This window comes from Marinomonas posidonica IVIA-Po-181 (genome assembly GCF_000214215.1).
Taxonomy (GTDB): domain Bacteria; phylum Pseudomonadota; class Gammaproteobacteria; order Pseudomonadales; family Marinomonadaceae; genus Marinomonas; species Marinomonas posidonica.
Window position 1 is genome coordinate 2879593 of record NC_015559.1, and the last position, 115343, is coordinate 2994935.

At 43.9% G+C, this 115343-nt stretch carries 109 protein-coding genes (2 of these 109 only partly in view); 36 read left to right on the forward strand and 73 right to left on the reverse strand.

Annotated features, from left to right (window positions below; genetic code table 11):
* On the forward strand, window positions 1-520 hold the 3' portion of the coding sequence (locus MAR181_RS13235) for a YtjB family periplasmic protein (protein ID WP_013797099.1). The gene continues 929 nt to the left of window position 1, outside the view; 520 of the gene's 1449 nt are visible here — the last part of the coding sequence; the start codon falls outside the window, past its left edge; it ends in the stop codon at window positions 518-520.
* Window positions 521-610: 90 nt separating this feature from the next.
* Here MAR181_RS13235 and rpoS read toward each other — a convergent pair whose 3' ends face one another.
* The 13 genes from rpoS to MAR181_RS13300 all read right to left on the reverse strand — a co-directional run bounded on the left by rpoS (window position 611) and on the right by MAR181_RS13300 (window position 12784).
* Window positions 611-1606: an RNA polymerase sigma factor RpoS gene (gene rpoS / locus MAR181_RS13240; RefSeq protein WP_013797100.1), complete on the reverse strand. Its 996-nt coding sequence runs from the start codon at window positions 1604-1606 to the stop codon at window positions 611-613.
* Window positions 1607-1636: 30 nt separating this feature from the next.
* Window positions 1637-2419 carry a peptidoglycan DD-metalloendopeptidase family protein gene (locus tag MAR181_RS13245; protein ID WP_013797101.1) on the reverse strand — a complete coding sequence of 261 codons (783 nt, stop codon included), beginning with the start codon at window positions 2417-2419 and terminating at the stop codon, window positions 1637-1639.
* Window positions 2420-2505: 86 nt separating this feature from the next.
* The gene (locus tag MAR181_RS13250) at window positions 2506-3429 is read right to left on the reverse strand and encodes a DUF368 domain-containing protein (protein WP_013797102.1); all 924 of its coding nucleotides are present in this window, start codon (window positions 3427-3429) and stop codon (window positions 2506-2508) included.
* On the reverse strand, window positions 3422-4087 hold the full coding sequence (locus MAR181_RS13255) for a protein-L-isoaspartate(D-aspartate) O-methyltransferase (RefSeq protein WP_013797103.1): 666 nt from the start codon (window positions 4085-4087) through the stop codon (window positions 3422-3424). Before MAR181_RS13255 ends, MAR181_RS13250 begins: the two co-directional genes overlap by 8 nt.
* Window positions 4084-4830 (reverse strand): 5'/3'-nucleotidase SurE, encoded by a 747-nt coding sequence (surE, locus tag MAR181_RS13260; RefSeq protein WP_013797104.1) that lies wholly within the window; start codon window positions 4828-4830, stop codon window positions 4084-4086. The genes MAR181_RS13255 and surE overlap by 4 nt, the downstream gene beginning before the upstream one ends.
* The gene (gene truD, locus MAR181_RS13265; RefSeq protein ID WP_013797105.1) at window positions 4808-5902 is read right to left on the reverse strand and encodes a tRNA pseudouridine(13) synthase TruD; all 1095 of its coding nucleotides are present in this window, start codon (window positions 5900-5902) and stop codon (window positions 4808-4810) included. The genes surE and truD overlap by 23 nt, the downstream gene beginning before the upstream one ends.
* Entirely contained in the window at window positions 5899-6390 is a 492-nt protein-coding gene (gene ispF / locus MAR181_RS13270) for a 2-C-methyl-D-erythritol 2,4-cyclodiphosphate synthase (RefSeq protein WP_013797106.1), read from the reverse strand. The genes truD and ispF overlap by 4 nt, the downstream gene beginning before the upstream one ends.
* 15 nt (window positions 6391-6405) lie before the next feature.
* Window positions 6406-7131, reverse strand: a complete 726-nt coding sequence (ispD, locus tag MAR181_RS13275; protein ID WP_013797107.1) for a 2-C-methyl-D-erythritol 4-phosphate cytidylyltransferase — start codon at window positions 7129-7131, stop codon at window positions 6406-6408.
* On the reverse strand, window positions 7128-7406 hold the full coding sequence (locus tag MAR181_RS13280; protein WP_013797108.1) for an FtsB family cell division protein: 279 nt from the start codon (window positions 7404-7406) through the stop codon (window positions 7128-7130). Before MAR181_RS13280 ends, ispD begins: the two co-directional genes overlap by 4 nt.
* A gap of 108 nt (window positions 7407-7514) precedes the next feature.
* Entirely contained in the window at window positions 7515-8810 is a 1296-nt protein-coding gene (eno, locus tag MAR181_RS13285) for a phosphopyruvate hydratase (RefSeq protein ID WP_013797109.1), read from the reverse strand.
* Window positions 8811-8903: 93 nt separating this feature from the next.
* Entirely contained in the window at window positions 8904-10538 is a 1635-nt protein-coding gene (locus MAR181_RS13290; RefSeq protein ID WP_013797110.1) for a CTP synthase, read from the reverse strand.
* 169 nt (window positions 10539-10707) lie between these two features.
* Complete coding sequence (locus MAR181_RS13295; protein WP_013797111.1) at window positions 10708-11664, reverse strand: PDR/VanB family oxidoreductase; 957 nt, start codon at window positions 11662-11664, stop codon at window positions 10708-10710.
* Between the two features lie 25 nt (window positions 11665-11689).
* A complete protein-coding gene (locus MAR181_RS13300; protein WP_013797112.1) occupies window positions 11690-12784 on the reverse strand; it encodes an aromatic ring-hydroxylating dioxygenase subunit alpha in 1095 nt (364 codons plus the stop codon).
* Window positions 12785-13001: 217 nt separating this feature from the next.
* Between MAR181_RS13300 and MAR181_RS13305 the strand changes: the two genes are divergently transcribed.
* Window positions 13002-13709 carry a GntR family transcriptional regulator gene (locus tag MAR181_RS13305; protein ID WP_013797113.1) on the forward strand — a complete coding sequence of 236 codons (708 nt, stop codon included), beginning with the start codon at window positions 13002-13004 and terminating at the stop codon, window positions 13707-13709.
* Window positions 13710-13720: 11 nt separating this feature from the next.
* Here MAR181_RS13305 and MAR181_RS13310 read toward each other — a convergent pair whose 3' ends face one another.
* On the reverse strand, window positions 13721-14020 hold the full coding sequence (locus MAR181_RS13310) for a DUF6482 family protein (protein WP_013797114.1): 300 nt from the start codon (window positions 14018-14020) through the stop codon (window positions 13721-13723).
* Between the two features lie 118 nt (window positions 14021-14138).
* Here MAR181_RS13310 and MAR181_RS13315 point away from each other — a divergent pair, with 118 nt between their 5' ends.
* Complete coding sequence (locus MAR181_RS13315; protein WP_013797115.1) at window positions 14139-14813, forward strand: nucleoside/nucleotide kinase family protein; 675 nt, start codon at window positions 14139-14141, stop codon at window positions 14811-14813.
* On the opposite strand, the gene tilS is transcribed toward MAR181_RS13315, so the two are convergent.
* From tilS to rpsB, 18 genes are all read right to left on the reverse strand, one after another.
* Window positions 14810-16120 carry a tRNA lysidine(34) synthetase TilS gene (gene tilS / locus MAR181_RS13320; protein ID WP_013797116.1) on the reverse strand — a complete coding sequence of 437 codons (1311 nt, stop codon included), beginning with the start codon at window positions 16118-16120 and terminating at the stop codon, window positions 14810-14812. The two genes, MAR181_RS13315 and tilS, sit on opposite strands and share 4 nt — an antisense overlap.
* A gap of 81 nt (window positions 16121-16201) precedes the next feature.
* Complete coding sequence (gene accA, locus MAR181_RS13325; RefSeq protein ID WP_013797117.1) at window positions 16202-17149, reverse strand: acetyl-CoA carboxylase carboxyl transferase subunit alpha; 948 nt, start codon at window positions 17147-17149, stop codon at window positions 16202-16204.
* Window positions 17150-17270: 121 nt separating this feature from the next.
* Window positions 17271-20750 carry a DNA polymerase III subunit alpha gene (gene dnaE, locus MAR181_RS13330; protein ID WP_013797118.1) on the reverse strand — a complete coding sequence of 1160 codons (3480 nt, stop codon included), beginning with the start codon at window positions 20748-20750 and terminating at the stop codon, window positions 17271-17273.
* A 3-nt stretch (window positions 20751-20753) separates the two neighbouring features.
* On the reverse strand, window positions 20754-21353 hold the full coding sequence (gene rnhB / locus MAR181_RS13335) for a ribonuclease HII (protein WP_013797119.1): 600 nt from the start codon (window positions 21351-21353) through the stop codon (window positions 20754-20756).
* On the reverse strand, window positions 21353-22510 hold the full coding sequence (gene lpxB / locus MAR181_RS13340; RefSeq protein WP_013797120.1) for a lipid-A-disaccharide synthase: 1158 nt from the start codon (window positions 22508-22510) through the stop codon (window positions 21353-21355). The genes rnhB and lpxB overlap by 1 nt, the downstream gene beginning before the upstream one ends.
* A 65-nt stretch (window positions 22511-22575) precedes the next feature.
* Window positions 22576-23352, reverse strand: coding sequence for an acyl-ACP--UDP-N-acetylglucosamine O-acyltransferase (lpxA, locus tag MAR181_RS13345; RefSeq protein ID WP_013797121.1), 777 nt, complete (start codon window positions 23350-23352; stop codon window positions 22576-22578).
* A complete protein-coding gene (fabZ, locus tag MAR181_RS13350) occupies window positions 23352-23789 on the reverse strand; it encodes a 3-hydroxyacyl-ACP dehydratase FabZ (protein WP_013797122.1) in 438 nt (145 codons plus the stop codon). The genes lpxA and fabZ overlap by 1 nt, the downstream gene beginning before the upstream one ends.
* On the reverse strand, window positions 23789-24826 hold the full coding sequence (lpxD, locus tag MAR181_RS13355) for a UDP-3-O-(3-hydroxymyristoyl)glucosamine N-acyltransferase (RefSeq protein ID WP_013797123.1): 1038 nt from the start codon (window positions 24824-24826) through the stop codon (window positions 23789-23791). Before lpxD ends, fabZ begins: the two co-directional genes overlap by 1 nt.
* 3 nt (window positions 24827-24829) lie before the next feature.
* A complete protein-coding gene (locus MAR181_RS13360) occupies window positions 24830-25324 on the reverse strand; it encodes an OmpH/Skp family outer membrane protein (RefSeq protein ID WP_013797124.1) in 495 nt (164 codons plus the stop codon).
* 33 nt (window positions 25325-25357) lie between these two features.
* Window positions 25358-27670, reverse strand: coding sequence for an outer membrane protein assembly factor BamA (bamA, locus tag MAR181_RS13365; RefSeq protein ID WP_013797125.1), 2313 nt, complete (start codon window positions 27668-27670; stop codon window positions 25358-25360).
* A 10-nt stretch (window positions 27671-27680) separates the two neighbouring features.
* A complete protein-coding gene (gene rseP / locus MAR181_RS13370) occupies window positions 27681-29030 on the reverse strand; it encodes an RIP metalloprotease RseP (RefSeq protein ID WP_013797126.1) in 1350 nt (449 codons plus the stop codon).
* The gene (gene ispC, locus MAR181_RS18385; RefSeq protein WP_013797127.1) at window positions 29030-30202 is read right to left on the reverse strand and encodes a 1-deoxy-D-xylulose-5-phosphate reductoisomerase; all 1173 of its coding nucleotides are present in this window, start codon (window positions 30200-30202) and stop codon (window positions 29030-29032) included. The genes rseP and ispC overlap by 1 nt, the downstream gene beginning before the upstream one ends.
* Window positions 30203-31006 carry a phosphatidate cytidylyltransferase gene (locus tag MAR181_RS18390; RefSeq protein ID WP_013797128.1) on the reverse strand — a complete coding sequence of 268 codons (804 nt, stop codon included), beginning with the start codon at window positions 31004-31006 and terminating at the stop codon, window positions 30203-30205.
* Window positions 31007-31008: 2 nt separating this feature from the next.
* A complete protein-coding gene (gene uppS, locus MAR181_RS13385) occupies window positions 31009-31740 on the reverse strand; it encodes a polyprenyl diphosphate synthase (RefSeq protein WP_013797129.1) in 732 nt (243 codons plus the stop codon).
* 48 nt (window positions 31741-31788) lie between these two features.
* Window positions 31789-32346, reverse strand: coding sequence for a ribosome recycling factor (gene frr / locus MAR181_RS13390; protein WP_013797130.1), 558 nt, complete (start codon window positions 32344-32346; stop codon window positions 31789-31791).
* Window positions 32347-32353: 7 nt separating this feature from the next.
* Window positions 32354-33076: a UMP kinase gene (gene pyrH / locus MAR181_RS13395; protein WP_013797131.1), complete on the reverse strand. Its 723-nt coding sequence runs from the start codon at window positions 33074-33076 to the stop codon at window positions 32354-32356.
* A gap of 129 nt (window positions 33077-33205) precedes the next feature.
* Window positions 33206-34066: a translation elongation factor Ts gene (tsf, locus tag MAR181_RS13400; RefSeq protein ID WP_013797132.1), complete on the reverse strand. Its 861-nt coding sequence runs from the start codon at window positions 34064-34066 to the stop codon at window positions 33206-33208.
* Between the two features lie 89 nt (window positions 34067-34155).
* Window positions 34156-34890 carry a 30S ribosomal protein S2 gene (rpsB, locus tag MAR181_RS13405; protein ID WP_013797133.1) on the reverse strand — a complete coding sequence of 245 codons (735 nt, stop codon included), beginning with the start codon at window positions 34888-34890 and terminating at the stop codon, window positions 34156-34158.
* A gap of 317 nt (window positions 34891-35207) precedes the next feature.
* Between rpsB and map the strand changes: the two genes are divergently transcribed.
* The 5 genes from map to MAR181_RS13430 all read left to right on the forward strand — a co-directional run bounded on the left by map (window position 35208) and on the right by MAR181_RS13430 (window position 41510).
* Window positions 35208-36065 (forward strand): type I methionyl aminopeptidase, encoded by an 858-nt coding sequence (gene map, locus MAR181_RS13410; protein ID WP_013797134.1) that lies wholly within the window; start codon window positions 35208-35210, stop codon window positions 36063-36065.
* Window positions 36066-36123: 58 nt separating this feature from the next.
* Window positions 36124-38817: a [protein-PII] uridylyltransferase gene (glnD, locus tag MAR181_RS13415; RefSeq protein ID WP_013797135.1), complete on the forward strand. Its 2694-nt coding sequence runs from the start codon at window positions 36124-36126 to the stop codon at window positions 38815-38817.
* A gap of 7 nt (window positions 38818-38824) precedes the next feature.
* Window positions 38825-40012 (forward strand): succinyldiaminopimelate transaminase, encoded by a 1188-nt coding sequence (dapC, locus tag MAR181_RS13420; RefSeq protein WP_013797136.1) that lies wholly within the window; start codon window positions 38825-38827, stop codon window positions 40010-40012.
* Window positions 40013-40047: 35 nt separating this feature from the next.
* The gene (gene dapD / locus MAR181_RS13425; RefSeq protein WP_013797137.1) at window positions 40048-41085 is read left to right on the forward strand and encodes a 2,3,4,5-tetrahydropyridine-2,6-dicarboxylate N-succinyltransferase; all 1038 of its coding nucleotides are present in this window, start codon (window positions 40048-40050) and stop codon (window positions 41083-41085) included.
* Between the two features lie 80 nt (window positions 41086-41165).
* Complete coding sequence (locus MAR181_RS13430; protein WP_013797138.1) at window positions 41166-41510, forward strand: ArsC family reductase; 345 nt, start codon at window positions 41166-41168, stop codon at window positions 41508-41510.
* On the opposite strand, the gene MAR181_RS13435 is transcribed toward MAR181_RS13430, so the two are convergent.
* Entirely contained in the window at window positions 41507-41704 is a 198-nt protein-coding gene (locus MAR181_RS13435) for a hypothetical protein (RefSeq protein ID WP_013797139.1), read from the reverse strand. The genes MAR181_RS13430 and MAR181_RS13435 overlap by 4 nt on opposite strands.
* 79 nt (window positions 41705-41783) lie before the next feature.
* On the opposite strand from MAR181_RS13435, the gene dapE reads away from it, so the two are divergent.
* Genes dapE through panD form a run of 4 tightly spaced genes read left to right on the forward strand, consistent with a single transcriptional unit; the run spans window position 41784 to window position 44025 of the window.
* Window positions 41784-42929 (forward strand): succinyl-diaminopimelate desuccinylase, encoded by a 1146-nt coding sequence (gene dapE / locus MAR181_RS13440; RefSeq protein WP_013797140.1) that lies wholly within the window; start codon window positions 41784-41786, stop codon window positions 42927-42929.
* A gap of 10 nt (window positions 42930-42939) precedes the next feature.
* Window positions 42940-43221: a hypothetical protein gene (locus MAR181_RS13445; RefSeq protein ID WP_013797141.1), complete on the forward strand. Its 282-nt coding sequence runs from the start codon at window positions 42940-42942 to the stop codon at window positions 43219-43221.
* Complete coding sequence (locus MAR181_RS13450) at window positions 43211-43585, forward strand: hypothetical protein (protein WP_013797142.1); 375 nt, start codon at window positions 43211-43213, stop codon at window positions 43583-43585. The genes MAR181_RS13445 and MAR181_RS13450 overlap by 11 nt, the downstream gene beginning before the upstream one ends.
* Window positions 43586-43644: 59 nt before the next feature.
* Window positions 43645-44025, forward strand: a complete 381-nt coding sequence (panD, locus tag MAR181_RS13455; RefSeq protein ID WP_013797143.1) for an aspartate 1-decarboxylase — start codon at window positions 43645-43647, stop codon at window positions 44023-44025.
* A 79-nt stretch (window positions 44026-44104) separates the two neighbouring features.
* Here panD and tpx read toward each other — a convergent pair whose 3' ends face one another.
* Both tpx and MAR181_RS18685 read right to left on the reverse strand, forming a co-directional pair.
* Window positions 44105-44599 (reverse strand): thiol peroxidase, encoded by a 495-nt coding sequence (gene tpx, locus MAR181_RS13460; RefSeq protein ID WP_013797144.1) that lies wholly within the window; start codon window positions 44597-44599, stop codon window positions 44105-44107.
* A 29-nt stretch (window positions 44600-44628) separates the two neighbouring features.
* Window positions 44629-45087 (reverse strand): cold-shock protein, encoded by a 459-nt coding sequence (locus MAR181_RS18685; RefSeq protein ID WP_013797145.1) that lies wholly within the window; start codon window positions 45085-45087, stop codon window positions 44629-44631.
* A 287-nt stretch (window positions 45088-45374) separates the two neighbouring features.
* Here MAR181_RS18685 and MAR181_RS13470 point away from each other — a divergent pair, with 287 nt between their 5' ends.
* Window positions 45375-45587, forward strand: a complete 213-nt coding sequence (locus MAR181_RS13470; protein WP_013797146.1) for a SlyX family protein — start codon at window positions 45375-45377, stop codon at window positions 45585-45587.
* A gap of 15 nt (window positions 45588-45602) precedes the next feature.
* On the opposite strand, the gene MAR181_RS13475 is transcribed toward MAR181_RS13470, so the two are convergent.
* From MAR181_RS13475 to cysM, 9 genes are all read right to left on the reverse strand, one after another.
* Window positions 45603-46391: a class I SAM-dependent methyltransferase gene (locus tag MAR181_RS13475; protein WP_013797147.1), complete on the reverse strand. Its 789-nt coding sequence runs from the start codon at window positions 46389-46391 to the stop codon at window positions 45603-45605.
* A 34-nt stretch (window positions 46392-46425) separates the two neighbouring features.
* Entirely contained in the window at window positions 46426-47226 is an 801-nt protein-coding gene (locus MAR181_RS13480) for an undecaprenyl-diphosphate phosphatase (RefSeq protein WP_013797148.1), read from the reverse strand.
* A gap of 1 nt (window position 47227) precedes the next feature.
* Window positions 47228-47935, reverse strand: coding sequence for a tRNA (adenosine(37)-N6)-threonylcarbamoyltransferase complex dimerization subunit type 1 TsaB (gene tsaB / locus MAR181_RS13485; protein ID WP_013797149.1), 708 nt, complete (start codon window positions 47933-47935; stop codon window positions 47228-47230).
* A gap of 7 nt (window positions 47936-47942) precedes the next feature.
* Window positions 47943-48599, reverse strand: a complete 657-nt coding sequence (gene adk / locus MAR181_RS13490) for an adenylate kinase (RefSeq protein WP_013797150.1) — start codon at window positions 48597-48599, stop codon at window positions 47943-47945.
* A gap of 229 nt (window positions 48600-48828) precedes the next feature.
* Window positions 48829-51459: a phosphoenolpyruvate carboxylase gene (gene ppc, locus MAR181_RS13495; protein WP_013797151.1), complete on the reverse strand. Its 2631-nt coding sequence runs from the start codon at window positions 51457-51459 to the stop codon at window positions 48829-48831.
* Between the two features lie 66 nt (window positions 51460-51525).
* Window positions 51526-52332, reverse strand: a complete 807-nt coding sequence (mazG, locus tag MAR181_RS13500) for a nucleoside triphosphate pyrophosphohydrolase (RefSeq protein ID WP_013797152.1) — start codon at window positions 52330-52332, stop codon at window positions 51526-51528.
* Window positions 52329-54584, reverse strand: coding sequence for a GTP diphosphokinase (relA, locus tag MAR181_RS13505; protein ID WP_013797153.1), 2256 nt, complete (start codon window positions 54582-54584; stop codon window positions 52329-52331). The genes mazG and relA overlap by 4 nt, the downstream gene beginning before the upstream one ends.
* A 16-nt stretch (window positions 54585-54600) precedes the next feature.
* Window positions 54601-55917 (reverse strand): 23S rRNA (uracil(1939)-C(5))-methyltransferase RlmD, encoded by a 1317-nt coding sequence (gene rlmD / locus MAR181_RS13510; protein ID WP_013797154.1) that lies wholly within the window; start codon window positions 55915-55917, stop codon window positions 54601-54603.
* A gap of 82 nt (window positions 55918-55999) precedes the next feature.
* Window positions 56000-56890 carry a cysteine synthase CysM gene (gene cysM / locus MAR181_RS13515; RefSeq protein ID WP_013797155.1) on the reverse strand — a complete coding sequence of 297 codons (891 nt, stop codon included), beginning with the start codon at window positions 56888-56890 and terminating at the stop codon, window positions 56000-56002.
* 137 nt (window positions 56891-57027) lie between these two features.
* On the opposite strand from cysM, the gene MAR181_RS13520 reads away from it, so the two are divergent.
* Window positions 57028-57249 carry a hypothetical protein gene (locus MAR181_RS13520; protein ID WP_013797156.1) on the forward strand — a complete coding sequence of 74 codons (222 nt, stop codon included), beginning with the start codon at window positions 57028-57030 and terminating at the stop codon, window positions 57247-57249.
* A 20-nt stretch (window positions 57250-57269) separates the two neighbouring features.
* Window positions 57270-60053, forward strand: a complete 2784-nt coding sequence (locus tag MAR181_RS13525) for a response regulator (RefSeq protein WP_013797157.1) — start codon at window positions 57270-57272, stop codon at window positions 60051-60053.
* Here MAR181_RS13525 and acpS read toward each other — a convergent pair.
* The 8 genes from acpS to glgC form a co-directional block, all read right to left on the reverse strand.
* The gene (acpS, locus tag MAR181_RS13530) at window positions 60034-60417 is read right to left on the reverse strand and encodes a holo-ACP synthase (protein WP_013797158.1); all 384 of its coding nucleotides are present in this window, start codon (window positions 60415-60417) and stop codon (window positions 60034-60036) included. The genes MAR181_RS13525 and acpS overlap by 20 nt on opposite strands.
* Before the next feature lie 28 nt (window positions 60418-60445).
* Entirely contained in the window at window positions 60446-61183 is a 738-nt protein-coding gene (recO, locus tag MAR181_RS13535) for a DNA repair protein RecO (protein WP_013797159.1), read from the reverse strand.
* A gap of 5 nt (window positions 61184-61188) precedes the next feature.
* A complete protein-coding gene (gene era, locus MAR181_RS13540) occupies window positions 61189-62091 on the reverse strand; it encodes a GTPase Era (RefSeq protein ID WP_013797160.1) in 903 nt (300 codons plus the stop codon).
* The gene (rnc, locus tag MAR181_RS13545) at window positions 62084-62767 is read right to left on the reverse strand and encodes a ribonuclease III (protein WP_013797161.1); all 684 of its coding nucleotides are present in this window, start codon (window positions 62765-62767) and stop codon (window positions 62084-62086) included. Before rnc ends, era begins: the two co-directional genes overlap by 8 nt.
* Before the next feature lie 18 nt (window positions 62768-62785).
* Window positions 62786-63610 carry a signal peptidase I gene (gene lepB / locus MAR181_RS13550; RefSeq protein WP_013797162.1) on the reverse strand — a complete coding sequence of 275 codons (825 nt, stop codon included), beginning with the start codon at window positions 63608-63610 and terminating at the stop codon, window positions 62786-62788.
* Between the two features lie 46 nt (window positions 63611-63656).
* The gene (lepA, locus tag MAR181_RS13555; protein WP_013797163.1) at window positions 63657-65462 is read right to left on the reverse strand and encodes a translation elongation factor 4; all 1806 of its coding nucleotides are present in this window, start codon (window positions 65460-65462) and stop codon (window positions 63657-63659) included.
* Between the two features lie 189 nt (window positions 65463-65651).
* The gene (locus MAR181_RS13560) at window positions 65652-66284 is read right to left on the reverse strand and encodes a riboflavin synthase (protein WP_013797164.1); all 633 of its coding nucleotides are present in this window, start codon (window positions 66282-66284) and stop codon (window positions 65652-65654) included.
* Between the two features lie 253 nt (window positions 66285-66537).
* Complete coding sequence (gene glgC, locus MAR181_RS13565) at window positions 66538-67788, reverse strand: glucose-1-phosphate adenylyltransferase (RefSeq protein ID WP_013797165.1); 1251 nt, start codon at window positions 67786-67788, stop codon at window positions 66538-66540.
* Window positions 67789-67876: 88 nt separating this feature from the next.
* Here glgC and glgA point away from each other — a divergent pair, with 88 nt between their 5' ends.
* Window positions 67877-69307, forward strand: a complete 1431-nt coding sequence (glgA, locus tag MAR181_RS13570) for a glycogen synthase GlgA (RefSeq protein ID WP_013797166.1) — start codon at window positions 67877-67879, stop codon at window positions 69305-69307.
* Here the strand turns inward: glgA and MAR181_RS13575 are convergent.
* Together MAR181_RS13575 and MAR181_RS13580 are read right to left on the reverse strand one after the other, a co-directional pair.
* Window positions 69296-70120 (reverse strand): substrate-binding periplasmic protein, encoded by an 825-nt coding sequence (locus tag MAR181_RS13575; protein ID WP_013797167.1) that lies wholly within the window; start codon window positions 70118-70120, stop codon window positions 69296-69298. The genes glgA and MAR181_RS13575 overlap by 12 nt on opposite strands.
* A gap of 138 nt (window positions 70121-70258) precedes the next feature.
* Window positions 70259-72442 carry a transglycosylase domain-containing protein gene (locus MAR181_RS13580; RefSeq protein WP_245546161.1) on the reverse strand — a complete coding sequence of 728 codons (2184 nt, stop codon included), beginning with the start codon at window positions 72440-72442 and terminating at the stop codon, window positions 70259-70261.
* A gap of 344 nt (window positions 72443-72786) precedes the next feature.
* On the opposite strand from MAR181_RS13580, the gene MAR181_RS13585 reads away from it, so the two are divergent.
* From MAR181_RS13585 to modC, 4 genes are read left to right on the forward strand one after another with little or no spacing between them, the layout of a single operon-like run.
* A complete protein-coding gene (locus tag MAR181_RS13585) occupies window positions 72787-73113 on the forward strand; it encodes a Rieske (2Fe-2S) protein (protein ID WP_013797169.1) in 327 nt (108 codons plus the stop codon).
* Window positions 73114-73155: 42 nt separating this feature from the next.
* Window positions 73156-73944 carry a molybdate ABC transporter substrate-binding protein gene (gene modA, locus MAR181_RS13590; RefSeq protein WP_013797170.1) on the forward strand — a complete coding sequence of 263 codons (789 nt, stop codon included), beginning with the start codon at window positions 73156-73158 and terminating at the stop codon, window positions 73942-73944.
* Window positions 73945-73950: 6 nt separating this feature from the next.
* On the forward strand, window positions 73951-74652 hold the full coding sequence (gene modB / locus MAR181_RS13595) for a molybdate ABC transporter permease subunit (RefSeq protein ID WP_013797171.1): 702 nt from the start codon (window positions 73951-73953) through the stop codon (window positions 74650-74652).
* Entirely contained in the window at window positions 74649-75740 is a 1092-nt protein-coding gene (gene modC / locus MAR181_RS13600) for a molybdenum ABC transporter ATP-binding protein (RefSeq protein WP_013797172.1), read from the forward strand. Before modB ends, modC begins: the two co-directional genes overlap by 4 nt.
* Window positions 75741-75746: 6 nt before the next feature.
* On the opposite strand, the gene MAR181_RS13605 is transcribed toward modC, so the two are convergent.
* Window positions 75747-76196, reverse strand: coding sequence for a DUF2798 domain-containing protein (locus MAR181_RS13605; protein WP_013797173.1), 450 nt, complete (start codon window positions 76194-76196; stop codon window positions 75747-75749).
* Between the two features lie 103 nt (window positions 76197-76299).
* Here MAR181_RS13605 and MAR181_RS13610 point away from each other — a divergent pair, with 103 nt between their 5' ends.
* Window positions 76300-76749: a MarR family winged helix-turn-helix transcriptional regulator gene (locus tag MAR181_RS13610; protein WP_013797174.1), complete on the forward strand. Its 450-nt coding sequence runs from the start codon at window positions 76300-76302 to the stop codon at window positions 76747-76749.
* Between the two features lie 188 nt (window positions 76750-76937).
* Here the strand turns inward: MAR181_RS13610 and MAR181_RS13615 are convergent, their stop codons facing one another.
* The gene (locus tag MAR181_RS13615; RefSeq protein WP_013797175.1) at window positions 76938-77549 is read right to left on the reverse strand and encodes an OmpW family outer membrane protein; all 612 of its coding nucleotides are present in this window, start codon (window positions 77547-77549) and stop codon (window positions 76938-76940) included.
* Window positions 77550-77887: 338 nt separating this feature from the next.
* Here MAR181_RS13615 and MAR181_RS13620 point away from each other — a divergent pair, with 338 nt between their 5' ends.
* Complete coding sequence (locus tag MAR181_RS13620; RefSeq protein ID WP_013797176.1) at window positions 77888-78775, forward strand: carboxylate/amino acid/amine transporter; 888 nt, start codon at window positions 77888-77890, stop codon at window positions 78773-78775.
* Between the two features lie 68 nt (window positions 78776-78843).
* On the opposite strand, the gene MAR181_RS13625 is transcribed toward MAR181_RS13620, so the two are convergent.
* Entirely contained in the window at window positions 78844-79563 is a 720-nt protein-coding gene (locus tag MAR181_RS13625) for a YccT family protein (protein WP_013797177.1), read from the reverse strand.
* A gap of 225 nt (window positions 79564-79788) precedes the next feature.
* Here MAR181_RS13625 and MAR181_RS13630 point away from each other — a divergent pair, with 225 nt between their 5' ends.
* The gene (locus tag MAR181_RS13630) at window positions 79789-80826 is read left to right on the forward strand and encodes a GGDEF domain-containing protein (protein ID WP_013797178.1); all 1038 of its coding nucleotides are present in this window, start codon (window positions 79789-79791) and stop codon (window positions 80824-80826) included.
* Window positions 80827-80877: 51 nt separating this feature from the next.
* Here MAR181_RS13630 and MAR181_RS13635 read toward each other — a convergent pair whose 3' ends face one another.
* The 4 genes from MAR181_RS13635 to MAR181_RS13650 all read right to left on the reverse strand — a co-directional run bounded on the left by MAR181_RS13635 (window position 80878) and on the right by MAR181_RS13650 (window position 88829).
* Entirely contained in the window at window positions 80878-82683 is a 1806-nt protein-coding gene (locus tag MAR181_RS13635; RefSeq protein WP_013797179.1) for an ATP-binding protein, read from the reverse strand.
* A gap of 535 nt (window positions 82684-83218) precedes the next feature.
* Window positions 83219-84631 (reverse strand): esterase-like activity of phytase family protein, encoded by a 1413-nt coding sequence (locus MAR181_RS13640; RefSeq protein WP_013797180.1) that lies wholly within the window; start codon window positions 84629-84631, stop codon window positions 83219-83221.
* Window positions 84632-85002: 371 nt separating this feature from the next.
* Window positions 85003-86607 carry an isocitrate lyase gene (locus MAR181_RS13645; RefSeq protein WP_013797181.1) on the reverse strand — a complete coding sequence of 535 codons (1605 nt, stop codon included), beginning with the start codon at window positions 86605-86607 and terminating at the stop codon, window positions 85003-85005.
* Between the two features lie 50 nt (window positions 86608-86657).
* The gene (locus MAR181_RS13650; RefSeq protein ID WP_013797182.1) at window positions 86658-88829 is read right to left on the reverse strand and encodes a malate synthase G; all 2172 of its coding nucleotides are present in this window, start codon (window positions 88827-88829) and stop codon (window positions 86658-86660) included.
* 194 nt (window positions 88830-89023) lie between these two features.
* On the opposite strand from MAR181_RS13650, the gene MAR181_RS13655 reads away from it, so the two are divergent.
* Window positions 89024-90511 carry a DUF3612 domain-containing protein gene (locus MAR181_RS13655; protein WP_245546162.1) on the forward strand — a complete coding sequence of 496 codons (1488 nt, stop codon included), beginning with the start codon at window positions 89024-89026 and terminating at the stop codon, window positions 90509-90511.
* A 183-nt stretch (window positions 90512-90694) separates the two neighbouring features.
* Window positions 90695-91906, forward strand: coding sequence for a ribose-phosphate diphosphokinase (locus tag MAR181_RS13660; protein WP_013797184.1), 1212 nt, complete (start codon window positions 90695-90697; stop codon window positions 91904-91906).
* Window positions 91907-92139: 233 nt separating this feature from the next.
* Here MAR181_RS13660 and MAR181_RS13665 read toward each other — a convergent pair whose 3' ends face one another.
* The 3 genes from MAR181_RS13665 to MAR181_RS13675 form a co-directional block, all read right to left on the reverse strand.
* The gene (locus MAR181_RS13665; protein WP_013797185.1) at window positions 92140-92721 is read right to left on the reverse strand and encodes a hypothetical protein; all 582 of its coding nucleotides are present in this window, start codon (window positions 92719-92721) and stop codon (window positions 92140-92142) included.
* Window positions 92722-92865: 144 nt separating this feature from the next.
* A complete protein-coding gene (locus MAR181_RS13670) occupies window positions 92866-93198 on the reverse strand; it encodes a DUF2834 domain-containing protein (protein WP_013797186.1) in 333 nt (110 codons plus the stop codon).
* A 30-nt stretch (window positions 93199-93228) separates the two neighbouring features.
* Window positions 93229-93921, reverse strand: coding sequence for an aspartate/glutamate racemase family protein (locus MAR181_RS13675; RefSeq protein ID WP_013797187.1), 693 nt, complete (start codon window positions 93919-93921; stop codon window positions 93229-93231).
* 177 nt (window positions 93922-94098) lie between these two features.
* Between MAR181_RS13675 and MAR181_RS13680 the strand changes: the two genes are divergently transcribed.
* Together MAR181_RS13680 and MAR181_RS13685 are read left to right on the forward strand one after the other, a co-directional pair.
* A complete protein-coding gene (locus tag MAR181_RS13680; RefSeq protein ID WP_013797188.1) occupies window positions 94099-95070 on the forward strand; it encodes a tripartite tricarboxylate transporter substrate binding protein in 972 nt (323 codons plus the stop codon).
* 16 nt (window positions 95071-95086) lie between these two features.
* The gene (locus MAR181_RS13685; RefSeq protein ID WP_013797189.1) at window positions 95087-97039 is read left to right on the forward strand and encodes a tripartite tricarboxylate transporter permease; all 1953 of its coding nucleotides are present in this window, start codon (window positions 95087-95089) and stop codon (window positions 97037-97039) included.
* 38 nt (window positions 97040-97077) lie between these two features.
* On the opposite strand, the gene MAR181_RS13690 is transcribed toward MAR181_RS13685, so the two are convergent.
* Window positions 97078-97989 carry a LysR family transcriptional regulator gene (locus MAR181_RS13690; protein WP_013797190.1) on the reverse strand — a complete coding sequence of 304 codons (912 nt, stop codon included), beginning with the start codon at window positions 97987-97989 and terminating at the stop codon, window positions 97078-97080.
* 113 nt (window positions 97990-98102) lie between these two features.
* Between MAR181_RS13690 and ttdA the strand changes: the two genes are divergently transcribed.
* The 4 genes from ttdA (at window position 98103) to MAR181_RS13710 (ending at window position 102783) form a co-directional block, all read left to right on the forward strand.
* On the forward strand, window positions 98103-99002 hold the full coding sequence (ttdA, locus tag MAR181_RS13695; protein WP_013797191.1) for a L(+)-tartrate dehydratase subunit alpha: 900 nt from the start codon (window positions 98103-98105) through the stop codon (window positions 99000-99002).
* Window positions 98999-99607 (forward strand): L(+)-tartrate dehydratase subunit beta, encoded by a 609-nt coding sequence (ttdB, locus tag MAR181_RS13700; protein ID WP_013797192.1) that lies wholly within the window; start codon window positions 98999-99001, stop codon window positions 99605-99607. The genes ttdA and ttdB overlap by 4 nt, the downstream gene beginning before the upstream one ends.
* Before the next feature lie 217 nt (window positions 99608-99824).
* On the forward strand, window positions 99825-100406 hold the full coding sequence (locus tag MAR181_RS13705; protein ID WP_013797193.1) for a HupE/UreJ family protein: 582 nt from the start codon (window positions 99825-99827) through the stop codon (window positions 100404-100406).
* 172 nt (window positions 100407-100578) lie between these two features.
* The gene (locus tag MAR181_RS13710; protein ID WP_013797194.1) at window positions 100579-102783 is read left to right on the forward strand and encodes a bifunctional diguanylate cyclase/phosphodiesterase; all 2205 of its coding nucleotides are present in this window, start codon (window positions 100579-100581) and stop codon (window positions 102781-102783) included.
* 83 nt (window positions 102784-102866) lie between these two features.
* Here the strand turns inward: MAR181_RS13710 and MAR181_RS13715 are convergent, their stop codons facing one another.
* The 4 genes from MAR181_RS13715 to ectA all read right to left on the reverse strand — a co-directional run bounded on the left by MAR181_RS13715 (window position 102867) and on the right by ectA (window position 106768).
* Window positions 102867-104309: an aspartate kinase gene (locus MAR181_RS13715; protein ID WP_013797195.1), complete on the reverse strand. Its 1443-nt coding sequence runs from the start codon at window positions 104307-104309 to the stop codon at window positions 102867-102869.
* 146 nt (window positions 104310-104455) lie between these two features.
* Complete coding sequence (locus MAR181_RS13720) at window positions 104456-104845, reverse strand: ectoine synthase (RefSeq protein WP_013797196.1); 390 nt, start codon at window positions 104843-104845, stop codon at window positions 104456-104458.
* A 57-nt stretch (window positions 104846-104902) separates the two neighbouring features.
* A complete protein-coding gene (ectB, locus tag MAR181_RS13725; RefSeq protein ID WP_013797197.1) occupies window positions 104903-106216 on the reverse strand; it encodes a diaminobutyrate--2-oxoglutarate transaminase in 1314 nt (437 codons plus the stop codon).
* 51 nt (window positions 106217-106267) lie between these two features.
* Complete coding sequence (gene ectA / locus MAR181_RS13730; RefSeq protein WP_013797198.1) at window positions 106268-106768, reverse strand: diaminobutyrate acetyltransferase; 501 nt, start codon at window positions 106766-106768, stop codon at window positions 106268-106270.
* A 428-nt stretch (window positions 106769-107196) separates the two neighbouring features.
* On the opposite strand from ectA, the gene MAR181_RS13735 reads away from it, so the two are divergent.
* Complete coding sequence (locus MAR181_RS13735; protein ID WP_013797199.1) at window positions 107197-108555, forward strand: sodium-dependent transporter; 1359 nt, start codon at window positions 107197-107199, stop codon at window positions 108553-108555.
* A gap of 72 nt (window positions 108556-108627) precedes the next feature.
* On the opposite strand, the gene MAR181_RS13740 is transcribed toward MAR181_RS13735, so the two are convergent.
* Together MAR181_RS13740 and MAR181_RS18135 are read right to left on the reverse strand one after the other, a co-directional pair.
* Complete coding sequence (locus MAR181_RS13740; RefSeq protein WP_013797200.1) at window positions 108628-108867, reverse strand: DUF2061 domain-containing protein; 240 nt, start codon at window positions 108865-108867, stop codon at window positions 108628-108630.
* A 113-nt stretch (window positions 108868-108980) separates the two neighbouring features.
* Window positions 108981-109919 carry a MerR family transcriptional regulator gene (locus MAR181_RS18135; protein WP_013797201.1) on the reverse strand — a complete coding sequence of 313 codons (939 nt, stop codon included), beginning with the start codon at window positions 109917-109919 and terminating at the stop codon, window positions 108981-108983.
* Window positions 109920-110109: 190 nt separating this feature from the next.
* Here MAR181_RS18135 and MAR181_RS13750 point away from each other — a divergent pair, with 190 nt between their 5' ends.
* From MAR181_RS13750 to MAR181_RS13765, 4 genes are all read left to right on the forward strand, one after another.
* Window positions 110110-111129, forward strand: a complete 1020-nt coding sequence (locus MAR181_RS13750; RefSeq protein ID WP_013797202.1) for an NAD(P)/FAD-dependent oxidoreductase — start codon at window positions 110110-110112, stop codon at window positions 111127-111129.
* A gap of 22 nt (window positions 111130-111151) precedes the next feature.
* Window positions 111152-112132, forward strand: coding sequence for a YbgA family protein (locus tag MAR181_RS13755; protein ID WP_013797203.1), 981 nt, complete (start codon window positions 111152-111154; stop codon window positions 112130-112132).
* A 17-nt stretch (window positions 112133-112149) separates the two neighbouring features.
* A complete protein-coding gene (gene phrB / locus MAR181_RS13760) occupies window positions 112150-113550 on the forward strand; it encodes a deoxyribodipyrimidine photo-lyase (RefSeq protein ID WP_013797204.1) in 1401 nt (466 codons plus the stop codon).
* A gap of 154 nt (window positions 113551-113704) precedes the next feature.
* Window positions 113705-114187, forward strand: a complete 483-nt coding sequence (locus MAR181_RS13765) for a MarR family winged helix-turn-helix transcriptional regulator (protein WP_013797205.1) — start codon at window positions 113705-113707, stop codon at window positions 114185-114187.
* Window positions 114188-114273: 86 nt separating this feature from the next.
* Here MAR181_RS13765 and dapB read toward each other — a convergent pair whose 3' ends face one another.
* Together dapB and MAR181_RS13775 are read right to left on the reverse strand one after the other, a co-directional pair.
* Window positions 114274-115074: a 4-hydroxy-tetrahydrodipicolinate reductase gene (gene dapB, locus MAR181_RS13770; RefSeq protein ID WP_013797206.1), complete on the reverse strand. Its 801-nt coding sequence runs from the start codon at window positions 115072-115074 to the stop codon at window positions 114274-114276.
* A gap of 120 nt (window positions 115075-115194) precedes the next feature.
* A protein-coding gene (locus MAR181_RS13775) for a flagellar motor protein MotB (RefSeq protein WP_013797207.1) crosses the window boundary here: on the reverse strand, window positions 115195-115343 show its final stretch. The gene runs 841 nt beyond the window's last position; only the last 149 of its 990 coding nucleotides appear in the window; its start codon lies beyond the right edge, outside the window; its stop codon occupies window positions 115195-115197.

Here is a 115343-nt window from a genome sequence, read left to right on the forward strand (position 1 = left end):
TATGTTTCAAGCCAGCGAGACATACCTAGGTCAGGTTCATCAATATCAGAATGATGCCGCCATCATTCTCTTTAGTGCAGAACACTGTGAAGACAATTTATACCTGAATGCGATTTGTACGGCTGAGTTATTCATTGGATTAGTCGAAAAACTTTATGAAAATGAGCTCTACGAAGAAGCCCCTAAGCTCGACTTTCACTTAGGTCTTCACCAAGGTAATGCGCAAGTATCGCACATGATTAAAGAAGATAAGCTAGAGCCTGAAAGAATCGTAGGGGTACTCGATAAGGTTGCTCAACTGAAAAAAACTCAACACATTAACAAGCTTGTCATCACAGACGATATTTTTACTTTATCGCAAATTCAAAATCGTGTGTTTACTAGCCTTCCCGACGTTATCGAAGAAGGTGATGACGAAACCTTGGCGTATGAAGTCAAAGGACTGTCTGATAAGTACAGCAAAAAAATACAGCAATATATTCTCGACATGACCGATTCTGAACCACTAGCAGAACAGTAAAACCAAGCTGTAAGATAAAACGAAGCACATACTAAAAGGCCCAAATGCTATTTGGGCCTTTTTCGTTATACTGCTTGTAAGAGTAACAATTTATTCATTTATGCCAATCACATCGTCCAGTGACAAACCCTCTTTATCTAGGATCAGACGTAATTTGCGTAACGCTTCTACTTGTATCTGACGTACACGCTCCCGTGTTAAACCAATTTCCGCACCGACATGCTCAAGGGTACTGGCTTCATGTCCACGTAGTCCAAAACGGCGCGTAATCACCTCACACTGTTTCTCACTTAACTCGTCAAGCCATTGTTCAATGCCTTGCAGCACATCACCATCCTGACGATCCGCCTCTGGCCCTTGATGTAAGTCATCCGCCAAGACTTCAACTAAACTTTTATCGTTATTTTCACCACCGAAAGACGCATCAATAGAACTGATTTTTTCATTCAGTCCCAACATTTTTTGCACATCTTCAACAGGACAATCAAGCTTGTCTGCGATTTCTTCAGGGCTCGGTTCGTGATCTAACGTTTGAGTCAATTCACGAGCAGCCCGAAGGTACACATTAAGTTCTTTTACAACATGAATAGGTAAACGAATCGTTCGGGTTTGGTTCATGATGGCACGCTCAATGGTCTGGCGTATCCACCATGTCGCGTAAGTTGAAAAACGAAAACCTCGCTCAGGGTCAAACTTTTCCACAGCTCTGATGAGCCCTAAATTCCCTTCCTCAATCAGATCAAGTAGCGACAGACCACGGTTGAGATAACGTCGAGAGATTTTCACCACTAAACGCAGATTACTTTCGATCATACGTTTGCGTGCTTTCTCATCACCTTTCAATGCCAGGCGAGCAAAATAAACCTCTTCTTCTGCGGACAAAAGAGGTGAAAAACCGATCTCACTCAAATACAACTGAGTAACATCCAAACTTTTAGAAGAGTCTGCTTCCGCATATCGAGCATTAACAGCGGATTCAAATTCTTCATCCGCTCCCTCTTCTTGATAGCCATCTAGTGTATCAAGGTCAAAGTCTCTGGCGTTCGAGACCTTAGCTGCGCTTTTATCCATACTTGCTAACTTCATACCCCCTCCTTATAAAACGCTAGTTTTTACTCAATTTTTGGGTAATACATCTAACGGATCAATCGGCTGTCCATCCCGACGAACTTCAAAGTGAAGCAAGGGCCTATCCGTCCCCTTACCACCGATTACAGCAAGGGAATCACCTGCTCGAACACTTTGCTTTTCTTTTACTATGATTCTTTCGTTGTATGCATAGGCACTGAGGTAAACATCATCGTGTTTCACAATAACAAGGTTTCCGTACCCAATTAGACCACTGCCTGCATACACTACAACACCATCAGCAGCGGCTTTCACCAAATCTCCTTTTTGCGCTTTGATGTCTATACCTTTACTACTAACCCCTGCGTTTGAAAACCCCCTCTTCACCTCACCGTCTACAGGCCAAGACCATTTAATGTCTTTTGTAACTGGAGTCGAGGTTTTTGTTGCCGCTTTTTTGGACTTCTGACGGCTAACAGAGGCAACAGGTTTTGGCGTGACTTTAGCCTTTTTAGAGGACGTCTTTGACGTCGATCTGGATTGTGAAGTAGACGCTTTTTGAGCCTCTATTAAACGTATTTTTTGATTAGGATAAATAACATAAGAAGCATCAATGTTATTGGCCTTAGCAAGCTCTCGATAATCTAAACCGTAGCGGAAGGCAATGGAAAACAAGGTATCACCGCTGCGAACACGATAATACCCAGACGATGGCACAGAAGAAACCTGAGCATGATTTGATGAAGAAGAAGAGGTATTTTTATCTGGAAAATGCAGTACTTGATAAGAACAACCCGCCAGAAAAAAGCACAGCAATACCAATTGGCCCATTTTATACGCCAAAACTCTTTTAACCGGCTTTTTATCATGACAACTAAGGATAATGTTTCCCTCAAACAATAGAATTGTAGCGTTTATTAACTTTTGTCTTCATTTCGTAAATAAATGTAAGAGGCATAAAAAACCATCAAAACACCGACTAAAATGAAAGCCATTGGTACCGCCAAATCGTTCAGAAACTGATAGCTCGATGCCTGCCATGGTAATATTAAATTTGTCTCTACCGGTATTTTTTTGTCACCTATTTGCTCCCAACTCAAGGTCTCTTTCCAAGGCCACACTTTCACCAAAGCACCAAGCATGATGCCGGTCAAAAACGACAAGGTCATGGCATGCGCTTTGTTTAATAAATAATTGAGCAATTTGGAGAAGCTCAATAAGCCAACCAAGGCCCCTGCGGCAAAGATGATAATCACGGTGAGATCAAAACTTTTTACAGCATTCAACACAAAACTGTACATTCCCATGATCAATAAAAGAAAGCTTCCTGAAATACCGGGTAGAATCATGGCACAGATGGCAATCATTCCTGCGACAAACACCATAGGAGAAGATGTGCTCATACTCGTAGGCACCAACAATGACAGGCTAGCACCAGCAATAATACCGACGATCAAAACAACACCATGACGAACAGAGAAATGATTGACCTGCTTTAATAAGAACACCGCAGACGCTAAGATCAAACCAAAGAAAAAGCTCCATAAATAGGTTGGATATACTGCCAATAAATGCGTGATTAAACCGGCAATCAGAAAAATACTCGTCACCACACCAGCGCCTAATGCCAATAGAAAACCACCATCAAAATGACGCCACAGCGCTTTCACATCTCCTTTGAATAGCATTTGAATACTGTCTTTGTTAACGCCGCTAAGCGCCGCGATCAAACGATCATAGACACCCACAATAAAAGCAACTGTACCTCCAGAGACGCCAGGCACGACATCCGCAGCCCCCATTAGGACACCACTTAAATAAATTTTAAGCCATTTAGGCATGTTCCATTCCTTCTAATAAAGGGACAAAGTAAGCGGACTCATTGCCCAAACATTTCCAGCGATCTCCTTCTTTACGCCAACATCCTATCTGTGGCGTAGGGTGATCAATCGGCATAATCAGAATGCCATTTTCTTTTAAACAGTTCGTCAACGCCAAGGGGATTTTACTGGCCATCGCGGTGATAATCACCGCATCCATTTCAATACGATGAGGCCAGCCCGCCTGCCCATCAGCAAACAAATGCTCGACATTATTGACGCCCATAGAAGACAGCCTTTGCTTAGCCTGTTGATACAGAGATTGCTGGCGCTCTATGGTATGCACCTTATTAAAAAAGTGCGCCAAAATACGGGTCTGATAACCTGAGCCTGTGCCAATCTCTAACACACGACCCAGCCTGGCATATTGCAATAACCACTCCGTCATTCTGGCCACCGTTAATGGCTGACTAATGGTTTGATTACGACCTATGGGCAATGGGGTGGCAGAATAAGCCAGATGAGAAAACGCCGGTTCAACAAACTCGTGCCGAGGAATATTGCCCATTAAAGCCAATAGCTCAGAATGAGTAATACCCTGCTCTTCAAGCTGATGAATCATACCGGAGGCTCTTGGCTCCGTATGGGTTATTAACCAATTAAGGTCATGCTGGCTCATAGTGTGACGATATCAATCCATTTTTCCAAAGAAGATGTTGCTTCGTAGCAGGTCATGTCTGTGTGAATCGGCGTCACAGAAACATAGCCATTTGCCACCGCATCAAAATCGGTACCTGACGATGCATCATACGGATCAGACAAGGCGCCGATCCAGTAACTTGGCATACCTCGAGGATGCTGGGCAGACACAGGCGCTTGTGCTTTATGACGATAGCCTAGCTTAGTCACCTGAAGCCCTTTGATGTCATCGTAAGGCAAATCCGGCACATTCACATTGAGCAATACCCCGGCGGGCATATTCAACGTATGAGTGTCTTTTAGCAAAGCCAATACCACTTGCGCTGCTGTTGCAAAGTGTTGATTACCAACCAATGACACAGCTAAAGCAGGACGACCTAAATGTCTTGCTTCCATAGCCGCCGCTACCGTGCCTGAGTAAATCACGTCATCGCCTAAGTTAGGACCATGATTAATACCGGAAACCACCAGATCAACTTGCCCATCAATCACCCCAGACAGAGCCAGATTGACACAATCGCTTGGGGTGCCATCTACTTTATAGGCTCGGTCTGCTACCTTACAGGGCTGCAAAGGGCGAGTCAGGGTAAGCGAGTTACTGGCACCACTGCGGTTACGGTCAGGCGCGACCATCAAGGTGTCATATTGCGCTTGTAGATACCTTGATAAGGTCTGAATACCCAACGCGTCTATACCGTCGTCATTCGCGATCAGAATTCTCATGATATTTCTCAGCTGATTTGTCCGTAAAATTCATCATCTCTCGCAGAATACTGGTAGCGAAACAACCTTTAGGTAACGAAAATTCAAGAATTAACTGGGCTTCTCCCGTCTCTTCCTTTAGCAATTCCCAGGCCATGTTCATTGGCACCAATCTGGCCAAACGACTGTCTCGAGATAAACCAAAATCCATCAGCGCCTCGACCAGCTCACCATAGTCTGCCAATGACGCTTTTATGGCGGCTTCTCTTTGAGGCCCCGTACCACCTTCCCAGCCAGGACTTAACAAAGGTAACACTGGACTAATCTGGCCTCGCGCCACACTCAAATGCATCAACGCTGATCGTTGCTGCACTCGAAACTGCTCCTCTTTATGCTGAAACTGTGCAATATCAGCATCACATAAACGATCCCACATGCCGTTTTCAACCTGATCACTCAAGGCTTGATTGAAGCACCAAGAGCGAATAGCAGACAACCAAAAGGACTCCGTCTTTGATAATTTGCGACGACTTTGCCGCCCTTTTAAGACAAATTCTTTGCCGTTGTGCAAGTTGTTACCGTTAATACCAAAACGCTGAGGCCCATAGTAATTCGGCACACCGCCTTGCTGAACCAACTGTAAACGCGCTTCTAGTTCTTCTAGGTCACCCGCCACATTACGCAACCGAATGATAAAACGATTGGCAAAATGGGTGCCCGTTTTTAGTTTTTTAGAATGGCGTAATTGGGCGATTAAACGGACACTCTCGGGTTCACGGAACGCTTGATGAAGATCCGATAAATCCGGTTCCTCATTCAGGGTATGCAAGCAAAACCATTGACGCGTGCAAGCATGGCGATCTTTTACGCCACTGTAAGTCACCTTATTGGCAGCAATCCCAGCCAATTGAGCTAAGCGCTTTGCTAAGAAGTCGGTATTAACCCCTAATTTTTCAATAAACACATAACAGAACTCGCCTTTTCCATCTGGCTCAAACCCTAGCTGCTCTTCCACATAAAAGTCTTGGGCATGTGTTTTTAAGTCACCCGTATTACTGGGCTCTGACCAAGCGTATTGCCAATCCGTATTCATAAGGCCCCTTGCTTATGCAGCAATGCCACAGCTTCCACCGCAATGCCTTCTTTGCGACCCGTAAACCCCAATTTTTCTGTCGTCGTGGCTTTTACGTTCACCTGTGACACATCGACCTCAAGGTCTTCGGCAATATTGGCTCGCATGGCGTCAATATGTGGTCGCATTTTTGGCGCTTGCGCTAAAATAGTCACGTCTAGGTTTCCCACTAACAGCCCCAATGCTTTAATTTCAGCGAAAGCACGCTTTAATAAAATCCGACTGTCAGCTCCTGAAAATGCCGCATCGGTATCAGGAAAATGTTTACCAATGTCGCCTAGAGCTGCTGCGCCTAGCAAGGCATCTGTCAGAGCATGTAAAACCACATCACCATCTGAGTGGGCAATCAAACCCTGCGAATAAGGTATCGACACGCCACCCAGAATAACATGGTCGCCCTCGCCAAATTTATGAACATCAAACCCATGACCTATACGAAATGGCATCATAAAAATAACTCCAACTTAATGCGCTTTTGAATTTAAGAAGTGTGAAAAAAGCGCCTCGGCAATCACCAAGTCCTCGGGCAATGTCACTTTAATATTACTGTTTTCACCCATTACCAAATCTGGTTGCCAGCCTTGTAATTCCATTGCTGAACATTCATCCGTAACCTGTTTGCCATCCATATGAGCCTGACCCAACGCGTTTAATAAGGCCCCTAATGGAAACTTTTGTGGCGTTTGAGCCAGCCAAATATGTCTCCGATCTAACGTGCTTTTTACGTTAGGGGTTGGTTCAACTGAGCGAACATCCACTTGTTGTTTCACCGTGTCTTTTGACGGCATTGCCAGCAATGCGCCCTGTGCTGAGTCATGTTTAATAATACGCGATAACGCCGTATGAGATAACAAAGGACGTGCCGCATCGTGCACTAACACATGACACTCAACCCCAACCGACATTAGTCGTAATAACTGCAAACCTTTTTGTACCGTGTCACTGCGTTCTGCACCGCCAAGATAGGTTTTTACCCCTGGATTATTATACCATTTTGACCCTGGCCAATAGGCATCGTTCGCGCCTAAGCCAACCACCACGCCCGCAATACAGGGGTGTGTTAGAAAGACCTCAATCGTGCGGTCCAAAATGGTTTCGCCTGCCAACGATAAATACTGTTTAGGGCAATCCGACAACATACGTTGTCCCACACCCGCAGCAGGAATGATCACCCACAATGCCTGGCTCATCTTTTTTCCACCATACGATAAAACACTTCACCATCTTTAATATACTGAAGCTCTGTACGAACATGCTCTTCCACGGCTTCTTCACCTAAACGTAAATCCTCAACCTGAGCACGTAAGGCATCATTGCGATGTTTCAATCTTTGATTAATGCGTTCTTGATAAGCAATTTGCTTAGCCAGCTCTTCCTGACGTTTTACCCCTTGCTCACCAAAATATAGGTGATAGCACTGGTATCCAATGGCACAGACAAAAAAAGCCAATAATAAACGCGCCATAATATCCTCTACGATTAAAAAAACCTGTCCCTTATTATCAAAGGAATAGCATGAAAAAAAACAAAAAAAGGGAGAACTAAGTTCTCCCTTTTTTAGGTCAAGACAGAATTAAGCTTGACCCTTGATCTCAGAAAGACCTTTGTAAGGTGCTTTACCACCCAATTGCTCTTCAATACGTAGCAACTGGTTGTACTTAGCAACACGGTCAGAACGACACAAAGAACCTGTCTTAATTTGACCTGCCGCAGTACCAACAGCCAAATCAGCGATAGTCGCGTCTTCGGTTTCACCTGAACGGTGAGAAATTACCGCCGTGTAGCCTGCATCTTTTGCCATTTTGATCGCTTCAAGCGTCTCAGTCAAAGACCCAATTTGGTTAAACTTGATCAAGATAGAGTTGGCGATGCCTTCATCGATACCGCGCTTCAAAATTTTAGTGTTGGTCACGAAAAGATCGTCACCAACCAATTGAATCTTGTCACCCAAAATCTTCGTTTGGTAAGCAAACCCCTCCCAATCAGATTCATTCAAACCATCTTCGATGGAAACGATTGGATAAGCTTCACATAACTCTGCAAGGTAATCAGAGAAACCTTCTGACGTGAAGACTTTGCCTTCACCTTTCAGGTTGTATTTACCGTCTTCGTAGAACTCAGACGCTGCACAGTCCATCGCAAGGGTAATGTCTTTACCAAGTTCGTAACCGGCTGCTGCAACCGCTTCTTTGATCACCGCAAGGGCTTCTGCGTTAGACGCAAGGTTTGGCGCAAAACCACCCTCATCACCCACCGCTGTATTCAAACCACGTGCGTTCAGTACTTTTTTCAGTGCGTGGAAAATTTCCGCACCGTAGCGTAGTGCTTCACGGAAGTTTGGCGCACCTACTGGTTGAACCATGAATTCTTGAATATCAACATTGTTATCAGCGTGCTCACCACCATTGATGATGTTCATCATAGGCACAGGCATGGAATACTGACCAGAAGTACCGTTCAAGTCTGCAATGTGGGCGTATAAAGGAACTTTCTTAGAGGTTGCTGCGGCTTTCGCTGCCGCCAAAGAAACCGCTAAGATAGCATTCGCACCAAAAGTCGATTTATTTTCTGTGCCATCAAGGTCAATCATCACCTTGTCTAGCTCGGCTTGTGCCGTCGCATCTTTACCCATTAAAGCATCACGGATAGGACCATTCACTGCCGCTACGGCTTTTAAGACACCTTTTCCTAGATAACGACTTTTATCGCCATCACGCAGTTCTAAAGCTTCACGAGAACCGGTAGAGGCACCAGACGGTGCACACGCTGAACCTACTGAACCATCTGCTAAAATAACATCAGCTTCAACAGTAGGGTTACCACGAGAATCCAATACTTCTCTGGCTTTAATATCAACGATTTGACTCATAACAAACCTCTTTAAATAGATAAAAAATCACAAACAGCCTGTTTGCTTCAGAAAGTAATAAGTAACGTCTTTTTACTTATTGCCTCTCTTTACTTATTTTTCTTTTCCTGCGTATTTCAATGCCGCGTGAACAAAGGCACTGAATAAGCCGTGACCATATCTAGGTGTTGACGTAAATTCTGGATGGAACTGACAAGCAACATACCAAGGGTGATCGGCAATTTCGATCATTTCAACCAAAGAGTTGTCTTCTGAACGACCTGAAATCGTCAGACCTGCCTTTTCTAAATCAGATACGTAGAAGTTATTCACTTCGTAACGATGACGATGACGTTCTGTAATCACGGCTTCACCATAAGCTTCAAAAGCGTTTGTTGCTTCTGTTAGGTTACAGTTTTGCGCGCCCAGACGCATCGTTCCACCTAGATCGGATTCCTCTGACCGGATTTCTTTGGAACCCTCTGCATTGGTCCATTCAGTAATCAGACCAACAACTGGGTTCTCTGCTTTTAGATTAAACTCAGTGCTGTGAGCACCGTCTAATTTTGCCACATTACGAGCAAATTCAATAACCGCTACCTGCATCCCCAAACAAATTCCCAAGTAAGGTACTTTGTTTTCACGAGCATACTGAGCCGTCAATATCTTACCTTCGACACCACGTTCACCGAAACCACCCGGTACCAGAATCGCATCCATATTTTTCAATACTTCTGTGCCATTTTCTTCAATGCTTTCGGAATCAATATAGTGCAATTTCACTTTCGTACGCGCATGAATACCAGCATGATCCATGGCTTCAATCAAAGACTTGTAAGCATCCAACAATTCCATGTATTTACCCACCATGGCAATGTTGATTTGCTTCTCAGGATTCAATTTAGCTTGCGTTACTTTATTCCAAATACCCAGATCAGGCATATTGCAGTCTAAGTTGAAATATTCCACGATTAAACTGTCTAAGCCTTGGTCATTCAACATCTGAGGAATACGGTAAATCGTATCCGCATCTGGTAGTGAAATAACCGCACGTTCTTCAACACTGGTAAATAAAGCAATTTTCTTACGTTCTGGTGCTTCAATTGTCACTTCAGAACGGCAGATTAGAATGTCTGGTTGAATACCAATCGAGCGCAGTTCTTTCACAGAGTGTTGAGTTGGTTTGGTTTTCGTTTCACCCGCCGTACGGATGTAAGGAACCAAGGTTAGATGCATAAACAAAGCGCGGCGAGAGCCCAATTCCACTTTTAATTGACGAACGGCTTCAAGAAAGGGTTGAGACTCGATGTCCCCCACTGTGCCACCGATTTCCACCAAAGCAACATCAGCACCTTCGGCACCAGAAATAACACGTCGTTTGATTTCATCTGTGATATGAGGAATGACTTGAACTGTACCGCCAAGGTATTCACCACGACGTTCTTTTTTCAATACATGTTGGTAGACACGACCACTGGTGAAGTTGTTACGCTTACCCATTTTAGTAGAAATGAAACGTTCGTAGTGACCAAGGTCAAGATCGGTTTCAGCACCGTCTTCTGTGACGTACACTTCGCCGTGCTGGAAGGGACTCATGGTGCCAGGATCCACATTGATGTAAGGATCCAGCTTTAACATGGTGACTTTTAGCCCACGAGATTCAAGAATGGCCGCCAAAGAAGCGGATGCCAATCCTTTACCAAGAGATGATACTACACCACCTGTTACGAAAATATATCGTGTCGCCATGAGTGTTTAACCCGCCTTAAAAATAAATAAATATAAAATTTGATGGTGCTAAAAAATGCACCTTCAGGACGGGAGGAAATGATAGCATCGCTGGCCTCATCTCTCAATGTAAAACATCCTTGTTTTGCATTCATTCAAGGCAAAAAATAGCACACATAAAAAGCGTGCCTTATAAGTCCAATTCTAGAATCTTCGTCTTAGAACGAGAGCAGCACGGCATAACCCATTTTCCTTGTTGTCGCTCCGCTTCAGTCAAGAACACATCTCTATGATCTGGGGTGCCGCTCACCACACCCGTTTGACAGGTTCCACACACACCAGATTCACATGATACAGCCAAAAAGACCCCATGATTATCCAGTGCTTCGTACATAGTTTGATGCTCAGATACGTCGATCAACTCCCCTGTACTTTGAATTTTCACTTGAAAAGCAGCATTATCAGATTCGTCCTCTGATGGGTCTGGCGCGGCAAAAAACTCTCGATGTAATCTTTCTTCTGCCCAGCCTTGCATTCGAGCTTGAGATAAAACGTCATTAATAAAGTCTGCTGGGCCACACACATAAAGTTCACTATCAGAAGCATGACGAGATAAGACACTCACCATGTCCATGCGACCAGAATCTGCCTGCTGACTAAAATGAAAAGCCATTTTGTCAGCAAAAGAAGCCGTTTTTAACGACGCCGAGAACGCGGCTTTCTCAGGCGTTTTGGCACAATAGTGAAACTCAAAAGATCGACCTTGTTTTTGCAACTGTTGCGCCATCGGCAATAAGGGCGTCACGCCAATACCACCGGCGATCAACACACTGTGACGAGGACTGTCGACCAAACTAAAATGGTTACGTGGCGCACTAACAGCAAGCTCGTTTCCAATCGTCAGGCGATGCACTTCTTCAGAGCCACCACGTGATTGTGGATCTTTCAGCACCGCCACTTCATAATACTGTGGTTCAACTTGCAAACGACACAAAGAATATTGGCGAATCAAACCACTCGGCAAATGCAAGTCAATGTGCGCCCCAGCTTCAAAAGCTGGTAATTCTGAACCATCACGGCTCCCCAAGACGAGACGCACAACATTGTGCGCTTCCTCGACAATATTTTTTACAACCACTGGAATCATTTCGACAACCTCATTCCCGAACCGACTAAAAAGAAATCACTTGCAGCGGACCATCTGATGCTACTGTTTCGACATTCGCTTGTTGCTCTTGTGCAATAATGCGTTCAATGATTTTGCGAGACTGCACCCCACCAGCATCAATGTCTAATTTCAATAAATCATAGTCGGGAAATGCCAATAAATTCTCCTGCTGGCGCTCCAAGACTTCTAAATCTTCAGCAAAAATAGCCCCTTGCCCTTCTCGGATATTGTCTGTCAGCGCTTTGTCTTCAGGGTTAAAGTTTCGTGCCATACCCCAAAAATACCAAATCGAGGTGTCACTTTCTGGGGTAATAAAATCCACCACTGTACTGCTGGCTTTATGGTCATTACTGGCCTCAAAACCACCATGCCCAGCATGCGCTACACCAACATCAATCATCACATGAGAAGGTGGACTAAAACGACAAATTTGCCAGCGATCAACCGCCACATCGTCCGCCAAACCGTTTCCGCGTAACGCTGCTTGCCAGAATGGCGGAGGCATAATATTTTCCATGAAACGACTGGTAATCACTTTATCGCCATCCACTTTAGTATCAACAGGCGATTCATCAATTTCTTTCTGTCCGATACTGCTCGCATGAACATAGGTTTCATGAGTCAGATCCATCAGGTTATCAATCATCAAACGATAATCGCAGTTAATGTGGTAAAGGCCGCCACCGTAAGCCCACTCTGGATTGTCCGCCCACTCTAAATGAGGAATCAAAGCCCTGTCTGCTTTACTTTGTTCGCCAGGCCAAACCCAGATAAACCCATAACGCTCTTCAACAGCATAGGATTTCATACATGGAAAACCTTGAACTCGCTGCAGTGGCATAGACTTAGTTTTACCATCGGCCCCCATTTTTAAGCCATGATACCCACATACCAAAAGTCCATCTTCCACATAGCCTATAGACAAAGCCGCACCACGATGCGGACAAAAGTCGAGAACGGCGGCGATTTGATCGTCATGAGAACGGTAAAACGCAATGCTTTCACCGCAAATTTTGCGGCCAAGAGGTTTGCTGCCCGCCACCTCTTCAGACATGGCCGCCACATACCAAGCATTTTTGGGATAGGTTTGTTGCTTCATTATGTCTCTCCTACTTTTTATTGTATTTATTGGATCCAATATAAAACAAAAGCACATAATAACAAGACGTTTATCACAAAATTGGATCCAATTATTCTTTTTTGAATGCATCAAACAATGTTTAAATGGAAAAGCACGTCAAATTGGATCCAATTTTCACATTCTCACAATATGCGCTATTATCCTCTCTTTCTTTAATCTAGAACTGAGACAGCGCATGGGCAAATCTGGACAAGAAGTAATCAGCCGATTAAGGCAAATGGTGTTGTCCGGTGAACTGGCGGCAGGAGAACGAATCGCTGAAATTCCGACAGCCGAACGACTCGGTGTGTCACGAACCCCAATTCGCATTGCATTTCGGACATTGGAGCAAGAAGGCCTATTAACCAAGCGGCCAGCGCGCGGCTACGAAGTCCGACAAGTTACTCTGTCTGACATCACAGGCGCCATTGAAGTTAGAGGTGTACTTGAAGGCTTGGCCGCTAGACAAGCAGCGGAAAATGGTTTGTCGGATTCGCAAAAGATGGAACTAAGACAACTGCTTCAGGCGGGCGATCAGCTGTTTGAAAATGGTCAACTCGATGAACAGGACTTAGCGCTGTATCACGACATCAATCAGCGTTTCCATCAAATCATTATTGATGCCAGTAATAATCCTGCCATTGCTGAAGCGCTTAGTCGCAATGAACACTTACCCTTCGCCTCTGTGAGTGCACTGGCTTTTGATCGCAATAACTTAATACTGGAATTTCGCCGCTTTAACTTCGCTCATATGCAACATCACGCTGTGTTTGATGCCATTAGCCAAGGTCAAAGCAGCCGTGCAGAGTCTATTATGCGTGAACACGCTAATGCAACGTTAGGCCACGCTAAGATCTTCTCACAAAAAGAAGACACTAATGAAAAGATGCAAGTACTACAGTAACGGATTAAAGATTAAGCCATATCAGTATTACCCAGCGGCACTTCCAAAATATTTCCCGCCATGCTTGGCGGCTGTCCAACCATCTCATCGTAAGCGCTTTGGTGACATAGCACCATAGCGTCTACTTGCTTCTCCTTAAACAAGGATTGCAGCTCAAGCTTATTATGACTGGTCATAAAGCGCCCCTTACCATCCATGACATAATCCTCCTTCCCATTTACCACAACCGATAATTGATATAGATTCGATTCCAAGGAGTGCAACTTTACCTTGTCAAAATGTTGAGTACGTTTTAATTCTTTTAATTCCATATTGGATGGCCTCGACGCTTCTTTAGTAGGTAATATTGATACGCAGCAAAACCCGTTAAGGTTCAGAAAATATCCTAGAATGTCTAGAAACCATTCAGATCCATGAGCAGCTGACCAAATGAATACAAGACCCCATCCCTACCAGCACATACCAGATGCAGAACAAGCGATCGAAAAAATACAGAACCATTTACAGCAAGATAAACGACGTTTGATTGCTCTAGCGGGTGGGCCTGGTTCTGGAAAAAGTACTTTTGCCAACTACTTGGCTGAACACTTTAACGCCCAACGTCCTTCACAGGTCGTTTGCCTATCCATGGATGGCTTCCACCTCCCCAAACAAACCTTACGTAATTTACCAAACGCCGATGAGGCATTTACCCGTCGTGGTGCAGCTTGGACATTTGATCATCATAAATTCTCCCAGTATGTCGCTAAAATTGCCGAAGCCTATCAAACCCAAGACTGCCAATGGCCAGGTTTTGATCATGCGTTAGGTGACCCAATTGACAATCATCTATCCGTTCCACAACAAACCAAAGTCATCTTGATTGAAGGACTCTATTTATTCTTACCCGAGGTGGATTGGCAGAAAGCCAGTGATTATTACCATGAACGCTGGTTTCTAGATATTCCGTTACCCACTGCAATCGAACGATTAGCATTAAGGCATCAGACAGTGTGGGGCCTATCTTATCAACAAGCCATGAGTAGAATTCAACAAAACGATGCGCTCAATGCTGAGCAAGTCGCCCAAACGAAAGAGTACGCGGATTGGCTTATTCAACTTTAGTGATGATTAGGAAAGGGTAAACTTGCACTTGGTCGCCACTCGAATTGAAGGTGGCCATAATCAGGGTGACGCCATAAGCTAGCAATCGCGACTAACTCATCTTGAATAAACAAATAGGGCAAATGCTCTCGCCACCAAACCGGAATCTGATGATCGTTAAACCATTTCTTCAATGATCGAGTCTGCCCATTTGACAACAGTAACTTGGCTCCCAAAGGTCGCGCTTTCAGTTCAACCCCCTCCCCTTGAATTAATCTAAGTTGGTCAAACCTTCGCGCTTTCACTTGGCCAATCACTAATGGACCATATTCAACTGGACACTCACTTGGCAGTACATACAAGGCATTTTGATGACGCATCAAGCGACCATCAGCAAACACGAACTCCGGCTGCTTATCTTCACCACCAGCAAACATGTTAAGGACGCTGTCACATTGCGCTTGCGTTAAACTGTTATTTTTTTGCTCTATAAATTGTCGTAACCAAAAGCGTCTTTGCAGAGTTGGCTGTTGATACAACCAACTCAAATCCAATCCACCATCAGCATTAGACACATTCGATAATTGCTGTGCCGACAAGCTTACCAACATTTCGTAGTCTGTAGTGACTCGCTGCGTCATGAAGGAGACACTCTGTTCCATATTTGGAAAATATGTCTTCATTAAGGGAATGACTTTTTGACGCAAAAAATTACGCGAAAAACGCTCATTTAGATTGGACTCATCTTCCACCCAATGCAAACCATGTTGCCCAGCATAACCTTCTATTTGAGCCTTATTGATCGACAAAAATGGCCGTACCAAGCAAGCCCCTTGATCCCCCAAAGCTCGAACCGCTGGCATGCCCGTTAACCCTTTGGTTCCAGTACCTCTAGCCAATCGAAACAAAACCGTTTCCGCTTGATCTCCTTGGTGATGAGCCAAAAGCAAAACATCATTAGCTGACAAGCTTTCCTCAAAGACCTGATACCTTGCTTTTCGAGCTGCGTCTTCCAATGAAGCTTGCGCTTTCAGGGTTACTTTTTGAGCATAAAAGGTCACATTAAGCGCTTGGCAAACTTGCTCACAGTGAGTTAACCATGTATCAGCATGTGGGCTTAAACCATGGTGTACATGAATCACTGAGAGCTTAGTTTTTTGCTCAGGCGTAATTTGCGCCGCCAAGGCATGCAATAGAACATGCGAATCAACACCACCACTGTAAGCCACCCAAACCTTGTCTGCCTGCGCAAACAAAGACGCCAACCAAACCGAGTTAAACTCTAATTCAGCCGAAGAGGTTAAAGGTGGGTGTTGTTGAAAACTCATATTAAGTTAACCCTTCTACTAAGCGCCTACAGCAGAAACAAAAAAGCCTCCAATCAGGAGGCTTTTTAGCAAATCAATCGATTATAAGCCGTATGACATCAAGCGGTTATAACGGCGCGCCAACAACTCTTCCGTTGTCAGAGCTTCCATTCGATCTAACGCTGCAACAATATTCTCTTTCAAGCTGTGAGCCATTTGCTCATGAGCATTATGAGCACCGCCCATTGGTTCTTGGATAATAGTATCCACTAAGCCAAGCTCTTTCAGACGAGGAGCGGTGATACCCATAGCCTTAGCGGCATCAGAAGCACGCTCGGCACTCTTCCATAGGATAGACGCACAACCTTCTGGTGAGATGACTGAGTAAGTACCGTATTGCAACATCATCAGTTCATCACATACACCAATCGCCAATGCACCACCAGAACCACCTTCACCGATGACAGTAGAAATGATAGGCGTTTTTAGGCGCGACATAACCGCTAGGTTGTAAGCAATGGCTTCACTCTGACCACGCTCTTCCGCACCGATACCAGGGTAAGCCCCAGGTGTGTCAATCAAGGTAACAATTGGCATATTGAAACGCTCAGCGGTTTCCATCAATCGCAAAGCTTTACGGTAACCTTCAGGACGTGGCATACCGAAATTACGCAATACTTTTTCTTTCACTTCGCGGCCTTTCTGATGACCAATGATCATCACAGGACGGCCATCTAGACGCGCAATACCACCAACAATGGCACGGTCATCAGCATAGTGACGATCACCATGCATTTCTTCGAAATCCGTAAAGACGTGTTCAATATAATCCAGCGTGTAAGGACGCTTAGGGTGACGTGAAAGTTGAGAAACTTCCCAAGCGCCTAAGTTGCTAAACAAACTCTTTGTTAGGGCGACTTTTTTGTCTTCTAGTCGACTGATTTCATCACTGATGTTCAGTTCGTTATCATTGCCTACTAGACGTAATTCTTCAATTTTCTGTTCAAGCTCAGCAATCGGCTGCTCAAATGGTAAATAATTTAAATTCATCGTTAACTACACTGCTGTCTGGTTACCATCAAATACAAGGCAAAAGGCATCATGCCAATTGCTCTAAAGCGATAAAACGTAATTCTACGCCACATTCCTTTGCACAAATTATAAAATGAGCCTAAGTATACACTAACTGAACATTTTGTTTACCGTATTGTTTCTGTAGTTGGTGAATTAAATCGTCATCTGGACGAACTCGCCAACTTGAACCCAAACGGATATCACCAAAAGCTTCTGGGGTATCAAACCCAATAACCACGTCACAACCGTCTCCGCGGAATTCTGACATTTGATCTGCTAATGACTGAATCTCAGCTGGTGTTACTGTCTCTGAACTCCAAGTGATTCGTAATGCTTCGACATAACGAATACGAGCTTGAGCAATATCAAGTACATTTCGGGCAATGACTTTCTGTCCACCACGAAACTCGTCTACTGAAATCTCCCCTTCCACCACAACCACTTCGTCTTTGACAATAACGTCTTTGAAGTTTTCATAGTTATCAGGGAACACCGTCACCTCAATACGAGCTGAGCGATCATCCAATGTGACGAATGCAATATTACCACCTTTTTTACTTTTTGTTACACGCAAATCCACAATCAACCCGGCCATAACTTGGGTATCGCCACGCTTAGGTTGCAGATCGACGATTTTCGAGCGTGCAAAACGTCTGACCTCCTTTTCATACTCATCAATGGGGTGACCTGTTACGTACAAACCTAGGGTGTCTTTTTCACCGTCTAAACGCTGTCTTCCTGGCCACTCATGTTGGATACCTATTTCCTTATAAGCATCTTCTGTGTTCTCTTCAACAGCAACACCGAACAGATCCATCATACCTGCATCTTGGTTCTTTGCGTCTTGCACTGCTCGTTTCAAGGCTTCGTCGATGCAAGCATATAAGGTTGCACGGTTTGGCCCTATGGTATCAAATGCACCAGAACGCACTAACGCTTCCATAACACGCTTATTAACCTTCTTGCCTACACGCTGACAGAAATCAAAAATGTGCTCAAACGGACCATCTTTGCGGGCCTCCACAATGGCTTCAATCGGGCCTTCACCTACCCCTTTAATGGCACCTAAACCATACACTATGGCCTCTTTGGGGTTGACCGTAAACTTATATACCGACTCATTGACGTTGGGCAATTCCAGCGCCAGATTCATCGATCGACATTCTTCGATAAAAATAACGATTTTGTCGGTGTTCTGCATATCGGCAGACAAAACGGCAGCCATAAAAGGCGCCGGATAGTGATTTTTCAACCAAGCGGTTTGATAAGAGACTAATGCATAGGCAGCCGAGTGAGATTTGTTAAAACCATAACCCGCAAACTTCTCCATTAAATCAAAGATGTTGCCGGACAAATCCTTATCGACGTTGTTTTTAAGCGCGCCTTCCATAAAGATCAAACGCTGTTCCGCCATCACCTCAGCTTTCTTTTTACCCATTGCTCGACGCAGTAGATCGGCACCACCCAGACTAAATTTCGCCAACACCTGAGCAATTTGCATTACCTGCTCTTGATACAAGATGATGCCGTAGGTAGGTTCCAATACTGGAATCAAATCATTGTGCTGGTAATCAGGGTGCGGGAAAGCCAACTCAGAACGACCGTGCTTACGGTTTATAAAGTCGTCTACCATGCCGGAACCAAGCGGCCCCGGACGATACAAGGCCACCAAGGCGATAATATCTTCAAAACGAGATGGTAATAGCTTTTTAATCAATTCTTTCATACCACGGGATTCCAGCTGGAATACCGCCGTGGTTTCGGCTCTTTGCAGTAAGTCGTATGTGGATTTATCTTCCAGATCAATCAGCGCGATATCCAATGGCGGCTTGCCTTCTAAGGCATGAATATCATTAATGTTTTTCACGGCCCAATCGACGACGGTCAAGGTTTTCAAGCCCAAGAAGTCAAACTTCACCAGACCGGCTTCTTCTACGTCGTTTTTGTCATATTGAGTTACCAAGCCCGAGCCGTCTTCTTCACAATACAGTGGTGCGAAATCAACCAGCTTAGTGGGTGCGATGACCACACCACCAGCGTGCTTACCAAAGTTTCTGACCACCCCTTCAAGGGACATGGCCATTTCCATGACATCAGCCGCTTCCTCGTCAGAAGATAAAAATTCGGGTAACGCAGGCTCTTCTTCCAGCGCCTTACTGAGTGTCATGCCAATTTCAAAAGGAATCAACTTAGACAGCTTATCACCAAGACTGTATGGCTTGCCTTGCACTCGTGCGACATCTCGAACAACGGCTTTTGCTGCCATGGCACCAAAGGTAATGATCTGAGAGACCGCATCACGACCATAAGTACGCGACACATAATCAATTACCTTGTCTCGGTTATCCATACAAAAGTCGATATCAAAGTCAGGCATGGATACCCGCTCTGGATTCAAGAAACGTTCAAACAGCAAATCGTATTCAAGCGGATCAAGATCGGTAATTTTTAGCGCGTAGGCCACCAAAGAACCCGCACCAGAACCTCGACCAGGGCCAACCGGAATGTCGTTATCCTTCGCCCATTGTATAAAGTCCATTACGATCAGGAAGTAACCAGGGAACCCCATCTGGTTAATAATGTTTAATTCGAAATCCAGACGATCCCAATATTCCTGGCGACGCTTTTCAATACGTTCACCGTATTTCAGCACCAAAACATCAAAACGCTCTTTCAAACCATCGAAAGAAAGCTTGTTAAAGAACTCCTCCATGGTCATGCCATCTGGCACGGGATAATCTGGTAAAAAATACTTACCCAGCAAGACATCGACACTACAACGCTTGGCAATTTCAACGGTATTTTCCAAGGCTTCTGGAATGTCTTGGAACAGTTCTGCCATTTCTTCAGGCGTTTTAAAGTACTGTTCTTCCGAATAACGACGTACTCGTCGAGGGTCATCAAGTGTGACACCATCATGAATACACACTCGTGCCTCATGGGCTTCAAAGTTTTCTCGTTTTAGAAAGCGCACGTCATTAGTCGCCACCACTGGACAACCAAGCTCAGCAGCCAGAGGGACAACAGCATGAATGTAGTCTTCTTCTCCCGCTCGACTGGTCCGCTGCAACTCCACATAAAAGCGATCAGGGAACACCGACATCCAGTAAGACAAGTGCTGTTTCGCTAGCTCAGGACGTCCTTTTTGCAACAACAAGCCAATGTCACCATAACCAGCTCCTGATAAGGCAATCACATCTTCACTAGACGCCTCGATCCATTCACGCTGAATAATAGGTCGACCTTCTACTTGCCCTAACTGATACCCTTTAGAAATGATTTCTATGATGTTTTTGTAACCTTTATTGGACATCGCCAACAAGGTCATACGATAACGAGATTCCAATTCTCCCGTATCATCCGCGATAACAACATCAGTGCCACAAATGGGCTTGATGCCTTTATCCATAGCACCCTTATAAAAACGCACAAAGCCACATAGATTATTTTCATCTGTGATTGCCACCGCCGGCATGGACATTAATTCCGTTGTCCCTAACAGGCCTTTGACTTTGACTAAGCCATCCACTAAGGAAAACTCAGTATGCACTTTTAAATGTATGAACGATGCGGACAAAATTTATCCCTCTAGAATCTTTTTAACAGGTGCGAAACTGCGTCTGTGCAAAGGCGTCACACCAAATTGTCGAATGGCCTCTAAATGCAATGCTGTTGGGTAACCTTTATGCTTTTCTAAACCATACTCTGGGTACAAATCGGCGGCTTTTACTATGTCTCTGTCACGAGTCACTTTCGCCAAAATAGATGCCGCCGAAATAGCCGCATGTCGAGCATCCCCTTTCACCACAGCTTCGGCAGGGCAAGGTAAATTGAGTGGTAAACGATTACCATCAATTAAACAATGTTCCGCCATAGGCGATAACATCGCCACTGCACGCGACATCGCCAGCATGCTAGCGTGCAAAATATTCAATTGATCAATTTCTTCAATACTCGCACTGGCAATGGCATAGCACAGAGCCTTGTCTTGTATTTCGTCAAACAGTGCTTCACGCTTTTTCTCAGACAGTTTTTTAGAATCAGCAAGACCGGCAATAGGTTGATGCGGATCTAGAATCACAGCGGCCGCGACGACGTCACCAGCCAACGGCCCTCTGCCCGCTTCATCTACACCGGCTAACAAAGTGCCTGAGTACAACTCGCTTACGAAAGGTTCCATTAGACTTCCTTATCCGACAACATATTAACAATCGCTTTTGCGCCTTGCTCTCCGGCATTTTTTCGTAGCATTTGATGTAAATCCAAATACTTTTGCTGTATTTGCTTATCCTGTCGAAAAGATTGCCAAGTTTGCACTAAACGTATGGCCAAACTTTCTGGTACGGCATCATCTTGCAATAACTCAGGCACAAGCGTCTCATTGGCCAATAAGTTCGGCAGAGACACATAAGGCACCTTAATCATACGTTTCATAATCTCAAAGGTTAAACGATTCACCTTATACGCCACGACCATAGGACGCTTTACCAGCATGGCCTCTAAGGCCGCCGTACCAGATGCCAACAAAATAGCATCGGCAGCGGCCATCACGGTACGTGATTGACCGTCTGTAATCACGGCTTGCGTATTCGCTTCTTGTAAAATAGCTTCTATTTGTTCGCGTCTGGCTTGATTCGCGGCGGGCATTAGAAACGTCGCCTGAGGTTCCTGCTGTTTAATCAACTTAATGGTCTCAACAAACAAAGGAGCGAGTCGCGAGACTTCCCCTTCACGTGAGCCAGGTAAAACCGCAAACACTGGACCAGTTATTGACCCCAAATTTAACACTTCACGAGCCTGTTGAGGATCACTCTCTAGAGGAATTTCATCCGCCAAGGTGTGACCAACACAGACCACTGGAATATTGTGTTGATGATAAATAGGTAACTCAAATGGAAACAAGGCCAACATCAAATCAATTGATTTTTTAATTTTGAAGATGCGTTTTTGACGCCAAGCCCAAACAGATGGACTCACATAATGCACCGTCGGAATGCCGATTTGTTTTAGTTTTCTAGCCAATGGTAGATTAAAATCTGGCGAATCTATCCCAATAAATGCTGTTGGGGGATTTACCTCGCAGGATTGGTAAAGGCGCTTACGAATGCCCAACAGCTCTTTTAAGCGACCTAAAACTTCCACGAGCCCCATTACTGATAATCGGTCCATTGGCACCATACTGGTTAGCCCTTCCGCTTCCATTAAAGGTCCGCCAATACCTTCAAACACAGCGTCGGGCTGTAAGGCTTTTAAATGCTTTATTAAATTCGCCCCTAAAATATCACCAGATGCTTCTCCGGCAACCAACACGTAACGTGCTGTCGACGTCACTTTCATTAACACAACCTCTAATAACAAAAAAACCCCGAAGCGTTCCGGGGTTTTCTTTTTCTATGGGGGAGTTATCGAATTATCCCGCGCTCAGACGCTCGAATCGACATGACAAATTTTGCCACTTCAGGGATTGAATAGTCTGGGCTTTGCTCCAATTCATTCAATACAGATTCCAATGTTAGCCCTTTCAAGTAAACACTTTTATACGCATTTTTCAGTGCACGTATCACGTCTTTCGATGTACCACGACGACGCATGCCTTCAAAATTCATACCATGGGCTTTAGCCGGATTACCGGACACCATGATAAATCTTGGTACGTCTTTTGAAACCATGGATCCCATGCCACACATGCTATAAGAGTTCACCTGACAAAATTGATGAATCCCAGTATAACCACCCAGAATGACATTATCGCCTAACTTCACGTGCCCCGCTAAAGCGGCATAGTTCGCCATAATATTGTTGTCACCAACAACACAATCGTGACCTATGTGTGTACTAGCCATAAATAAATTATGGCTACCGATTACAGTAATGCCCTTATCCTGAACAGTACCACGGTGAATCGTGGCATTTTCTCGAATCACATTACTATGACCTATGACTAAACGAGTTGGCTCACCCTTGTACTTTTTGTCTTGGTTTGCTTCTCCAACGGAAGCAAACTGGTAAATTTCGTTATTTTCACCAATCTCGGTATGACCATTTATCACCACATGAGATTTAATAACACTACCAGCTCCAATTTTAACATTCGCTCCGATCACAGAAAATGGCCCAATCTCAACACTTGGATCAAGTTCAGCGTTCGGATCGACTAAAGCAGTTGGATGTATCGCCACTATAACTTCCTATCAGCACACATGATGGTTGCAGAACAAGCAAGCTGGCCGTCAACGGTTGCCTTACACTCGAATTTCCAGATACCACGTTTTTCAGCAATGATCTTTGCTTCTAATTGTAGACGATCACCAGGCACAACAGGGCGCTTAAATCGAGCATTGTCAGACCCAACAAAATAATAAATAGAACCGTCTTCTGGTGTCTTATCCATTGTTTTGAAACCGAGAACACCGGCCGCTTGCGCCATGGCTTCAATAATCAATACACCAGGCATTACTGGATGATCTGGAAAATGACCATTAAAAAATGGTTCATTCACCGTTACATTCTTATACGCCACGATGGAATCGTTCAGATTTAACTCAACAACACGATCAACTAGTAAAAACGGGTACCTATGAGGTAAATACTGACGAATTTCATTTACGTCCATCATTAAACATCAACCTTTTCTGAAAGCTTATTAATTTTCTTTTCCAGTGTTGTAACTTGCTTCGCCATACTATCAATTCGTCTAATGCGTGCGACAGAACGACGCCATTTAGGCGTTGGTTCCATCCCCATTCCTGAGGAATAAGAGCCCGCTTCTGGAATCGATTTACTGACCATACTCATCGCTGTGATATGAACATGATCTGTGATTGTGATATGGCCCGCAATCCCTACGCAACCAGAAATTGTACAGAAAGCACCTATCCTTACACTCCCTGCTATCGCTGCTCCAGCAGCAATGGCGGTATTATCGCCAATTACAACGTTATGAGCAATTTGAACTTGATTATCAATTTTAACGCCGTGACCAATTTGAGTACTTTCAAGCGCACCACGATCAATCGTCGTACTAGAACCTATCTCCACTCGATCGCCAATCACCACACTGCCAAGCTGATCGATTTTTTCCCATTGACCATTATCTGGCGCAAAACCGAAACCATCTGCTCCAATAATTGAACCACTGTGAAAAATACAATCCGCTCCCACTTCCACATCATGGTAAAAGGTGACATTGGGATATAAACGTGTTGCCCGACCTATTTTACAACCTCTGCTAACCACACTACCAGCACCGATCACACAACCGTCAGCGATGGTGACACCACTGTCGATCACCGCATTCGGGCCAATTACTACATTGCTACCCAACTGCACATCGTCGGCCACAACAGCAGAAGCATGTACTCCTAACCAGGATTCTTTTAGTGGAACAAATAGATGTGATAATTGCGCAAACGCAAGGTAAGGGTTAGCAACAATAATGGCATGATCAAGAGCAATCGCCAGCTCTTCGGTTTTTACTAGGACAGCACCCGCTTTAGTCTCTGCAAGCTGGCTTTGATATTTAGGGTTAGCTAAAAAACTTAATTCGTTTTTTGTGCCTTTTTCAAGCGTCCCCAATTTATCAATGACGAGGTTACGATCGCCTTTGACGACCCCCCCCACTTTTTCTGCCAATTGCCCTAGCGTATAACTCATAAATTAATTGTCCTTATTAATACGTTCCACCAACTCATTGGTGATATCAGATTCACTATTAGCATATAAGCTTAGCTGCCTATTTAATACTAAGTCTAGTTTGCGTTCATCAATAATGGATTTTAGAGCCGCCTCACCTTTAGGGGTAAGGTCTTCAATCAGCTTTTTCTCTAACAACTTGGCTTGTTGCTGCATTTTTGCTGCCATTTGGCGAATACCGTTCTGCTTTTTCACCAAATCACCACGACGCTTGTTAAACTCATCTGGCGCCAAGGTTAACTCTTCTCGTTTAAGTTGCTCATCCGCTTCTTTTAACGCCACCTGCTCTTGTTTCAAACGTGCTTCCATTTGCGCCACTTTTTGCTTTGGTTCTTTGGCGGCTTCTTGGCCTATATTACTCTGTAACAACGCCGCTCTAAAATCGACCACAGCCATCTCTGTGGCTTGCACACTGTTTATCAACATCAGTGAACACAACGCCAATATCATTCTTTTCATTACAAATCCTCTTATGCTTTTACTCAGATTAACTTAAAAAGTTGTACCCAACTGGAATTGGAAGACGTCTGTACTGTCACCATCCTGTGCATTTAACGGTCTCGCAAAGTTAAACGACAATGGCGCAATCGGTGTAATCCATGTCCAACTAAATCCTAGACTGAAACGAATTTCATCTAGATCCACACCTTCATTACAATCGGTATTGGTCGACAAACAAGCATCCGTAAAGACGTTACCACCATCTAAGAAAATCGACGTACGAACAGATTTATGATCTTCCACCATAGGAAGCGGGAAAATCAGTTCCGCGGTTCCAGTCATTAGGATATTGCCGCCTAATGCTGATGTACTGGTATCTTCATCGTCGTATGAGTTTTGCGGCCCTAATGAGGAAGCACCATAACCACGTACAGAATAAGCACCACCCGCATAGTAGTTTTCGAAGAAAGGCAAGGCATCACTGTCGCCATAACCCGCCCCGTAACCAAGACGACCTTTCAGACGAAACAACCACAGGTCCGAACCACTTAAATTCCAATACTTTTGTGATGTCAGCCCCACTTTCGCGTACTGCTGATCACCCACAGGCAAGGCCACTTCTAACGTTGCCTTAGTGGAATAACCATTAGTTGGCAACACACCACCAACCAAGTCGTTGTCGGACCAAGTCAAACTGGCGATGACATCATCATAATTATCGCCATGAGTATCAACATAGTTTGCAGTTTCATTAGATGGATCGTAACCTAACTTAACCGTACTCTCTTTCACCGTCATACCAAAGGTTAAACGTTGCGTATCCGAAATTGGGTAACCGTAACTGACGCCAACACCAATTTCATCTAGATCATAATCCTCAACATCGTCGTCTGCATGGTCGCTGGTTTGATAAAAAATCTGGAAACCACGACTGACGCCGTCCACAGTAAAATAAGGATTATCATAATTAATCGAGTAATCCTGAGTTGAATCGGTACGAGAAGCACTGAAGGATAATTTATTCCCCGTTCCTAAGAAGTTACGTTTGGAAATACCAAAACCCAGTACCGTACCGTCTTCTTGTGAATAACCAATGCTGGCTTGAATGCTACCTGAAGCTTGCTCTTCCACGACCACATCGATATCAACTTGATCCGTCGTGCCCGCCACAGGTCGAGTACGTAGGTCCACATTACCGAAGAAGCCTAAACGCTCAATACGACGCTTGGATGACTGAATTTTAGAATGAGTCGCCAACGCGCCTTCAAATTGCGTCATCTCACGACGCAACACTTCGTCCTGAGTTTCGCTGTTACCACTAAAGGTAATGCGTCGAACATAGACTTGCGGCCCAGGGGTAATTTGATAGCTCAGATTAACCGTGTGATTATCCAATTTTTCGGGAATCACATTCACATTGGTAAATAAATATCCATCATCGCCCAGCTCAGTCGAAATACCTTCGATGATTTCCGTCACTTGGCTACGAGAAAACAAATCCCCTTTTTTCTGCGTAATTTGCTTCCAAACTCTGTCTTCAGCAATCGGTAAGCTACCACTCAATGTCACGTCATTTAGAAAATATGGCTGGCCTTCATCAACATTTACCACAATGTAAACATCACGTTTGTCAGACGACAAACTAACTTGACTAGATACTACTTGAAAGTCTAGATAACCATTATCAAGGTAGAAGCTTTTCAAGGTGTTAATGTCACCCTGAATTTTAGCCTTGGCATATTCATCGGCGGAGCTGAAGGGATTCCAATAACCGGTTTCGCGAGATTCAAAATCTTTTGTTAAAGTCTCTTCGTCAAAACTGTTATTACCAACAATATTGATGTGAACAATCTTCGCGGTATCGCCTTCATCAATATTAATCTTAATACCAGTACGGTTTCGCGGCATATCCTCAACAGAAATATCCACTTTGGCACTGTAACGGCCCAATGCGTAATATTGGCGCTGTAATTCTTGCGCGATTTGATTCAGAGTTTCTGGCTTGTATATCTCGCCAATTTCTAACCCTGATAGTTTAAGACCTCGTTCTAAGTCTTCTGTTTTAACCAGTTCATTACCTTCGATTGTAAGGTTGCCAATAGAAGGACGCTCAACAAGTTTAAAAATGAGCACTTTGTTTTCTTCATAGACATCAATATCACTAAAGAAACCGGTATCAAATAAAGCACTAATCGCTTGATAAACCTTACCCGAGTCATATGACTGATTTTCATTAAAACCGATTAAATCAAATGCTCTGGCTGATGGCATTTGTACTAGGCCATCAATTCGGACATCCTCAACCGCTTTTGCAATACTTTGCACACTGATTAAAGTCAACAATACAGCTAGAACGACTCTCACATATACCTCTCTACAAGCGGGCAATATCATTAAAAATGGCAACGGCCATCAGAGCAAACAACAAAGAAGCTCCAACTCGATACGCCACACCCTGAATTTTTTCAGAAACGGGTTTGCGACGAATAGCCTCAATACTAAAAAACAACAAATGCCCACCATCCAACATTGGGATGGGTAACAAATTCAACACACCAAGACTCACACTCAAGTAAGCCATAAATTTCAAAAACGACTGCAAACCTGAATCAGCAGAGGCGCTGGCCACCTTCGCGATGGTGATCGGCCCAGATAAATTATCCAGTGAAATCAATCCTTGTAACATCTTTCCAATGGAGGAAACCGTCAAAGAGATCATCTTAGACGTTTGTTGAAAACCGTAACCTATGGCTTCAAACAGACCGTAATGACGCTCTCGAATTAAACTCTCATCCCATTTGGGTGGCACAACGGCCAAACCAGCATAACCCATCACCTTACCATTACGGTCCGCAGCGGCTGGCGTTAAGAAGAGGCTTTTACTTTGTCCTTGCCTTAATACTACTACTGTCAGACGTTTACTTGGGCTGGTTTGCACTTTCTTTACAACCTGCTGCCAGCTAGACATAGCCTCACCATCGATCGACTCAATGGTATCACCCGCTTCAAAACCACCAAACTGCGCTGCTCCGCCATCAACCACCTGAGCGATAATAGGTACCACCGTCGGCTGCCATGGTAGCAAACCAAAGGACTGAATTAGATTATTAGGCTTTTCACCGACTAGCCATCGATTCAAGCTAACGGAATCCTGCTGAATACTACTCAATCCTTCAACACGATAGCGAACGATAATGGTTCTTGTTTGACCAATCAAGCCCGCGAGCGCTAAATTCACCTCTTCCCAAGAAGAAACCGCTTCCCCAGCAACCTCAACCAGCTCATCACCCTCTTGCATCTGTGTTTGAGAAGCCAAACTCCCTTCAGCAATATGACCAACTTTTGGCGCCAAACTCTGAATGCCTAGCAAAGCCACTAGACCATAAATCGCCACTGCCAAAATGAAATTGGCCAGAGGCCCTGCAGCTACAATAGCAATACGCTGCCACACATTTTTCTGAGTAAAGGCTTGATGCTTAAGAGCTTCCGGTACATTACCTTCACGCTCATCCAACATACGCACATAACCACCAAGAGGAATCATCGCCAAGGTAAATTCGGTACCGGTTTTCTTGCTCACATAACGGTAAATGGGTTTACCAAAACCAACCGAAAAACGCAGTACTTTCACACCACAACGACGGGCCACATAATAATGCCCAAATTCATGGAAGGTTATCAGCACACCCAAAGCGACAATAATCGAAAAAATATTTTGCAGCATTAAAATGTCTCCTGAACAATACAGGCTTCGGCCAGCTTGCGGGCACAAACATCCGCAGCAAACACCACGTCAAGATCATTCACTGGGATCACCTCAGCTTGGTGCAAGACTTTATGATTTACACGCGCAATGTCTAGGAAACCAATTCGTCCCTGCAAAAAGGATGCAACCGCTATTTCATTCGCCGCATTTAGGGTCGCCATCGCCGTCCCCCCCAAATACCAAGCATCCGCCGCTAGCTGTAAATTGGGGAATCGCCGTAAGTCTGGAGACTCAAAATTTAACCTAGCAATTTCGGTAAGATTTAAAGGCGGTACATTGGTTTCAATTCGATTGGGCCAAGTCATGCCATAAGCGATGGGAATTTTCATGTCCGGATTGCCCATCTGAGAAATGACCGACCCGTCTCGATACGACACCATTGAATGAATGATACTTTCAGGGTGAACCACCACATCAACTTCATCAGGCGTAACATCAAATAGCCAACAAGCTTCGATTAATTCCAATCCTTTGTTCATCAAGGACGCAGAATCAATGGAAATTTTTTGCCCCATCGACCAATTAGGATGCTTACAAGCTTGCTCCGGTGTGACATTCGCCATCTCATCTAATGACCAAGTGCGGAATGGGCCACCAGATGCGGTCAAAATAATTTTATCTACATCTTGCTTATGCGCTCCAGCTGAATGCTGAGGCAAGCTTTGATAAATAGCATTGTGTTCACTGTCAATCGGCAGCAAACACACATTGTGATTTGCCACCTCATCCATAAACAACTTGCCCGCTGTGACTAAGGACTCTTTATTTGCTAGTAGAATACGCTTACCTGCACGAATCCCTGACAAGGTCGGCTTTAAACCAGCAAACCCCATGATCGCGGCCATCACTTGATCGACAGCACTGTCTGCAGCAATACTTTCTAAAGACGATTCACCCCATTCAAAGGAAATATCGAGATCAGCACACAACAACGCCAACTCGTCTCGAGCAGATTGAGAGCCCATCACTACTCGCTGTGGCTGAAACTGACGACAAATATCCACCATTTTGGCCACACTGGTATTGGCGGAAGCACTGACAAGGGAAAACTTATCTGGATGCTGAGCGATAATGTCCAGCGTACTTTGCCCAATCGAGCCCGTTGCGCCTAACAGACAAATACCTTGCATCTAAAGCCATCCACTTAACAATAAAAACAAAACATACACTGGCGCTGCCGCCGTCAAACTGTCGACACGATCCATCACACCACCATGACCTGGAATCAAATGGCTAGAATCTTTTAACGATTCATGGCGCTTAAACAAACTTTCCGTTAAATCCCCTAACACTGAGACAGCCGTCGTCAACAGTGCAACCAAAGCTAATAGAAGCCACTCAAGTGTGCTAAAAGCCTGCCATTGACAGAAAAGAGCAACGCCCACTTGTGTAAGGAGAATACCACCAATTACCCCTTCCCATGATTTACCTGGGCTGACGAATCTTGCTAACTTGCGCTTACCAAATGCACGGCCAGCAAAATAAGCCCCTGAGTCAGCCCCCCAAATCAGTCCCATCAATAACAGCACCCAAACAACAAAATCAGCGGACTGCTTTAATACCACTAAAGCGGCCCAAGTTGAGACCATGACCAACACTCCAAACACAAGTCGCGCATAGGTATGTTGCCAGAGCAAAGGCGTTGGGTAGCGAATCACCCAATATAAAGCCAAACACCATAAAATTGGACTAATATACAAACTAAAGGTCAATAACTGATAGTCAGAGATAACATAACAAAGCAGGGCGACAAAAGTCGCAAAACCGATACGACCGACTTGCCCTTTAACACCGGATAAACGTGCCCATTCCCAGGCCGCCAGTACAACAACCCCAGCCATAGAAACAGAAAAAGCGAATGCATCTAAGAAAAAGACCGCATAGATAAACAAAAAAGCCATCACGATGGCACTAAGAATACGAGGAAGTAGCATGATTATCGCCCACCATAGCGACGCTGACGATTCTGATAAATACCAATTGCCTCATCAAAATCAGATTGATCAAAGTCCGGCCATAAAACCGGTAAAAAAACAAACTCTGAATACGCTGATTGCCACAACATAAAGTTACTAATACGCTCTTCTCCTGACGTTCGGATTAATAAATCCGGTTCAGGTAGATCCGCTAATTGAATACGAGAAGCCAATTTTTCCGTTGTAATGTCATCAGGGGATAATTGACCTGCCGCGACTTCTTTGGCTAACAATTTAGCCGCTTGCGCGATATCCCAGCGACCACCATAGTTCGCTGCGATCACCAATGTCATCTGATCATGATCTTTGGTGGCTTCCTCTGTAGCTCGGATTTGCGCCTGCAAGTTATCGCTAAAGCCGGAAACATCACCCATCACTCGTAATCGAATTTTATGCGTTTTAAGACGTTTTAGTTCTTTCTTCAAGGAGCGCATAAAAAGCCCCATCAAACCATCCACTTCCACCTGTGGGCGCTTCCAGTTTTCACTGGAAAATGCGAACAAGGTCAACACCTTTACCCCGGATCGAGCCGCCGCCTCAACGGTTCGACGAACAGCCGCCGCACCAGCTGTGTGGCCAGCAATACTCGGGAGATGTTTTTTCTTCGCCCAGCGATTATTACCATCCATGATAATGGCAATATGAGCTGGGCCGACTGCAGACTCTGCGCTGCCGTCAACCAATTCAGACATATCTATATCCTAGCCAATAAAAAAAGCGAGCCAAGCTCGCTTCTCTCATTAAATTTCCATCAAGTCTTTTTCTTTCGCTGCAAGGCGCTCTTCAACCTGGGCGACAAACTTATCGGTTAGTTTTTGCACTTGATCTTGGCCACGACGATCTTCGTCTTCTGAAATTTCTTTCTCTTTCACTAAGTCTTTCAAATTTGCATTCGCATCACGGCGAATATTACGTATGGCAATACGGCCATTTTCCGCTTCCGACTTCGCCTGTTTGAAATAATTTTTACGAGTCTCTTCCGTCAAGGCCGGCATTGGGATACGAATCAAACTTCCGTTCGTTGCTGGGTTCAAGCCAAGATCCGATTTCATAATGGCTTTTTCAATTTCCGGCACAAGGTTACTTTCCCAGGGAGAAACGCCAAGAGTACGAGCGTCTTCAACCGTAACATTGGCTACCTGACTTAAAGGCGTTTCAGAACCGTAATAATTCACTTTAATTGAATCTAACAAACTTGGATGCGCACGCCCCGTTCGGATTTTTTTAAACGCGGATTCAACAGACGATACCGCTTTGCTCATGCGCTCTTCTGCGTCTTTCAAAATTTCGTTAATCATAACTTCCTCACTCAATCAGTGTGCCTTCATTGCCACCAACCATGATATTGATCAGGGCGCCTGGCTTGTTCATATTAAATACTCTTAACGGCATAGAATGGTCACGAGTCAAACAAATGGCGGTTAAATCCATCACGCCCAATTGCTTCTCTAATACTTCATCGTAACCCAATTTATCATATTTAACGGCATCAGGATCTTTCATCGGATCCGCCGAGTAAACGCCATCTACTTTTGTCGCTTTCAATACAACATCGGCATCAATCTCAATACCGCGCAAACAAGCAGCAGAGTCCGTTGTAAAGAAAGGGTTACCCGTGCCCGCAGAGAAGATCAACACATCACCTTCTTTCATTAACCGCATCGCACGACGTCTGTCGTAAGGCTCAACAATACCTGTCATGGTAATGGCCGACATCACACGAGTCGCAATATTCGCTCTTTCAAGCGCATCACGCATTGCCAAAGCATTCATTACCGTTGCTAACATCCCCATGTGATCACCTGTCACACGGTCCATACCAGCTTGACTCAAAGCTTGGCCGCGGAATAAGTTACCACCACCAATAACAATCCCTACTTCAACCCCAATACCGCGTAATTGACCTATTTCCAGTGCAATACGGTTCAATACTTTAGGATCGATACCGAAAGACTCATCACCCATCAAGGCTTCGCCACTCAACTTAAGCAAAATACGTTTGTAATTTGGATTCTTTTCTTTTGGCATACCCACCTCCGGCAAGGGATTTCATCTTTAGAGCAATTGAATCACACAAAAATGACTCTTTTGCATCCAGCTTTCATAAAAAGGGGCAGTCAAGCTGCCCCTTTTAAAAACACATTACACAACTCGGAATTAACCTTTAAGCTGTGCAGCAACCTCTGCAGCGAAGTCAACTTCTTCCACTTCAATACCTTCGCCTACTTCAAGACGAACAAAAGAAGTTACAGAAGCACCAGCGTCTTTCACTAGTTGACCCACTTTAATTTCTGGGTTTTTAACGAAAGGCTGCTCAACAAGGCTGTTTTCAGCCAAGAATTTTTTCATGCGGCCAACAATCATTTTATCAACGATTTCAGCAGGCTTACCAGCCATATCAGGCTGTGCACGAACGATCTCTTCTTCTTTAGCAAGTACGTCAGCAGGCATGTCGTCACCTTGCACAACACGAGGGGCAACAGCCGCAACGTGCATTGAAACGTCTTTTGCCAATTCAGCAGAACCGTTTTCAAGTTGAGTCAATACAGCAATTTGACCGTTACCGTGAAGGTAACCACCAATTAGACCACCTTCAACAATAACCGCACGACGAGGCGTGATGTTTTCACCGATCTTTTGAACCAAAGCTTCACGAGCCTGGCCAATTTCGCCAGCCAACAAAGTTTCCATGCTAGTTTCTTTCGTTGCAAAAACAACGTCAGCAACTTTGTTAGCAAAAGCAACAAAACCTTCATCACGTGAAGCGAAGTCAGTTTCAGAGTTCACTTCAACCAACACACCGTAAGAAGCATCGTCAGCAACACGCATAACGATTGTTCCTTCCGCTGCAGTACGGCCTGCCTTCTTAGCAGCTTTCATACCACTAGATTTACGAAGCTCTTCGATAGCTACTTCGACATCACCATTAGCAGCGACAAGTGCTTTTTTACACTCCATCATGCCAAGGCCAGTACGTTCACGTAGCTCTTTTACCAATGCTGCAGATACTGCGGCCATGTTAAATCCTCTTTTACCAATTCAAATTTAAAAAAGGAGGCGAGTCACTCGTCCTCCCTTTAGAAACCAGAACAAACTCGAAAGTTTGCTTACGCTTCAGCAGCTTCGTTTACTTCAACGAATTCGTCAGCACTGCCAGCAGTTGCAGAACGGCCTTCAAGAACCGCATCAGCAAACGCTGAAACATAAAGCTGAACCGCACGAATCGCATCGTCGTTAGCTGGAATGATGTAATCAACACCATCTGGGTTACTGTTAGTATCAACGATACCGATAACAGGAATACCCAATTTGTTTGCTTCTTTAATCGCGATACGCTCGTGATCAACGTCGATAACAAACAATACGTCTGGTAGACCACCCATATCCTTGATACCACCCATTGAAAGCTCAAGTTTCTCAAGCTCACGAGTACGCATCAAAGCTTCTTTCTTAGTCAATTTCTCGAACGTACCATCAGTCATCTGAGACTCAAGCTCACGAAGACGCTTGATAGAAGCACGGATGGTTTTGTAGTTCGTCAACATACCACCTAACCAACGGTGGTTAACGTATGGCATGCTTGCACGAGCGGCTTGCTCTTTGATTGTTTTAGATGCTGCACGCTTTGTACCAACAAACAAAACCTTGTTTTTGTTCTCAGCCATTTTCTTAACTAGCTCAAGTGCTTCGTTAATAGCAGGAACTGTGTGTTCAAGGTTGATGATATGAATCTTGTTACGTGCACCGAAAATGAATGGCTTCATTTTTGGATTCCAGTAACGAGTTTGGTGACCAAAGTGTGAACCAACCTGTAGAAGGTCGCGCATAGATACTGTAGGCATTTTACTATCCTTTATTTGGGTTAAATTGTGCTTACCAGCTAAAAGCATCAGTCAAACAAGGTTTAAAGCAACCTAAGACACCCCAGACACTTTCATTTATTGCGGTAAGATCGTTAGTTTTAAGTTATTACTTAACTCATGGACATAAGCCCGTTAAGCCGGCGTTTTATACCACAAACCAGACCAAATCAAAAGACAAAAAGCGTATTTTTGCCATTAAACCAAGCAATGTTTTTTCATTTAGAGAGGCGATTCTGCCGCTTAACTCATGTAGAATACCCCACAACTAAATGAAAATTCTTTAAGATCGATAGACTATGAGCAACGAAATCCTACAAAAAGTTGAACAACTCACACAAAACGGCCGCCTTGATGTCCCTAAAGCAACGCCACGTCCTGCTGCGACCCGCTTCACTGACATCAGCGATATAGAAGGTATGCGAACGGCCGGCAAACTTGCCGCAGACGTTCTAGTCATGCTCGAAGAATTCGTTGTACCGGGTGTTAGCACAGAACAACTTGATATCATTGCCCACAATTACATTGTTGAGCAACAAGGCGCCATTCCAGCCCCACTGAACTATCACGGTTTTCCTAAATCCTGCTGCACATCGGTTAACGATGTGATTTGTCATGGCATTCCAAACGATAAAGCTTTAAAGAAAGGTGATGTCGTCAATATCGACATTACCATCATCAAAGACGGCTACTATGGCGACACCAGCAAGATGTTCTTTGTTGGGCCCGTTGCTCCTCATGCTGAGCGCCTAGCAAAAGTGACTCAAGAATGCCTATACATTGCCATCGACCTGGTCAAACCAGGCGTACAGCTTGGTGATATTGGTGCCGCTATCGCTGCGCATGCTCACAAAAACCACTATTCTGTTGTTGAAGAGTATTGTGGCCATGGCGTCGGCACCACCTTCCATGGCGAGCCACAAGTGGCTCACTACGGCAAAGCTGGCACGGGTGTGACATTGGAAGAAGGCATGACTCTGACCATTGAACCGATGATTAACGCCGGCAAAAAACAGGTTAAGCACTCAGGTCCTGATAACTGGATTGCCAAAACCAAAGATGGTCGTTTATCTGCTCAATACGAACATACTTTGTTAATTACGGCCGATGGCGTTGAAGTTCTAACTCGTCGCCCAGAGGAAACGCGCTTCGCATAGAAGCGCCTTTTCGATTTACTAACACAGATCAACCTGATCCATTCTTCGAGGCTTTTGTATGGACTTCCCTGCTTTTCCGGACGCTCCGCCACTTCTTTCAAATGAAGAAAAACACGAACTTTCACAAGCTGAATGCTCCATTTCTCGCTATAAAGCTATTATTGAAGAAAAAACCAACGCCTATAATGATCTGTTTCACTCTCTCTACCCGATTGAGAAACTGGTCAAAGGACTCTCTGCTTTTTTCGATGAAGTACTACAAGCCGCATGGAAAGCCAAAGATCTCAATGTCGAAAAGCACGTCAGCCTAGTGGCGGTTGGGGGTTATGGTCGTAGCGAACTGCACCCAAAATCGGACATTGATCTGCTGATTCTGATTGAAAATGAGACGTCAGCACCAAAAGACAAACTCGAAGCCTTTATCACCTTCTTGTGGGACATCAATTTAGACATAGGACACAGTGTCCGCAGCCTAGATGAATGCACAGAAATCGCCAAGCAAGACATCACCATCATCACCAATTTGATTGAGTCTCGCACCCTGATTGGCCCTGTTGCCTTGCTCGATACATTACAAGTCAGCATTGATACGGACAAGATGTGGGATGGTCGCTCGTTTTATGAAGCCAAACTGCAAGAACAGAAGCAACGTCATGGCAAATATCAAAATACCGCCTACAATTTAGAACCTAATCTAAAAGAATGCCCTGGCGGTTTACGTGACATGCAAGTCATTGACTGGGTCGCTAAACGCCACCTTCATACCCATAGACTTAGTGCTTTAATTGACAAAGAGTTCCTTTCGGAAGACGAATACATTCAAATCAAAGGGGCGGTAAGTCACTTGTGGCGTATTCGCTGGGCACTTCACATGATCGCAGGACGCAAAGAAGATCGTCTGTTATTTGACCACCAGCGCACTCTAGCGAAACTATTTGGCTTTGATGATGACGATCTAAAACGCAATGTTGAGCGTTTTATGCAGGGCTATTATCAAAGTGTCGCTGCGATTCAACAGCTAAATGACCTCTTACTACAGCATTTTGAAGAGTCCTTTTTAAGCAGCGACGAGAAAAACAACATTGAAATCATTAATGAGCATTTTCAAATCGCCAATGGTCAGCTTGAAGCACGCACCCCGACCCTCTTCCAAGACAACCCTTCGAGCATGCTAGAACTGTACGTTGTCTATGGCGAGTACGAAAATATTCGGGGCATTCGTGCCAACACCATGCGCCAGTTACGCGACAATCTTGAACTTATCGACGATGACTTCCGTCACGACAGTGTTAACACCAACCTGTTCTTGGATGTTATTGCCAGTCGTTATCGCTTAACTACCATTTTAAGATCAATGAAACATCTAGGCTTGTTGGGTCGTTACTTACCGGAATTTGGCGCCATCATTGGGCAAATGCAGCACGACCTATTCCACATTTATACGGTCGATGCTCATACCCTACAACTCATTGAAAACCTTCGTCGCCTCTGGCTTTCTGAGTACAAGCAGAAGTTTCCCATTTCCGCCCAAGCCATACGCCACGTTCCGAAAGTCGAATTGCTTTACATTGCCGGACTTTATCATGACATAGCGAAAGGCCGTGGCGGCGACCATTCAGAACTGGGCTGCGTGGATGCGCAACTCTTTTGTGAACGCCATGGATTATCCAAACGCGATACCGAATTAGTCATTTGGATGGTTCGCAATCATTTATTTATGTCAGTGACCGCACAACGTAAAGACATATCAGACCCAGAAGTCATTTGGGAATTTGCCAGCTACGTTAAAGACCAAGAACATCTGGACTACCTCTTCATCTTAACGGTAGCCGACATTAACGCCACGAATCCAACCATGTGGAACAGCTGGCGTGCATCGTTAATGCGTCAACTCTATCTGGAAACAAAGCGCGCCCTTCGCCGTGGCCTTGACTCTCCAATAGACGCAGAAACCATTAGTGACGAGCACAAACAAAGAGCCTTGGAATTCATCATTGAACGCAATGTCGACATTGCAGAAGCCGAAGCCATTTGGGACACTATTGAAGAAGAGTATTTCATTCGCTCGAACGGGGATGAAATTGCCTGGAATACCGAAGCGATTATTCACCATCGCCCAAGTGACAAACCACTGATCGCCATCACACCGCTGGGGGGAAGAAATTTCTCAGGGGCCAGCAAGATTTTTATCTACACCCCCATCAGCCAACACTTATTCGCAGTGACAGCGGCCATTTTTGAACAACTAGGTCTGACTATCTTAGACGCTAAAATCAGCCACACCAGTGATAATTACACCTTAGACAGCTTTGTGGTAATGGACAGCAATGAAGCAGACAAGAATCTCTACTTAGATAAACAGCGCATTGATTTGATAAAAGACACCCTGATGGAACAACTGGAAAACCCTTCCTCCTACGGCAGTGTGGTACAACGTCACACACCAAGAATTTTGAAGATTTTCAACTCACCATCAACAGCTCATTTTGTCAGTCAAGCTGAAGAAGTATGGTCCGCCCTTGAGGTGACAGCCCCTGATCGCCCAGGTTTATTAGCACTGATCGGCCAATTCTTTATGAACCACAACATCATGCTACATAAAGCCAAAATTGCGACTTTAGGCGAACGAGTAGAAGACACCTTCTATATTACCGACGATCAAGGTGAGCTGATTTCTGATCCACAGCGCATGGACAAAATTTGCAACCTATTGAAAGAAAAAATTGACCGCTTTTCTCAAGCGACGGATTAAAGAAAACATGAACCCATTTATCGATTCCTTACATCCTTATCCATTTCAGAAGTTAGCTGAGTTATTAGAAGGCTTACAGCCCAACCCTGATAAGACACTGATCAAACTGACGATTGGTGAACCACAGCACCAAGCACCGCAAGTGGCTCTGGATGCACTGGCTGACAACCTCAACGGCGTGAGCAAATACCCAAGCACAAAAGGTGAACTAGCACTTCGCCAGTCCATCACCGAATGGACTAAAACACGCTTCAAGCTGAACTCTCTCAACCCTGACACACAGGTTTTGCCCGTTACAGGCACACGCGAAGCTCTGTTCGCCATCACTCAAACTCTGGTCGGAGAAAAGCCCTCCCCTCTTGTAATTAGCCCTAATCCTTTTTACCAAATATACGAGGGCGCAGCGATTCTCGCAGGAGCGAATCGTCATTTCTTGCCATGCGATGCCAACAATCAATATAAGATTGACTACCAAGCCGTAACAGATAACATCTGGCAAAATTGTGAAATATTGTTTGTCTGCTCACCAAATAACCCGAGTGGCACAGTTACTACCCTAGAGGAATACGCCTTCCTGATTGAAAAGGCCAAACAATTTAACTTTACGATTGTTGCGGACGAGTGCTATTCGGAGATTTATTTCGGTGAAGATGCGCCTCTGGGGCTATTAGAGGCCTGCCAGATCTTGGGGCACTTAGATTATCAGCATTGCTTAATTTTCCAGTCACTTTCTAAACGTTCTAACCTACCTGGCCTAAGATCAGGGTTTGTGGCAGGTGATGCCAGCCTACTGAAACCTTTCTTGCTGTATCGAACTTATCAAGGTTGTGCCATGCCAATTCACCATCAACAAGCCTCAATTGCCGCTTGGAACGATGAACGCCATGTCATGGAAAATCGTCAAATTTACACTCGTAAATTTGACGCGGTATTAGACATATTGGAACCCGTCATGCAGGTAAGCAAGCCCGAAGCTGGCTTCTATTTATGGCCACAACTCACCATGTCTGACGAAGAATTTTGTACAGCTCTATACCAAGAAGAAGCCGTTTTGGTCTTACCTGGCAGTTACCTTGGTCGTGAAGTAAACGGACACAATCCCGGCAGCCAACATGCTCGAATGGCATTGGTTGCTGAAGAATCAGAATGCACTGAAGCAGCACACAGAATAAAAGCCTTCCTCAGTCGCAGATAACCCCTTAGCTATAAAACTCAGTTGGAGATAAATACATGAGTAATTCAATTTTTGCATTCGGTCTTGGTATTGGCACTCAAAACAAAGAAGGCGATTGGCTTGAAGTCTTTTACTCAGCGCCTTGTTTAGGGGCTGAAAAAGCCACCCTTGATGCCTTAGTAGAAAGCACAAACTATGAAGGCGGCAATAGCACGCTAGTATTAGATGAAAGCGACCTAAACCGTCTTCACATGAGCCTTCTAAAAGCCGGTAACATTGAACAAGCAGAATTGGCTTCTCGCCTAAAAGCATCGACCCAACCAATTATTCTATGTGTATTGGCGTCAGATGAAGCACCCAGCAACCCTGCTGAAGTCTACTTGAAGCTGCAACTTATCTCTCATCGTTTAGTTAAACCGCACAGCACAGTGTTAGACGGCATGTTCGGATTGTTGGTTAACACAGCTTGGACCAACGAAGGTCCTATTGATGTTCGCGAACTCGCTGACCGTCAACTAAGCGCTCGTATGGAAGGTCGCACTATTGAAGTATTCAGTGTGGATAAATTCCCTAAAATGCTTAACTTTGTTGTACCCGCTGGCATTCGTGTTGGTGATGCCGCACGTATCCGCCTTGGCGCTCACTTAGGTGAAGGTACCACAGTGATGCACGAAGGCTTTGTAAATTTCAATGCCGGTACGTTGGGCACCAGCATGGTTGAAGGCCGTATTTCAGCTGGCGTTGTGGTTGGTAATGGCTCTGACTTAGGCGGCGGTTGTTCAACTATGGGCACCCTATCTGGTGGCGGCAATATTGTCATCGGTGTCGGTGAACAATGTTTGATCGGCGCCAACGCCGGTATCGGCATCGGTCTTGGTGATCGCTGTACGGTTGAATCTGGCCTGTACATCACAGCAGGTTCTAAGGTAACCGTACTGGACGAGAACAACCAAATTGTCTCTACGGTTAAAGCTCGTGACCTGTCTGGTCAATCTGATCTATTGTTCCGTCGCAACTCAGAAACAGGTGCAATTGAATGCAAAACCAATAAGACAGCCATTGCTTTAAACGAAGCATTGCACGCACATAACTAGTTTTTAATGAGTCAAATTGTGGCGCTTTAATATGACGTTAAAGCGCCATCTTTTTATCCTCAATATTATGGGAGTCCGTCATGCTGAATATTTATGGCATTAAAAATTGCGACACGATGAAAAAAGCTTTTCGCTGGCTTGATGAGCACCAAGTGGAATATCAATTCCATGATTACAAAAAAGAAGGCGTAAATGCAGAACTTGCCGCTGCCTGGGTGGCTAAATTAGGTTGGGAAGCCGTCATTAATAAACGCGGCACAACTTGGCGCAAGTTAACCGATGACGTTAAAGATAATATGAGCGAAAGCAATGCCGTGACACTTATGCTTGAGCAACCTTCGCTGATTAAACGCCCACTTATTGTGAAAAACGAAGAGGTCTACTTAGGGTTTAATGCAGAGCATTACGCTCAAACCTTAATCTAACGTAGAACTGGGGTATAAATGCGCGGCGTTTCTTTTCTCTGAGTCATAGGCGTAACGGTTGGTGTGTATCCTGAAGTCGATACATCTGAACGAATCACGGGAACGAAAAAAGATTCCTGAACAACAGGTTGTGGTCCGAAAATACTGCAACCAGCCACGATAGAACTCAATAAAATGACAACACCTAACTTCATAATCCCACCTTTATACAAATCTCCTGTTATAGTAACAGAATCTTTTATAAAGTAGCTAAAACCAACACAAAGGTAAAGAATGTCTGACTTGTCTCCTACCCTAAAACTTGCCATCGATCTTATTTCACGCCCTTCCGTCACACCAGAAGACGCTGGCTGCCAAGAGGTTATGATCCAGCGCCTCGAAAAGCTTGGTTTTAAGGTCGAAAAAATGCCTTTTGGAAAGGTGAAAAACTTTTATGCAAAACGCGGAGACTCGGGACCAAACCTTTGTTTCGCTGGTCATACAGACGTAGTACCAACCGGTCCTGAAAGTGAATGGAAAGTTCCACCTTTCCAGCCAGAAATCATTGATGGCATGCTTTACGGACGTGGTGCCGCTGATATGAAAGGCAGCTTAGCCGCCATGGTTACAGCGGTGGAAAACTTTGTACAAGCCCACCCAAATCATCCGGGACAAATCTCCTTCCTCATTACCAGTGACGAAGAAGGTCCCTTTGTTGATGGCACTACACGAGTCGTCGACGCCTTAATGGAACGCAATGAAAAAGTCGATTGGTGTATTGTTGGTGAACCATCCAGTACGAAACAACTTGGTGACATTATCAAAAATGGCCGTCGTGGTTCGTTTAGCGGTGATCTCACTGTCTATGGTAAACAAGGTCATGTTGCCTACCCTCATCTGGCCGTCAACCCGATTCACCTAGCTGCACCCGCTCTAGCGGAAATGGCTAATACACATTGGGATAATGGCAATGACTTCTTCCCGCCGACCAGCTTTCAAGTCTCTAATATCCAAGCAGGCACAGGTGCAACCAATGTTGTTCCAGGTACACTAAAGGCACAATTCAATTTCCGTTTCTCGTCTGAACTGGATTTTGACGCCTTAAAAGAACGCGTGTTAAGCATTCTTGAGCAACATCAATTGGAATACCATATTGACTGGACTTACAATGGCCTTCCCTTCCTAACCAAACCTGGCGAACTGGTTGATGCCATGATAAAGGCAATTGAAACAAACGCTGGCATCACACCAGAACTATCCACTTCTGGCGGCACTTCAGATGGTCGCTTTATCGCTAAGATGGGCGCTCAGGTTGTTGAACTTGGACCAATTAACGCCACCATTCATCAGATCAACGAATGTGTAGACGCCAACAGCCTAGAACAGCTATCCAATGTATATTCTGGTATTTTAGAAAATCTATTTGTGAAGACAAAATAACGATTCAGCAATGAAAGAAAAAATCCACCGATTAGCCATGAAGCTAGGCAACAGCCCAAAACTCGCCTTGATCAAAATGATTCAAGGCGGCTTGCTTTTTGTTTTTGGTGTTTTGATGCTGATGGTATCTGACCGAGTATTAAGCGAATCACTCACACAAGAAATCATTGCTTTGTTTGGTTTGATCTTAGCAAGCTGTGGTGTTATCTGGACAATGGCTGGCTATCTATCAATGAGCGTCTTAAGGATTTATCATATGCTACAAAAAAGAGATGAAGACGATGCAAACTGACATCGAAATTTACCTACTATCCTGCCCAACTGACAAGATTATCAGCTGGCTAGAAGGCGAGTTCAACGTCATTGAGAAAAAGCAGCCTACAGCGGTCTGCACTAAGCTCACCTTCGAATATCAACAGGCAGACATCAAGGTCACCATCTTAGAACAAGCCGCAGGAAAGCGCTTTACGTCTGTTTGGTTTGACTCTGATAAAACCCCCTGGGAAGACGATATGGCTTGTGCTAGACAAGCCTTCTCCAGCCTAAATTGTGAAGTCCGCTGCAATTATCAAGGATGGGAAGAAGCTGGCGAACAAGACCCTGACCAGTGGTGGCGAATCAACCAACAGGGCGAAGGACCATTCATTTGGACATGATATCGCTGAACACCCACAAGGTAAAAGCGCACTAAGAAAATAAGAGTAGAGAGACCGTAATGCAAGTAACACTTTTGAAAGGCAAACTTCATATGGCCAGCGTTACCCAAGCTGAGCTTTGGTACGATGGTTCATGTGCGATCGACAAAGACCTAGTTGAATTAGCTGGTTTTCGTGAATTTGAAAAAATCGATATTTATAATGTTGATAATGGCGAACGCTTCCATACCTACGTCATCCTAGCCGAATCAGGTTCAGGCACCATCTCCATGAATGGCGCTGCAGCACGTCGCGTACAAGTGGGTGACCGTGTCATCATTGCCGCTTACGGCCAACTTGATGAATCTGAAGCTGATCAATTTAAGCCCAAGCTAGTCTATCTAAAAGAAGGCAACATTGTTGAGCGCTCGACCAACACCATTCCAATGCAAAAAGACTAAGCTAGCATTTTAAAAAAATGTATCCGGCAGACAAAAAAATCCCAGCCTAAAGACTGGGATTTTTTATTGAATATCGAACTTATAAAGACGCTAACGCGGCTTCATAGTTAGGCTCATCAGCCGTCTCAGCTACTTGCTCTGAGTAAAGCACCTTGCCAGACTCATCCAATACAACAACCGAACGGGATAACAGACCCGCCAGTGGACCGTTAGCAAAAGCCAAACCATAGTCCGCTCCAAAAGCAGAACGGAAGCTAGAACCCGTATCAACATTATCAATGCCTTCAGCGCCACAAAAACGAGCTGCCGCAAAAGGCAAATCCGCAGACACACAAATCACATTAACGCCCTTTAGCGCCGCCGCGGATTCGTTGAACTTGCGAACGGATGTTGCACAAGTTGGTGTGTCGATAGATGGAAAAATATTTAATACTAATTTAGCGCCTTGGTAATCGGCTAGCGTCGTCTCAGACAGATCCGTTTTAACCAATTTAAAATCAGGAGCCTGAGATCCAACAGCAGGTAAAGTACCTACTGTCTCAAAAGGATTTCCTTTCAATGTTACCTGAGCCATATTCGCCTCTTAAAATTCAATCGCGACAATTAGCCGCGAACAATGGATACGTTTTCAGCTTGCTTACCTTTCTCACCTTCAGTGACGTAAAAGCGAACAAGTTGACCTTCAACTAGGAATCGACGGCCACGACCACGAATCGCACGGTAGTGAACAAAGACATCGTCACCGTTTTCCATGGTTAAAAAACCAAAGCCTTTTGAAGAATTAAACCACTTCACAGTACCCTGCTCACGGTCGTCATCGTCATCTTCATGGCCAGCTGAACCTGACACTCGAATTTGATTTACCATAGTACCAAGGTAAACCGATACTAGAACAAAACCAAAATACACTAGGTAGTTTGTTGCAATGTCTTCTTTTAAAACCCCTGCAATTAGCAATGGCACAATAAGTGCGATAACTAAGCTAACAATAAAAGCACGCAATGAAAAAAAACCGGTACTTGACGTACCTTGACTCGAAAAATTATCTTGATGATCATTCATAACAATATATCTCTTATCTCATTAAATAGTATTGTGATGCAAAATCGGCCGAATAAAGCCAACTTCGTGTTAGTAAAAGTGAATAAATAGATATTTTTACCAAACTCTTTCTTAAATGCCATGTGAAGCCAATAAAGATGAGAGTAAAATACCAACATCCTATCAATAGGCAATTTTCACGCCATTCTTACTTTATAAATGACCGCGACATAAGTCATGCAATTTTTTAGAGAATGACTGTAAAAATATGAGCTTAGCTTAATAAGACTAACACACAGAAGGCCCCTATGAATACCTCACAACTCAATCTACGTATCGATGAATTAGAGATTAAAGCACAGTTTCAAGAAGAGACAATTGATAGTTTAAACCAGGCGCTGATTCAGCAACAAAAAGACATGTTAATATTGAAAGAACAGTTAGGTTTGTTTGCAAAACAATTGGAAACTTATCGACAACAACAATCCATTAATGACAATGAAACACCGCCACATTATTAATGGCTAGTTCTCGTATTAGGGAAGGTCAAGTGATTTCAAAACATACACATCGAAGCGACCAGATTTACCATCTAATTGATAAGTCGGTTCTTCACCATTAAGGTAAGGTGCGCCTTTTGGTCGCTTCACAACCACTCGATACTTGGCCCGTTGCTTCGCTTCGGCTAACAACCGATCGGCATCGTCGTCTTTGCCAATCAAGTCGCGAAAAAATGCCATCTCTTTCTTAGCCGCAGCGGAAGATTTCTCGGTATGAGGATACATAGGGTCAAGGTAGACCACATCGAACACCGCGGCCTCATCCATCTCTGTAATATCACCGACTTGCAATGTCATCTTAGCAGTAATTTCAGCCACCTCAGCATGTATCGACGCGCGATATAAGCCATCTTCCAACATCTGACGCACAAAGCCTACACGTTCGCACAAGCTAACCTCACACCCCAAACAGGCCAGCACAAAAGCATCACGCCCCAAGCCAGCCGTCGCGTCTAAGACCGATAATTGATTGCGTTTATTTAACCCCACAGCCTTAGCTATGTCCTGACCTTTACCGCCACCAAAACGTCGTCTGTGATCGGCCGCCCCAGAAGTAAAATCAACGAAGACAGGTTTAGGCGCCCCCTTGCCCGTTTTGGCAATCGCCACCCCTTGAGCACTTTTTAGTAAAAGATAATCGTATTCGGTAGCGAATTTGAGCTCTTTTTTCAGAAAAACATAAGGTAGACGCAATTGTTGTGACAAGGCTTTCACCTCGCTGATGAATGAAGACTCATTTGTCGCAACAGCAATAGAACTTGGCATAAACGCTCCCCAATGAAGCACAATCCCAACAGAGTTAGGCGTAAACCATCAATAAAAGAATCACACCCAACACAAGGCGATAAATAAAGAATGGGAAGAAACCTATGGTATTTAACCATTTTAAAAACAGGTAAATACATAAATATGCACTGATGGCAGATAAAATCACACCCATGATAAGACTAGACCAATCCACAACAATAGCCGAAGACATTAGTTCAATCAGCTTTAAACTACCGGCTGCGGTAATAAGAGGGATGGAAAGTAAAAATGAAAAGCGTGCTGAGGTTTCACGATTAAATCCCAAGCTGCGAGCCGCAGTCATGGTAATACCAGATCGAGACGTTCCTGGAATCAAGGCCAAAGCCTGAGCCAAACCTATCGCAAGCACACTGTTTAAAGCAAAATCTCTCTGAGTTTTATTTGAGTGTCCAAAACGATCAGCAAGCCACAGTAATACACCGAAACCGATTGTGGTATAAGCAATCACTTCGATAGACCGCAAGTGCGTGCTGATAAAGTCATCAAACACCAACCCAGCAATACAGGCAGGAATCGTTGCAAGCACAATCCACCAGGCCAACTGACTATCATTACTGCAACCTTTACCAGAAACAGAACCTACCCAAGCGCAAATAATCTTCCATAAATCACTTCGGAAGTACCAGATTATGGCCATTAAAGTACCAACGTGCACAGCCACATCAAAGGCCAATCCTTGATCGGGCCAATCCAATAATTGCGCTGGGAGAATAAGATGAGCTGAGCTGGAGATAGGCAAAAATTCTGTTAAACCCTGAATTAAGGCCAGAAATACAATGTGGTACCACAACATCTTAACGCTTTCCTATACGAGGAGCCTGCTTTTCCCAGGTAATTTCATCTCTTAAATAAGTCGGAATCGCGTCATACGCGGAAACCACTTCCCCTTTCGCCAATTTGATGGCGGCCAATTCAGCAATACAAGCCGCTCGTGGCGCTAAATCGTCAAGTACATGAGACGGCGCTTCAGGCAACAAAGACACTAATCTTTCCTCATAGCACCAACCAGAACCCACACCGCTAAAGGCTTGCTTGAATTTAGGTAATTCATCCGGTTTTGATACAGCTTCAGGTAGCAAACACTCAACTTGATAACCTTGAGCATTTTTATCGACTCGATAGCCCGCCATGTAAATTTCACCCATGCGAGCATCCAATGCAGCCAACCAATAAGCTTGACTGGTTTTTTGGAACCCTTCTAGTGCCAAGGCTTCTAATGTCGACACTGGTACAACTGGCAAATCCGCACCAAAAGCAAGCCCTTGAACCACACCCGCACTAATACGGAGCCCAGTAAAGGAACCTGGACCACGTCCAAAGGCAATGGCATCCAAATCGGATAAAGTAAGTTCAGCTTGTTGCAGAAGCTGATCTACCATAGGTAAGATCAGATCATTGTGCAGACGCGGCGCCATGCGAAAATCTTCCAACACAACACCATCAATATTCAACGCCACAGAGCATGCTGGCGTTGACGTATCTAATGCTAAAATGGTGGTCATTGAAACATTAAGCCTGTAACGCAGTTAATAGGTTTTGCTTAATCACATTCAGATCACCAACACCGTTCACCTTGACGAACTTAGGCGCATTCACCGAATCGGCTTTTAACCAATCTTGATAGTAACCAATCAGTGGTGCCGTTTGATCATGGTACACCCCTAAACGCTTACGAACGGTTTCTTCTGTGTCGTCAGCACGTTGAATAAGCTCTTCGCCAGTCACATCGTCTTTGCCCGCTACTTTTGGTGGATTGTAAACAAGATGATAACTACGACCAGACGCTTCATGTACTCGACGTCCACTCATGCGCTGTACAATTTCTTCATCAGCCACATCAATTTCAACAACATAATCAATTTTGACGCCCGCATCTTTCAATGCATCCGCTTGTGGAATGGTACGCGGGAAACCATCAAACAAAGCACCATTAGCACAATCATCTTGTGTTAGACGCTCTTTTACTAGACCAATAATAATGTCATCAGAAACCAGCTGACCTGCATCCATGACGGCTTTTGCTTTTAAACCAAGTTCGCTTCCTGCTTTTACAGCAGCACGTAACATATCACCTGTCGAGATTTGAGGAATACCAAACTCTTCGGTAATAAACTGAGCCTGAGTCCCTTTACCTGCACCTGGCGCACCTAATAGAATTACTCGCATAATAAAGTCTCCAAAAGACAGCGTTAACTAAATTGCATGATTGGCTGACACAATAAGACTAAAACGCGCCCATTTGGTCACGATAAAAAGTGTACAGACAAACTATTTGCATATTAAAAAATTGAATGGCCGCCAAGCATACCCAAGCCGCCCTTCCTTTTGCAAATTTACCTGCCTTTTTTTGTCATTTTCTTACCCATAGTGAGTATTTTTTAATCTTTTAGGTAGATTAGCCTGTATTTTGCATACCGCTGGCAATGCCTGCCATGGTAATCATCAAGGCTTTATTCACTTCTGCATTTTCTTCATCACGACGACTGCGAAACAAAAGCTCAGCCTGCAAATAATGCAATGGGTCAATATAAGGATTCCGCACATCAATCGACTGACGTATGGTTTTATTGTCTTCGATCAAACGCTCTTGCTGTTTCAGTTTCTTCACCAAATCACTGACTTGACTAAGCTTGCCTCGTAACAATCTACCTAAGCCTTGAAGCTCTTCAGGCACCAGACGCTTTTCATAGTATTCTGCAATCTCAGGTTCAGCTTTGGCTAAGACCATATCCAGCATGTCTAGATAAGCACCAAAAAAAGGCCATTTTTCGTGCATCTCACGAAGCTTGTCCAAATTACCAGACTCTATGCCTTGCTCAATCGCGCTTTCAGCCCCTAGCCAAGCAGGTAACATCAGGCGAATTTGCATCCAGGCAAAAATCCATGGAATTGCCCGTAAACTTTCTACGCCACCATCCAAACGACGTCGAGCAGGTCTTGAACCGAGAGGCAATTTCGCCAACTCCTGTTCCGGCGTCGTCGCGCGAAAATAAGGTACGAAGTCTTCATGACCACGAACAATTGAGCGATATTGATTCATGCCAACTTCAGCCATTTCATCCATAATGGCACGCCATTCTTCTTTTGGCGGCTCAGCGGGTATCAAAGTAGCCTCCATGACCGCAGAACAATAAAGCTCTAACGAGCGCACTGCGATGTCAGGAATACCAAATTTAAAACGAATCATTTCACCTTGTTCTGTGACTCGAATCGCGCCATTCACCGAGCCAGGTGGCTGCGATAAAATCGCCACATGAGCTGGGCCGCCGCCACGTCCCACAGTACCACCGCGGCCATGGAATAAGGTTAGATGAATGCCATGCTTCTGACACAGTCGCGTCAGGGCTTCCTGAGCACGATATTGTCCCCAAGTAGCCGCAATTTGACCAGCATCCTTAGCAGAGTCGGAATAACCGATCATAACTTCTTGACGACCGTTTATGTAGGATTTGTACCAAGGCATGGAAAGCAGCTGCTCAATAATGGGTTCCGCATTATCCAAATCCGCCAAGGTTTCAAATAAGGGCACGATTCGCATGGGGAAGCTCACCCCAGACTCTTTCAGCATCAAAGCAACCGCCAACACATCAGAAGGTGCACTGGCCATTGAAATCACGTAGGAACCAAACGAACTTTGATCTCCTTGCGCTATCATAGCAAAGGTATCTAACACCTCTTTCACTTCGTCTGTGGGTGACCAATCCAGCGGTAACAAAGGGCGCTTAGAATTCAATTCCGCCAATAAGAACGCCTGACGAGACGCCTCATCCCATTCAGCATAATCCCCAAGCCCATAAAATCGAGTAATGGCTGATAAAGTGTCAATGTGTCGCGCCGAATCTTGACGAACATCCAAACGCACCAATGTCATACCAAACGTGGCGGCACAACGAATCAAGTCAAGCAACGAGCCATTGGCGATCACCTTCATTCCGCTGTCTAAAAGAGACTGGTAACACAACACCAAATCACTAATTAACTCTTCGCTATTGAGAAACACACCCTCATCTGACACTGGGTTACCATCCAAACACGCCTTAGCCCAGTTTTTAGTTTTATGCATTTTCATTTCAAGATGGCGCAACACTTCACGATAAGGCTGAGCACTGTCGCCAACTCGAGCTCGTAAAGCGTCATTGCATTGCGTCATGGAAAACTCTGAACGCAGAACATTTAAGTCTTTTATATAAAGATCGGCTGCCATCCAGCGGGCTAACAAGGCTACTTCTTTGGTGACCTTATGAGTCACATTCGGGTTACCATCCCGATCACCGCCCATCCAAGTTGCAAAGCGAATAGGCGCCAAGTCCAACGGTAAATGCTCCTGTTGAGAATGCTCACTAAACTGCTCGTCCAGTTGGCGAAAAAAGCGTGGAACAGCTTGCCACAAAGACTGCTCAATGACCGCAAATCCCCATTTAGCCTCATCCACTGGCGTCGGACGCTCTTCACGAATCTCATCCGTGTGCCAAGCTTGGGTAATGATTTCTTTTAGGCGACGAATGTGTTTGGTTTCTTCCAGTGGCAGGATATTGTCTTTATCAAGCGCTTCCAATTCGCTGGAAATATTATCATATTTACGAATTAATGAACGTCGCACCACTTCAGTAGGGTGAGCCGTTAACACAAGCTCGATAGACTGTCCCTGTAACGCTTCGATCATTTGCTCTGAGGTGTAATTTTGCTTTGCTAAACGCTCGAGTAAATCCCCTACTGGGTTATGGTAAACACCCAGACTTTCATTGGTTCGACGTCGATGAACTCGATGGTATTGCTCCGCAATGTTAGATAGGTTTAGGAACTGGTTAAACGCTCGAGCGACGGGGACTATTTCTTTATCATCTAACGCTTCTAGAGCATCAATGAGTGCGGCTGAATCCCCAGATTGTCGACCATCTTTAGAGAGCAGGCGAATGTTTTCGACTTTTTCAAGAAAGCCCTCTCCCAAGTGATTACTCATGCTCTCGCCGAGACAATCTCCCAGCAACCTAACATTTTCACGTAACGACGCCTGACGATCACTCACCTCAACCTCCTAAAAAAGTACCACAAACACATATTGAGTCGCGTTATTATTCTTTCCATTACAAGGCTATAAACCTTCGCTTTTAGCTTGCTCCCAGTAACGGTCTAATTCTTCCAAAGAACAATTCGTTAATTTTCTATTCTGTGCTACTAACAACGTCTCGATTCTAGCGAAGCGACGTCGAAACTTAATATTGGTTTTGTTTAATGCCATATCAGGTGAAACATCTAAATGACGCGCTAAGTTGGTCATGGCAAACAATACATCCCCCATTTCTTCGGCAATATGTTCTTGCTCACCGGCCTTTATGGCCTCTTCCAGCTCATCCAATTCTTCTCGAATTTTGGCAAACACTGGCATCACATCAGGCCAATCAAATCCAAATTTAGAGGCTTTTTGTTGCAATTTAACGGCTTGCATCATGCTCGGCATGGAACTTGGCACGTCATCCAATACACTCTGCTTGGGTTTTGACGCCTTTTCTTGCGCTTTAATCGCTTGCCATTGGACTGAGATTTCGGCCTCTGACAAAGTATTTGGCTCACCAAAGCGGCTAAGCTCACCTTGAGGAAAAATATGCGGATGACGACGCAACATTTTAGCCACTATGCCATTCACTACGTCATCAAAATTGAATTTGTCATCTTCAAGCGCTATTTGAGAGTAAAAGATGACTTGGAACAGCAAATCCCCCAGTTCATCCTTTAAATCGTCGTAGTCCGATCTCTCGATAGCATCAATGACTTCATAGGCTTCTTCCAAAGTATAGGGTGCGATGGTCTGATACGTTTGTTGCTTATCCCAAGCACAACCAAACTCTTTATCACGCAAACAAGTCATTAAATGTTGTAAGCGCTGGATTGCTTCACTCAAAAGTCTTTCTCTCTATACACGTTTAATACATTTGGCAACTGATTGATTCGGTGTAATAACTTACTCAATACAGTCAATTCCCCTACTTCAATAGTAAAACGGATATTGGCCGTATGATTCTCTTTTGCCGATAGCGTATTCATCGACAATAGGTTGACTTTTTCATTGGCAAGCAACCCAGTAATATCATTTAGCAAGCCAGTTCGATCATAAGCTTCTACTTGAATGTTCACTGGGTATTGGTTGTCTAAACGCTCCCCCCAGCTCACATCAATAATACGTTCTGGCTCGTCCATACCCAACTGCACTATGTTAATGCAATCCTGACGATGTACCGAGACGCCACGACCATGGGTAATGTAACCGGCAATATCGTCACCCGGAATGGGCGTACAACACTTGGCCATCTGAGTTAAGAGTTTCCCCACACCCAGAATATGAATGTCATTATCAGAGGATTTATGGCGACTTTTCTTTAAACGAATTGGACGTGTCGTACTCGACGACGCTTCACCGTCCGGACTTAGGAACTCATCAACCACTCTTAGAACTCGAGCCAGTTGAATGTCCCCAGCCCCTAATGACACATAAACTTCATCCGCATTGGAGAAATTAAACCGTGCCGCCACCGTTTGTAAGTCAATTCGGTTATCATCCACCCCCAAACGCTTAAGTTGTTTATCCAATAAAGCCTTACCAGCCTCAAGGTTTTTGTCTCGATCTTCCTTACGAAACCAATTTTGAATTTTGGCGCGGGCACGGTTGGTTTGCACATAACCTAAGCTTGGGTGCAACCAATCTCGACTTGGTCCACCTTCTTTTGTGGTGAGGATTTCAACCTTGTCACCGGTTTTTAGATGCGTCACCAAAGAAATGATCTTGCCATTTACTTTAGCACCACGACATCTGTGACCAATCTCAGTATGCACTCGATAAGCAAAGTCCACTGGGGTCGCATTTACCGGTAAATCCACCACGTGACCATCCGGTGTAAATATATAAATTCGATCTTGTTCAATGTCACTGCGAACTTGTTCAGATAAGGATTCTAAATCCCCTTGCACTTCGTGAAAATCCAGAATGGTTCTAAGCCACTGCAGCTTTTCTTCGTAACTGGTGCTGTTCGAACTTAGGTCGGTACCCTTGTATTTCCAATGGGCACAAACCCCAAGCTCAGCATCTTCATGCATTTTGTGGGTACGGATTTGTATTTCTAAGGCACGACCTTGGGGCCCAACCACAGCAGTATGGAGAGATTGGTAGCCGTTTGATTTAGGGTTACTGATGTAGTCGTCAAACTCTTGTGGGATGGGGCGCCATAAATTATGGACCACACCGAGAACGCCATAACATTCCATTGGCTCGTCAACTAAGATACGCACAGCACGCACATCGTAAACTTCATCAAAACCAATGTTTTTGCGCTTCATTTTGCGCCAAATACTGTAAATATGCTTCGCTCGTCCCATCAAATCCGCATGAATATTAATGCCTTTTAGACGTTGATCGAGCAATCCAATCACATCATCTATGTACTGCTGACGATCAAGACGTTTTTCATCTAGCCATTTGGCGATGCGTTTGTATTCGGTTGGGTATAGGTATCGAAACGAAAGATCTTCGAGTTCCCATTTAATGTGACCAATCCCCAAACGGTGCGCCAAGGGTGCATAGACACTTTGAACTTCCAAAGCGACTGCAACTCGACGATCTTCTCCTTGATACTTTGCTTCCTTGATCGCACAAGCTCTCTCTGCGAGTTTAATCAGCACCACTCTCACATCATCGATAATCGAGACCAGCATCTTGCGAAGTGATTCCAGCTGGTTTTCATTGCTGCCTAATACTTCGACAGCGGTGTCTGCGGTTAAATTCTTCGACACCTCTCCCATGCGAATCACCCCTTCAATGAGAGATGCGACTTTACGACCAAACATATCCACCACTCGGCTGATTGGCAGTTGGTCTTCTCGAACCGCTCGATACAAGGCGGCAGCAACAAGGGAGTCTTGATCGGCTCGAAAACCAGATAAAATCTCAACCATCTCCAAACCAGCACGGAAGGTACTAGCTTGCGGGCCCCAATAGGAAGGCCGGGCACATTGCAACTCAGCCTGTCGCGCCAACTCACAAGCCATCCTTAGAGGTACTCGAGCACTATCATCAATTAGATCAGAAAAATTAGACATCCAAGCATCAATATCGACACTACCATCCTCTAGTACAGGATGATCTTTTCTTACTGTTACCATTTATCTGTCCTTCAATTCACTTTTGCTTTTGCAATAGCATCATGGTTTCCACATGTGATGTTTGTGGGAACATATCCATTAAACCCGCCCGCACTACCTTATAACCATTTAACACTAAATACTCAGCATCTCTTGCCAAAGTAGACGCGTTGCAAGAAACATACAAGATTTGCTGTGGCGCGATATGAATAATAGTATCTAAAAACTCAAACGCTCCGGCTCGCGGTGGATCAAGCAATATCTTATTAATGTTTTCAGCTGAAAATTGCCCTGCAACTGGTTGTGTTAAATCCGCTGCCACAAAACTCAAATTCTTTAATCCATTCAAACTGGCATTATGTCGGCCTGCTTGAACCATTGATTCCTGTAACTCCACGCCAATTACACTGCCAGCAAGTTGCGCCAATGGCAAAGAAAAATTTCCTACCCCACAGAACAAATCCAACACCGTATCGTCTTTCTGTGGTGCCAACCAAGCCATGGCTTGAGCCACCATTTTTTGATTCATAAACTCATTTATTTGAATAAAGTCTTGAGGATGATATTTCAAACGCAAATTGCTCACATCATAATAGCGCATTTGCTCATCTGTAAGGTCGGCTCTGCTCGCTTTTGGTGCCTGCCAATATAATTCGACATCTTGTTGTTGTGCCCAGTCTAGGTAAGCCTGTTGTTGCACCGGCGTAATATTAGATACGAGACGCAGAACGACAGACAGACCTTTGGTGTCTTCTAACAGTTCAATGTGCCCCAATGACGACAAAATAGGATGCTGCTTCAAACAAACTTTAAGGGAAACGAACAGAGTTTGTAGGGACGGCGTTAAGACGTGACATTGCTCAACGTCAACAACGCGATTAGAGGCTTTACTGCGAAAACCAAGCACCAAGGCGTTTTTTTTATGATCAATCGCGATACGAGCTCGACGACGATAACCTGACCCCACATCAAATAAACATTCAATTTGCTCTTTCGACAGCAGATTTCTTAACTGTCCTGCCAACCAATCCGCTTTAGCAAGGCGTTGCGCCGACTCTTCTAGATGCTGAAAACTGCAGCCACCACAATCACCAAAATGTTGGCAAGCTGGTGACACACGATCAACACTGGTTTCGATAACGGCATTCAGAACAGCTTCGTCAAAACGACGACCAGGTTTATTCACCTGTGCGGTGACCGTTTCCCCAGGCAAAGCACCTTCAATAAAGGTGACTTTACCATTAAGGCGAGCCACACCTTTCGCCTCATGGGTTAACCCTTCAACTAAATAGGTTTGCATTGGCCCTAAAGGGGCTTTTTTCGCTGGACGGCGGGTTGCTGTTCGTCTTCTCAAGATACCTTCTCGATTCGCAGTAAAATGGATATTCAACCTGCATTCTAACGCATCTCAGGAGAGATCAACATGACAACTTTTGTTAATCAAACACACCTGTGGACAAATATCGATCGCCACGATCGCATACAATCGCTACGATCACAGCACCGTTTAACTGCTCAGATAACGCCATTGCCATTGCCACAGAACCACCAGATGATACACCACAAAAAACCCCTTCCTCTTTAGCGAGGCGACGCATGGTTTGTTCGGCATCTTGCTGGGACACGTCCATCACAGTATCAACACGCGTGTCATCGAAAATAGACGGCAGATACTCTTTTGGCCAACGTCGTATTCCTGGAATACTGGCACCATCTTGTGGCTGCAACCCAATAATCTGAATCTTGTCATTTTGCTCTTTCAAATACTGCGAGACCCCCATTATGGTCCCCGTGGTCCCCATGGAACTCACAAAATGCGTCACAGTACCTTGCGTTTGCTGCCAGATTTCAGGACCCGTTGAAAGATAATGAGCATTAGGGTTATCTTGATTAGCGAACTGATTAAGCACCTTGCCAATCCCTTGATCCTGCATCTCTTGAGCTAAATCTCTTGCTCTTTCCATGCCCTCTTGTTTGCTGACCAGATGCAGAACAGCCCCGTATGCAGCCATCGCCGACTTACGCTCTTGGCTCATATTATCTGGCATAATTAAGTGCATTTTATAGCCCTTAATCGCGGCAGCCATAGCCAATGCAATCCCAGTGTTACCACTGGTCGCTTCGATCAAACTGTCACCCGGTTTGATCTCACCACGACGCTCAGCCTGCAAAATCATATTTAATGCTGGTCGATCTTTTACCGAACCAGCGGGATTTTGCCCTTCCAGTTTTAACAGTATGGTATTGTTAGAATTTGGGTTGATTCTTTGTAGACGCACCAGAGGCGTTTGCCCAATCAAAGACTCGATACTTGGATACTCGATCATATAAAAACTTCATTGACATTAATTACGGACAGAATGACACTTAACTCATTGGGCCTATTTAAGACCACTTGCCACCAAGAGTACAATAAGAAAGCGTTATAAACTTAGTCTCAACCACTCAATGTTAAGGCGTGCACATGGGCTACAAACGTATTTTATTAGTTTTTACACTTGTTACACTACTCATTGCCTGTGAGCAAAATGAGAGTATCGCCACCGATTTAAACAATTTAGAACTGAGAACCCAATGGCGTCAGTGCCTTTATGATTCAGTCACTAAAAGCGATGAAAAAGCCTGTCAACAGTACCAAGAAGAATGCGAAAAACGCCAAGGCAGCAACAATTTTGCCTGTTATTAGTCAATGCTAAATAGGACCCCATGATTAACATTCGTTTACCAAAACTTCAGCTAAACCACGACAACAAACTGTTTTGGTCTTTATTTTCGCCTGTTTTTGGTATCTCCATCATCACCTGCACGTTTTTAATCCTTAGTCGCTTCAACGATCTTGACGATAATCTTTATCAGCGCACTCAACACATAACAGAACAAGTTGCTACCACCAGCGAATACGCCATCGTGTTTTCTGATCAAAATATGATGTATCGAATCCTGCAAAACGCCCTCAGCAACCAATACATCAGTAGCGTCCAACTGTTTAACAGCGAGCAAAAAATCATCGCCGAGCTAGGCTCCGAATTTATCACCCAAATAACCGGCTTCCCAACCGCCAGCGAGATACAGAAATTCCCAGATCATGTCGTTTCCATTAGTGCTGTTCATTACAACAATAATGCATTGGACGGAGCCTTTAACCCACAGGCCGACTTATTTACTCCAATGAGCCAACAAAACCTCATTGGTTGGGTCAAAATCCAAGCTGATACCGCCGTAGTGCAAATCCAAAAATACCAATATGCCAGCTTAGTCCTATTGATTTTCTTTGCGTTTAATTTATGCAGTGGGCTCATTTTCTTACGCATTACCAAACAATTAATCCAACCCGTTAAAAACATCGAAAACACCTTAAGTAAACTGGCCAAAGAACAATTCTCCGTAGCAAAATTGATGCGACTTCCAGTGGAATATCATACCTTACAAAAAGATTTGCTATTCCTAACGGAGCGGCTTGAACATAACAAACAAGAAATGACCGCCGGCATAGAGCAAGCGACGGAAGACCTTCGTCGTAGCATGGACAGCATGGAGGAAAAAAGCGCGCAATTACACATCGCAAACCGAGAAGCAACGGAATCCAATCGCCTGAAATCTCAGTTTCTCGCGAATATCAGCCATGAAGTCAGAACCCCATTAAATGCCATTTTAGGCTATACCAAAACTCTTCAGAAAGGCATTAAAGACCCGCAGCATAAGCTCTATATAGATACCATTGAGCAATCAACAAATAGCTTGCTCGCCATCATTGGCGATATTTTAGATTTCTCGAAAATAGAAGCCGGAAAATTAAGCTTAGAAAGCAATCACTTTAATCTTCGGGCCTTAATCGATGATGTTTATCAAACGCTGAGCATTAATCTGTTAACCAAAGAAAAGCAGATTGATCTGGTCACAGAGTTCGATGCTCAACTGCCGGAATGGATCATTGGTGACAGTACTCGCGTCCGTCAGATACTCACCAACCTGATAGGCAATGCCATTAAATTCACCCATCAAGGTTCGGTCAAAACCAAAGTATCTTGCCAAACCCAGTCTGATAACAAGTTGACCCTGCTATTCCAAATCATCGACACTGGTATTGGTATTCCGGAACATAAAATTGATCGCCTCTTTAAGCCATTTTCACAAGTAGACACCAGCACAACACGACAGTTTGGCGGCACTGGTTTAGGCCTAGTCATCAGTAAAAAACTGGTTGAACAAATGCAGGGAAAAATCGAAGTCAGTAGTGATCCAAGCATAGGTTCTACGTTTCGCTTCTCCCTGTGTCTACAAGCCTCAGGCAACCTGATGAATCAAAAAGACTCATTAGACAGACACATCATCTTACTGGAACCAAACAGTACCTATCGAGCACATCTGACCAGCTATTTACACAGCATAGGCGTTAAAACCACCCGTTGTAGCGACATTGAACAATTGATTTCCGCGCTCAAGGAAAAGGCCGACACCATTGACGGTATTGTGCTGAGTTTAGGGCCAGAAGAAACCAGTGTAGAGGAAACAAAAGAGCTGATTAATTACGCCAACCAGCACTTTTCTATCCCCTGTATTGTGATGATTCAGCCCCCCAGAAACATCACCCAAAATCCAGAGCTTAAAGCCCTTGCTAGCGAAATACTGCTTAAACCCGTCAGCCATGATCGTCTCTATAAAGCACTACAGCAGATCGACCAAAGGGTTATCCAGGTCGACGAAGACAGCGACAGCACCCCAATTGAGTCAGACCAGCCCCGTCAAGGTCTTAAAATTTTGGCAGTTGACGATGCGCCGATCAACTTACAACTGTTAAGTCATTGGCTCCAACCACACGGTATCGAAGTCGCTCTAGCCTACAGCGGCCAACAAGCCTTAGCATTAGCATCGGAGCAATCATTTGACCTCATTTTCATGGACATTCAAATGCCTGAAATGGATGGCATGGAAACCACTCAACAATTACGACAATTAAAGTCTTACCAGAACACCCCTATTATTGCTCTGACAGCACACGCCCTTGGTTCAGAACAGCAACAAATTCTCGCCAGTGGCATGAATGCCTATTTAACCAAACCCATTGCTGAAGAAGTGTTGTTTCACACCATAGATGAGTGGTGCTCTAACACCAAGACCTTCCAGCAACAAGTTGATGCCACATTGGTGAATATTTTCGACATGCAAAAAGCCTTAGACATAGTCGATGGTAAAACAGAAATCGCTCGAGAAATGTTTACCATGCTGGCCGATTCGTTGAACAATGAGAAAAAATTGATTCAGCATCACTTAGAAAACCAAGACACAGAAAAACTCATTGAAGTAGTTCATAGAATCCACGGAGCCTCTAAATACACAGGCACCTTTAATATTGCCCGCCATGCAGGTTTTTTGGAAACGCACTTAAAAGAACTGGGTATGGAAGACGTTGAAGGGGTGGCGGAAGATTTCATTCACGCTATTGATGATCTGTTAAATCATAGAGATCTTATTACTTGGCCTCAAGAATAACAAAGGCCTGCGCATAAGCGCGCTCATCTGTTAAGCTTAAGTGCCAAACCACTGGTTGCTCAAAGCGCTCAGAAATACTGTTATCCACTTCTAAACAAGGCTGACCTGACGGCAGATTAATCACGTTAAAGTGTTGAAAACTAACACCAGACCCAATACCAGTTCCCAAGGCCTTCACCGCCGCTTCTTTTGCAGCAAAGCGTTTGGCCACATAAGCATTAGCCTGATCTGGATGTGAAATAGCCTGCCAACGTAACTTTTCCTGCGCGGTAAGAATACGATCAATAAAACGATCCCCCAAACGTGCAACTGAGTTAGACACACGTTCGATTTCAACTAAATCTGTTCCAACGCCTAAAATCATAATCCTTTCCCTTACCGTTAAAATGCCTTTACAAAGCTCGAAATACTGGCACACCCAAATGCAGTTCACCTCTGAACGAGGTCGTTGGTAATAGCTCTCGAGACACCACAGGCTTACCATTCAATAAGCCATCCAACCAGTGTCGATGTAACACTTTTGCCAAGCTTAAAACCTGCTTATCACGCCATACACCAGCATGATATTGCATCGCCACCTGCCCTTCGACAAAGACGATTGGTGTTTGTTTTAATATCTCACCATGATATGGCCGCAAACCAAACTGACCATGAAACTGATACATTTGCGTCGCCTTCAGTGGTTCACCACGCCCGGTTACGCCCATACTAATGCTTGATCCTAAGTCGGCAAACAACCCCACTTCAAAACGCCTTAAGAGTGGGGCTACGGGCGCACCGGCGTACAGGCTCTCAATCAGCCATTGGTATAAAGCATACATATCTGGCAGGGGTAAATTGGTCGGTAAAAGCTTCTCGAGTAACTCATGAACATACAAGGCTGCATACAAATTTAGCCCATCCAACGGACTAGGAGCAGACAAAGACTCCAAGCTTTTGATCGTCTTCAAGTCACTGCGCCCGACATAGTCCATCTCGTAACACAAAAAAGGCCCAGGTAAGACCCGGGCCTCTTTTTTCGGTAATCGCCAAACACCGCGCATCAAACCTTGTTCTTGGGTCAATAGGTCAACCAACACCTTGTTGTCCTGAAAAGGACGAGTATGAATGACATACCCATTAGCGCGCATCCGACTTACTCTTCCTGATAACCCAGACTTGCCAAAGCACGTTCATCATCAGACCAACCTGAACGAACTTTAATCCACAAATTCAACATCACCTTATGTTGAAACAAGTCTTCCATATCAATGCGAGCTTCTTTACCAATGAGTTTAATTTTTTCGCCACGATCACCAATGATAATGCGCTTTTGACCATTACGCTCAACCAAGATCAACGCACTAATATGAATCGCAGATTCTTCGTAAACAAACTCTTCAATTTGTACCGCCACTTCATAAGGCACTTCTTGCCCTAACTGACGGGTAATTTTTTCTCGCACGATTTCAGCGGCTAAAAAACGCGAGCTGCGATTGGTAATTTGATCTTCTGGGTAATACTGCATTCCCTCTGGAATATAGCTTTCCACCAAACGTTCAAGACGATCTAAATTCTTATTTCGCAAAGCAGAAATCGGCACGATTTGAGCAAAATCCATGCGTTCAGATAAATTCGCCAAACGAGGCAATAACTCATCTTTTTGATCCAGCTGATCAACCTTGTTTACCACCAAGACCACAGGGCATGAGGCAAACTTTACCTTTTGCAAAACCGACTCATCTTCTTCAGTCCAACGATCAGCATCAACAACAAACAGCACCAAATCCACATCTTTCAAGGCCGCCGTGGCGGTACGATTCATAATGCGGTTAATGGCTTTGGTTTCACCCAAATGTAATCCAGGTGTATCCACATAAATGGCTTGGATATGACCTTCAGTTTTCACCCCTAGGATCTGGTCTCGCGTGGTTTGCGGCTTCCGAGAGGTAATCGAGAGCTTTTGCCCTAGAATATGGTTCAGCAGGGTTGATTTGCCCACATTTGGGCGGCCAACTATGGCGATATAACCACAATGGGTTACTTCAACATCAGACATTCACTTTTTCCAACTTTTCTAGGGCTTTAGCGGCGGCATTTTGTTCAGCGATACGACGACTGTTGCCACAACCTTCTATGGCTTCATTGCACAACTCAATGTGGCAATGCACATGAAACGTTTGATCATGAGGTTCGCCAACAATATCCACAACATCGTATTGAGGCAAAGCATGTTTTCTGGCTTGCAAATATTCTTGCAAACGTGTTTTAGCGTCTTTCGTCACCACTTTCAGAGAAGTCGCTTCTAAACGATCTTTGTACCAAGCTAAAATATGTTGACGACAAATGTCCATGCCAGCATCTAAATACATGGCACCGATAATGCCTTCGACGCTATCCGCTAAAATCGAATCACGACGAAAACCACCGCTTTTCAATTCACCAGCGCCGAGTTTTAAAAAATCTCCTAGCTGAAATTCACGCGCCAGTTCAGCCAACGTATCGCCTTTGACCAATGACGCACGTAAGCGACTTAATTCCCCTTCCTTGGCTTTTGGAAAACGATGAAACAAGTCTTCCGCTATCACATAATTGAGAATCGAATCACCCAAGAACTCAAGACGCTCATTATTTTTCCCGCCATAACTGCGGTGTGTCAGCGCCAGTTCAAGCAATCCAAGGTCGGCAAAAAAGTAACCTATGCGCCGACACAATTTCTGATACAGTGAACTCAAAATGTCTCCAATTATTATTTATTCAATCAAACCGTTATTTTTAAAACTTGGGATACTGAAAAAGTCATCCCAATGAAGCCATACATAAAATGCACGCCCCTTCATATTTGCTTCTGGAACAAAGCCCCAAAAGCGACTATCCGCACTGTTATCACGGTTATCACCCATGACAAAATAATGGCCTTCCGGCACGACCCAATCCCCCTCATGTGGGGTGTTACGATTACTATTATAAATATCGTGCTCTACTCCGCCTAAGTTTTCCTTAAATAGAGTAACAGGCTCCTCATTCGGATTAAGCGAAATAGGCAAAGCCGCCAAAAACGCTTTACTGACTTGTTGACCATTCACGGTCAACACCTTGTTGCGATAACGAATCTTATCACCCGGCAAGCCTACCAAACGCTTAATATAGTTTAGACTAGGATCCAAAGGGTATTTAAAGACAACGACATCACCACGTTTTGGTTCAGACGTCGGGATTAACGTCGTGTTCGTTACAGGCAAACGCAGTCCATAGTCAAACTTATTCACTAAAATAAAGTCGCCAATCTGCAACGTCGGTAACATAGAGCCTGATGGAATTTGAAATGGTTCGACAACAAATGAACGTAAACCAAATATCACGGCAATAATCACAAAGTAGGATTTAACTTCCAATACCAAGGTAGGGGTATCAGCCAAACGCTCCTTTGCTGCTTTACTCAGGGCCTTTTGTGCGGCTTGATCCATACCAGCTAAAAGGCGTTTTCGCTTTGGTGCAAACACGATACGGTCATACACCCAAAAAACACCTGTAATCAGAAAGGCAATTGCCAGTATCAACTCAAAATCAAAACCCATACAACATTACTCCACCGAGATGCTCACGCATCGATTTGGTTTTCTATTAGCTGTCCAGCTGTAAAACCGCAAGGAAAGCAGATTGCGGTACTTCCACATTACCTACCTGCTTCATGCGCTTCTTACCTTCTTTCTGCTTCTGTAGTAGTTTTTTCTTACGACTCACATCACCACCGTAACATTTTGCTGTTACATTTTTACGCATGGCTTTTACGGTAGTGCGTGATATTACTTTTGCACCTACTGCTCCCTGAATCGCCACGTCAAACATTTGACGAGGAATCAAATCTTTCATTTTTTCACACAAAGCACGCCCTTTAAATTGAACGTTATCCTTATGCATAATCAAAGCCAAGGCATCGACACGCTCACCATTGATCAGGATGTCTAAGCGACACAAAGCCGCTGCACTGAAATGAGAAAAGCTGTAATCCAAGGAAGCAAAACCACGACTGCAAGATTTCAATTTATCAAAGAAATCCATTACCACTTCGTTCATCGGCAATTCATAACGTAATTGCACCTGACGACCAACATATTGCATGTCTTTTTGAACGCCACGCTTTTCCACACAAAGGGTGATGACGTTTCCTAGAAATTCTTGTGGTACTAGAATATTCGCTTCCACAATGGGTTCGCGCATTTCTTTTACCGTACCTGGGTCTGGCATTTTAGAGGGGCTATCAACATACACCACTTCACCATTGTTCAACTCAATTTCGTACACTACTGTTGGCGCAGTCGTAATCAAGTCTAGGTCGTATTCACGCTCCAAACGCTCTTGAATGATTTCCATGTGCAGCATGCCTAAGAAACCACAACGGAAACCAAAACCCAACGCATCCGAACTTTCTGGCTCATAGAACAATGACGCATCATTCAATGTCAGTTTGCCTAAGGCAACACGAAAGTCTTCATAATCATCTGAGCTGACAGGAAATAAACCAGCGTAGACCTGTGGTTTCACTTTTTGGAAACCAGACAATTGTTCTACATCTGGGGTAGTGGCATGGGTGATGGTATCACCAACTGGCGCACCATGAATGTCTTTAATACCCGCCACAACATAGCCTACTTCACCGGCTTTCAAGACACCGGTCTCTTTACGTTTTGGCGTAAAAATACCGGCCATGTCCACTGGGTGTGCTTGTTTGGTGGATTTGATGAAAATCTTGTCTTTCTTGCGTAAGGTACCTTGTTTGATTCGAACCAGAGACACAACACCTAGGTAATTATCAAACCAAGAGTCAATAATAAGCGCCTGTAATGGTGCCTCAGTATCGCCTTCTGGCGCTGGTACAGTCGCTACCAAACGCTCCAATACGTCTTCAACGCCCATTCCTGTCTTCGCCGAACAGGTCACCGCGTCCATCGCATCAATTCCGATGATTTCTTCAATCTCAGCACTGACTCGCTCAGGTTCAGCTTGTGGCAAATCAATTTTGTTCAAGACCGGCATCACCTCAAGGCCTTGTTCAATCGCGGTATAGCAGTTAGCAACAGATTGTGCTTCTACACCTTGTGCCGCATCAACCACCAACAAAGCCCCTTCACAGGCTGCCAATGAACGAGACACTTCATATGAGAAGTCAACGTGTCCTGGAGTATCAATGAAATTTAACTGGTAGGTTTCACCGTCTTTAGCTTGGTAGTCCAACGTCACACTTTGTGCCTTGATGGTAATGCCACGCTCACGTTCAATGTCCATTGAATCAAGTACTTGAGCCGACATTTCACGTTCACTTAAACCTTCGCAGGCTTGGATAAAGCGGTCCGCCAAAGTAGATTTACCATGATCGATGTGGGCGATGATACTGAAATTGCGTATGTGCTTAAGATTGTTTGAAGACACTATTTTCTCACACTATAAAAGCGATATTAAAATGATCACAGGCTGACAGGGGCCACAAGATAGACAGCTATTTACAAGATATTCTCTTGCTAAGCACATTGGGCCAGGTTATCAACCTATTATCTGGTTAGAATTTGCCGAGCATTCTACCGAAATTCCGCTTAGGACTCCATTGATTTCATGTCTTCCTTAAGGCAAGACAATGCCTTTCTCTTTTAATACTCGTTCTACCGTATCCACAGTTGCTTGAGTGTGAGCGTCAATCTCCAAATTCACCTTATCACCAACAGATAACATAGAAAACGTCGTTAATCGCAAAGTTTCTGGTATTAAAGACACTTCCAACCAATCATTGCCAATATCACTAATCGTCAAGCTGGCACCGTTCAAGCCAACATAGCCTTTATCGAATAAATAACGACGTGCATCCACTTCTTGCTGACGATCCGTGACAAAACGGATATGAACGCTTTCGTCAACCTTCTCAATATGAGAAACGCTTACCGACGTCATAATATGACCCGACATAACATGACCGCCAACTTCATCGCCCATTCTAGCGGCACGTTCAAAATTGACCGTATCGCCCACTTGCAATAAACCGATATTGGTCAACGCAAGGGTTGTGTCGATCACATCAAATGTCAGTACATCATGAGCTATTTCCGCCACGGTTAAGCAAACACCATTGATAGCAACACTGGCCCCCAACTGCTGACTTAACATCACACCTTCAGGGAACAAGACTTCCAAACGTTTATTTCGGCCATCCTGAATAACCGACTGAACACTTGCCTTGCCTTGAATAATTCCTGTAAACATAAGCTCCCCTACTTCTGGTCAGCATAAAAAAGAAACAATATTGCGCAAGATTCATACTAAATTTCGGCACTGAAGAAGAATTGAACACCCCCTCACAAAGCACGACTTTCACTGGCTTACAATGAGTTATCATTAAGTCACCAATAGGGTTATCCACAGGTTACGGGGATAACCGAAACACGCAAGGTAAACCCTACTAATGCGCCCTAATTCCAACTTTTCAAGCAAGCAGAGAAAACTTCTTACTCTTTACTCAAGTCAATGCTTCAATCATGGCCTGTGTCACCAGAATAATGCCATCTTCGTTTCGGTAAAAACGCTCACTATCTTGTTGCGGGTCTTCACCAATAACCGTACCTTCGGGAATCTGACAATCAGCATCCACCACCACCTTATTCAAACGGCAATGACGGCCTATGTCACATCGCGGTAAAATAACGCATTCATTAACATAAGAATACGAATTCACACGCACGTTATTGAATAAAATTGATTGCTCCACAGTTGCTCCAGAGACAATACAACCAGCCGACACCACAGAGTTTAGGGCGGTACCAATGCGTTCTTCGTAGTTATAATTAAACTTAGCGGCAGGTCGTTGATAATGAGCGGTCCGAATCGGCCAATTTTCATCGTATAAATCCAACTCAGGCACGAGTTTAGTGAGGTCCATATTGGCTTCCCAATAGGCCGTTAACGTCCCCACATCACGCCAATAAGCATCTTGTGGATAATTTTCGTTCACCACCACGCTGTTGGAGAAATGATGAGCTTTAATATGGCTTCGACCAACAAAATAGGGGATTAAATCTTTGCCAAAATCGTGGCTAGACTCAGTATCTTGCGCATCTGAACACAAGTTCTCAGATAAAAATTTGGTATTAAAAATATAAATCCCCATGCTCGCCAATGAGACTTCTGGCTTACCGGGCATAGTGGCTGGATGGGCTGGTTTCTCCTCAAACGCAATGATATTGTCACTTTCATCTACATGCATAATGCCAAATTGATTCGCTTCCTCAACCGGCACTTCAATACAAGCAACCGTCACATCAGCGCCACTTTCAAGATGCTCCTTTAACATCAAGCTGTAATCCTGTTTGTACACATGATCACCCGCCAGCACCAAGACAAATTCACTTTTTAAGCCTCGAATCATCGACAAATTTTGGTATACCGCATCGGCGGTGCCACGATACCAATCCCCACCAGTTTGCTGCTGTGCAGGCCATAACTCGATAAATTCATTAAAATCAGTACGCAAAAAATTCCAACCCCGTTGCACATGCTGATTCAATGTGTGTGATCGATACTGAGTTAACACAGCGATTCGTCGCATGCCCGAATTAATGCAGTTGGATAAAGGGAAATCGATAATTTTATATTTACCAGCGATTGGTACTGCTGGCTTAGAGCGTTGATCCGTTAACTGTTTTAACCTTGAACCGCGTCCACCCGCTAAGATGATGGATATTGTCTTCATGCGCGCCGTATTTAAATCCATGTAAAGCCCTTAAAAGTAATAAATAACTCTCATTCAAACATCAGTTAGGTATACTTCAACCTACTACATAAAATGAAGACACCCAACCATGAAAATACTTTTCGCAGCCTCGGAAATTTACCCATTAATCAAAACTGGCGGATTAGCTGATGTCGCAGGATCTTTACCTCTTGCTCTGCGAACAAAAGGACATGACGTCAAGCTCATCATGCCAGCTTACCGAGGCATACTAGAAAAGGTAGCGCCTATTCAGAAGACTATCAACTTGGGAAACCCATTTGGTGTAGGAGATTTACGCATTCTTGAAACCCACATACCAGAAAGTGACATTCCCATATGGTTAGTTCAATGTCAGGCACTTTATGAAAGAGAAGATGGTCCCTATGTAGATAAAAATGGCCAAGACTTTGATGACAACCATCTGCGCTTTTGTGCCTTTTCTTGGGCCGCTGCAAGCTTGGCCAACCAGAGTGAAATAACGGGTTGGCAAGCTGATATTCTGCACCTTAATGATTGGCAAACTGGCTTTGCGGCAGCGTATTTAGAAAGCTGGAAAAATAAATCCGTCGCGGTCGTCACAACCGTTCATAACTTGCGTTACAACGGCAGTTTCGAGATGCATAAATTTGCTAGCACTCAGTTATCAACTGAGTTACTAACCATGCAAGGAATGGAATTCTATGGCCGTTTTTCTGGCCTCAAAGCGGGATTAGTGTATGCCGACGCGATTACCACCGTCAGCCCTTGTTATGCTCAAGAAATTCTCACACCAGAATACGGCGATGGCCTCGACGGCATCTTAACGCTTCTATCGGATAAGCTCACAGGCATACTCAACGGAGTGGATTATGACGCTTGGAACCCAGCAATCGATCCATTGATTAGCCAGACCTATGATGTGACGTCACTAGAGCAAAAAAACCTTAACAAACAAGTTTTATTAGCTGAAAATAATTTATCAACCGATCTATCGAAGCCGTTATTCGGTGTCGTAAGTCGACTAACAGAACAAAAAGGCCTTGATCTAATACTCGAAGCACTGCCTGAGCTACTCTCTCAAGACGCTCGCTTTGTCTTATTAGGATCAGGGGATAAAGCCTTAGAACAAGGTTTTATCGAGCTGCAGCAGCAATACCCTGAGCAAGTGGCTATTCGTATTGGTTATGACGAAAACTATTCTCACCGCCTACAAGCAGGACTGGATGTGCTGTTGATCCCTTCACGCTTTGAGCCCTGTGGCCTCACTCAGCTTTACGCCCTTAAATACGGCACACTGCCTCTGGTTCGACAAACAGGCGGTTTAGCAGACACAGTGTTTGAAGGGGGAGAAAAGGCCAACGGTTTCCACTTTCAAGATACCACAACGGATGCACTAAAAGCTTGCTTACAACGTTGTTTGAACGCCTACTACCAACCACAGATTTGGCGTCAAAAACAAATTAACGCCATGCACTACGATTACAGTTGGGAGACGGTAACCGACCAATGGATTACGCTGTATGAGTCTTTAATTCAATAACGCCTGATGATTTTTAAGCGACCAAGTTGACACACCATCAAGCAAGGCTTGCTCCATAAAGCCTTCTTGATTCATATCTCTTAAAGCGATAGCAATACGATGACGAAGACCTGGGGTATTACAAGCAGAAGCTTTTGAAAAGGTAAGATAGAGCCCTTCACTGCTAACATGAGGCTCAACGGCTTCCAATTCATCAGACAATCCAAGCAAGCCAGCGTAGGCTTGAGCAGGGCTTTTCTCGTAAAGTACATAATCGACACGATTCGTGGCCAACATTTTTAAAGCTTGCGCTAAACTGGCCACCGTTAAAATATTAAGATTGTCTTTTGCGTAACGATCAAATTGTTCACCAAAGCTGTTATTAATCACAGTAACGCCCCAATGACCTTGCAAATCCTCTTTTCGCTGAAAAGGAAAGGGAGTCGCCTTACGCTGCCAAACCACACTCTGGGTATACAAGATCACAGGCGTAAAATAATCCATGTAATCCGCTCGGTTATTGGTGTAAAACGCTCCAGCCATAAGGTCTATGCGACCAGCTTTGACCTCACTTTGCGCTCTAGACCAAGGACCAACATGCTGTAACCGAATCGGCACACCAATACGATGACTTAACTCATCCATGATAATTCGATTAGCACCCTGTAATTGCATTGAATTCTGTTTATCACGCCATAAAAAAGGAGGGTATTCTGAGTTTCCCGTTGCAGTGAGTTCATCACAGGAAGCCAAACTTGGTCCTGCCGCCACACTGACCTGCGAAAATACGATCAGCACGAGGCTGAATAAATAATATGAAACGGCGCGCGACATCACTTTACGCCAGCCTTAATAGGATTATTTAGCAAGCTTTTTCCCAAAAAATGATAAAAACACATACACAACAATAGCTTACTCTATGATTATGGCAAATAAAAAACAAGAGTGATGGTATAGGTTTAGACTTATTTATCAAAAAGGCCAAAAGCAGGAAGTTGATTTTTTCGGCTCAGTACCAAGCACAAACGCTAGCGACACTTTGTCATCACACCGATCTGCAGCCTTTTCAAACGAGTCATTCAATACCTGAAAACGACCCGCACCAGAAGGCAAACGACTAGGAAGTGATGTCGAGTTCACATGGCTCGTAAAATCAATCCAAACTTTCTGCGCCCCACTACTGCCAGTAATGCTAAGGGGGACATTGTCATCATCGCCCAGCCAAACTGTGGTCGAGTAATCCCCTGTAATACCGATATACCAACTGTCCTTTTGTTGATTTGTAGTGCCGGTTTTCGCGGCAAAGGTTAAATTCGGTAGCGCCGCTTTCGCCGCTCGAGCTGTCCCGATTTCAGGTGTTTTGGTCATACCATCTAAGGTGACGGCTAATACGGCATCAGTAAAGGGCACATGGGTTTGTCGATTAAAGCGCTTAATTAAGCGGTTATTTTGATCCATCACCGCTAAAACAACCCCCAGTTCACTACTTTGCCCTTGCGATGCAATTGGTTGGTATAGTCGTGACACCTCAAACGGTGACAATTCAAGAGCACCCAACGCCATAGCTGGATGCATGGTAAAGGGACGTTTAACACCCAACTGCCGTAAGGCATCACCAACTCGGTCAAAGCCAATTTGATTCGCTAAAGATATCGTTGCTAGGTTATAAGATTTGGCCATAGCTTCATACAAGTGCACTTCGCCATGTACCCGTCGATCGTAGTTTTCAGGCGCCCAAATATCGCTACCAACCTTGAAACGTAAGCGCTCATCTTCAACCTTTGTCCACCAGGTATAACGCCCCGTGGCCAATGCCGATAAATATAACGGCGGTTTAACCAGAGAACCGATTGGACGAACAGCGCCAAGTGCACGATTGAAACCTGTATAATATTGATCACTCGAACCGACGATCGCTCGAACTTGCCCAGAAACACGATCTGTAACCACCATTGCCCCTTGCAACCCCAGCAAATGACGATCACCTCGTTCAAGATTCGCAACTTGACGTTGCATAGCTTGGCTTGCTGCTCGTTGTGCTCGAATGTCGACACCGGTATAAATTTTTAAATTTTCACTTGCCAAGGTATTTTCATCAAAATCTCGTGACAACTGCATGGCAACTAAATCTAAATAATCGCCGTAAACAGTGCGTTCACGCTTTTTATCGGCCAACCGAATTGGCTGTTTAATCAGACTCTGATAATCACCTTGTGACAGCCTTCCTTGATGATTTAATACCGTCAGCACCACATTACGTCGAGTTTTTGCTCGCTCAGGAGAGCGCTGAGGATTATACAAAGAGGGTCCTTTCACCATACCCACTAGTAAAGCAAATTCATCAATGTTTAATTCATTTAGTGGTCGACCAAAAAAGTGCTGACTCGCCGCCGCGAAGCCATGCAAAGCACTATTACCAACTTGCGCTAAATACACTTCATTCATGTAGGCTGTAATGATGTCTTGCTTAGAATAATGGAATTCTAACAACAAACTCATAATGACTTCTGTGAGCTTACGAGTATAGGTCCGCTCCGAGCTCAAATACATGTTTTTGACGAGTTGCTGAGTCAGGGTGGAGCCGCCTTGTCGTCGTGCACCATGGGCTAGATTGACCACCAATGCTCGAGCGATCCCTGTTAAAGAAATGCCCCAGTGGTGATAAAAGTCTTTATCTTCTACCGCCACTAAAATATCCAATAAAGGTTGAGGAATCTGGTCATAGGTTAGAATCTGACGGCTTTCAGTATTACCACCATACAAAAAACCAATCCGCTGTGGCTCAATACGAGCTTCGTCTATGGCGTCACCATTCAGTGCATTAATTTGCAATACACCACGGTAAAAAGAAAAAATTCGGCGTTGGCTTTCATGGAAACCAAGGTGGTCAACATACGAACGTAAATGAGCGCTGAGTTTGGTACGACTTCGAGCCGCCCATCCTACCTTTTGGCTGTTGCGCCCAAATCGATAACCCGTTTCTTCTAAAAGGCGTTCCAGATCGGCCTTTTTCCAAGGTGCACCACTCTTGAGAATAATCGGCGCACTGTAAACTTCTGATGGGACTTGCCATTTCTGCCCTTCAAAGCGACTAACAACTTGCCCATTCAGCCACCAAACCCAGATTGAAAAAGGTACACTGGCAACCAGTGCCAATAGACATCCCCATTTAAACGCCGCTCGAAAAAAGCTCTTTAGTGTGGAAAGCTGTGTCGTTTTTTTACGTTTCGTCGATGACTTACGTATTGGTTTTTTTGAAGTGTTCTTGGCCATGGGAGGCAAGTATAGGGAGCAAAGCTTGAGCAAGCAACGCTGGAAAATAAACTAACTCAATTCTTGCATATTGACTCAATTAACTTACCGAATTAGAGTCTTCCTATGCGGAAAATTAATCGAGATAGCATTATCCCGCGTATTTTGTTTCAGTTGGTGATAAATTGAAGCCCAGCTTCCGTTTATTTTAGTCATTCTAATCATTATAAAAATAGTACGGTCATCACGTGTTTCAGAAGCATCTAATACCTAATGCGCAAGACCTACCTGAAGGAAAAGCGCTCACACTAAAAATTGAAGATTACGATTTTTTAGTCACCCGCCAAAAAGGCGAGATCGTGGCCTATGAGAATCGCTGTCCACATCAAAACAAGCCACTACACTGGTCAGAGCAAGAGGTTGTTGCCGATGAGGATTATTTAAAATGTCATCATCATGGCGCTCTTTTTTCACCGCTTGATGGCACTTGCGTCACAGGCCCTTGTCAAGGCAGTCATTTGAAAAAGGCCACTGTTGGCATTGAGCAAGGAAATTGCTATTTACTATTGGCTTAAGGATCCCTTAAGCCAATTACGCCACAGGGATTCCTAAGTTAGATGAACAAATACTCTATTATTACCATCAAGCGAGGATCCCCTGCTTTCAACGTCTGTGTCTTGCTTGCTTTCCTAGCACTTGCCTACCAGCCGTCCAATGTCAAAGCACAGACTCTCAAACTCGCTGTGGCATCGAATTTTATACATCCAATCAAGGTCATCGCTGAAGATTTCAAACAAGAAACAGGGCACAACCTAAGTATATCCTTTGGCTCATCAGGCAAATTATTCGCACAAATACAACACCATGCCCCATACGATGTGTTTCTTTCTGCCGATCTTCAAAAGCCACAAGTCTTACTTGATAAGGGCTTAGCACAAGCAGGCAGCTTAGCCATTTATGCCAAAGGCAAACTGGTTTTGTGGGCACCTTCTTCTCTAATTATAGACGAACTCGCTGAGGCATTAAAAAAGACGAAATACCTTGCCATAGCGAACCCTAAATTGGCACCATACGGTAAAGCTGCACAACAAAGCCTGCAGCATTTAGGCATCTGGTCATCGCTCGAAAACAAACTCATCACCGGAGAAAACATTGGTCAGACTTATCAATTTGTCCATTCTGGAAATGTGGAATACGGTTTAGTCGCTTTGTCACAAACGCTGAAAGACAATACACAAGCTCACATAGTGTCCATTCCGGCCACCTTCCATGACCCTATTCTTCAAGCTGGCGTGATCCTAACTCATTCAAACAAGATTGCTTTAGCGCATGAATTCATGGCGTTTTTACTACGCCCAGACACTCAAGCGAAACTGCAAACCTTCGGCTATGACACAGCTTATTAGCGCCTTATGATGAACCTCAGCCCAGCCGACCTAACTGCCATCTGGCTCACCTTAAAATTGGCCAGCTTAGTGACGTTACTCTTGCTGATATTTTGCACACCTATGGCTTGGTGGTTGGCACGGACACGATCTATTTTCAAAGCACCAATCAATGCCTTGATCACCATGCCGTTGGTATTACCACCGACCGTACTGGGCTTTTATTTACTTATCTTTCTAAGTCCAAACAGCACTCTCGGCAAAATTTTGTCCGATTTAGGCATCGCTTCCCTGCCATTTAGCTTTGCTGGTCTCGTGGTCGCATCTATGCTGTACTCCCTACCTTTTGTGATGCAACCATTACAAAACGCCTTTGCCAGCCTTGCGTCAAAACATCTAGACGCTGCTGCTACCCTTGGTGCTTCGCCATTGGATCGATTTTTTTCCATTGTTATGCCTTTGTCAAAATCAGGTTTTATCAGTGCCGCTGTATTGGGGTTTGCCCACACCGTCGGAGAGTTCGGCGTTGTATTGATGATTGGTGGCAACATTCCAGGTGAAACGAAAGTGATTTCTGTGCAAATTTATGACCATGTCGAAGCATTAGAATACGCGCAGGCACACACCTTATCCTTATTAATGATGGCCTTTGCTTTTATCGTCTTATGCTTGCTCTACCTTACTCAAAGAACCAAACATGAGAAGGATAAAAAAGGAGTTTGGTCATGATAAAGCAAGGCTTGAAGATACAGTTCAATCAAACAAAACCAACGCCTTCAGACTTTGCACTAGAATTGAATATTCAACTCGCCCCCTCTGGCGTTACTGCCCTGTTTGGGCCTTCTGGCTCAGGCAAAACAACATTATTACGCTGTATCGCGGGTCTCCAATCAAACATCCAAGGCTATTTGGAATTTGCCGGACAAATTTGGCAAGACAATCAAACCTTTTTAGCACCACACCAAAGGCCGATCGGTTTCGTATTTCAAGATACCAGCTTATTCCCTCATTTGACCGTTCAGCAAAATTTGGCCTTCGCCATCAAACGAGCTAAGCAGAAAAGACAGCGCTTTGTTTATCAAGATATTTTATCACTTATGAGTCTTGGGCCTTTACTAGAGCGTTACCCGAATCAAATATCTGGCGGGGAAGCACAGCGAGTTGCCATCGCCCGGGCCATGTTGTCACAACCTAGCATGCTATTGATGGATGAGCCTTTATCAGCATTGGACAATCGTCTAAAACAAGACATATTGCCTTACCTTGAAAAAGCCTGCCTAGCCACAGACATTCCAATTTTATACGTTAGTCATGCCTTAGATGAGGTCAGTCGATTGGCCAATAACATTGTGGTGATAGAACAAGGGAAACTGGTAGAAGCTGGCAAGGCATCGGATCTGCTTAGTCAGTTGGATTCTTCTTTTACCAATCATCAAGATGCCAGTGTATTGATCTCAGGAAAGGTCATCGAGCAAAATGCCGAATGGCAACTGTCGACTCTGAGTCTCGGTCATCAGCAGATTTTCTTTGCACAAGGAGACGAAGCGCTAGGGGAAACCGTCAGATTGAGAATTCAAGCCAGAGACGTCAGCCTGAGCTTAACCCATTCGGATCAATCCAGTATTCTGAATCGTCTCTTTGCTGTGATTGATGATCTACAACAAGAAACTAGCAACCCTAGTATGACCCAAGTAAGGCTTTTGGTTGATGACACCCCTATTGTTTCCAGAATTACCAGTTTTTCCGCTCAGCAATTGGGGCTAACTATTGGGATGCCAGTAATCGCTCAGATCAAGTCCGTTGCACTCTGTCGCTAAGCCCAATTAGACTTTTGCCCAAAAAGCCGCCAGACGGCGCTTAATTACCAAAGACATCACAATTGAAAAAACGATGCCCATTGGCAATGCTGTTAGAAGTGTCGCACTCCATTGTTTGATAAACGCCTCTAACGCAAGCAATCCGTGTACATTTAATGTGGTTACTATGGCCATAATGGATTCCATAATCAGCGCCATAATCAAACCAAACACGAGGTCTTGCTTCAGCTTAGATATATTTGGCAAAGCCCCATCCACCAAATGATGCACTAAATACGAAATCACCCCACCGATCGGTGCAATGCACAACACACACAAAGCAAATGATGATAACCAGGCCATCATGAAACCTTCGCCAAAACCCAGATTACGCCAGGTCATCACGAAAGTCAGCGTGCCACCCATGACCATAACAAGGCAGGCAATAATAGCAATTTTTTGAAGCATTTTTGACATAGGTATTCTCTCGGGGGAATTCTAGTTGTTTACCAACAAAAAGTAGTTGATAATGTCAATTATTATGCTATATGTTGACTTTGTCAACTATCTTGGAGTGTTTATGTCTCAACTCGAATCTAAGTTGCAACTGATGTTTATCCATACCATCAATGCCCTTCAACAATCTATGAAACAGACTATGAAGCATCATCAGCTCAAAATGACGCCTTTATCTTTCCTGATGCTCAAAACGGTCCATGACACAGCGGAATGTACAGCTCATTCAATTGCAGAGATTACCTACAAAGATAAAGGGCAAATCACTCGTTTATTAAAAGAAGTGATTGATCAAGGACTGATAGAAAGGCACCCCAACCCGAAAGATAAACGCAGCCAAATACTGACCTTAACGGAACAAGGTGAAACCGTTTTTACAACACTTCAGCAGGCGGACTATGCTGCGTTGAACGCTTTGAAAACGGGCTTAACAGAAGAGGAATTGAATGATTTTTTAATCATTGGTCAAAAAATGATTCACAATATCAATGAATTTAATGCTAAATGTGGTTGAAATCATGAGCAACATCGGCACTTTCCTGCGTCATCAAAGAAGCCCCAAATACTTGCCCAAATGACACCAGACTTTCCGCTAACCTACTGACTACTTAAACCGTAAATTGGCGCACATTATGGATCAGTATAAAGGCAAAATAAAAGCCCTTAGCAATATTGCTAAGGGCTTTTAAGACACTTCAACTACTAGAAAGTGTAACCAACACTGGCCATAAAAGTAATCGGGTCAATGTCAGCATCGATTGTACCAACTGCTGTCTCCACATCGGTATTAATGTCCATATACCAAACTGAAGCGTTAGCAAACCAATTCTCAGCAAAAGTGACATCAACACCAACCTGAGCGGCTAAACCTAAAGAGTTATCTAAACTCACATCCGTGCCTGCTAAATCACCTTTACCCTCTTCGTCAAAGAAGATCGTGTAGTTCAAACCTGCGCCAATATAAGGTCGAATCTGACTGTTTGCTTCACCAAAGTAATATTGCGCCATAAAAGAAGGTGGTAAATGAGAGACTTCAGCCACTTTACCAAGGTCACGTGTCGACACATCATGAGTAAATGGCGTTGCTGCTAACACTTCCAAACCTAACTTGTCTGACAACATGTAAGTCAGCGTCACCCCCACTTGGGTATCATTATTCAATTCCAATTCACCGCTGCCCACCACGTCGTCACTGCTTTCATTTGGTATCACAGTCGCCAGACCACCACGCACAAACCAGTCGCCAGCATCGTGCGCCAAAGCAAACGAAGAACACAATACAGAGGCTAAAACCAATGGATAGATCGCTTTCATAATCAACTCCTTTCTTATTGAACATAGTATTTAGATAGAACAAAGTGTTAGCCACTAAACTACTCGCTCAAAAAAAGAAAAAATTAATCTAGATCAAGGTTCTAGGCACCAAAGATAGACCATGACAAGCAATAAACTCCTATGTCAAAAAAAGCTCTATTGCCACAAATAATTCACAATAAGACAATTTTCATTAAACCAAACAAAAACTGACTAGCGGCATGGATATTGTCCAGAAAACCATCAGTAAACTTTTATAATTGAAAAAGTAAACAGCTTTCCCTCTTTAATAGAAGCCAGTAAACTTAGCGACAACTTCATTAACGGGATCTAAGTTCATGCCAATACTTCTCGCCGTGACCCTATTGTGGGCCTTTTCCTTTAGCTTGATTGGTGTTTATCTTGCTGGGCAAGTCGACGCTTGGTTTTCGGTACTCATGCGTGTTTCATTAGCCACTCTGGTGTTTTTACCTTTTCTAAAATTACGTCAAATAGAAGCTAAAATTGCCTTATTACTGATGATTTGCGGGGCATTACAGCTTGGTATCATGTATGGTTTTTATTACCAATCGTTCCTTTATTTGTCCGTACCTGAAGTCCTTCTCTTCACCGTTATGACCCCTTTGTATGTCACGCTATTGAATGACATTCTAGATCGTCGACTTAATGTGGGTTTTGCCATCAGCGCCTTATTGGCCATTCTGGGGGCCGTTGCTATTCGTTATCAAGGCGTTGACGATGGCTTCATCAAAGGCCTGTTGATTGTACAAGGCGCTAACCTTTGCTTTGCCGCAGGACAGGTGGGCTACAAACGTGTGATTGAGAAACAGCGCCCTGATTTGCCTCAAAGAACCGTTTTTGGCTGGTTTTTCATCGGTGCTCTGGCGGTTGTGATTCCATGTTATTTGGCCATGGGCAACCCAGAAAAACTCCCAACGACCACACTACAATGGGCCATTTTGACGTATCTTGGCATTGTCGCTTCTGGGCTGGGGTATTTTGCTTGGAATAAAGGAGCGACATTAGTCAACATAGGAACACTGGCCGTCGCCAACAATCTGTTGATTCCGGCCGGAATCTTAGTCAATGTGCTCTTTTGGAATCGTGATGCCGATATTATGCGATTGGCCATTGGTGGTGGCATCATACTATTGGCACTTTGGGTAAATGATAAATTTAATCAAAAAATTGCCGCAAGAGCCAACCGGTTAAGCGAATCACACTAGACAACTCAAACGTGCCAATACAGCAGGTTGACAGCACTTTGTATTGGCACGATTAAGTGGTACTTTTGTTATTCGTTCACCAACCAAACCTGAAAGGTTTTCTTCGTTCCATCGTCAGCCTTGTTGTACCACAACATCATCATTTCCAACTGTATATTTGACACATTGGCTTGGTATTGATCATCCGCAATCCAAATTCGCATGGCTTTTCGCGTCGCGGTATCAGATTTGTTGTACCAGAATTTCATCATCTCTAACGCTGGATCCGTCTCCATACGAACGGGGGCGGCACCCGGCCCCTTGCTCGCATCGTAAGCACTATTATTAAGTTGCTTCACTTCAACCAGATAATCACGCAAATTTTGCAAACCTGACTTTTCTTTCAACAACCTTTTTTGGTAGCTCACATCACGACCACTGGCTTCATCATGAAGCGTAAAAGTTGGCTCATCGGCATATTTTTCGGCTTGTCGAACCGATGATATATAAGGCGCTTTGAGCTGTAAGTAGGCACCTTGAGCCACTTCGACATCCATCACTATAGGCTCTGATTGAAACACTTCCGAATCGCCACCAGTGCGCAAAATTTTATTAAAACGCAACACAATTTGATGTTGTCCTGGTGTTAACGACACTTCAAAATCGTTACCAAACTGCTTTGCAGACTGTTGATCCACATACATTATTTCGAACCATTTAGGCACTTCTAAGGTTTCACCGTACGCCGACAAGGTGGTAAAAGTCGACATGATAAAACTTATGTAGGCTAGCCATTTTTTCTTCAGCATTTTCATTCCTTAGAGCGTAATTTCCAACAACGCTACCACACTCTAGCATTGACTCTCACATAGACTTCGTAAAACCTCTAAAGATTCGATTTTAAGCCTAATTTCATGCAATATCAGGCCTCTTGGCTTTTCCGTTCCATCCGTTAACAAATCACCTAAAGACACGCTCCTTCAGTCAGGTATGATGAGATAAATAATAGAGACTAGCCAAGACTAAAGCTCCCAATGCCAGACTTAAGCCAAACGAAGCTAAACCACAAACTGACCCTAAGAATCATCGAAATGACCTTGGTTACCTTGGTATTTTCGCTGTTAGCTCGTCCTATCTTGGCAGAGTTACACCCATATTATTTCTGGATTGCTATCTTTGATATCATAATCACAAGCAGCTTATATCTCGTAGTACGATCTAATAAATGGCCTAAATGGCACATTTCTCTGTCACTTATTTCTTCTCTGATTATTATTTTACCTATGCTGTCGATATCTGGCGGTGTTAACAGTCAAGTTGCCTTCTTCCTGCCTTTATACCCTATAGTAGGCGCTTTAATAGGGGGACGACTTGAATCACGCTTAATGAGTCTGTTCTTAATTGTCGCCGTTCTTTTCGCCACCATTTTTAATCATTCCATTATCAATGTGTCAGGAGAGTATTACGCCGATAATACTTCTTATCTAAGAGGGTTTTGGTTAATCCTCGCGATTATGTTCAGTGCCATTTTTGGGCAGTTCTTCCTCAACCGCTACACCGAACTAACAAAAAAATTAACAGCAGAAAATTTGCAAGACCCGCTCACAGAATTGCTCAATCGTCGAGGTTTGAACTTGCATTTTTCCCTGGAATTAGAACAAGCAAAAGAAACAAAATCGCCATTTTGCCTGATGCTAATTGATATCGATTACTTCAAAAAAATCAACGATCAATATGGACACGATGTAGGAGATACTTGTCTTATCGAGGTCGCAGATCGACTGAATAAAGGTATCCAATCACATCATTATTTAGCACGTTTTGGAGGTGAAGAATTCATCATCGTCTTACCCAACACCCATCTACTGGAAGCGGAAAAAATTGCCGAACAACTAAGACAGACGATCGAAGACAGTCACTTTAGCCATTTAAAATTACCAATAACCATTACCTTAGGCATTGCAAGGCTACACGGGGAAAGAGACAACGCTTTAAAAATCATTAAGCGGGCTGATAAAGCACTGTATCGAGGCAAAGAAAAAGGTCGTAACCGTATTGAATTAGAAAACTAAGACCTCTCTCAAGAAAACATCGCTTGGGAAGGTAGAGCACATCAAACTAACCTAATCCCTGCGTCCCATACAAATACTGTTAATAATGCTTTCAAGATCTTCGAATAAAAACGGTTTGCTTAAAAAAGCATTCATCCCTGACTGTAAACATTTACGCTTTATGTCTTCCTCAACATGAGCGGTCAAGGCGACGATTGGGGTTTCAGCTAATTGCTGGTCTGCTTCAATCTGACGAATCGCTCGAGTTGCCAAAAAGCCATCCATTTCAGGCATATTACAATCCATGAAAATAACGTCATATACCTGCGCCTGTCGAAATCGCTCTTTAGCAATCAAACCATTTTCGGCTAAATCAACACGGCACCCTAATTTCAGCAAAAACTGTTCACAGACGATTTGGTTCACCTTATTATCTTCGACCAATAAAATACGCAATGATTGAGTGGTTTCAGGGGAATTTTCAGATGTTTGACTAAGATGATCTATTCGCTCCACACGGTCACTTTCGGTCCGTTCAAAAGGTAAAGCGACAGTAAAAACAGTCCCCCTCCCAACTTCGCTCTGCAAAGATATCTGCCCGCCCAATAGTGCCACAATGCGCTGAGTAATACTCAAACCGAGACCGGTTCCGCGAATGTTAGGATTAAATTGATTAACTTGGTAAAACTGGTCAAAGATTCGCTGTTGATCTTCTGGAGCAATACCAATTCCTGTGTCCTTCACCGCAAAAGACACAATGTATTCATTCGCTTCCTCTCGTGTTTTCTCACCGCTCACTTGGATGGCAATCTCTCCTTCATGAGTAAATTTAAAGGCATTACCAACCAAGTTATAAAGAATTTGATGGAGGCGATGAGGGTCACCTAAAACAGACTCTGGTACATTATTAAAATGACAGTAGAGCTGTATGCCCTTCTTTTCAGACTGAGTGGACAACAGTTGAACCACATCATTAACAACATCCTGTGGACTAAAGGGTATTTTTTCCAAGCTCAACTGTTGAGCATTAATTTTTGAGTAGTCTAAGATGTTGTTAATAATATGCATCAAAGTGCTACCCGCATTATTAATGACGCTTACTTGTTGTCGTTGTTGATCACTCAAATCTCCCATTGAAAGCAGTTGTGCCATCCCCAGCACGCCGTTCAAAGGTGTGCGTATTTCATGGGTCATCGCCGCGAGAAAATCTGCTTTAGCTTGACCGGCTACTTCAGCCGCTTCTTTTGCTGCCGACAACTCTTCTGCTTGTTCTGACAGTTTCAAATTATCATTGAGTGCTTGCCAGTAACTAACATTAAGCTGTTTCCCTGTCAGATAAATAAAAAAACCGTAACCAATGATCAGCCCCATAACAATCCAGTTACCTGGCCCTTCTAAAAATGCCGCCGCCGCAAATGCAAAAGGCAGCCCAATAAGCAAACAATAATTGCGCAGCATCTTATGGGATAAAGCCAATATGGTTACCCCACCAATACTAATACCCGCTGCCGACATCACATTTACGGTTACCGATATATCAATCAGAGGGTTAACATAAAACAACCATGCGGAGCCACTCACCCACACAATAGCAGAAGCATTATAAACAAACGCGTAACGTGAAAAGTAAGCAGGAATCTGAAGCGTTTTACTGGCAAAAACCTGATAGTAGAGATAAAAGCGAGCAGCTTGCAATAGGATAAAACAAACAGAAAAAGCGCTTATCACGGCCAAATGCTCACGAGCCGTCGCAGAACTAAATACCGCGGCCCAAAATGCCAACAAATAAAATAAGCCGCCATATCGAGAGCGTCGAGCCAAATCCTTTAGGCTAATTTCACTGACTTGTTTATCACCAAGAGTGTAACGTGACTTCATTAAGACCTTTCTCAGATGGATTGAGGGTAAATATAGTCATCATAGAGATTAAGTTCATTTTGTAACCATAACACCGAAAAAAGACCAAAATACATAATCTCAACAATATAAAACAATCCACTACAGCTTTCCCTTAACCATTAACACTGAGCTTTGATGATAAAGATCAAAACGATGAGACATAGATTCAATAAACAACAAACCTCAAGCCTTAGGGAAGATGTGAACAAGTCCACTGACTACGGAGCTCCTCGGCAACCGCTCCTGCGTTGCCCTACTACACCACATCCTTGTGGTTATGCATTGCTCTAATCCTCTACATCCATGTAGGGGTCAGCTTGTGAATAAGTTTCTTTTATTCAAGGCTCGTTTCACCGTTCAATATTGAACATATTGGCAAGAAGCTTAAAAAAGAATAAGGGGAGCTTAGACCACGCCCTTCGGGTCTTTCTTAGCACAAGAACGCCAAAACATAAGAGCATAAAAAAAGAGCGCTAAAGCGCTCTTTGAAATTCATTCTTTTTCAAACTCAGTATTACTCAGATAGTAAATCCGTTTTGATAATGTACAACTGATTCGAATCAACGGTCGTGTCATTCAAATATTTTTGCTCAAGCTTACCTTTCGTTGACCAAGTCGCAAAATCATCGTCATTCAATACCCCTAAATGATGATCATCGATTATCCACAGACCTTCCATTTTATCATGTGGATACGCCACTTCTTTAACCATGTCGACCACCAATACTTTACTTACAGGTTTAATGCCTTTTTCCGCTAATGCCGCCCAGCCTTGTTGCTGAGCGTATTGCTCTAAGGTCAAGCCATCAATCAACAAACCGTGACTTCCATCTCGCGTTATCGAACCCGACAAAGCCACACTTGATAAAGGCGTTGCTGTGTTTAAATCAATGCGATAAACCTGCTTTTGAGCCTTTGGATTGGCTTTTTTAGGGCCGCCTAGCAAGAAACTACCATCCCGCTCAATGACTAAAAATTGACTCTCGGTTAGAGCTGCGATTTCAGAGTTTGAGTTTTGATTCTTCTCCTGACGATACAAGTATTGCTCTGTCTTACCCGTCTGTAGATTCACCGTCACAATGCGTGTTAGATCGCCCTTTTGAGCTGCTTTATCAGGGTTCCGCATGGTAGATTGCATAATCCCAACCAGAGTTTGCTCATCTGGGCTGATTGCTAACCCTTCCATGCCTCGGTTGGCACGGCGATGCTGGAAGACAGTAGGAAGGTAAAACGTGTTACGTGAATCCGCTTGGAATGCATTGATACGACCAATTTCAACACCACTAGCATCATAATGAACCATATGCGGTCCATACTCATCACTGACCCAGAAAGTGCCGTCTTTTAACGCCACCAAACCTTCCCCGTCCAAACCATAATCATCTAGTTTAATCGGATTACTTTGCCCGTTATAAGCTTTTGAATCGTCCATTAATACTGGCTGACCATTCGCGTGGTAAGGCGTTTCACCTGTGCCGCCGAGGGCCGAGGTATTGGGTAAACCTGAAATCAATTGACCATCAGGACGCTTCAATAAAATGCTTTCAAGCAGAGTAATTTGACCGCTTTCCGACACCTCAAATAAGCCAATACGAGGAGTGTAAGAAGCCACAGGGAAAGTTTTTCCTTTACCGTAATCCCCTGTGTAATTAGCATTTGGGCCGCGGTCCGTTAGAGCATAAAACTGATTACGAATGCTTGGGTGAGCTGTCATGGCCGAGCCAAACCCTCCATTACGAACTTCAAAGGGTTGGCCTGTTTTCCCATCCAGCAGATCTGCTCTTAAAACGTCATAAGGCAAAGATGCACCCTGTTTAGGAAAATTTTCTGCAAACTCAATACCTGACGCTGATGAGCTGGAATGACTCATGCAACCAGTTAGAACAAGCGTTGAAATCAAACCAGCCAACCACACTTTACTTGTCATTACGCGCCCCTTTGTTTGTTTTTTAACCGTCCAAACAGCATAAGAGAGCGTGATGACGCTTTCATGACATGACTTAAGGAAGGTACAAACAAGTCCACTGGCGACGGCAACGAGCTCCTCGGCAACCGCTCCTCGGCAACCGCTCCTACGCTGCCCTATACACCACCTCCTTGTGGTTATGCGTTGCTCTAATCCCCTACATCCTTGTAGGGGTCAGCGTGTGAATATTTCTTTATTATTCGAGGTGAGTTTCGCCGTTCAATATTGAACATATTGGCAAGCAGCTTAACAAAGAATAAAAAAGGGCCTAGCAGGGGAATGACTAGGCCCTTTTAATTAAAACCACGACGTAATTACATAACCTTTGGTCTTTAAACCGCCGCGAATTGATTCATCGTATTGTCTTTACCAGATGCTTTTAGTGCATTGTCACCAGAGAAATACTCTTTATGATCATCACCAATATTGGAACCAGACATGTCTTGGTGCTTAACACAGGCAAGACCTTCACGAATCTCTTTACGTTGTACTTCTTTTACATAACCCAACATGCCCTGATCACCAAAGTAATCTTTCGCCAAATTATCCGTCGACAACGCAGCAGTATGGTAGGTAGGCAAGGTAATCAAGTGGTGGAAAATCCCTGCTTGAGCCGCTGCATCGCGCTGGAAGTTACGAATGCGTTCGTCCGCCTCTATCGCTAGTGTGGTCGCATCGTATTCTTTTGACATTAGACGATCACGATCATATTCATTCACGTCTTTGCCCGCTTCCTGCCAAGCATCAAACACTTGCTGACGGAAATTTAACGTCCAGTTAAACGAAGGACTGTTGTTGTAAACCAGTTTCGCATTTGGCACCACTTCGCGGATACGATTAACCAAATTAGCAATTTGACCAATATGAGGTTTTTCTGTCTCAATCCACAACAGATCTGCACCATGTTGTAACGACGTAATGCAGTCCAGCACTACTCGATCCGCTCCCGTATCAGGCTTAAAGCGCACCAAACCATTCGCCAAACGAGTTGGTTTAATGCATGTTCCACCTTGCTTCAGCAACATGTCACCAGACTGCATCTGATCAAGAGATGTGACCTCTTCACCATCAATGAAGGCACTGTATTGCTCAGCCAAATCGCCCGCAGATTGTGATACAGGAATTTTTTGGGTTAAACCTGCACCCAATGAATCGGTACGTGCAACGATCACCCCATCCTCCACACCAAGTTCCAAGAAGGCATAGCGAACAGCATTAATTTTCGCTAAAAAGTCTTCATGAGGCACTGTCACTTTACCGTCTTGGTGACCACATTGTTTCGCATCAGATACTTGGTTTTCAATTTGAATACAGCAAGCCCCTGCTTCAATCATTTTCTTTGCTAACAAATACGTGGCTTCTTCATTGCCAAAACCCGCATCAATATCAGCGATAATCGGCACCACATGCGTTTCAAACTGATCAATACTTTCTTGTGCTGCTTGCTCACGCACTTGGTCACCCGCTTGACGGGCTTCATCAAGCTCTTTAAACAAATGTTGCATCTCTCGGGCATCAGCTTGTTTTAAGAAGGTATACAGCTCTTCGATTAAGGCTGGTACCGAAGTTTTTTCATGCATAGACTGATCTGGTAGAGGACCAAACTCAGAGCGCATGGCAGCCACCATCCAACCAGAAAGGTACAAGTAGCGACTGCGAGTAGTGCCAAAATGTTTCTTAATAGAAATCATTTTTTGTTGGCCGATAAAACCATGCCAGCAACCCAAAGATTGAGTGTAGTTTGCTTGGTCTTGATCATAACTTGCCATATCTTCACGCATGATTTTGGCTGTGTATTTGGCAATATCCAAACCCGTATTAAAACGGTTTTGTAATTGCATACGAGCCACGTATTCTGGATTCATACCCGCCCAAGTCGTGCCTTGTTGACCGATTAGCTGACTCGCTTGTTGCATTTTATTTTTATACGTTTGCATAGTATTTCTCGCTCTTTATGGTGTTAAAATGGGTTATTTATTGGTTAAATTCACGATTGCTTTACTTTTAGTCGGTAGGCATGAAGCAAAGGCTCGGTGTAGCCATTGGCCTGAATCACACCTTTGAATATCAAATCCTGTGCTGCCTTAAAGGCCTGACTATTTACCCCTTGTTCAGACATAGGACGATACCCAGGTGTCGCTTGGTTTTGTTCATCAACAATCTTGGCCATACGCTGCATAGATTCCTCAATTTGAGCTTTGCTACAAATACCGTGGAGTAACCAATTCGCCAGATGTTGACTAGAGATTCGCAGCGTTGCTCTGTCTTCCATCAAGCCTACGTTATTGATATCCGGTACTTTCGAGCAACCTACGCCAGCCTCGACCCAACGCACCACGTAACCCAATAAGCCCTGAATGTTATTGTCTACTTCGCGTTCAATGACCTTTTGTGACAAGGTCAGGTTGTCTGGAATCAGAGGTAAGGTGAGCAAGTCTTTCAAACTCGCCGGCGCTCTCTGCTGGATGCGCTTATGACGAGCAAACACATCAACTTTGTGATAATGCAAAGCGTGCAAAGTGGCCGCGGTTGGTGAAGGCACCCAAGCCGTATTGGCACCGGATTTAGGATGTGCAACCTTAGCTTCCATCATGGCTGCCATTTCATCCGGCATCGCCCACATACCTTTACCTATTTGGGCGCGTCCAGGTAAGCCACAAGCTAAGCCAATTTCAACATTGCGATTCTCGTACGCCTGGATCCAAGGTTGTGTTTTAATCTGGTCTTTCGGTAAGAAGGGCCCAGCTTGCATACTGGTGTGGATTTCATCCCCTGTTCGGTCCAAAAAGCCGGTATTGATAAACACCACTCGGTCTTTGGCCGCACGAATGCACTCTTTTAAATTTAATGTTGTGCGACGCTCTTCATCCATAATGCCAATCTTGATGGTGTTTCTTGCCAAGCCCAGCATATCTTCGACTCGGTCAAATAATTGACCACTAAAGGCCACTTCTTCTGGTCCATGCATTTTGGGTTTCACGATGTAAATACTGCCGGTACGACTATTTCGAAGGCCGGTTTGTTTTTTAAGATCCAAAGCCGCGATCAATGAGGTAACCACAGCGTCCACAATGCCCTCTGGTACAAAGTTTCCTAACCCATCCTGCATCAAGTCACATTCCATCAGGTGACCAACATTACGTACTAATAAAAGCGATCGGCCATGAAGTTGATACAGCTCACCATCAAGGTCGGTGAAAAACTTATCTGGATTCATACGGCGAGTCATTTGCTCACCATTTTTATTGAATTTGGCTTCTAAACGCCCCTCCATTAAGCCCAACCAATTGCGGTACACTTCGATCTTATCTTCTGCATCCACAGCCGCTACCGAATCTTCGCAATCAATAATGGTACTGAGTGCCGACTCAATCAGGATGTCATTGATGTCCGCTTTATCATTGGCCCCATTCTTACCATTGCGATCAAATTGAATCTCGACATGCAAGCCATTGTTGCGTAATAAAATGGCTTCAGGCTCACTGCGCTGACCATTTACAGCCACCAGCTGGCTGCTTTTTTGCAAACCTGATTGGCTACCATCATCAAAGAAAGCCAACAAATGATGGTAGTAAACAAGATAGCTGGACACGTCTTGGTGTGAGCCAGTTTCAAGTGGAAAAACATCATCCAAAAACGCTTTCGCCTTCGCAATAACCGCCTGACCTCGTGCAGGGTTATAGCCTTTATTGGACTCTAAACCTCCGTCTTGTGGGATCACATCCGTACCATAAAATGCATCGTATAAACTGCCCCAACGTGCATTGGCCGCATTTAATGCAAAACGAGCATTCTTCACTGGCACCACCAACTGTGGTCCTGCCAGCGTTGCAATTTCATCGTCTACGCCCGTAGTACCTATGGTGAAATCAGCGCCTTCTTCCACTAAGTAACCAATCTCACGAAGAAATTGTTCATACTCATTGATGTTCATTGGTTGACCTTTTCTTGCTAGGTGCCAATCATCAATCTGCTGTTGAAGCGTGTCTCGCTTGGCCAATAATTGACGATTAATTGGCGAGAGGTCTTCTATCAACTGAGAAAAATCTTGCCAAAACTGACTGGCATTCATGCCATGCAGTGGCAACACTTCGTCATTGATGAAGCGACTAAAGTCGGGGTGAATCACACGGTTATTTTTAGCTTGCGGCATTGTCATCTTGTTTTCCTTTATTCTTATCTTCATCAAAATCACAGCTCACATTCAGTCGATTGAGTTATTCACAAAAGTCTGATGACTGGCTTGATTTATAGTCTATGCGGGACTAACCTAAAATTTCACAATAAGAATTACACAGTGTAAATTTTACAAAAATGAAAAATAAAAATAGCTTAAATCGTAAGGCCCATTTTTTGGGTACAAAAATACGCAACCTCCGTAAACGTAACCGTTTGACCATGGAGGACCTCTCTTCAAGGTGCATTAAACTTGACCCTGAATCGGCCCCTTCTGTGTCCTATTTATCCATGATAGAAAGAGGCAAACGGGTACCCAGCGAAGAGGTTTTGGAAGTCATTGCGGAAGTTTTTCAAAAAAACCTGAGTTGGTTTCTGGATGACATTCCAGAAGAAGACGCCATTACCCCATCAAAAGGCTCTGGCGGTGGCATCAGTGGTATGGCTTTAGAGCCTAATTTCTTGTTTTCCAATGAAATACTGCAAATCGCCATTCCTGAAATGCTGTCACAAACGGGAACCAGTGGTCGACAATTTGCCCATTTGCTCATTCGTGCACACCAAGAACATCATCAAAATCACTTTCCGGACCTTGAACGAGCAGCGGAAGAAGTGGGTTTAAAGCGTTTGCCTTTAAGTTTGGAAGAGTTAATCGCTATTACCAAACAAATGGGTATGCAGATCAAATGGTTCCGAAAAACCCCTCTGTCAGTACTACAAAGTATGGGCATAGATGAAAGTCATGTAGTGACCTCTTTTTTTGATCCACCCAGCACAATTTACATTAATCAGATCATGAAAAATCAGTCACAACGACTGAAATACAACCTGGCCGTCCACATAGGCCATGCGGTACTGCATGACAAAGACGGCATGAAAAACGTCTTAGTCACTGGACGTAATGAGATTACGCCATTACAAGATAAAAATGCCAAGATACAAACCTCAGGTATGGATGCGCAGGATATATTGTTAGCCTGGCGCGACTTTGAATGTAGTTTTTTCGCAGGCGCTTTATTGTGTCCTAAAGTACCCTTTAGGCAATTATTAGATCGCAATGGCTATGAAATCAATACGGCGAAACTGGCTGGCGTTTCAGAGTCTGTTGCCATGCGCCGCATGACCGCCGCTTCTCCCTATCCGCATTGGCATTATTTTGATGCTTACGCGCCAGGTAAGCTGAAAGCTGTGTATCGTGGTAATGGCATTCCACTCCCATGGGGGAACATGAGTTTAGTGGAAGACCCATGTCAACATTGGGCGGTATTTCGCATGATAAATGAGTCCTTTACCGGCACCTCAGCACAGATATCCATTTTAAACGTCGGCGATGAAGCGCGGATCTATGCTTGTGAATCCGTCAAGGTGGAAGATCTGGCAGGTAAAAGCCATGTTCTTTGTTCTGGTATTGACCTTAATCCAGCCATTGCCGCTCAAGGAAAAGATGCGCTAAGTATTGCCAATGATCTCAAACAAGCTTGTGTCGCAAACAGTGGTTCATCACAAATCCCCAAGAGCATCAAAAAAGATTTGTTGAGCGTAGCTCGCATCCTCAATATTAACTGGGTTGAACGAGGCATTGAAAACGATGCAAGATTAATCTGCTCACGCGGCGCCGTCTGCCCAAGATCGCCGAGCTGTTATCAGCACTGTCATGAGCTTTAATCGTTCCCCCCTGCAAAACACTTCTCATCTGGCCTATTTATTTCGCCAGATGAGAAGCAATGCTATAAGCAGAAGCACATCTTTGTGAAAAATGGCATTTATCCGTCATTTGCCCTATCGGAATGGTCCAACAAGTATTAAAATTGGCGCAAATTTCCCCTATCCCTTAGTTAAGGATCTTTCATGACTTTGTCGACCAGTCAGTCAACTAATGTCGTAGTTGTTAGTAACTCATCTGACAATCCGTTTGCTATTGATATTGCCTATGCTATGGGCCAATTTGATGACATTGCTGACCTCATCAGTATGAAACAGTTCATGAATTCAGAGTTCTGTCCTCGCTTCATCTCAGACGAGCAAGACTTTCACAACATTGGCCAAAAGTTAAACGGTAAATCCGTGGTTATTGTCAGTACTGGCAGTCACATCAAAAGCCGCCAAGAATTGGCCATGGCCAATATGATCATTGCCAGAGCGGCGAAAGAGAACGGCGCGGAACGAGTCATTCTAGTGGAACCCGATTTGTTCTACAGCGCCCAAGATCGTGGTCCGAGCAAAGACTTAGGGGAAACCAGCTTCGAGCGTGATATCCAAGACATTAAGAAATTCGACGGCCAACCTTTCACCGCCAAACTCTACGCTCAGCTGCTTAAATTATCGGGCGTTGATACGGTCATGACGATCCACAACCACTCTGACTCCGTACAGAAAGTGTTCAACGAAGTGTTTGCTGGCGACTTCCATAACCTTATTCCTTATGAAATCTACGCCCACTATTTACTAAACTCAGACATTCTACATTACGGTAAAGATGGCGAAGGCTTAGTACTTTGTGCACCCGATAAAGGCGCTCGTGATTTCGTCAAAGAGATGTTTAATCGCCTTGGCCTAAGCAAAGCCAAATTCATCATGCTGGATAAAGAACGTACCGCAGAGCGTAAGGTTGAAATTACCTTACACAAAGAAAGCGAGCACACCTTTGATGGTTTAGACGGCGCCAGCATCATTCTGTTTGACGACATGGTTCGTACCGGTTCCACCGTTGTGAAATCCTGTCAATTCTTACAACAGATTAATCCGCAACGTATGGTATTCGCTGTATCGCACTTCTATGCCAGCGATGAGGGTCGTGAGCGCATGGCACACCCTGCTTTGGGAGAAATTCTGACATTAAATACGCTTCCAACGATTTTGAATCGTGATGAGCAAGGCCGTCTACGTAAGAAGATGGTGGTGCTTAAAGTCGAGAAATGGTTAGCTCAAGAATTATGCAATATTCTTGGTCTACCAGATCATCAAGAAGCCAACCCTTACAAGATCGACATGTCTTCGAAAAACCCTCGTTTCAAGCGTAAGATTTGGTTTAGCGAGGAGTTGCAAGAATTGCAAAGTTAATCCATCGCCCTTATCAATAAAAAGGCCGCAGAGATTGCGGCCTTTTTATTGATCACGACTTGTCATTCTCGAGAATGTTCTAAGGATGGTGCGAATAAGTCTTCTGAACGTCAGTCTTATCAGACAAACGGTCTATCACTCTTAACACAGCGAGGCTGTGGTGTAGTAGGGCAACGCAGGAGCGGTTGCCGAAGAACATGTTGCCGTAGCCAGTGAACTTGTTCGTGCCTTCCCTAGCCTCGAAATGTCAGCAATAAAATATCCTTCATTTTACGTTCCACTTCGACGTTCGCCGTTTCAAAATCAGACTTTACTAACTTGTATAAAAACGGTTGAACATCGCGCAGTTTCTTAATTGCTTGAGGATCGTCCGCCAACAATACAGCAACGTAGGAAAAAGCATCATAGTAGGCAAACGCTTGCTCACGAAGTGCATTCAAGAAAGAATCAACGCTTTCATCACCAAACACTTGCTTGATGCCTGTGATAGCACCGAAAATAGCAACACCTTCACACAAGGCACTCGTTTCGGTGTCTTTGCTTTCAACTGGCCAAAGGCCTTTCACCATTTCTTGTAATACATCAGCAAGTAAAATGACATCATTGGTGAAGCTTCGGGCCGGGATCTGAATTTTGTACTGATAAGTCTGAATCTCATCCAGTACCACTTGTGGTTTTGCAAGCTCCTCAAGTACTTCAAAGCCCGTAAAATTAGCCTCTGGAACGGGTTGACCAAATAAAAACTCAACGGCAGGCTGCCAAGCTGAACGAAGCTTATCAAGCTGATTGATTTGAACTAAATGGATGTCTGACACAAGCCTTTCCTTTATCGAAAACAACATACCAAGACGAATACGACTAGGTACAAGAACAATAGGTGCCACTTTACCACAAGGCGCTGATTGGATCAGACGAAAATCAACAAGATGATAAAAAAGCTGATGCTCATCAGCTTAAACTTAGCAAACTTCAGAGCCTTTTAACTGAGCTTCTTTTAAATATAGATAAAATGGTAAACCAAAAGACACACCAATCGTGCAAGTCCCAATGATGGCAAGATAACGGCCTTTTATCTGATTCTTTTTGCCGTCAATCAAGACAAAAACAATCAATGTCATCGCGGAAATCAATACATCAGCCCAAGCGAATAGACTAATATGATTGACCTGAGCGTCTGCCAAAAACTGTGGCAGGTCCATACCATTCTGCCCTAGCCAAGGTAACAGTGCCCCGTAAGGCAATAGCAAACCAATTAGCGCCAATAACAAATAAAACCACTTTAATTTCACCACACTAAACCTCCATTTTTTTGTACTAATATGTCATTTCAGAGCGAACGCGACGCCATGCTGAGCATGAATCTGAGTGGTGTCATATAACTTCACCTTGGTATCTTTTTGCTGAACTAATAAGGCGATTTCAGTACACCCTAAAATCACGGCTTGCGCTCCAGCAGCATATAATTTATCGATGATGTTTAAGTACTGCTGCCTCGATGAATCACGAATCGTCCCCAAACACAGCTCACTGTAGATGACCTTATGTACTAGCGCTCGATCGTCACGCTCAGGTACCAACACATCAATCTTATACTTGTCCTGAATACGCCCTTTATAGAAATCTTGCTCCATGGTAAAAGCCGTACCCAGTAAGCCGACTTTGGTAATGCCATCCGCTATTAAATCTTCCGCCGTGGCATCCGCTATGTGTAAAATCGGAATTGAAAGTTGTGCCTGTATATCATCTGCAACTTTATGCATGGTATTGGTACAAATCATCAAAAAATCCGCCCCGGCACTCTCAATTGATTGAGCTGCCGACGTCAGTATATTGGCAGTTGCTTGCCATTCTCCTGCATGCTGAAGCGCTTCAATTTCTGCAAAATCAACACTAGACAAAAGAATCTTTGCTGAATGTAAACCACCTAATTCTGACTTAACGCCCTCGTTTAAGGCCTGATAATAGCTGAGAGTCGACTCCCAACTCATACCGCCCAACATTCCAATTGTTTTCAAAAGATCACCTCTTTGCTCTTTCGTATTTGCTCTTTCGTAAATAACAATGCTACTGCATGCTCTCAAAACAGCTGATTATTGAATTATTTTCAAAGATGTATTTACCCACGCTGGTTGTAAGGGCTTTTATATCCGTTATAGTTTTTAGCGCTAACAATAATTAAAAAGGCAAACATTATGAAAAATAAGCACTTAAAATCGCTCTGTCTTCCTTTACTCACCGCTTTTACTCTTGGAGTAACAGCGACATCCGCCGTCGCGAACAGCGACTACCCAAATAAACCAATCAACTATATCATTCCATTCAATGCTGGTGGTGAATCTGATTTATCGGCTCGTTTCCAGCAGTCGGTATTTGAAAAATACGCCGGCGAGAAAACCGTTATCCAATACATGCCAGGGGCTGGAGGTGCGGTTGCTTGGTCACAGCTAAACGGCATGGAAGGTGATGGTTATACCATGATGGGAATCAACATCCCGCACAGTATTATGCAACCTATTGTAAAAGATTCGGGTTACACAACAGATGAGTTAACCCCTCTTTACTACTTCCACTACACACCTAACGCTATCTTTGTACCAGCCAATAGCCGATTTAAAGACCTAGGTCAATTGATTGACTATGCTAAGAAAAATCCAGGCATGGTGACATTTGCTGGTTCAGGTTCAAACTCAGCGAACCACATTGGTCAAGCGACTTTTGACAAGTTAACCGGCGTGACTTCTACCTATGTACCATTCAGTGGTATTGGACCTGCCATGACCTCTCTTATGGGGAGTCAGGTAACGGCTGGCTTTGCTTATGCAACGTCTGGTGCAAGTGCAGGTGACAAGCTACGTATGCTTGCCGTGTCTTCTGAAAACAGACTGACGGCTTTTCCTGATGTACCAACCTTCAAGGAATTAGGCATTGATCTGGTCGGCGGCGCATACCGTGGTGTTGCTGTGCCTAAATCCACACCTGAAGATGTACGTCAAAAACTGTCTGACATCATAGCTGACATCAACAAAGATCCAGAATTCGTTAAGAAAATGGAAGACAATGGCTTTGTACTGACGGATATCGCTTACAAAAACATGGACGCATTCATCGAGGCAAATAAAGCAGAGTACCAAGGTGTCGCTCAACTTTTGGGCTTAATCAAGTAACTGATAGGTAATTTAAATGGAACTAGTAAGCTATTTAATTGAAGCCCTTACACCACTCAACCTGTTGTTGGCGTTAGTTGGTGTAATTGCCGGCACCATTATTGGTGCCATGCCAGGGCTTTCTGCAACAATGGCTGTTGCTGTCTTAGTGCCATTTACCTATGTGATGGGGCCAGCTTCTGGCCTCATCGTACTAGGGGCCATATACACTGGGGCAATCTATGGTGGCGCTTTCGCAGCCATATTGGTCAACACACCAGGTACACCTTCTGCCATTGCGACGACCTTTGATGGTTACCCTCTGGCAAAACAAGGTAAAGGAGCGTTAGCCATCTCTCTGGCAACCTTAGCGTCTGTTGGCGGTGGTCTGGTTGGTGGTTTAGCTTTGCTATTCCTTGCTCCCCCTCTTGCCGAAGTCGCGTTGGCATTTGGCCCATCTGAGTACTTTTGGATGGCCGTATTTGGCCTTACACTGATTTCTGCATTATCCGTAGGCAACACGCTAAAGGGTTTGATAGGCGCTTGTATCGGCTTATTGCTTTCTGCTGTTGGGGTTGCTGTTGTTGGCGGTGATGTACGCTTTACTTTTGATCAAGTCTCTCTACTCGGTGGCATTGATCTTACTTCTGCCATCATTGGTTTGTACTGTATTCCAGTGATCATTGATTTGGTAGCCAACAAAGCACCACACTTAAAATTTGAGTCCATCAAGGGCCAGTCATCTTTATCAGAAGCCTTCGGTTTAATCCTAAAACGTAAATTCAACCTGTTGCGTAGTTCTGTTATCGGTACTGTCGTTGGCATCTTGCCAGGTGCGGGCGGCTCAATTGCGGGCTTAGTGGCTTACACAGAAGCACGTCGTAGTTCGAAAGAGTCAGAGACGTTTGGTAAAGGCGCACCAGAAGGCATTGTGGCAACAGAATCAGCGAACAATGCAACCGTTGGTGGTGGCTTTATCCCTACTTTGGTTCTGGGGATTCCTGGGACACCGCCTGATGCCATTATTTTAGGGGCGTTATTAGTACAAGGTATTAAAACCGGGCCTTCTTTGTTTACCGATCAAGGCAGTATTGTTTATACCTTTATCTATGGCCTGATTATTGCCACCTTACTCATGCTACCTGTGGGTTTGATTTTAGGTAAATACGCCTACAAATCCATCTCAAAAACACCGAAAGAGCTCTTGGTTCCTTGTGTGGCCTTCCTGACGGTTATTGGTAGTTATGCCATTCACAGTAATCCGCACGATACTTTCGTCATGTTTGTATTGGGCATTGCCGCTTGGTTCCTAGCCAAACTCGGATTCAGCGCATCCCCTATCGTACTCGGTTTGGTATTGGGTAAAATTGCAGAACAGGGCTTCGTGCAAACCTATTTGATTGGTTCTGCTCAAGGCCGTACCTTAGAAATGTTCTTCGGTCGACCAATCTCTATCGGCATCATAGTCTGCTGTGTAATTGCTTTGCTGTTCCCAATTTTGGCGGCGCGCAAACAAAAGAAACGTGAGGTTATTGAAGAACCAAGTCGTAAATCCAGTGTACTAATCTTTGTTCTTGCATTGATTGGAATGGGGATCGTGCTATTCAACGATACGAAAAACATGTCAATCCTAGGCGCTGTTTTCCCATCCTACATTGCTGGAGCCATGATTTTCTTATCTGCTGTGTTATTTATTAAGTTGGCTATTAAGAAGAACGGATTTAATCACAACGCCAAGTTACTGCCGAATAAAAGGCAAGCTGGGGTATCCTTGGTTATTTTATTGTGGACTATTTTGATGGCAAAAATAGGATTTGGATTAGCGGCAATAATCGCCTTTATTTCCATCATGTTCATCTCAACCTTTGAAAAACCAAAACTTCTTCGTGCCGTTATTAATATAATAATCTCCATACTGATTGTTTTGTTATTTTACTTCTGCATGAAAGAAATCTTATTATTAAGATTACCAAGCGGTTTTCTTTTCTAATAAACCAAACCTTCCTTAAAACATTAAGAGTGACTTGTTTACCAAAAAGATCGAGTATTATCTTCACCGATAAAACTGTCTTTTAAATAATCTAGAAAACAAGTCACTCTCGCTGACAAATTCAATTTCTCCATATAAACAGCGTAAATATCCGCATTGGGCGTGTCGTAATGACCTAATGCGACCTCAAGTTTTCCTTGACGAATATATTTTGCTAAATCCCATTCTGCTCTCATCACAATACCATGACCATCTAACGCCCAACGCAATGCAATCTCACCATCATTAGTAACCAAATTTCCACGAACTTTAATCACCTCTTCAGTGTTGTCTAAAATAAACCGCCAAGCGGTTGCAACCTGTTGACTTTGTTTGATAATGATACAGTTATGAGACAGCAAATCCGTTGGAACTAGAGGCTTCCCATGCTCCTTAAAATACTTGGGTGCGGCGCAGATAAGACGCCGATTAGGGGCAATTTTTCGAGCAAACACACGTGAATCCGGCACGGTACCAAAGCGAATGCAAACGTCTATCGATTCGTCAGGTAAACTAATAGGGCGATCTGTTAAGATCAGCTGAACTTCAATATCGGGATATTCATTAATAAACTCAGATATAATTGGTGCAATATAATTACGCCCAAACCCTAACGGTGCATTCACTCTTAATAAGCCTTTAGGTGAATCTCTCCTTTTAGAAACAACCGACTCCATTTCATCTATCTGACTAACAATGTTTTTTACATATTTTAAATAAATTTCGCCCTCATTCGTTAAGCTTAATCGCCGAGTCGTACGATTAATAAGACGAACACCAAGTCTTGCCTCTAAATTAGATAATCTTTTTGTGACGGCAGACGGTGTCAAATTAAGTTCTCTCGCTGTAGACGATAAACTACCATTACGAGATAAGGTAATAAAAAAAGTAAACTCTGATAAAGTATCCATCTATTCCTCCAAGGAAAGACTGAATTTCCTTATATTCTAACCTTCATTTCAAATAAATACTAAAATAAATCCATCATTTTTATAAAAAGACAAACGTAAATAAGGAGGCTTTGATGAGTCACGAAAACTCAGTTGAGTATATGTCGGACGTCATGACAAAGTTCACAAGCTATATCGGCAAGCGTCTTCCAAGAGACGTAAAAAACAAACAGGCCGAACTACGTCAAAAAGAAAAAAACCCCATGGCCATTGAAATTTACGACACCATGGCAGAAAACCAAGAAGCGGCCGACAAATTGAATCGTCCAAGCTGCCAAGACACTGGTGTGATCCAATATTTCATCAGTGTGGGGGCAAAATTTCCATTGCTGGGCGAACTTGAAGATATTTTACGCAACGCAACGTTGGAAGCGACTCGCCAAGGCCCGCTTCGTCATAACGCAGTCGAAACATTCGAAGAGAAAAACACTGGTACCAACGCAGGCTCTAAAATTCCATGGTTAGATTGGGATATTGTACCTGGTGAAGATACAGCCACTATTGAAGTCTACATGGCTGGCGGTGGTTGCACCCTACCGGGTTCTGCCAAAGTGTTAATGCCTGGTGAAGGCTACGAAGGCGTCGCGGACTTTGTTTTTGATGTCATTACCTCGCGTGGTATCAATGCTTGCCCTCCTTTGCTCGTTGGTGTGGGCGTCTCTACGTCGGTTGAAACGGCTGCGCGTTTATCAAAAAAGGCCATTTTAAGACCGGTTGATACTCGCAACCCAAATGCCAAAGCAGCCTTAATGGAAGACCTTTTAGAAAATGGTTTAAATGAGGTTGGTATCGGACCACAAGGTTTGACGGGGGACAATACTGTCATGGGCGTTAACATTGAGTCTTCAGCACGTCATCCTTCCACGATCGGCGTCGCCGTATCGACTGGTTGTTGGGCTCACCGTCGTGGCACCATCAAATTCAAACCAGACTTAAGCTATGAAGTACTGTCTCATGATGGAGTCACTCTATGAAAAAAATCTTAACTACCCCAATTTCTGACGAAGCCTTAGCGGACCTCAACGTCGGCGACATTGTTTACCTTACAGGTCATCTTGTTACCTGTCGTGATGTTGCACACCGCCGCCTGATTGAGCTGAAACAAAAGCTACCAGTAGACATCAAAAATGGTGCTATTTTCCACGCAGGCCCAATCGTTCGCGAGAAAGAAGACGGATCCTATGAAATGGTATCCATTGGCCCAACAACCAGTATGCGTATGGAAAAATTTGAACGTCAGTTTATCGAGGAAACTGGGGTAAAATTGATTATAGGCAAAGGCGGCATGGGTGAAGAAACCGCTCAAGGTTGCTTAGAGAATAAAGCCGTTCATGCGGTCTTTCCCGGCGGCTGTGCCGTTGTGGCGGCGACTAAAGTAGAAGAAATTGAACAAGCTGAATGGAAAGATCTGGGAATGCCTGAAACCTTATGGGTAAGTCGTGTCAGAGAGTTTGGTCCTCTAATCATTTCCATCGACACAAAAGGTCGTAATATCTTTGAAGAAAACAAAAAAACCTTTAATGAACGTAAAGGAAATATTTTGAAGAAGATTCATGAGCAAGTGAAGTTCATAAAATAAACGACCAAAACACGTCACCAACAGAAAGGCTTGTCGCTAGGGAAGCCTTTTCTGATCAATCCCCACTCAAACTGAATAAAACCCAAGCCTTCTTTTGTTTCATTCAATTCATCTTCACCATAGCTGTGTTAGAATCATTCCCTGTTCCAGCCGCAAGAGCGGTGGCCTAACTTTGCCATGTATGATGGTATCCAATGATTTTTTAGGAGATGAAATTATGCGTCAAAACGCGCTTAAGATCGTATTGGCAGTAATCGCCACATTACCGGCTCTTGCCCTTGCTCACCCAGGACATGAACACACTAATAGCTTTCTAACGGGTTTTCTTCATCCTCTTGGTGGATTAGATCACTTATTAGCCATGGTCGCCGTCGGCATTTGGGCAACCACTTTAGGTGGTCGTGCTATTTGGGCCGTTCCAGCAGCATTCGTCGCCACCATGCTAGTGGGCGGTGGCCTTGCGGTGGCTGGTATTCAGGTGCCTTTTATTGAGCAAGGCATTGTGTTATCCGTACTCTTCATGGGTGCTCTACTACTCGCCAGTGCCAAATTCTCATTGCTAAGTTGTACTTTAATTGCCGGTTTCTTTGCACTATTTCATGGTGCCGCGCATGGTTTAGAAATGCCTCTTAATGCTAACGGCGCAGTTTACGCAGCAGGTTTTGCCGTTGCGACAATTCTACTACACGCTGTTGGCATCGCCTTTGGTACCGTTGTGGCAAGCATTCAGGCACCGATTATTAATCGCATTACAGGCAGCGTGATTGCCATTGCTGGGATGGTTCTAGCGTTTGCTTAAGCACATTTAATTTGTATCTAAAAAGCCAAGCATATAATTGATATGTTTGGCTTTTTTATTTATTTCACCAAATGCCCTTCTATGACATACATTTATTAACAAAAAGAAGCGGACGCACCCTACTAGAAATAATATGATTTTCCAGTGCACCTCAAGGTAATAGGATAATTTTTTGAAACAAGCTCGACTCAAGCAACCCCTAGCCTTAGGGATTGTATCCATTGCATTTTGCTTCATCGTTTTGCTGGGGGGCTACTGGACTCAGTCTGCTAGTCACTCAATCGTTCATCAAAAATCCTCTATCCTCAATGGCTTATCTCGTTCACAAGCTTCAGCTTTAGAGCGTCGCCTTGCATCTGCTTTTACTTCCGCCAAAATCATGTCTTATGAAGTTGAGCTACACAATGGTCATTCACCATGGTTTGATAGCTATGCCAATCGACTCATCGAATCCATTGGCGGCATTGAAAACATCCAATTGGCACCAAATGGCATCATTCAAAAAATTTACCCTCTAGCCGGCAATGAAAAAGCCATCGGCTTAGACATTATCAACTCAACCAAATACCATGAAGCCACTCAGCAAGCCATTATCACTAAAAAGATGATCGCAATTGGCCCAGTATCACTCATACAAGGCGGTGTTGCCGTTATCAGCCGGGCGCCAATCTATTTAAATCGAGGTCAAGACAACGAGTCTTTTTGGGGCTTCGCGTCTTCACTTGTGTATTTAGACCATTTAATCGCCGCCACTCAATTAAAAGAGCTAGAACAAGACGGCTATCAGTATGAATTATGGCGTCCCCATAATGACAAAGAAGAACGCATTACGCTTTCTTCTTCCTCTGCCCCACTAAGCGATTTGAAATCTTCTAGCAAACTCATATTACCCGTCGGAACCTGGACTCTGACCATCAGTCAAAACATTGCCAATGAATTAGAAGCCAACCGCTTTAAAGGCTACTCCATTAGTTTCATTATCGGTATATTGCTGTCAATTGCTCTGTATGCGTTATTGATACAACCTTTGAAATTGAGCAAACTGGTAAAAGAAAAAACCGCAGCCCTGCAAGACCTAGCTTATCGAGACCCGTTAACCAGTCTACCCAACCGCCGTCATTTGCATGATAATTTACCCAACACCCTATATAAAAACCAATTACGAAGTCGTATTTCTGCTTTTATCTACTTCGATCTAGACAATTTCAAACGCATTAATGATACCGTTGGTCACGACATTGGGGATCAGGTGCTCGTCATTATTGCTGACCGCCTCAATGCCCTTAAAGGTCTATCAGATCAAGTGGTACGTTTGGGTGGCGATGAGTTTGGCATCCTATTAGGCAATATTAAAAGTACTGAAGAAGCCGAATCCTTCGCGACAAAGATTCTGAAAAGCGTACAAATTCCGATTACATTTAATCAACGAGAGTTCACCCTCAGCACAAGCCTAGGGATCGCCATGATTCCAGAACATGGTTATGACTTAGTCACCATAATGCAAAATGCCGACATGGCACTGTATCACGCAAAACAATTGGGCAAAAACCAGTTTTCCATGTACACAGAAAGCATGAAGGTCAACACTCATAACAGCATTAAGGCCGAAGATGACCTTTCTCAAGCACTGAAAAATCAAGAGTTCGTATTGTATTACCAGCCCCAATTTGATTTACATACTAATCATATCATTGGGGCCGAAGCACTGATTCGCTGGAATCACCCTGAAAAAGGTCTTATTTATCCAAATGAATTTATTCCAGTCGCGGAAAAGACCGGACAAATTGTCGAACTCGGCCATTGGGTCATTGAAACTGGCATCGCCTATTTAGCCGAACGTAAAGAAGCGGGATTATCTGACATATTATTGCACATCAATCTAGCGTCTAAACAATTGGCTGACCCATATTTTGTCTGTCATGTTGAAAAACTCTTAATTCAGTATCAAGTTCCTGCTCGACAACTCGGCTTCGAGATTACTGAAACAGACATTCTTGAAGACATAGAATTGGCGAAAAGTCTGCTTAAGAGCCTCAAAAAAATGGGCGTTTGTATCGCGATTGATGATTTCGGCACAGGCTACTCTTCTCTTGCTCAGCTGAAAAACCTGCCAGTAGATTTATTGAAAATTGACCGCAATTTTATCAAAGACATTACCGAAGATGAAAATGACCGAAACATTGTCGAAGCGATTATTGCCATGGCACACAAGCTCAATATCAAGGTTTTGACCGAAGGTATTGAAACCAGACAACAGTGGCAGATGCTTGCGGACTTCCAATGCAATTTTGGTCAGGGCTTCTATGTAAGTCGCGCGGTTGCGGCAGAAGCCTTCAATAAAACGCTTCCTACCATTCATCATAACGAAGAAAATTAACGCTTAGGCAATAAAAAACCCAAATGCCAATGGCATTTGGGTTTTGATATTTCAGAGCCGAGCCGTTTTACACGCTTAGCAAATTAAGACGCTAAGCAAATTGCTCGACCATGGTTATGCACTTCGACCAAATCTTTATGAAGGCTACAGATCGCCTTTTCATAATCTTCTTCATCAATCACAAACTGCATGTCAACCTGACGCATGGATTGGTGCATTGCTAAGACATTTACTTCTTGCTCTGCAATGGCTTTTACCGCTTTCGCTAGCATACCAGTGGTTTTCATATCACTGCCAATCGCCGATACAATGGCCACTTTACGCTGAGTGATTTCAGCATCAGCAAAACGATCACTTAATACCTTCATAACACGTTTTAATGTTTTCAGGTTAATCGCTAAGTAATGTGTAATGGTATTAGCATTGATGTCTTTGGCAATAATGTGAGCATTAAATTGATTCAATACTTTTAAAATAGCACCATCAAATTCATCAATGTCACCCGCCATATCTTGATCGAATAACTCTACGGCAAACACACCTCGACAGCCTGCAATGATCTCAACACAAGGTGCATCACTGACATAGTCACCGGTTATTAATGTTCCAGTATGTTCTGGCTCAAAAGTATTTTTCACTCGAAGTGAAATGCCACTTTGACGCAAACCTTTCGCGGCTTTTGGATGAATGGCTTCCATCCCCAAATTTGCCAGTTGATCCGCCACATCATAGTTCGTTCGACCAATTGGCACGGCATTGGCTTCACCAACCAAACGCGGATCAGCACTGCTCAAGTGGAATTCTTTATGAATCACCGCTTCATGGGCTTTTGTCAAAACCGCAATGCGACTGAACGTCATTTCACTGTAACCACGATCAAAGGTCGACATCAAACCCGTTTCGCTGTGTGCATAGCCGGTTGTAATTGGCAGCTCTGTGCTCAAATCTATGTCTTTAAAGGCATCTAAAATACGCTCATCTAAAGACATATGAACTGGACTGTTCCAGCCTGTTAAATCAACAAATACAGCGTTTACACCATCACGTTGCAATAACTCTGCTGTGTTCCATGCACTGTGCGCTTCACCAATACTGGCCAACATTTCACGAACAGTCGATAAATGCTCGCTAATGGAAAAATGACCATGCTGACACAATCGATGTAGGTCTTCTAAGCATTCTTGCGCTTCTTGCAAACGACTACCAAGAAAAGCATCGGCTTTATCTCGCAAATCCCCCACTTCAAACAATTCATGGTTGATCGCTATCATGGCTTCACGGACTTCCTGTAAGGCTGGAAACCAATGATTTTGTTTGCGTTCTTGTGCGAACAAAGCATAGACGCCAGCATCACCTGTTTTTTTGTGTTCCAACAGCTTATCTGTCATGCCACCGTAAGCAGATACCACAAATATACGATTGTAAAAATGGCCCGCTTGTGCCGGTTTAAAAATAATATTATCTCTAACCGAACAGTAGTCACTCATGGACGTACCGCCGATTTTCTCAACTGTATGTTGTCCCATTACGAATCCAATCTATATCAGGCAAAACACCCAAATCATGTAAAATTAAAAAAATTGCCGCTATATTGTCATAAGGCTGTAAAAAAATTAAGCACTATTCTCTGTTACAGTCGATTTTTGCGTATTTTACCCTTTATGAATGCTTCCTAATCAATTAGCTCGTAAGCACCTTCAGAATTATGCACTTCTTTGCCTGTGATGGGTGGATTAAACACACAGGCCAGCTTCAATTCTTTAAAAGCCCGTAAAGTATGCGGATCATGCTTATCCAACACATACACAACTCCAGGTTTGATGGCGTGTTTCTGTCCCGTTTCACGGCTTTCCACTTCACCATCACCGGATATACAATACACAGACTCTAGGTGATTTTGATAATGCATATCAAAATCTTTGCCCTCATAGATGGTGGTAATATGGAAAGAAAAACCCATATTGTCTTCTTTCAATATCAGTCGCGTGCTTTCCCAGTTGCCATCAGGTGACACAACACGACGTTCGGTTTTTTCACATTCCACTAAATCACGTGAAAACATAAATCCCTCTTAAAATCGGTTCTTAATGAAATGTTATTCAATAAATAACACGATGGATTACACCGCAATGTCGTAATTCTCATCAAAGTAACTTTTGGCTTCTGGCATATCGTCTTCCTTCGCACAAATCTCGCGAATCGACTTTTCTAGGATATCAATGCCTTCTTTTAAGTCTTGATCGCAGATGGTCAATGGACATAAGAATTTAACCACCTGATCGTCCGCACCCGAGGTTTCAATCATCAAACCATGCTGGAAACATTTCTTTGTGATTTTATTGGCTAGCTCACCACTCACACAATTAATACCACGCATCATGCCGCGACCATGTAAGGTGAAATTACCTTCTCCAAACTCACTCACAATGGCCTGTGTACGTTGATGGATATATTCACCTTTACGTTTAATTTCTTTTTCAAACTCATCGTTTTGCCAATAGGTTTCGATGGCTTCTTTTGCTGTCACAAAGGCCAAATTATTACCACGGAAAGTACCGTTATGTTCACCAGGTTTCCATTCATCCAATTCTGGGCGCATCAACACCACAGCAAAAGGTAAGCCATAACCACTTAAAGATTTTGACATGGTCACAATATCAGGCTGAATATCAGCATCTTCGAAGCTAAAGAAAGTACCAGTACGACCACAACCGGCTTGAATATCATCAATAATCAATAACACATCGTGTTTTTTACAAACAGCTTCTAGGTTTTGTAACCAATTAAAGCTTGCGGCATTAATGCCTCCCTCACCCTGAACGGTTTCCACTATCACCGCAGCCGGAATGTCCACACCACTACTGGAATCTGAAAAAACCTTGTCTAAATATTCCGTCGTTTCGATACCGTCTCCCAAGTAACCATCAAAAGGAACCGTTGACACTCCAGCGCCAAGGTTAGTCCCAGCAGCACCACGGTGATGGGAATTACCGGTAACAGATAACGCTCCCAAACTGCAACCATGGAAACCGTTCGTAAAACTCACTATGTTTTCGCGCCCCGTTACATTACGAGCCAGCTTCAATGCGGCTTCAACGGCATTAGTACCTGTTGGACCTGTAAACTGCATAACATACTCTAGACCACGAGGCTCTAAAATGTGCTTTTTAAAACTTTGCAAAAACTCACCTTTCGCCTTGGTGTGCATATCAAGGCCGTGAGTGATGCCATCTTCTAGAATGTACTCAACTAATTTTTTCTTAAAAATTGGATTGTTGTGGCCATAATTCAAGGTGCCAGCTCCCGCCAAAAAGTCCAGATACTTATTACCTTCTTGATCAAATAGGTGAGCCCCTAGTGCGCGATGAAAAACACGTGGAAATGAACGAGCATAGGACTGAACTTCGGATTCAATCTCAGCAAATATTTTCATAGTAAGCTTCCTTTTTTATTCAAATAATATATAACGTAATCCGTCGCTAAATTAGCGACGGATCGGACCGATCTCAGCCAAAAACTCAGTGTCGTGTTGACCGTTAAAATGCAACTCTTGATCAAACTGAATAGACTCTTTAAAGTCAGTCTCCAGCTGTTTAGATAAGCCTCTGAATAACGCCCAAGATGCTTGATTCGATTTAGTAATGGTCGTGTGTATAAATTTGACCTCGACACACGACTGCCGTGTTAGTAGGTTCACAACCATCTTTTTCGCCAAGCCTTCTCCACGAGCTGATTCACTGACAGCGACCTGCCATATAAATAACGTACTAGGATCATTTGGTAAGACATACCCAGACACAAAGCCAACCAACTCTTGAGTATCATTGCGTTTCGCCGCCACACAGGTATCTGCAAAGTGCGACGTTTGCAGAAGGTTGCAATAAACTGAATTAGCATCCAAAGGCGGGCATTTTTTGACCAACCCATACACATTTGCACCATCTTCTGGCACAGGCTTTTTGAGAACAATATTACTGACTGACATAATCCCTCTTAATTTAATTTGATCTCAAAGTAAAAGCACAAAACAACCCTAAAAAAATGACGAAAAAAAGCATAAAATCCCCCTAAATGACGGAATATATAGAAAACAAAGGGTATTTAATTTGATGCCTAATTATTATACATGGAATGTTTTATCAATCCACAAATAATTAGATGTCTAACTATATGGCTTTTTTAATAATTCAAAAATGAAACCAAAGATGCACAACAAAGAGACAAAAAATAAACAAAGTGACAAGAAAAGAGCATTTTATGTTGCAAATGGCCGTTAAAATTCGGAAAATCCGCCCCCTAATCGAAGATGGCATGATGAATAGTAAGGCCCCCAAGTCAAAATAAGAACTTACCAAGGCCTCTTAATATGTTCACTTCGATCTCGTTTTACGGTTTCAACAAATAGAGATAACTATGAATAATAAAACATCAATCCAAGGCTCTTGGGCTAGCCGATGGATTTTCATTCTAGCGGCAACAGGCTCAGCTGTAGGTCTGGGTAACATCTGGAAATTTCCTTACATAACAGGTGAAAACGGTGGCGGTGCATTCGTACTGGTTTACCTAGCTTGTATTCTATTAGTCGGCATTCCAATCATGATGGCAGAAGTCTTTATTGGACGCCGAGCTCGTAAGAACCCAATTAATGCATTAAAAGATGTCGCGGAAGAGTCAGAAGGCTCAAAATCGTGGAGCATCATCGGCCTAATGGGGATGCTAGCTGGCGTCTTGATCTTCTCTTTCTACTCTGTCGTTGGTGGCTGGGTACTGCATTACATCAAAATCATGCTAACGGGGGAGATGCTTGGGGTAACTTCTGACCAAGCGGGCGCCGCATTTGGCGGTTTGCTTGAAGATCCAAGCACTTTATTATTTTGGCACACTCTATTTAGCATTATGACGGTGGCCGTGGTGGCTGCAGGTGTCAACAAAGGCATTGAAACCGTAACGCGCGTTATGATGCCAGCCTTATTTGTTCTATTGTTGATCCTACTAGGTTACGCAATGACAACTGGTAGCTTCGGTGAAGGCTGGGACTTCATGTTCAAAGTCGATTTCAGTGCCTTGACTTGGAATTCTGCTCTGATTGCCCTAGGTCATTCATTCTTCACCCTATCATTGGGCATGGGAACCATCATGGCATACGGTTCTTATATGACGAAGCAAGCGTCAATCGGTAAAACTGTCTTGACCATAGGTGCTTTGGATACCTTGGTCGCACTAGTCGCTGGTCTAGCCATTTTCCCAATCATTTTTGCGAATAACATGGATCCAGGTGCAGGCCCAGGTTTGATGTTCATTTCTCTGCCTGTTGCATTCGGTCAAATGCCATTTGGCCAACTGTTCGGTACTCTATTCTTCGTACTCGTTGGCGTGGCGGCTTGGACATCTGCAATTTCACTACTTGAACCTACCGTAGCTTTCTTGGTAGAGAAATTCAAAATAAAACGCATTACCGCTTCAATCGCACTTGGCATTGTTGTGTGGGCTCTTGGTATTGCTTGTCTAGGTTCTTTCAGCTTCCTGTCAGATGTTACCTTCTTCGGTAAAAACACCTTTGACTTCCTAGACTATATTACCGCTAATATTATGCTGCCATTAGGTGGTATCTTGATTTCATTGTTTGCTGGCTGGGTTGTTAAAGACAAGTTTGCACAAGATGAATTACAACTTTCGAACGGCATGTTCAAACTTTGGAACCTCTCTATGAAGTTCACAGCACCGATTGCTGTTGCCATCGTTCTGTACTTCTTGATCAATCCTCTAAGCTAATTAGTCGCTTGATCAAAGCAATGCCGCTGATCTGTATAGACAGCGGCATTTTTTATGCTTGAAAGATTGCATCTAAATAGAACGTAACGCATAGCTTTCACCAGCATTTTGGATGGATTGTTTAATCTCCATTGTGGCATTCGATTTTGACATTTTAATCCAAATTTTTTCATGGAAGTAAAAAGCCACCGTGTTGATCGCAGGTTCCACAATGGCGACTAAACCTCCCACCAAAAAACTCCCCGTTATTAAATACGCCACAGTGAACGCAATGGAAAAGTGCATCACAGCAAAAGTCATTGTTTTAATCATTGTCTATCTCCCCTCTTGATTTAATATTTATATTAGCGAAGAAAGATAAATTGCTAAAATTTATAATATAGATAAGGTTGATAGTTTTTCTTATGCCTTTTGGATATTGGGTACTATTTACTTAGCTCATAGATACAAGCTTGTATGCCTTCCATGCTGTCCGACATCACGCTGACTTGCCCCACTTTAGTTTTTGACAACTCATTCGCCGCCAGCCAAAAACTCGCCCCGACGGCCACAGTAGTGGTTTGCCAAGCGGTCATATTATCCAATACATTGTCCACTCGACTGGCCAACTCGTTTTCACAAAACACCAACACCGCATTAAGATTTAAATGACGAACCAATGCGTGCCAATCTTCATAATGTTGCGGCGTCATAATCAACTGACAACGAATACCTTTATCTAAAAACATAGCCGCAGCCATATGTGCTGACAACAAACGTTGACAAGACAAGCCTGTAATCAACACCTCTTTGTCTGCTGCTTTCTGTTGCACCTTCCAACTGCTTATTCGATTACTCAAACAAGCTAACAAAACAGACTCTGCAAAAGCCAATTGCGCTCCCTTGGGAAGCATCTCTAAGCTAGGCATTAACCAGTCACGTATAGCAATTTCAGCTGGGTATTGAGAAAAAATTTGCTGATAAAGTTGCTCTATTTTAGTTTCTTGATATCGCTTTGCAGCATCCACTAAATCCTCACGCCATTGCAGCCATTCATTATTCGATTGGGTATCAGCAACCATTCCCTCTTGTTCATTACTTTGATCAAGCAGTGCACGCACTTTACTCACCGCGACACCTTGTTGAATCCATTTCATAATAGCGTCAACTCGAACTACATCCGCCTGATCATAGAGTCGATGACCTTTTCCTGTTCGCTTTGGTTTTAGCAAACCGTAACGTCTTTCCCAAGCTCTTAACGTAACGGAATTCACGCCTGTTTTCAGAGACAGTTCTCGAATAGGGAACAAGTTAGGTGTAGATAAATCCCCTAATTCGTTGTCTTGATGCGTTTTTTCAGAAAAGCCTTGCTCTACTTTATTCATATCTATTTCCAATCATTCAATATTGACTTTATTCCCATCACGTAACACTTCCTTGAGGCAATCTATTCATAGTGGTCTAAACTTAAAACACCCATAAAAACTATACAAATATTTTTTTGTACAATTTTATTGATTTTCTTATACAAAGTTCTATATTGTATAAGAATGCAATTTGCAGAGGCAAAAAATCATGAAGACATCAACCACAATACAACAAGACATTCCGACATTTGATGTTGCCATTATTGGTGCTGGACTGGCTGGTAGTTTGTGTGCGAAACAGCTGTCCTCTGCAGGGTTCTCAGTTTGTGTGATTGATAAAAGTCGTGGCTCTGGTGGTCGCGCGGGCAGCAAAAAACTTAGTGACACTAGCAGCTGTGAATTAGGCACACCGTACATTTTTGCTAGTCACCCAGAAACAAAATCTCTGTTTAAAAGTTTAGCTAAGCAAGGCATTGCTGCACAGTGGAAACAAATTAGCAGCAAAAAAGCTCTTGGCTTTGTGGGCACGCCAAAAATGAGCAGCATTACTCGTCACTGGCTTGATCAAATACCATTCATGACCTCAACAAAAGTACAGCAGATGGACCATCTCACAAATAAAGAAGGTCAATCATTTTGGCTACTGCGAAATGATCAATATCAAGTATGCGCAAAAGCTGGCAAGGTCATCATTGCAACGCCAGCTCATCAAGCTGCCATGTTACTGGCAACACACGCTGATCTAGCGGTTTTATTGCTGAGAGCCAATCAAGCCTGCAAACAATATCAATCACAATGGGCGATGTGGCTAGAAACTCAACCAAGCGACTTAAATGCCATCATTGAGCTTAAAGATTCGCCTATTCAGCGCATGATAAAAGACAACTACAAACCGGGTAGAGAAGGTTTAGAAGTGGACCGCTGGGTCATACAAACCTCACCAGAATGGACTGCTCAACATCTCGAACAAGACAAACAATGGATAGCACAAACCCTACAACAGGCGTTTGCTGAACACACAGAACAAAGAGTACGACAACATGGGGAACCTCACCGCTGGCTTTTTAGCCGTTACGCCGAGAACCGTGGTAATAAAACCTACGCTTGGGCTCCTGAACATCAAGTGGGTCTAGCAGCAGATTGGTTATGTCAAGGAGACGCAGAAGGTGCTCTTATCAGTGCATTGACGCTAACGGACTGGATCATAAATAACCCAGCAAGCCTATAAACAGAGTTTTAAGGAGATAGTTATGCCTCATTCTAAATACACTCCAGACCAGTTAGAACGTAAAATTCCGATTGGTATCAGTGCTTGTCTACTCGGGGATAATGTCCGTTTTAATGGCGGCCATAGCCACTCAAATTACTGCGATCATGTTCTGAGCGATTACTTTGACTATCAAAAGTTCTGTCCGGAAGTCGCGGCTGGTTTTGGCACGCCAAGACCGACACTACGTTTAGAAGGGGACCCAACCGATCCAATCATGACATTCAGCAAAAAAACCGGTGAAGATTTAACGGATCGATTCCACTCAGGAAGCGCTGACTATCTTGATACCTTAGCACATCTAGATGGCTACATTGTGATGAAGAACTCCCCTAGCTGCGGCATGGAGCGAATTAAGGTGTACCAGGAAAATGGGCATCCGCATATGCAGCGCACGGCAGGCCTGTTCACAAAGAAACTAATGGAACGTTATCCATTACTGCCCGTAGAGGAAGATGGTCGCTTGAATGACCCAAATCTAAGAGAAAACTTCTTATTACGGGTTTTCACACATCATGATTTCCGTCATAGCGTTCCTGAAGAACCTAAATTGAAAGACTTAATTGAGTTCCACAGTCGTTATAAATACCTTGTTATGGCACATTCTCAGCCTATCTATCGCGAGTTAGGAAGACTGCTGTCTGGCAACGACCCAAGGTCTATCAAAGCATTAAAAGAAGCATATTTTAAAACACTCATGACCTGTTTATCCAAGCCAGCCAAACGCAAAAATCATTGTAATGTCCTAATGCATTTAGTGGGCTACTTAAAAAATGCGGTCGACGTATCAGTACGTAAAGACATTCTGGATGTAGTAGAACAGTATCGTCGAGGCGAAGTGAATTTAGTAACACCAATGACCTTGCTGCATCATTACTTAAAACATCATGGCAGTGAATACATCAATCAGCAAAGTTACTTTACCCCTTATCCAAGTCCACTTGGCATTCGTAATACCGTATAAAGAGAATCACGTGCAGTATGAACATCAAACACCTAGTATGGCTTCGAAATGATTTAAGATGGGCAGACAACCCAGCTCTCTACCATGCGTCTCAACAAGGTTATATTGCCGTGCTATTCACCATTACCGAGACGCAATGGCAAGAACACAAAGAATCAGATGCTAAAACAGGATTAAGATTTGGATTAATGCGAAGCCTCTGCAAGTCCCTTGCAGGGCTTGGTATTCCTGTCCATTTTATTATAGAAGACCGATTTTCTGCTTTACCTAATGCCATTCATGATTTCTGCATCAAACATCAGATTCAACACCTCTGGTTCAATGAAGAGCTGCCAACCCATGAACGAAAACGGGATCAAGCGGTACACTCTCAGCTGACGCAAAATAACATCGCCTGCCATATTGAAGACGCGGACCTCATAGTCGCGAAACCAGTATTTAGCCAACAGCAAACCCCCTTTAAAGTCTTTACCCCTTACTTCAAACGCTGGCTAGATCTATTGTCACAACAAGACCCAACACCATTACCAGCGCCTGAACCTCAGTCAACACCTCTGCCTGAGACAACTTTACCTGCTCACCCAGACCACTCACATCGCGAGGACCTTTGGCCCGCGGATCAAACCATCGCTCGACAAAAGCTTTGGCAATTCTGTCACCACAAAGAAAAACATTACCACGAGGATCGAGATTATCCTGCCCAGCCTGCTACCAGCACTTTATCACCCTATCTGGCCCTTGGGGCGTTAGGCCCAAGACAATGCTTAGAAGCGATTCATTACACTTGCCGTCAGGAAGACAAACCATGGCAGGACAGTGTCTGGTTAAAAGAACTCGCATGGCGGGACTTCTATCGTCAGTTAATGGTGCATTTTCCCTCGTTATCAAAGGGGTGCCCATTTAAGCCCGAAACCAATGCACTGAACTGGCGGCACAATCAAGCCGAAATTGACGCTTGGCAACAAGGCAAAACTGGTTTTCCTATCGTTGATGCCGCTATGCGACAGCTCAATCAAACAGGTTGGATGCACAATAGATTACGGATGATTACGGCCAGCTTTTTTTGCAAACTGATGTTTGCTGACTGGCGCCATGGGGAAGCCTATTTTATGAGCAAGTTGATCGATGGTGAATATGCGGCGAACAATGGTGGCTGGCAATGGAGCGCTTCAACCGGTTGTGATGCGGCCCCCTATTTCAGAGTATTCAACCCCATAAGGCAGTCCGAAACCTACGATAAGCAAGGCGAATTTATTCGACGCTTTGTACCCGAGCTAACGGCGTTAGACAATAAGTCTATTCACAACCCAACGACACAACAAAGACAAGATTGTCAGTATCCAATGCCGATCCTTGATTATAAACCAGCCAGAGCTGCAGCCATTGCCGCATTTGATGCACTAAAAGGGCTTAAATAGCCCTTTTAATTCGACCCTCATTGCCATTACAATTCTTTTCTTTCGCAATTCCAACTCAACTTCTATACTTTGAGCTGTAATAATTTTAAACTTGGCTTTCATAGGGATTGCCAAACCTCTATAATCCGCTAATTTTTCTGGGCCCGAAATTGTTATGTCGACACCACAACACCTTCACGATGTTCTCGTTCACCTAAGACGCATTATCCGTGCGACGGATTTACAATCTAAGCGTGTCGTAAAAGCATGTGGACTAACGATTCCTCAAATTATGGTTTTACGGTCTATTGAAGAATTGGGCGATGTCACGGTTCGACGTATTTCAGATAGCGTGTCTCTCAGTCAAGCCACCGTAACAACCATTCTGAATCGCTTAGAAGACCGCAAATATGTAGAGCGTGTCAGAGGCCAAAAAGACAAACGCATAGTCAATGCACGACTGACCAACTTAGGCATGCAAATTCTTGAAACAACGCCACCTTTACTACACGAAAAATTCATTAATGAATTCGATGCGTTAGAAGGTTGGGAGCAAACTCAAGTATTGTCTTCGTTGCAGCGCATTGCCATGATGATGGATGCAGAATCTCTTGATGCTGCTCCGTTACTAGTGATCAATTCTCCAGACGCTCAATAGTAAGCTGACGAATTATTTCAACACAAACAATAAAAAAGCCACCTTGGAAGCAAGGTGGCTTTTTTCATTTTAAATGCAAATGTAGGTTACTTTAAATTCAGTACATCTTGCATGTCATACATTCCAGCTTGCTTCCCTTCTAACCAGCTTGCCGCTCGCACAGCGCCTTTTGCAAAGGTCATTCGACTGCTAGCTTTGTGAACAATCTCAATACGCTCACCTTCTGTCGCAAACCAAACACTGTGCTCACCAACCACATCACCCGCGCGGATGGTTTCAAAGCCAATCTCTTTTTGTGTTCTTGGACCAATCTGCCCTTCACGTCCATACACTGCACATTCTTTTAAATCTCGGCCCAGGGCATCCGCCACCACTTCTCCCATACGCAATGCTGTCCCAGAAGGAGAATCCACTTTGTGACGATGGTGCGCTTCGACTATCTCAACATCATAATCGTCGCCCAAAATTTCAGCCGCTGTCGCCAGCAGTTTCAAGGTTAGGTTTACCCCAACACTCATGTTCGGAGCGAAAACCACTGGTGATTGCTTAGCAAAACCTTCTAGCTGAACTTTTTCATCGTCGTTTAAACCTGTTGTCCCCACTACTATGGCTTTTGCATATTGCGCACAAAACGCCGCATTTTGAAGTGTTAAAGCGGGTGTCGTAAAGTCAATTAAGACATCAAAGTCGTCGATGCAATCTTCTAAGCTAGCCACTGCAGGAACGCCTAATTTACCTATACCGGCAATTTCACCTGCATCTGCACCAAGTAAACTGCTACCAGGTTTTAGGATAGCGGCACCAAGAGACACACCTTGCATGTCTGAAATGGCCATTATTAAGTTTTTCCCCATGCGCCCAGATGCGCCAATCACTGCTACTCGCATTTAATCTATCCTCAAATTTCTTTGCGTAAACCATAGCAAAAAAACCTAAAAAACTCAGCCTTTCTAGTGGATAAAAGCATAAAAAAGGGGAGCAAGCGCCCCCCTTTAAAGTCAGTTCTATTAGAATATTTCATCCGGTGCTAAATCGTCCAACATAGACCGATCAAACTCAATCACCCCATCAGAAGGAATCTCATCAAGACTGTCGCGAACCGGCGGCCGTACATCATTTTGTTTAATCACAATCTCCACTCGACGATTAGTGGCTC

What these genes read in the sequence shown, in the direction of transcription:
- rpoS (WP_013797100.1), bottom strand. Translation starts at nt 1,606, where the DNA reads ATGAAGTTAGCAAGTATGGATAAAAGCGCAGCTAAGGTCTCGAACGCC.
- MAR181_RS13245 (WP_013797101.1), bottom strand. Translation starts at nt 2,419, where the DNA reads ATGGGCCAATTGGTATTGCTGTGCTTTTTTCTGGCGGGTTGTTCTTAT.
- MAR181_RS13250 (WP_013797102.1), bottom strand. Translation starts at nt 3,429, where the DNA reads ATGCCTAAATGGCTTAAAATTTATTTAAGTGGTGTCCTAATGGGGGCT.
- MAR181_RS13255 (WP_013797103.1), bottom strand. Translation starts at nt 4,087, where the DNA reads ATGAGCCAGCATGACCTTAATTGGTTAATAACCCATACGGAGCCAAGA.
- surE (WP_013797104.1), bottom strand. Translation starts at nt 4,830, where the DNA reads ATGAGAATTCTGATCGCGAATGACGACGGTATAGACGCGTTGGGTATT.
- truD (WP_013797105.1), bottom strand. Translation starts at nt 5,902, where the DNA reads ATGAATACGGATTGGCAATACGCTTGGTCAGAGCCCAGTAATACGGGT.
- ispF (WP_013797106.1), bottom strand. Translation starts at nt 6,390, where the DNA reads ATGATGCCATTTCGTATAGGTCATGGGTTTGATGTTCATAAATTTGGC.
- ispD (WP_013797107.1), bottom strand. Translation starts at nt 7,131, where the DNA reads ATGAGCCAGGCATTGTGGGTGATCATTCCTGCTGCGGGTGTGGGACAA.
- MAR181_RS13280 (WP_013797108.1), bottom strand. Translation starts at nt 7,406, where the DNA reads ATGGCGCGTTTATTATTGGCTTTTTTTGTCTGTGCCATTGGATACCAG.
- eno (WP_013797109.1), bottom strand. Translation starts at nt 8,810, where the DNA reads ATGAGTCAAATCGTTGATATTAAAGCCAGAGAAGTATTGGATTCTCGT.
- MAR181_RS13290 (WP_013797110.1), bottom strand. Translation starts at nt 10,538, where the DNA reads ATGGCGACACGATATATTTTCGTAACAGGTGGTGTAGTATCATCTCTT.
- MAR181_RS13295 (WP_013797111.1), bottom strand. Translation starts at nt 11,664, where the DNA reads ATGATTCCAGTGGTTGTAAAAAATATTGTCGAGGAAGCGCACAATGTT.
- MAR181_RS13300 (WP_013797112.1), bottom strand. Translation starts at nt 12,784, where the DNA reads ATGAAGCAACAAACCTATCCCAAAAATGCTTGGTATGTGGCGGCCATG.
- MAR181_RS13305 (WP_013797113.1), top strand. Translation starts at nt 13,002, where the DNA reads ATGGGCAAATCTGGACAAGAAGTAATCAGCCGATTAAGGCAAATGGTG.
- MAR181_RS13310 (WP_013797114.1), bottom strand. Translation starts at nt 14,020, where the DNA reads ATGGAATTAAAAGAATTAAAACGTACTCAACATTTTGACAAGGTAAAG.
- MAR181_RS13315 (WP_013797115.1), top strand. Translation starts at nt 14,139, where the DNA reads ATGAATACAAGACCCCATCCCTACCAGCACATACCAGATGCAGAACAA.
- tilS (WP_013797116.1), bottom strand. Translation starts at nt 16,120, where the DNA reads ATGAGTTTTCAACAACACCCACCTTTAACCTCTTCGGCTGAATTAGAG.
- accA (WP_013797117.1), bottom strand. Translation starts at nt 17,149, where the DNA reads ATGAATTTAAATTATTTACCATTTGAGCAGCCGATTGCTGAGCTTGAA.
- rnhB (WP_013797119.1), bottom strand. Translation starts at nt 21,353, where the DNA reads ATGGAACCTTTCGTAAGCGAGTTGTACTCAGGCACTTTGTTAGCCGGT.
- lpxB (WP_013797120.1), bottom strand. Translation starts at nt 22,510, where the DNA reads ATGAAAGTGACGTCGACAGCACGTTACGTGTTGGTTGCCGGAGAAGCA.
- fabZ (WP_013797122.1), bottom strand. Translation starts at nt 23,789, where the DNA reads ATGATGGACGTAAATGAAATTCGTCAGTATTTACCTCATAGGTACCCG.
- lpxD (WP_013797123.1), bottom strand. Translation starts at nt 24,826, where the DNA reads ATGAGTTATACGCTAGGGCAATTGGCAGAAAAAGTGGGGGGGGTCGTC.
- MAR181_RS13360 (WP_013797124.1), bottom strand. Translation starts at nt 25,324, where the DNA reads ATGAAAAGAATGATATTGGCGTTGTGTTCACTGATGTTGATAAACAGT.
- rseP (WP_013797126.1), bottom strand. Translation starts at nt 29,030, where the DNA reads ATGCTGCAAAATATTTTTTCGATTATTGTCGCTTTGGGTGTGCTGATA.
- ispC (WP_013797127.1), bottom strand. Translation starts at nt 30,202, where the DNA reads ATGCAAGGTATTTGTCTGTTAGGCGCAACGGGCTCGATTGGGCAAAGT.
- MAR181_RS18390 (WP_013797128.1), bottom strand. Translation starts at nt 31,006, where the DNA reads ATGCTACTTCCTCGTATTCTTAGTGCCATCGTGATGGCTTTTTTGTTT.
- uppS (WP_013797129.1), bottom strand. Translation starts at nt 31,740, where the DNA reads ATGTCTGAATTGGTTGACGGCAGCGCAGAGTCTGCAGTCGGCCCAGCT.
- frr (WP_013797130.1), bottom strand. Translation starts at nt 32,346, where the DNA reads ATGATTAACGAAATTTTGAAAGACGCAGAAGAGCGCATGAGCAAAGCG.
- pyrH (WP_013797131.1), bottom strand. Translation starts at nt 33,076, where the DNA reads ATGCCAAAAGAAAAGAATCCAAATTACAAACGTATTTTGCTTAAGTTG.
- tsf (WP_013797132.1), bottom strand. Translation starts at nt 34,066, where the DNA reads ATGGCCGCAGTATCTGCAGCATTGGTAAAAGAGCTACGTGAACGTACT.
- rpsB (WP_013797133.1), bottom strand. Translation starts at nt 34,890, where the DNA reads ATGCCTACAGTATCTATGCGCGACCTTCTACAGGTTGGTTCACACTTT.
- map (WP_013797134.1), top strand. Translation starts at nt 35,208, where the DNA reads ATGAGCAACGAAATCCTACAAAAAGTTGAACAACTCACACAAAACGGC.
- glnD (WP_013797135.1), top strand. Translation starts at nt 36,124, where the DNA reads ATGGACTTCCCTGCTTTTCCGGACGCTCCGCCACTTCTTTCAAATGAA.
- dapC (WP_013797136.1), top strand. Translation starts at nt 38,825, where the DNA reads ATGAACCCATTTATCGATTCCTTACATCCTTATCCATTTCAGAAGTTA.
- dapD (WP_013797137.1), top strand. Translation starts at nt 40,048, where the DNA reads ATGAGTAATTCAATTTTTGCATTCGGTCTTGGTATTGGCACTCAAAAC.
- MAR181_RS13430 (WP_013797138.1), top strand. Translation starts at nt 41,166, where the DNA reads ATGCTGAATATTTATGGCATTAAAAATTGCGACACGATGAAAAAAGCT.
- MAR181_RS13435 (WP_013797139.1), bottom strand. Translation starts at nt 41,704, where the DNA reads ATGAAGTTAGGTGTTGTCATTTTATTGAGTTCTATCGTGGCTGGTTGC.
- dapE (WP_013797140.1), top strand. Translation starts at nt 41,784, where the DNA reads ATGTCTGACTTGTCTCCTACCCTAAAACTTGCCATCGATCTTATTTCA.
- MAR181_RS13445 (WP_013797141.1), top strand. Translation starts at nt 42,940, where the DNA reads ATGAAAGAAAAAATCCACCGATTAGCCATGAAGCTAGGCAACAGCCCA.
- MAR181_RS13450 (WP_013797142.1), top strand. Translation starts at nt 43,211, where the DNA reads ATGCAAACTGACATCGAAATTTACCTACTATCCTGCCCAACTGACAAG.
- panD (WP_013797143.1), top strand. Translation starts at nt 43,645, where the DNA reads ATGCAAGTAACACTTTTGAAAGGCAAACTTCATATGGCCAGCGTTACC.
- tpx (WP_013797144.1), bottom strand. Translation starts at nt 44,599, where the DNA reads ATGGCTCAGGTAACATTGAAAGGAAATCCTTTTGAGACAGTAGGTACT.
- MAR181_RS18685 (WP_013797145.1), bottom strand. Translation starts at nt 45,087, where the DNA reads ATGAATGATCATCAAGATAATTTTTCGAGTCAAGGTACGTCAAGTACC.
- MAR181_RS13470 (WP_013797146.1), top strand. Translation starts at nt 45,375, where the DNA reads ATGAATACCTCACAACTCAATCTACGTATCGATGAATTAGAGATTAAA.
- MAR181_RS13475 (WP_013797147.1), bottom strand. Translation starts at nt 46,391, where the DNA reads ATGCCAAGTTCTATTGCTGTTGCGACAAATGAGTCTTCATTCATCAGC.
- MAR181_RS13480 (WP_013797148.1), bottom strand. Translation starts at nt 47,226, where the DNA reads ATGTTGTGGTACCACATTGTATTTCTGGCCTTAATTCAGGGTTTAACA.
- tsaB (WP_013797149.1), bottom strand. Translation starts at nt 47,935, where the DNA reads ATGACCACCATTTTAGCATTAGATACGTCAACGCCAGCATGCTCTGTG.
- adk (WP_013797150.1), bottom strand. Translation starts at nt 48,599, where the DNA reads ATGCGAGTAATTCTATTAGGTGCGCCAGGTGCAGGTAAAGGGACTCAG.
- relA (WP_013797153.1), bottom strand. Translation starts at nt 54,584, where the DNA reads ATGGTAACAGTAAGAAAAGATCATCCTGTACTAGAGGATGGTAGTGTC.
- cysM (WP_013797155.1), bottom strand. Translation starts at nt 56,890, where the DNA reads ATGATCGAGTATCCAAGTATCGAGTCTTTGATTGGGCAAACGCCTCTG.
- MAR181_RS13520 (WP_013797156.1), top strand. Translation starts at nt 57,028, where the DNA reads ATGGGCTACAAACGTATTTTATTAGTTTTTACACTTGTTACACTACTC.
- MAR181_RS13525 (WP_013797157.1), top strand. Translation starts at nt 57,270, where the DNA reads ATGATTAACATTCGTTTACCAAAACTTCAGCTAAACCACGACAACAAA.
- acpS (WP_013797158.1), bottom strand. Translation starts at nt 60,417, where the DNA reads ATGATTTTAGGCGTTGGAACAGATTTAGTTGAAATCGAACGTGTGTCT.
- recO (WP_013797159.1), bottom strand. Translation starts at nt 61,183, where the DNA reads ATGCGCGCTAATGGGTATGTCATTCATACTCGTCCTTTTCAGGACAAC.
- era (WP_013797160.1), bottom strand. Translation starts at nt 62,091, where the DNA reads ATGTCTGATGTTGAAGTAACCCATTGTGGTTATATCGCCATAGTTGGC.
- lepB (WP_013797162.1), bottom strand. Translation starts at nt 63,610, where the DNA reads ATGGGTTTTGATTTTGAGTTGATACTGGCAATTGCCTTTCTGATTACA.
- MAR181_RS13560 (WP_013797164.1), bottom strand. Translation starts at nt 66,284, where the DNA reads ATGTTTACAGGAATTATTCAAGGCAAGGCAAGTGTTCAGTCGGTTATT.
- glgC (WP_013797165.1), bottom strand. Translation starts at nt 67,788, where the DNA reads ATGGATTTAAATACGGCGCGCATGAAGACAATATCCATCATCTTAGCG.
- glgA (WP_013797166.1), top strand. Translation starts at nt 67,877, where the DNA reads ATGAAAATACTTTTCGCAGCCTCGGAAATTTACCCATTAATCAAAACT.
- MAR181_RS13575 (WP_013797167.1), bottom strand. Translation starts at nt 70,120, where the DNA reads ATGTCGCGCGCCGTTTCATATTATTTATTCAGCCTCGTGCTGATCGTA.
- modA (WP_013797170.1), top strand. Translation starts at nt 73,156, where the DNA reads ATGAACAAATACTCTATTATTACCATCAAGCGAGGATCCCCTGCTTTC.
- modB (WP_013797171.1), top strand. Translation starts at nt 73,951, where the DNA reads ATGATGAACCTCAGCCCAGCCGACCTAACTGCCATCTGGCTCACCTTA.
- modC (WP_013797172.1), top strand. Translation starts at nt 74,649, where the DNA reads ATGATAAAGCAAGGCTTGAAGATACAGTTCAATCAAACAAAACCAACG.
- MAR181_RS13605 (WP_013797173.1), bottom strand. Translation starts at nt 76,196, where the DNA reads ATGTCAAAAATGCTTCAAAAAATTGCTATTATTGCCTGCCTTGTTATG.
- MAR181_RS13610 (WP_013797174.1), top strand. Translation starts at nt 76,300, where the DNA reads ATGTCTCAACTCGAATCTAAGTTGCAACTGATGTTTATCCATACCATC.
- MAR181_RS13615 (WP_013797175.1), bottom strand. Translation starts at nt 77,549, where the DNA reads ATGAAAGCGATCTATCCATTGGTTTTAGCCTCTGTATTGTGTTCTTCG.
- MAR181_RS13620 (WP_013797176.1), top strand. Translation starts at nt 77,888, where the DNA reads ATGCCAATACTTCTCGCCGTGACCCTATTGTGGGCCTTTTCCTTTAGC.
- MAR181_RS13625 (WP_013797177.1), bottom strand. Translation starts at nt 79,563, where the DNA reads ATGCTGAAGAAAAAATGGCTAGCCTACATAAGTTTTATCATGTCGACT.
- MAR181_RS13630 (WP_013797178.1), top strand. Translation starts at nt 79,789, where the DNA reads ATGCCAGACTTAAGCCAAACGAAGCTAAACCACAAACTGACCCTAAGA.
- MAR181_RS13635 (WP_013797179.1), bottom strand. Translation starts at nt 82,683, where the DNA reads ATGAAGTCACGTTACACTCTTGGTGATAAACAAGTCAGTGAAATTAGC.
- MAR181_RS13640 (WP_013797180.1), bottom strand. Translation starts at nt 84,631, where the DNA reads ATGACAAGTAAAGTGTGGTTGGCTGGTTTGATTTCAACGCTTGTTCTA.
- MAR181_RS13645 (WP_013797181.1), bottom strand. Translation starts at nt 86,607, where the DNA reads ATGCAAACGTATAAAAATAAAATGCAACAAGCGAGTCAGCTAATCGGT.
- MAR181_RS13650 (WP_013797182.1), bottom strand. Translation starts at nt 88,829, where the DNA reads ATGACAATGCCGCAAGCTAAAAATAACCGTGTGATTCACCCCGACTTT.
- MAR181_RS13660 (WP_013797184.1), top strand. Translation starts at nt 90,695, where the DNA reads ATGACTTTGTCGACCAGTCAGTCAACTAATGTCGTAGTTGTTAGTAAC.
- MAR181_RS13680 (WP_013797188.1), top strand. Translation starts at nt 94,099, where the DNA reads ATGAAAAATAAGCACTTAAAATCGCTCTGTCTTCCTTTACTCACCGCT.
- MAR181_RS13685 (WP_013797189.1), top strand. Translation starts at nt 95,087, where the DNA reads ATGGAACTAGTAAGCTATTTAATTGAAGCCCTTACACCACTCAACCTG.
- MAR181_RS13690 (WP_013797190.1), bottom strand. Translation starts at nt 97,989, where the DNA reads ATGGATACTTTATCAGAGTTTACTTTTTTTATTACCTTATCTCGTAAT.
- ttdA (WP_013797191.1), top strand. Translation starts at nt 98,103, where the DNA reads ATGAGTCACGAAAACTCAGTTGAGTATATGTCGGACGTCATGACAAAG.
- ttdB (WP_013797192.1), top strand. Translation starts at nt 98,999, where the DNA reads ATGAAAAAAATCTTAACTACCCCAATTTCTGACGAAGCCTTAGCGGAC.
- MAR181_RS13705 (WP_013797193.1), top strand. Translation starts at nt 99,825, where the DNA reads ATGCGTCAAAACGCGCTTAAGATCGTATTGGCAGTAATCGCCACATTA.
- MAR181_RS13715 (WP_013797195.1), bottom strand. Translation starts at nt 104,309, where the DNA reads ATGGGACAACATACAGTTGAGAAAATCGGCGGTACGTCCATGAGTGAC.
- MAR181_RS13720 (WP_013797196.1), bottom strand. Translation starts at nt 104,845, where the DNA reads ATGTTTTCACGTGATTTAGTGGAATGTGAAAAAACCGAACGTCGTGTT.
- ectB (WP_013797197.1), bottom strand. Translation starts at nt 106,216, where the DNA reads ATGAAAATATTTGCTGAGATTGAATCCGAAGTTCAGTCCTATGCTCGT.
- ectA (WP_013797198.1), bottom strand. Translation starts at nt 106,768, where the DNA reads ATGTCAGTCAGTAATATTGTTCTCAAAAAGCCTGTGCCAGAAGATGGT.
- MAR181_RS13735 (WP_013797199.1), top strand. Translation starts at nt 107,197, where the DNA reads ATGAATAATAAAACATCAATCCAAGGCTCTTGGGCTAGCCGATGGATT.
- MAR181_RS13740 (WP_013797200.1), bottom strand. Translation starts at nt 108,867, where the DNA reads ATGATTAAAACAATGACTTTTGCTGTGATGCACTTTTCCATTGCGTTC.
- MAR181_RS18135 (WP_013797201.1), bottom strand. Translation starts at nt 109,919, where the DNA reads ATGAATAAAGTAGAGCAAGGCTTTTCTGAAAAAACGCATCAAGACAAC.
- MAR181_RS13750 (WP_013797202.1), top strand. Translation starts at nt 110,110, where the DNA reads ATGAAGACATCAACCACAATACAACAAGACATTCCGACATTTGATGTT.
- MAR181_RS13755 (WP_013797203.1), top strand. Translation starts at nt 111,152, where the DNA reads ATGCCTCATTCTAAATACACTCCAGACCAGTTAGAACGTAAAATTCCG.
- phrB (WP_013797204.1), top strand. Translation starts at nt 112,150, where the DNA reads ATGAACATCAAACACCTAGTATGGCTTCGAAATGATTTAAGATGGGCA.
- MAR181_RS13765 (WP_013797205.1), top strand. Translation starts at nt 113,705, where the DNA reads ATGTCGACACCACAACACCTTCACGATGTTCTCGTTCACCTAAGACGC.
- dapB (WP_013797206.1), bottom strand. Translation starts at nt 115,074, where the DNA reads ATGCGAGTAGCAGTGATTGGCGCATCTGGGCGCATGGGGAAAAACTTA.